Raw genomic sequence first — 115,343 nt, forward strand, 5'->3', positions numbered from 1 at the left:
ATTTCAAATATGCCAAAAGAAAAACAGTTATTAACAATGTATCATTTATTAACGATGACAACGGGAGAAGAGTGGAACGAATTTGGTGACGGTGTTAATTTCCCAAATGATTTTGTAGAGTCGAAAAACTGGATTGACTATATTCTCAATAAACCGATCAATGAACAACCAGGAACAAAAATGAATTATAATTCTGGTTCTTCTCATATATTAAGTTATATTTTGCAACTTGCGACAGGGATGACAACAGCAGCGTTTGCTGAAAAATATTTATTTGAACCGTTACACATTATGAACTATGAATGGCAACAAGATCCACAGGGCATTTTTGTTGGTGGTTTTGGTATGAAAATGAGTCCAAAAGATTTACTTAAAATCGGGCTTCTCTGTCTACAAAACGGCTACTGGAATGGACAGCAACTCGTTTCTTTAAATTGGATTGAACAATCGCAGCAAAAACGATTTACGACGTATGAACATATCGGAGCATACGGTTATCACTGGTGGGTCTTAGATAGAGAGACGTGTAACGTGCCATATCATACATATTTTGCAATGGGATATGGCGGGCAATATATTTTAAATGTACCTCAATTAGAACTTACCGCAGTCATTAGCAGTCAAATGCCTAAACGAGGATTAGTACCTCTCAAATTGTTTGTGAAATATTTACAAGAAATGCATTAAAAAGTAAAGCTACCAAACACAAACCTCGGCACTACTCAGAACTTCAGTAATAGGGTAGAGTTTTCTTTGTTTTTGTTGACTCGTCTTGAAAAAATCTTTTTCTATTGGCACAGCATGCTGTTTTTATCTAGGGGTTTCTTTGAAGGAAATGTTGATAAATTTTTCTGTTTTTGTTTCAAATTCTACATCAACAAATACTCCAAATTCTTTTCCGCTCTTGTCACGCAACCATAACTTAAATTTTTCAACTGATATATTTACTGTTTTCGGTCTTCTTCCAATATGAAGATAATCAATAATATCAGCTTGCGGATATTTTTCTTTCGTCATTTGCACCGCAAGCTTTCCCCATTTCGCATAGGGAGGCTGCGCATGAACAGAAGGAAAAGGGTTGAAAATAAACAAAACCATTGAAGCAAGGCCGATACAAATAAATAATTGAGTATATAACCGTGTCATCTTAAAGCTCCTTTATAACATTTTTTATCCCGCATGAACGTGCAGTAATACTCCCAACTCAAAGTTCAGCGAAGGCATTGTCTAGTTCTAATGGCTAGAATCTCCGGTCGTTTCGCCCCCCATCGGACGAGGCAAAAAGCGCTTTTCTGAAGAAGTTAGGTGGGAGATAAACTGCTGACATGCGCCCGATTAGTAAGGACTGGTTAAAGTTTCACTTTATAGTGTTTACACTTAGGCATATTCATATGAATGTGCCTTTTTTTGTCTTTATTACATAAAACCGCATGATTTACAAAAAATAACCTTGAATTCATCGTCATATTCAAGGAGGTTGAACTATGCAGTGTAAAGCTTTTTTCAAAGTGGCGCTTCTGCTCATTACGGTGGCAGTTACTTTGTTAGTAAGTAGTGTTCATGAGAAGGAGGTAGGGGCTTTTTCCAATCAAGTTATCCAAAAAGGCGCTTCTGGAGAAGATGTAGTCGAACTACAATCAAGACTCAAATACATTGGATTTTACAATGGGAAAGTAGATGGTGTCTTTGGATGGGGTACATATTGGGCTCTACGAAATTTTCAGCAAAAATTCGGGTTAAAGGTTGACGGACTTGCTGGTACAACTACAAAACAAAAGCTCGTAAAAGCTACCAAATATGAAAAGCAACCAAGTAACACAGCGAACAATCAAAATAATAAACCATCACAAAATAATAAACCAACACAAAATAAAGGCACAAATGTTCCGAATGGATACTCGCAAAACGACATTAAAATTTTAGCAAATGCTGTATACGGAGAATCACGCGGTGAACCTTATATCGGACAGGTTGCTGTGGCAGCTGTTATTTTAAATCGCGTTAGTAGTTCATCTTTTCCAAATACAGTCGCAGGCGTTATTTATGAGCCGCGTGCGTTTACTGCTGTTGCAGACGGCCAGATCAATTTAACACCAAATGAAACAGCAAAAAAAGCTGTACTCGACGCAATTAACGGATGGGATCCATCTGGAGAAGCACTTTATTACTTTAATCCGGATACAGCAACAAGTAAATGGATTTGGAGCCGCCCGCAAATTAAGAAAATTGGAAGACACATTTTTTGTCACTAGTTAGGAGGTGGATGAGATATGTTTAGAGGTTTATTAATTGTTTTATTAACAATCGGAGTTGTAGGCACAGGGTATTGGGGATATAAAGAGCACCAAGAAAAAAATGCGGTATTAATACACGCTGAAAATAACTACCAGCGAGCTTTCCATGATTTAGCCTATCAAGTCGATCTATTACATGACAAGATCGGAACAACATTAGCAATGAATTCACGCACATCATTATCACCGGCATTAGCCGATGTGTGGCGCATTACATCGCAAGCGCATTCTGATATTGGTCAATTACCACTTACGTTACTCCCGTTTAACAAAACAGAAGAATTTCTATCAAATATCGGAGAATTCAGTTACCGTACAGCTATACGTGATTTAGATAAAGAGCCATTGAATGATCAAGAATATAATACACTTCAGCAACTATATAGTAATGCTGCGAATATTCAAGATGAACTGCGTAAAGTACAGCATCTTGCTTTAAAAAACAATTTACGTTGGATGGATGTTGAACTAGCGCTTGCTTCTGATAAGAATCCAGCCGATAACACAATTATAGACGGATTTAAAACAGTAGAAAAAAACAGTAACTCTTATTCACAAAGTCCTTTTGGACCAACGTTTACAAGTCTGCAGACAGAAAAAAAGGGTGAAACACACATATCGGGTCCCAAAATTTCAAAAGACCAGGCAATAAATATTGCAAAATCTTTCCTTAGCTTGAAGGGAAATGAAACGATTTCTGCTGAAAAAAGCAGCAAAGGAGCAAAAGAAAAATTTTATAGCATTACAGTAAAAGATCCTAAGACAAATAGTGAAACGAACATGGACATTACTGAACAAGGTGGCTTTCCAATTTGGGTTATGAACAACCGTGAAGTAAAAGAACAAAAAATCAGTTTAAATGAAGCAGGAGAAAAGGGACTTTCCTTTTTAAAACAAAATAAATTCAAAAGCATGGAGTTATATGAAAGTTCACAATACGATTCTATTGGTGTTTTCACATTTGTAACAAATCGTGACAACGTGCGTATTTATCCAGAATCCATTCAAATGAAAATTGCGCTTGATGACGGTTCGATTGTTGGTTTCTCTGCTAGAGACTATTTAGCATCTCGTAAAGATATAAAAGTCCAAAAGCCAACATTATCGGTTTCGGATGCGCGAAAGAAAATTAATCCTAATTTGAAAGTTATGGAAGAGCGTGAAGCAATCGTTGTAAATGACTTGCATAAAGAGGTTCTATGTTATGAGTTTTTAGGTACTCTTGGGAAAGACACCTATCAAATCTTTATTAATGCCAATAGTGGTACTGAAGAAAAAGTAAAAAAATTACAAAGTGTAGAACAAATTTATGATTAACGAATAGGAGTGACACCTTTGAGGAAAACCTTATATTTTTGTATCTGTTTACTTCTATTAGCAAGTTGCAGTACAAAAAAGAATGATAACGAAGCGAATCCTAAACCAACTTCAAATACAAAACAATATACAACAAGAAACGTAACATATAAAGAAAATACGCGTAAAACAGAAGTAACAAAAGCTGATCATCTTGCAAGCATTGCCTCAAACATACCTGGTGTAAGAGATGCAACAGCTGTTGTTCTTGGTAAGTATTCCATTGTCGGTATTGATGTAGGTGCTAAGTTAGATCGTACAAGAGTAGAAACAATAAAATACTCCGTTGCTGAGAGCTTAAAACATGATCCACAAGGTTCTAATGCTGTTGTTGTGGCTGATTTAGATACGTACGAGCGTTTAAAACAAATTGGAAAACGGATTAAAGAAGGTAAAGCTGGCGAAGGAATTCTCGATGAACTTGCGGCAATCATAGGTCGTGCGATGCCACAAGTGCCAAACGATTTATTAGAAAATAAACAGACCAATCCAGTGAAAGAAAATAATCAACAATTACCAAAAGACGAACAAAATGAATTAAAACAAGAACAAGTCGACCAATCTAATCAACAGTTAAAACGATAAAATACTCCCCGTGTAATGTAGCACGGGGAGTATTTTATCGTTTCGAGATTGAAAATTTCATTTATTCTCAAAAATATTGTATGATTTTGTATGGAAGGAAACGTATGTTTTTAGAACTGGGGAGGAATAAATGTAATGAAAACGAATCAATCCATTCAACTCGTTCCATATACAGAGGAATATAAAGAAGCTTTTCAAACCTATACTTTACCAGAAGAACAAGTACAATTTACTGCTCATCCAATGGATCTTTTAGACAAAGTAAAGCAGAATCCAACCCGAAATCCTATTATTATTATAGCTGATGACAAGCCAGTAGGTATTTTTTCATTGCAATCAGGAAGTCGTGTGCAAGAATATACAACGAAAGAAAACTCTTTGTTACTCACTTCATTTTCAATCAATTACACTGAACAAGGAAACGGATATGCAAAACGAGCATTGCAACTGCTACCAAATTATGTAGATTTATACTTTCCAAACATAGAAGAAGTTGTATTGGCAGTCAACGAAAGAAATATTCCTGCGCAAAAATTATATATAACAGTTGGTTTTGAAGACAGAGGACAACGCCGAATAGGACCGATTGGACCGCAACTTGTTTTATATTTACCTTTAAAAAAATAAACATTCAAAAGTTAGCGGAGGATCTTATGCAAATCAAAATAATACTTGCTGGTTATGGCACCGTTGGAAAAGAATTTATAAAACTCATTCATGAAAAAGCATCGTTTATTCATAAAGAGTTCGGCATAGAATTACTTCTTGTTGGAATTATTGGACGTGATGTGAAGTTATATCATCCAGAGGGGCTTTGTGCCGACACTTTACTCACACAAGGAGAGGGATCAGCAGCTTTACATAGATACATCGAACAACATCCAGTTCATAACGAAAACATGCTGGGTCATGTTTTTATTGAGTCAACACCAACCAATCTTCAAAATGGGGATCCTGGAAAAGAATATATATTAGAGGCAATAAAAAAGGGAATGGATATTGTCGCGATTTCCAAAGGAGCTCTTGTTACTTCATTTAAAGAAATAGACGAAGCCGCTCGATTCGCAAATGTACGCATCCGATATAGCGGTGCAACAGCTGCTGCACTCCCTACATTAGATATCGGTCACTTCAGCCTAGCGGGATGCAAGATTGATCGCATTGAAGGCATCTTAAACGGGACGACAAATTATATTTTAACAAAAATGCATGAGGATGGCACTTCGTATGAAGAAGCTTTACAGCAAGCACAGCAAAAAGGAATTGCTGAAACAAATCCATTATTAGATGTGAGTGGAATGGATAGTGCTTGTAAATTATTGCTACTATCAAATAGTTTATTGAACACAGAATATACCCTTGAAGATATAAGGATTAAAGGAATAGACGATTTATCAAAACAAGATATACAAGAAGCAAAGCAGCAAGGAAAACAAATCAAACTACTAGCAAGAGCAAATACGGACGATAACGGTAAAGTGCGGCTTGAAGTACAACCTTATGAAGTAGAATCGAATCACTCTCTAGCTGGCGTTATAGGAACCGAAAAAGGAATTACTTTTTACACAGACACCATGGGAGCAGTTTCTACTATTGGTGGAGCTTCTAATCCAAGAGGAGCTGCCGCCGCTGCCTTAAAAGATGTGCTCAATTTATATCGAAAAGACAGAATATAACTTTACATATAATGTTGGTGCAAATCCCACTTATTTAGAAAAAGTGGGATTTGTCATTTTCTTATATAAAAGCAGTGATTTATTGTCAATTATCGTTATGTTTTTCTATTTACTTTTTATCATCAGAAGGATTAAGATATTTTTTAAGTATGTATACAAAACAGAAAAATACCATTATGCTATAGAAGTTAGAAAGCTGAAAGGGATTGAGAATTGTGAAAAAACTTGATGTACTGTTAATGGTGCTCAGCGCCCTGTTCCCAGTTACAGGTTTAATGAAACAAATGCCACTACAATTATCATTATATATAGGTGGATTATTGTTTTTAACTAGTTTTGGGAGCTATCATACAAAACGAATGCATTCAAGAATATTTAGTTGGGTAGCTTATGCATCATTTATCACGCTTTTGCTGGCAATTTGGAATCAATATATAACAGTCGATTCTTTAATTGCAAACGCAAAAATTGCTGCATGTATTGCTATCATCCCATTTTTATTCCGATTCCGTACATATGCCATTACATTAGGGCTACTCGGATTATGGGGCATGATGCTTTGGGATGTAAAACAAATTCAATCATTAGCAGTTCTTCAGCGAATGATGAACATACTCACAACAGAAAAACTGTATTTAGTCATTTTAGTGGCAGGTTTCTTACTCGGCGGATTGCTTGCAAGCGTATTGCATCGTGATAACAATAACCAAGAAAAAACAAACGCATTTAAACAAAAACAGAAGCGAATGAGACCTACATTTAAAATTCGCATTCCAAGTTTACCAAGGTTAAAATTTAAAATGCTTAAGTTCAGTAAAAAATCTTCTAAACAACGAGACACTCGCAAGTATGAACAAAATCATCAAGAAACAGCACCAACAAACCATACAACGCCAACAGAGCAACATAATGATGTTGGAACAGTGCAAGGACAGACCAGAATGGAACGAAGAAGAAATCGTTATAATGCATAGAGAATGATCTTGTACAATTTTAAAAACCCGTAATGTCTACGTATAATCGATAGAGCATTATGGGTTTTTCGTTGTAATAATATACCTATTCATTATCATAAATTTGAACAAGAAAAAATTTAAAAGCGAGTTTTTGTTTGAAAATAGCCATTGTCCAATTAAAATGAATATTTTATAGTTAAATATATAGAAAATATTAACAATAGGAGGGCGACATGCAAGAAAATTACGTACTCTCCTTTTTACAACCGCAGTATCCAAAAATTGCTGATATTGCATATAGCATAGAAAAGAGTGTCTACAATGATCCGCATGAAGCACTTGTTAAAACTCGTCTATTTGGAGAAGCTGTCGCAAAAGAGATTTGGGATAAAGAAAATTTACAAAGTGTATATGAGATAAAGCATGTAGAACGCATACATAAGCTATTTCGTGAAGGAATTATTAATGAAACATTCCTTGGTTATTTTGATTTAATCCGTACAATCGGCAATAAAGCTATTCATGATGCCCAATACGGAAGTATTGTAGATTCGATCCGAATGTATCGAATTGTTTTTAAAATTGCTGTTTGGTTTATAGAGTCGTATGGCAATGTGAACTTTCAAACTCCAAAATATCGAGATCCAGAGATGCCGCAAAAGACAGCTGAGGTTCATAACGATGAATTGACAGAACTATTAAGTAAAACAGTGGAAGAAGTGATTGAAAAATCCATTCAAACAACGATACAAGAAGTATTCGCGCATATGATGATACAACAACAGATGCTTAATGTCGATCTCAAAAAGCAAGAAGAAACAGAAGTAGTTATTTCAAATGAAAAGAAAACAGAACAAGTACTTAATACACCTTTTGATTTAATTACATATCTTCAAAAACACAATGTAGATGTAATTGACAAACGTGAATTTGGGGGAACATTGTGGGTTCTTGGCGGTTGGGAATTAAATGAACTTTTATTCCCATTAAAAGAAAAAAAAATATTCTTTCGTTACAAGGAAAAAGGAAATCGTACAACAAAAGGAAAACCGGCTTGGTTTTTATTTGGTCCATATGTAACAAATAAAAAATCAAAAACAACAAATAAGAAAAAAGAAATAATGAAGTTTGATCTTATAACATATTTAAAAAAACAAAATGTTGAAATAATAGATAAACGCAATCGCGGTGGAACATTATGGATCATTGGTGGTTGGGAGCTTAACAAAATTTTATTCCCGCTAAAAGAACATAACATTTATTTCCGCTATATGGCAAAAGGAAATCGGGCGACAAAAAATAAACCAGGTTGGTTTCTGATGGGAAAATAATGTATAGAAATGTACATCTTACTATTAAATTTACATTTCTATATTATTAATTATATACCTATTTTGTACCTTATTAAGTCACAACAAATGCCACTTAATAAGATTTTAATTTCATTGATTTCACATAGTTTTTCATAATCTAAGCTGCTTTTCTTTTTCATATAGGAAGAGGAAGACGACTAAAGTAAGACATTTGCCGATTACTGTTTAATAAAAAAACATTAATACATAAAGGGATTTTTCATATGACAGGATCTTTGCACGCTATGAGATTTTATAGCGTACGATTAGCACAGCCAAAAAAATGATATAGGATAAAAGGAGATGTATATGACAACATCTTCTTTTGTTCTTTTTTAATAAAAAGTAATATATAATTGCAACTTTCTAAACTTTTATAAAACCAAATGCGATATAATTATTAAATGCTTCGATTACCAAATATTTCTGAATTCAAAGATTGTAGAGAAATCTTCAAAAAAGAAATAAATAAATGGTAGCTTTAGATCAAACAATAGATACACACTTTGAGGAGAGTAACAATGGTATATTTTCGACAATTAGTTTATTTTGGCTATCAACAAGCTCTTTCCTGCATGTTTCCTGTCCTAATCTTTTTGACACTTGCTCTTTCGAAGGTGATTCATATTCCGGGTCTATACCGTTATGATTTCATCTTGCTTGTCTGTCTTCTTATTCAATATGGCATGTATAAAACTGGACTCGAAACAAAAGATGAGCTCAAAGTGATTACTGTTTTCCACCTAATTGGACTAGCATTAGAAATATATAAAGTGTATCAAGGTTCTTGGGCTTATCCGGAGCAGGCGTGGACAAAAGTGCTAGGCGTGCCGCTTTATAGCGGCTTCATGTATGCAAGTGTAGCAAGTTATATATGTCAGGCATGGCGCAGGTTTCATTTGCAAGTAGAAGGATGGCCAAATGCAATATGGACAATTCCACTTGGAGTGATGATTTATTTTAATTTTTTCACACATCATTTTATATATGATTTTCGCTGGGGTCTAACAATCTTATTATTTGTAGTGTTTTTTCGTACTTATGTACATTTTTCTTTGCGAGAGGTTACATACAAAATGCCGCTTGTTCTTTCATTTTTCTTAATAGGTTTTTTCATTTGGATTGCAGAGAATATTGCAACTTTCTTTGGCGCGTGGCAATATCCAAATCAACATGGAACATGGAAACTTGTTCATATTGGAAAAATTAGTTCCTGGTTTTTACTCGTTGTCATTAGCATTATGATTGTGGCACAATTAAAACAACTTAAAATAAAAAAAAGCAGTAGTTCTTCTTAATATAATTGTCTTCATCCTACAGTAAAGAGGTGAATACGTCTTGAAGAAAAGAAAAAGAATAGCCTTTTTGGTATGTATTTTAATCGTTATTTTGGCAATAGGGTTTATTGTATATAACAAAATAAGTGAAAATAATTTAGATTGTAAAGCGAGTGCTGTTCAAATCAAAGCTGTTGTGGTAAATCATACGGATCAGCCGCTAGCTGGTGTAAAAGTGTATGAAGGTTCAATTGCTAATAACGAACGCACTGTCACAAATTCACAAGGAGAATTTCAATTTTACTCCGGTGTTTGCGGTGAGATTACTATACTATTTGTTACACCTGATGGAAATACATACACAAAAAAATACGACAGGGAAGACGTACCTAAAACAATAAAGTTTGAGTAGTGAATTCAATATATCAATAAGTAAGAGATGTACTTCTGAACATCTCTTTTTTTGTTTCATTATAAAAGGTAATGTGAATTTGTAATTTTCTCAACTTACATAAAAATGAATGCGTTATAATAGTCATTAGGTGCTATAATCACCAAATATTTCTAAAGACGGAGGTTAGCGGTATGTCTTCAAATAACGAAATGAATCGTAACACATTACCTGAGATTAAATTAACTTCGGCTGCATTTAAACATGAAGCATATGACATTTACAAAGAGTTACGTGCATCTCATCCTGTTTATCAGGTATATCCTAACGCCTGGCTTATTACAAGATATGAAGATGCAGTAAGTTTATTAAAAGATACACGTTTACTGAAGGATGCTAAAAATGTATTTAGTAAAGAAGAGTTTGAGGCCTATTTTACACTAGAAAATGGAGAGTATTTGAGAAAACATATGTTGAGATCTGATCCACCTGACCATAGTCGCCTACGATCCCTTGTTCAAAAAGCGTTTACCCCGCAGATGATTTTACAGCTGAAAGATAACATTCAATCTATTGCTGATACTTTATTAGACAAAATAGAACATCAGCACACTATAAACCTCGTAAATGATTATGCTTTTCCACTTCCAATTATTGTGATTAGCGAGATGCTTGGTATCCCTCAAGAAGACCGAGATAAATTTAGAGTTTGGTCACATACGGTTATTGATTCTCCAGATACACTAGAAGCTATTCGAGAAACTGATAAAAAGTTAGGTGAATTCATTGATTATTTACGAGATTTAGTAGATAAAAAACGAGAAAATCCTTCAGACGATTTAGTGAGTGCATTAATACAAGCAGAAAGTGAAGGAACAAAATTAAGTGCCACTGAATTAAATTCAATGATTATGCTGCTTATCGTTGCTGGACACGAAACAACTGTCAATTTAATTACCAATATGACTCTAGCATTGCTTGAACATCCTGATCAATTGCTACTTCTACGGCAAAATCCAGATTTGATTGACTCAGCAATTGAGGAGTCATTACGATTTTACAGTCCAGTTGAAATAACGACTATGCGCTGGGCAGCAGAATCATTTACATTGCATGGTCAAAATATAGAGCCGAAAAATGAGGTGATTATTTCCTTAGCCTCTGCGAACCGCGATGAAAAGATATTTCCAAACGCTGATATTTTTGATATTACAAGAAAAAATAATCGTCATCTTGCTTTTGGTCATGGCAGTCATTTCTGTCTTGGTGCACCGCTTGCCCGTTTAGAGGCGAAAATTGCAATTTCTACCTTATTACATCGCATGCCAGATCTTAAATTAAAAGGAAAAAGAGAAGACTTAAAATGGAGTGGTAATTATTTAATGCGATCATTAGAAGAATTACCATTATCTTTCTAAGCGAATGGATACGAAATAGTATGACACCTCTCAATACTGTTCATACTAAACAAAAAAAGGAGGTGTCATACTATGGCTCAAGATGTTCTTTGTGAAGTGAATAATTGCCAATATTGGGGAAATGGAAATAAGTGCAATGCTGAATCTATTTATGTAGTAAGTCATACAGGGAAACAAGCATCTGATAGTAAAGAAACAGATTGCAAAACATTTATACCAGAAGTTTAAGTCTCTAAGGGTAGCCTAATGTGGTTACCCTTGTTTTATGTATATTATTGATAATAACAATCATTTTCATACTATTTTTTGCATGTAGAGAAAAGAAAAATTTTCTTTAATAAATGGTTTACTCTTGACCTGAAATGCGTTTCATACATTATAACTATGATGTTACATGTGAGAACGATATCATTTAAAACAAATATAGAAACGAAAGTAGGGAAAAGAATGAAGCTTATTGCAATTGATTTAGACGGAACCCTTCTTACATCAAAGAAAGTAATTAGTGAAGAAAATGCAGAAGCTATTAAGGAATGTCAAAAAAAAGGACATGTTGTAGCTATTTGTACAGGGCGTTCAATGATAGATGTTCATAAACTTTTACAAGAAACAAACTTACAATGTCCAATCATTGCAGAGAACGGTGCGATTTTGTATTTAGATAATGAAATGATACAACGATATCCCATTGTAAATGAACATGCAGAAGAAATCGTTGATTATTTAGAAGAAAAAAATATATCTTATCAATTGTATACAGATCAAGGTGTATATATCCCAAAATATGGAGAAGAAATCATTCAACTTGAGATGGATTTTATTATAAACTCTGATATACATGTTGATGAAAAAGAATTGAAACATATAGCAGCTTTATATTTACAGCATACTGAAACGAAAACAATCGAAAGCTGCAAACCGTTATTTTCAGAGCCAATTCATATTCATAAAATTCTCCCATTTTCATATCAAAGGGAAAAATTAAAGCTATTAAAAGAGCAATTTATAGACAACGAGGAGTTATCGATTACGGCATCTTATTGGCACAATCTTGAAATAAATCATCTGCATGCTCAGAAAGGAAATGGATTATATACACTAGCAAATCATTTAGGAATATTAAAAGAACATACTGTCGCTATTGGTGATGGCTTAAATGATATTTCCATGATGGAAAAGGCAAATATATCAATTGCAATGGGAAACGCAGTGGAAGAGATTCAAGCACTTTGTCATTACAAAACACTTTCAAATGATGATCACGGTGTCGCTCATGCACTGCGCCGCTATATTATTGGATGAACTGATTTTGTTATTTAGACCACGGTGAAAAGTGATGAAAGAGTAAAAACGTTCTTATTAATCCCATTACTTAAACTTCTAAATAGTTAAATGCGCAAAAATGCACAAATTTCGACAAAATATGTGCATTTTTGCGCGTTTTTTCTTTTTTTCCTATATTTCGTGTTGAAAAATAAATAAATTTATGAATAACTCTATTTTTCTATGTACCTTAATAAATTTAATTCGTATAATGGAAAAGTTGGGTAAATTTGAAAATTAAACACAATTGAAAAATCAATATATACATTTGAATTATTAATATAGGAGTTGGCGGATATGTATCGGCTTACAGAACTTATTGATACTAGAGAAGTACAAAAAATGGCAGAGCAATTTTATTTTTTAACACATATTTCACATCAGCTTCTTGATTCCAATCAAGAGATAGTGTTCCATTACGGCACAGAATCTAATGATACACATTTACATACAAAAATCCATGTTCCGATTATCATTCATGAACATATGATTGGTGATTTTATCGTTTTTTCTCCTCAAGATTGTATTGATTCTTGTACAATATTTTTTAAATCTCTTGCAGCGCTTATGACCAATTTAGGAATAAATAAATTGCACGAACTTCAGGAGAATCAATCGATACCTGCGGAAAATCTATATACTATTTTACAAAACATGCCCGTGATGGTCGATGCATTTACTGAAAAAGGTACTATTGCGATATGGAATCGAGAATGCGAACAAGTAACAGGGTATAGTGCAGCTGAAATTGTTAAAAATCCTCGCGCATTAGAGCTTCTTTATCCTGATGAAGCGTATCGGAATCAAATGCTTCATGAATTTTCTACACGCGGTAAAAACTTTCGTGATTGGGAAATGACGCTTACTTGTAAAAATGGTGATAAGAAAACCATTATATGGTCAAACCTATCAAAGGAATTCCCTGTTCCTGGATATAGCTATTGGGCAATTGGCGTGGATATCACCCATCGAAAAAAGATTGAAGAGGAACTCATTCAAAAATCTTCAGAGTTAGAATTAATTTTTAAAGCTCTTCCAGATTTATGCTTTTTAACTAATTTTGATGGCACAATTGTTGATTATAAGGCTGGGTGCCCAACAAAATTTTATGTGCCTATTGATGAATTTATGGGGAAAAAGTTTCAAGATGTTTTACCTTCTGATGTTGCTGATCAGTTACAAGAAGCATTTGTAAAAGTACAACAAAATAATTCCATAGAAATTGTAGACTACTCCTTACCGATGCACGATAGTATGTATTATTTTGAAGCACGATGTTTACCGCTTTTAACAGATAAAATTATGATTATTGTTCGTGATATTACCGAACGAAAGAAAACAGCTGAACTATTAAATAAATCAGACACATTAGATGCGGTCAGTCAACTTGCTGCAGGCGTTGCGCACGAAGTACGTAATCCTTTAACTGTCATTAAAGGATTTATACAATTATTACAAATTCAAATGAAAAATGACACAGATTATTTCCCATTGATGATTTCTGAAATTGAGCGTATAGAATCTATTATTCATGAGTTTTTATCGATTGCAAAACCTGAAATTACCTCTTTTGAAAACAAGAATCTTTGTTTTATATTAGAAAATGTTGTGTCGTTAATTAACACAAAAGCAATTATGACGAATATTCATATCACATTCCAAACTGATCCTGACGTCTTGTATATGGATTGTTGTGAAAAACAGTTAAAGCAAGTATTTATAAATGTTTTACAAAATTCAATTGAAGCAATGCCAAATGGTGGAGACATCATAATTTCTGCTAAAAAAACAAGCGACAATGAGGTCATGATTTGTATTTCTGATGAGGGGATTGGTATTCCAGAAGAAAGAATTATAAAACTTGGAGAACCTTTTTATAGTACGAAAGAAAAAGGGACAGGCATTGGTTTAATGATTAGCTATAAAATTATTGAACGTCATCAAGGAAGGATTCATATAACGAGTAAGGTTGGAATAGGGACTTCGGTGAAAATTTACTTACCAATTTCTCAAACTTATATAAATGCAAATTGAAAAAACACTTTTTAGGGGAGGGCGAGAGTATTAGGCCGTGTATTGAAGCGGTCAGATGCTCTTTTTTTCTTTATGTAACTGTAAAACAAAAAGAAAGATGAGTATAAGTGATGTAAATGTATACTCATAATGAAACATCCTTTCATTTTTTATCACTACCAGGTTACTCAAATATGTCCGAACCCACTTCCTTCTTAAGAAACTATTATGCATTTTCTCATCTAATTTTAATCTTCCTTTCATCGTTCTTTCCATTTTTATGGTTAAAATATAAGCGAACAATCACTTTTCATCCTTACAGAAGGAGGGAGACTAAAATGTCGAAAAGTCAATTAAATCAAATTTTTCATGTATCCATTAAAATTATAGGGGCTTGTATTATTGCATTTGGTGTTACAATGTTAGTGTTGGACTTTATGGTAGGAAATCAAATTGCATTAAAAGGGTTGAATAAAAATCTTGGATCCCTCGCAGAATACGGGGCAATTGTAGCAGGTTTCTTATGGTTATTTCGTAATATTTGGTTGTTATTATATAAAAGGAAAGTAACGGTTGCCAAATACACAAAAGAACTTTATATGTTATTAAAGCAGTATCATACGTTTATCGGGTATGCAGTTTTTACAGTCGCTGTTAGTCATGGGATATATTTTTTAATAGTAGGTAGCCGTAATAAGATTCTAATTTATAGTGGAATCTTTACTTTAATAGGACTAGTTCTTGTTACCATAGCTGGTATACTATTACACAAACTGAAGGATAAGAAAAAATATGTAACGTATCGAAAAGCTCATCAAATTGTAGCTATTATATTTGGAATTGGATTACTCGTTCACCTTGTTGTATAGGAGTGATAATATTGCATCGTATTTTAATTATTGAAGATGAAGAAAGTTTAGCGGAATTTTTAGAGTTAGAACTAAAATATGAAGGATATGCAGTAGATGTTGTGTATGATGGGAGAAAAGGATTAGAAACGGCTCTTGAGCATAATTATGACATTATTCTTCTTGATTTGATGATTCCCGGTCTTAATGGAATTGAAGTATGCCGCCGATTACGGGCAACAAAAGAAACACCTATTATTATGTTAACAGCACGTGATAGTATTATGGATCGTGTAACCGGATTAGATAGCGGTGCAGATGATTACTTACCGAAGCCATTTGCTATTGAAGAATTATTAGCAAGAATGCGTGTGATTTTGAGACGAAATCAAAAAGAAGAGCATAAAAATAAACTTCTTTTAAGATTTAATGATTTAGAACTCGATGTAGAGTCTCGAACTTTGCATAAAATAGAAGAGATAATTGAGTTAACAAATAAAGAATTTGAGTTGCTTATGATGTTTATGAAAAATATTAATCGCGTTTTGACAAGAGACATGCTCTTAGAGCAAGTCTGGGGATACAATGCAGTGGTAGAGACGAATATAGTAGATGTATATGTTCGTTATTTACGCAATAAATTGAATAGCCATGACAAAGAAAACTATATACAAACTGTCAGGGGCGTAGGATATGTGATGCGATGATGAAACAAATAAAGAATCGGATTCGAAACTTACCTATAAAATGGAAATTAACACTATGGTCCAGCACGTTATTATTTGTCTTATTCTTTTTATATAATATTTTACAATATGTTATTATTGATCACTGGACACTTGATTATGAAAAAAAACAAATTAGCAGGCAAGTAACAGAAATTGAAGCTTATTTTAAGAATGGGAATACAAGCTTTTCCGCAAATACAATTGAAAACAGTAAGGATTTTCTTGCAACTATAAATGATAAACATCAAATGATTCGAATTTTGGATGCAAACGGAAAGGCACTTGTCACTGTTTCACGTGACTTTAATCCAAAATTAGTTGTGCCAAAGTACGTCAATGAATCTGAAACTTCTATGACAAGGCATTATGAAGATAGAATATTTGTACAGCGCACGCCGATTACAACACATACATTTACGGGTACAATTGAAGTTGGACAAAACTTTGAAGCTTTTGATCATTTAATGAAGCTTATTTTTCTCATTATGATCGCTGCTGGTATCGGAGGATTGCTACTTAGCTTTTTAGGCGGTACTATTCTTGCAAAGCAACTTCTTTTAAGTGTGCAAGCTATTACAGATACGATGAACAAAATTAAGATAAATGGATTAAAAGAAAGGGTACCAATTCACGAAAACAATGATGAATTTGCCAAGCTCGGATTGCTTTTTAATGAGCTAATGGACAATTTAGAAACATCTTTTGTGCAACAAAAACAATTCGTTGAAGATGCATCCCATGAATTACGTACACCACTTACGATTATACAAGGACATCTCTCTATGTTAAATCGCTGGGGAAAAAATGACCCTGCTATCTTACAAAAATCATTAGATTCGAGTTTAAAAGAAGTAGATCGTTTAAATAATCTCGTGTCAGAATTATTAGAATTATCACGAGCAGAATCTGAACAAATGTATCCTATTGCAGCCGAACCTGTACATGTACATTCAGTAATAGAACAAGTTACGCAAAATTTCGAGTTGCTGCATGCAGACTTTCATTTTGATAGAAAATTACACGCAAATCATGCATGTGTTTCTATTCCTGCTTCTTACCTTGAACAAATTTTAGTCATTATACTGGATAATGCGATCAAATATACAAAAGAACATGAAAAATATATTTGCTTGCAAAGCGAAGTAGAAGAAGAAGAAATTAAGATTACTATTGCAGATTGCGGGGTCGGAATACCAAAGTCTGATTTGCCATATGTACTAAATCGTTTTTACCGAGTCGACAAAGCAAGAAGTCGAAAACAAGGCGGAAATGGATTAGGCCTTTCCATTGCAAAGCGCCTTGTAGAAAAATATAATGGACGTATTATGATAGATAGCAAAGAAAAAGAGGGAACGACAGTTACCTTATTATTTTATTGTCTAAAAAGCGAGAAGTAGATTACATCCTTCTCGCTTTTATTTGTGGACTTAGCATAATTATAATGAATGCAAATGAAAAATGAGAAAAAGATGAGAAAAATTTAAAGAACATTTCATATTGCTAGTGTATACTGAGCGAATCAACGAAATAGGTGATCACTAATGATTTAAAATTAGTGATTATGAACTGAATGTAAACAAGGAGAGACTTATATGAATTACACAATATTCCACTGGATTAATAATTTGGCAGGATCCTTTGCTTTGTTAGATAAGGTGATGATATTTATTACAAATAGCGCACCTTATGTTGCAATTATCTTGATGCTTTCTTTATGGTTTAGTAACGGTCAAAAAGAAACAGCTATTCGTAAGCAATATACAGTTTTGTACACAACTCTTTCTGTTTGTACAGCACTACTTTTAAATGTTTTGATTCATGCACTTTATTATCATCCACGTCCATTTGTCACATATCATGTACACAAATTAGTACCACATGCTACTGATTCTTCATTCGTAAGTGATCATGCTGTACTTGTATTTTCTATAGCATTTACAATGATTTTACGCGGAGAGGTATGGAAAAATATCGCGGTGCTTTGGGCTATACTAGTTGGTATTTCGCGTATTTATGTTGGTGTCCATTACCCAGCAGATATTATAGGTGGTGCTGTTTTATCTTTCGTAACAAGTGCTTTAGTCGTCAAATATACAAACAAAGTAGAACCTTTGATACGTCTCATGTTTCAAATTTACGCTAAAATAACAAAACGAATTCCATTGCTGTCTAAGTACAATCACATAGCTTAAATTGTCCACGGTTTATAAATACGTTTTAGATTAGAATGCAAATATTTGGTCATAATAATAATCATGTATATCAATTTAAAGGATGATATGATGATTTATATTTATACTGATTATGGCGGGACACATACAACTTCATTAGCAGCAGCATATCATTTAAAAAAACTACCAACTAATCGAAAACTTACAAAAGACGAAATATTAAACGTTGATTATTTTAATAAACTAAAAACTTCCGATATGGGAAAAATTATTTTTCATGGGCGAGACGAAAACGGAGACCTTGTTTATACAGTCGGTCATGGTGCATCTAAAGTTGTAGTTCCAGCATTAAAAAATTTAAGTATATTATTACAAGATAAATATCAAAATCACGAAAAAATTGTGTTTTCTAACACATCACCAACTGTACCAATTGCTATGACGATTGGTGGTTTATTTTCAAGAAGATTAAAAATTGATTTTATTGGTGTACCGTTGTTAGTTTTTGGTGCAAAACAAGCTTGTGATAATATAATCAGGCTCGTAGATTATACAAAACAAGCTGGAAGATTAACAAATGATGATGTTGTAGTATTAGAAAATGAAAACTTTAAATAGTTTATCAAAAAAGGATGGTTAATCATATATTAACCATCCTTTTTGTTATACGATCTCAACTTTTTTTCGAATGACAATCTTATCAATGTCATCTTCTTCATCACCAATATATAAATCACGTTCTCTCAAATACATTTCAAAATATAAATCCGCTTCAGCACGTTCATCGTAGGGCTTTATAGATAAAACAAATCCTAATTTATGTTGATCTTCTAATTCCACAGTTGAAATGTATGCTGGAATTTTATTACGTAAAAATAACTCCTTAACTGGAATAATCATGTCTTTCATTAATTTTGATAAAAGAGTCGTTTCAAATTCAAAATTAAAGCGATCAATACTTGATAAATCTGCAAAAACAACCCCAATAAAACCAGTATTAAAAATTTCTTGATAGTTTTCTTCTTCTATATTTCCGTTATAAAAATTCTTTTCAATTAAGTAATTTTTAAAATAAGCAATGCCTTCAGCTTCTTTAAAAGGTTTCGTTGAAAGAACAAATCCGATTTTCTTTTGTTTATGTAAATACGCACATGATAAGTAAGCAGTAATACTATGTTCAGCAAAAAGAGAACTTGTTGCTTGCGCGAGACCATCTAATACATGATGTGCAATGTGTAGTCGTTTACGAGAAAAGTAATATGATTTTTTTTGAAGTTCTAATGTATCGATAAACACAGAGCCAATAAAGCCTGTATTTGAAATAGTAGGAGTATGCTTTTTTCTTCCTCTGCGTTTATTTTGAGTCAATGAAATTCATCCTTCCTAGTATCTTTTCCATAGGGGAGAAGATACAAAAACGAACATTTGTTCTTATATTTATATAATACTATTTATTCGTTGAAAAGTAAATGCTTTTATCCTCAAAATAAACAAAAAGATGCCTCAAAAAGGCATCTTAATTAAGAATAGGGAAGAGCATTTCCCTTATAATATTATGTATATTTATATTAAGAAACAGATACAAATTCCTCTGCATCTTCGACATCTAAATGGCAATCCATTGTACGTACTTCTTGATCTTCATGGCTTCCAAAATAAATAGTAATTTTCATATATATCGCTCCTTTATTCTAGGAATACCTAAAATAATCGTTTATTGCTTTTTATTATATACCACTTTACATATTCCTACAATCTTATCATTATGCTTAAAAATGTTTCTTTAATATTAAGAAAATTGTTATAATAAACACATCTATATTGAAGGAGGAAATAACATGCAAAAAACACTAAAAGCATTTTCAAACGCAGGAAGAGGAGTGAATATCAACTAACGGTCATATAGCACTCCTACTTCCTAAAATCATCATAAAAAATGAATAACGGAAAGTAGGAACACAATTGAAGAAACAAACTATCGCAACGCATAACATTTCCATTTTATTTTGGGTGCAATTTTTTGGAACGATTAGTTTTTTACAGCCCGTAATGACACTGTTTTATATGGAAAGAGGCTTAACGGCAGCCAATATATTTATTGTTATGATGTGTTGGAGCGTGGCAGTACTTGTTGGGGAAATTCCAGCAGGTGTTTTTGCAGATCGATTCGGTGCAAAATTATCATTTTTGACAGGATCTATCATAAAAACGTTTAGTATCTCTATCTTGCTATTTGCAGATAACCTATGGTTATTTTGTCTATATAGTTTATTGAACGGTTTTTCGGTTACATTTTTCTCTGGTGCGGACGAAGCATTAATTTATGAGTCACTAAAAGAAAACAATGAGCAACATGTAATGGATCAAGCAATGGGAAAAATCCAATCGGCAGGCTTTATATCCATGTTATTCGCTGTAATTTTCGGTTCGTATTTCGCCAAAGATTTACGAGAGGAACAATTTACACTTTTAATTGTTCTTGGAATAGCATTTCATTTGGTAGAATTTGCATTACTACTTTTCATCAAAAGTCCAAAGAAGCTATCATCCTACCGAGAAGAATCTTTTTCACAAGTATTTGAAGGGATAAAGGTAATTCGTAAAGCACCGCAATTACTTATTATGTTTTTAAACGTCTCGCTTGTGTTCATTCCAGCAAGCGCAGTATATGACACATTTAACCAACCGTTGTTTACGAAAGCAGGCCTTCCTGTATTTGCAATTGGTATTATGTATGCTTTAGCTGCTATCCTCGGATATTTTTCCTCAATATCAATTGGATGGCTTACTTGCAGATTTTCACGTGCAATTTTAATGAATGTAACAGGTGGTTTAGCCGTTGGTGGTTTACTGTTATCAACGTTTTTCGGGGACACTTTGTGGGTTATATTAGGAGCCTTTTTTATCTTACGGTTCGTACGTGCAATTCGATATCCGATATACTCGCAGCTTAGTAATGATATTATCCCGTCGCATGTACGTGCAACAACGATTTCATTACTATCTGTTTTAGATTCAATATTAGATCTTATTATTTTCGGAACACTATCATTCGTAGCTGTTAAGTCATTACCATTTGTATTCGCTAGCTGTGCATGTATTGCATGTATTGGGGCGTTTTTACCGATTAAAAAAATTGAAGTGAGCGATACGGCGCGGCATAGAATGAACCGAAGTATAGAATAAAATAGTCCGCCAAAGTGTCTAATAAACTTTGGCGGACTTTATGTTTACACCATAAAAAATATTAGTAGACAATATAATAATTTGAAATATATGGAGGTCAATCTCATGTTACTTATAGAGAAAGCAAAACTTGATGATATACAATGGATTAATTTTCAATACGAACAGGTTGATTTTGTACCATCACATTTAGAAAATGAAGAGATTGCAATAGCATATTTTAATAGTCAAAAATCTGGTTTAGGAAGATTAGTAAAAATTGATGAAAACAACTTTGAATTGGGTGGAATATATACGTTAGAGGAATATAGAGGAAAGAATATTGCTGATAGTATCGTTGCATTTCTTATTAAAGAAGCTAGGAAATTTCAAATTCAAAATGTATATTGCATTCCATTTGAACACTTAAAACCTTTTTATAGTAAACATGGGTTTCAAGAAGTAGTAAATCTAGTTTTGGTACCTCAACCAATTATAGATAAATATAATTGGTGTTTAGAGCAATATGATACGAAAACATTGTTAATGAAATTATAAATTTGGAAACACACATAAAGTGTGTTTTTTCTTTTTTTATAGCTAGAAAAGAATGCGTGAACTTACATAATTCTAAATTAGGCATTTGAACAAGTCACAATACCTAGACTTAGGTCATACTTTGTTGGGGAGTGCAATTCGAAAGGGTCTATTGTCCATTTGTTACAAGTCGTTTTTCGGTATAACTTGCAAATTATGTTCATGGAGGTAATGAAATGAATAATTTTCAACAAGAACTTCAAACGTTAAATTTAAATGATTATAATGCTGGAAATGTTGTGTACTGGGATAGTCAAATTCCTTCTCCATACTATATCGCTGAGGACGCTACTCGTCGTTGCGGTGGTTGTGGTCGTTGTGGTGGCTTTGGACGTTGTGGTGGATTCGGTCGTTGTGGAGGATTCCGTTGCTTTGGATGCTTTGGATGCCTTGGATGCGGCGGCTGCGGAGGTTGCGGAGGTTGTGGTGGATTTGGCGGTTGTGCCGGATTCTGCTGGGATGGAATATGCGTTATTTAATTCCTATTTTTTAATTATAACTTTACTTAAAGAAAAGTGTTTCTACACGATTTTCATTGTAGAGACACTTTTTTTTAAGTATGATAAACCACTCTTCTTTTTTTCCTTTTGACATAAGAAAAAATAGGATACATAAAATTGTTATGATGACAGTTTAATGCGATAAACAGTGAAGGAGGAGTACAATGACAAAATTAAACTCTTCTACGCGTTTGAAATTGAAACGAGATACTTTCTTTCTCTCTAATCCAAAAGGAGAAGTGTACTTTAGAAATAATACAAGTTCATTCCGTATGGAAGGGAAGTCAATCAACCAATGGATTGAAAAACTGGTGCCAATGTTTAATGGTGAATATACTTTAGGGAGTTTGACAGATGGCTTACCTGATCTATACCGAGAGCGAGTATTTGAAATAGCAGAAATACTGTACCAAAATGAATTTGCAACAGACATAAGTCAAGATCATCCACACCAATTGCCAGGAAATATTCTCAAAAAGTACGCATCTCAAATTGAATTTTTAGATAACCTCGGCATTTCAGGTGCATATCGTTTCCAATCTTATCGCCAAACGAAGGTATTAGCTATCGGTTCTGGTTCTTTTTTTGTTTCCTTAGCTTCTGCGTTACTTGAATCGGGATTACCACAATTCCAGATGTTGATTACTGATTCCGTACAAACCAATAAAAGAAGATTAAAAGAATTAATAGAACATGCAAAAAAAACAGATCCCGAAGTATTGATTGAAGAAATTTTTTTACAAAAAGAAAAAAGAAATGGTTTGAAGGATGCGGTGCAGCCATTTCAAGCGATTTTGTATGTATCACAAGGAGATGACATAGAAGAATTAAAAATTCTTCATGCTATATGTAAAGAAGAAAAAAAGATTTTCATCCCTGCCATATTTCAGCAAGGAGTCGGATTAGCTGGGCCACTCGTACACCCAGAAAATGATGCTTGCTGGGAATCAGCTTGGCGACGTATACACAAAACTGCATTTTCTAAAACTTCTCAAGAACACATTTTTTCTTCTACAACGGAATCAATGTTAGCGAATGTAATTGTATTCGAACTGTTCAAAAAGGTTACAGATATAACGAAACCTGCACAAACTAATCAATTTTTTCTGTTAAATTCTGAAACGTTAGAAGGAAACTGGCATTCTTTTTTACCTCATCCGTTAGTAACCGAGCAACTGGAAATCGAATGGGTCCAGAATTTCAATACGAGAATGAAACAGAACTCAACTAAAAATGAATTGAATGAATATACTCTGAACTTGAATTATCTTGTCTCAAAAGAAGCAGGGATTTTTCATATTTGGGAAGCAGGTGACTTAAAACAGCTGCCGCTGGCTCAATGTCGAATTCAAGCAGTTGATCCGCTGTCAGAAGGTCCCGCTGAACTATTACCAGATATGATTTGTACAGGTTTAACGCATATGGAAGCAAGGTATGAAGCTGGATTATCCGGAGTTGAGACCTATATATCGCGAATAGTTAGTTCCAAGATTTCCGAACATGAGGATTTTATAGGAATTGGAGCCGGGGAAACAATTGCAGAATGTGTGTCTAGAGGATTACAAAAATGTTTAGATGAAGAATTTCGTAAGAGACAACTACAACAAAAAATTTCTGTTTCCCCGCTAAAATTAGATGTAGTAGAAGATGAACGCTGCCGCTTTTATTTACAAGCACTTACCACAATACAAGGAATACCTACAATCGCTTTAGGAGAGTCTATTTTTAATTTCCCTGTTATTTGGATTTGTACGAATAATCGCTGGTACGGAAGTGTAGGATTCAATAGAACATTAGCGTTACGCAAGGCATTACAACAGGCACTTACAGAAACGCAAAATTATAACGATTGTCTCACATCTCAAGCAATAGAGACTTCATCTGTTTTATTACAAGATAAAATACCATTACATTTCGCTATTTGTTCTTGTGAAAATATGACACAAGAACAAATATTACAGTCTGCTGAACAGACATTAAAACAAGATGGAAAACGGCTCTACGTATTTGAAGTATCGCTAGAAGCAATCTGGAAGGAGGAATTGGCAGGAATATTTGGAGTATTATTGGGAGAGGAGGAATCCCATTGAGCGCTTCCATTTTAATTATTGGAGAGGGACTATTGGCAAATCGTGCATATGAAGAGTTAGCTATCCAATATGAAGTCAATCAACAGACAGATTTTGATTTAAAAATACCAGCAACAACCGATTTAGTACTCGTGTTACATGATAATTGGAATCCTTCTTTTCATACACAGGCAGAAAGTGTACTTCAATCAACGAATATTCCTTGGCTGCGAGCTTTCGTTTCATTTGGAGAAGGAATAATTGGCCCGCTAGTTCGTCCTGGCAAGCCTGGATGTTCCCAATGCGCAGATATACGTCGTACTTTTGCAGGAAATGATTCGAAAGAAACGTGGGAAATATTGCGAATTCTAACAACAAAAAAAGAAATACCCCGAGACATATGGGCATCAAGTAATGGAGTATTACAGATGACACATCTTCTGCTAGAAGAAGTGCGGTGCATTTTACAAGATGGCCATGCACGATTAGAAGGACATATGTTGTTCGTTAATTTAGAGACACTGAAAAGCTCCTATCATTTTTTTCTACCTCATCCTTTATGTTCAAATTGTAGCCAATTGCCTATTGATTCATCACATACAGCCAAGATTTCATTACAATCAAGCCCAAAGATTAACATAAATGATTATCGTTGTCGTTCAATCTCTGAACTGAATAAAGTATTAGTCAATGATTATTTAGATTATGAGACTGGTTTTTTAAATGATAAAATGTATAACCTTACACCTCCATTTGCCGAGGTAAGTGTAAATCTTCCGCTCCTCTTTGGGAACGAAGGAACAGCTGGCCGTACCCATTCATATGCAACTAGCGAATTAACCGCTATATTAGAAGGATTAGAACGGTATTGTGGTCTAGAACCTCATGGAAAACGTACAGTCATTCAAGACACATTTCGCAATTTATCTCATCAAGCACTTCATCCTCTTCAAGTGGGTGTACATGCAAACGAACAATATATACAACCTAATTTTCCCTTTAAACCGTTTCATCCAGATCGTCCAATGAATTGGGTATGGGGTTATTCCTTCATGCAAGACCGTTCAATTTTAGTTCCAGAACTACTTGCTTATTATAGTTTAGGTGGTGCAGATGGTTTTGTTTATGAGACTTCCAATGGTTGCGCATTAGGTGGCAGCTTAGAAGAAGCAATTTTTTATGGCATTTTAGAAGTCATTGAGCGCGATTCATTTTTGTTAACTTGGTTTGCCAAGCTTCCTCTTCCACGTCTTGATCTTTCTTCTGTCAATGATCAAGAGTTGCAGTTAATGGTAGAGCGTGTGCGTGCAGTAGGGGGATATGATATACATTTGTTTAACTCAACAATGGAGCACGGCATTCCAAGCGTCTGGGCACTGGCAAAAAACAGAAAGAAGAAGGGGTTAAATATTATCTGTGCAGCTGGAGCTCATTTAGATCCGGTACGAGGGACGAAAAGTGCAATATATGAATTAGCTGGCATGATGTTAACTCTTGATAAGGAATTTGAGACGAATCGAAAGAAATATGTACAGATGTTCCATAATCCTTCCCTCGTGCGACAAATGCCTGACCATCCCATGGTATGTGGTTTGCCAGAAGCGGAAGAACGTTTTCAGTTTTTACTAGATAATAATCGTCCGTTACAAACATTTACCGAGGCATTCCAGCAGAAAATAAGACATGAGGATTTGACAGATGATTTAAAAGAAATACTACAGGTGTTGCATCAGTTAAACTTCGATGTGATTGTGGTAGATCAGACGACACCAGAAATAATGCGAAATGGATTACATTGTGTAAAAGTACTCATTCCAGGAATGTTGCCAATGACATTTGGGCATCATCTTACGCGCTTAACTGGTCTAGAGAGAGTGTTACACGTGCCAATGAAACTTGGGTATACGAAGCAATCGCTAACGTTTGAACAACTCAATCCACATCCACATCCGTTTGCGTAAGTAATGATTAGGAGGGAGAAGGATGAGTTTAGAAACATTTTTGAACAATTTACATTTTCATGTTGACAATGCAGCATCTTCGACTTGGGAGGTGGACTGGGAAGACGGGCCACTTGCATATAAACTTTATCGAGATTTACCAGGAATTCCGTTATCTTCAGAAGTTACATTAACACTTGAAAATCTCGAAGTATCAACAGAACCTAATCTTCGGGAAATCGGTCATTTTCTTTGGTACGTATTTGGGATTACTCAATTCAGTCAGTCGACCTTACCGACACAAGAAATGAATGTCATGCAGTCGTATCGGAGATTTGTTCCATCGGGCGGAGGCTTATATCCAAATGAATTGTATATATATTTAAAGATGGAAAATGTGCCTGTTGGGATTTACCACTATGATGTAGCACACCACCGTTTAGTGTTATTAAGAGAAGGGAATTTTGATTCATATATAACGCGGACACTTGGAAATAGCTGTGACACATCTGCTTGTTTCGGTGTTATGTTTGTATCGACAATGTTTTGGAAAAATTTCTTTAAATACCATAACTTTTCTTATCGTTTGCAAGGATTGGATGCAGGGGTATTAATCGGACAATTGCTGGAAGTAGCAAAACGATTTCACTATACATCAAGCGTGCATTTTCAATTTCTAGATCGGGCCATTAATCATTTACTCGGGTTATCAGAACAAGAGGAGAGTGTATATGCAATTATCCCTCTATCAGTAAATTCTGCAACCGTAAAGTGCAATCATGAAAATGATGCTACAAATAAAGAATTCTTCGCTACTCAATTATGCGAAGAATTACCAGTTATTCATCATAATCACTATGTTCGATCCCGAAAGATTGCAGAGTATCCGATGCTGATTCAAATGAATGAAGCATCTATGCTTGACTCTACAAAATCGTTTCAAAAAATCAAGAATGAAACGAATAAAATGCGTGATGGTCAAGCGTTAGTTCTTCCCCGTATAAAGCGAATGTCGTACGACTTAGCATCAGCGTGCCAAAATCGATTTTCACCGGAAATGGATTTTACTTTTAGGAAAATGAGCCAAGAACAATTAACTACATTATTGCATGAAGCAACTGTCTCTTTTATCTATCAAAACGATTTAGATACAAATCATGAAGAACTCGCATCCCGTGTTTCCTTATATGTATGTTTATTTGGCGTTGAAGGTATCCCTAACGGCGCTTATCATTATGATAGTAATGCTCATACATTACGACAAGTACATCTTGGAGATCATCGATTCATACTGCAAAGCGCGATGACATTCCACAATGTGAATCTCTTTCAAATACCACTTTGTCTACATGTAGTAGGGGATAAAAATCATTTTAAAACAGAACTTGGATATAGAGGATACAGAATTCAACAGATGGAAGCAGGCATCATTGTACAGAAGTTATTATTAGCAGCTTCTGCTATAGGACTTGGGGGGCACCCGCTTCTTGGATTCGATGTCAATTTGTGTGACGAACTTTACAGGTTGGATTCAGAAGAAAAAACGAGTCTCATCCAAATTCCAATCGGCTTTTATCGTCAACGTCCTTGGTTGAAAGGGAGTTTGCATAGTTAAATAGTTACAAATTATAACCAACCTAGTTTATTAGAAGTATCAGATAGCTTGGATTCACTTGAATTCAAGCTTTTTTGATGTAACGTGATTGAAACAGTGTTGTAGTTTTAAAAAAACTAATTTCACTTACCGTATTTTTACAATCGATAATACAAATCATTATTTCAATACTCATTGTTCAAATAGAGTAAAAAAAGATACTATGGGGCATGATTATATTTGAAAATATAAGAAGGAGATAACCGAAATGAAAAAACAACCTAATGAAAATAAAAAACAAAACATTAAAAAATTAAACACAGAAGAAAACGCTATTTATAGCGATCCAAAAGATGCGAGTAATATGCAACCAATACCACAGCCAAAAGATTATGATGAAATAGAGTATTAATATAATAGCAAAAAGGAACAGAAACAATTTTATTTCTGTTCCTTTTTTAGTTACTCAGCAACTAATGATAATGTTTTTCTCGTTTATTCCTTATTAGGAGGCGGAAAAGAAAGAAAAACTAATGAATCAATAAGTTCTACTGAAATACTGAAATCATCATGAATCGTAATTACTACACAAGCAACTAACGGTAACGTAATGATAATTACGTCACCATCAATAACAACCCCCGATGAACATGTGTCGTAGTCACTTATAGACAGCTCTATTTCTGCATCTGAAGCAATTAAAATTTCCAAACATATATTCATACATTGTTCGAATACGTAAGCGATTGTAAACCTCTCCTCTCATAATAATCCATAATTCATATGTAGATAGAAGTTTTGACTCCATATCTGAAGGTAGCTCTCATACCATACTATTTGAATGTACCTCCTCTTGATTGGACAGGTTATCTATTTATAAAAAAATAGGTATGTAAGTCAATCTAGAGAATCAGATAAAAGCGCATTTTATAGCAGCAATTATGGACGATTACAATAACGAAAGCGAAAGTTTCACTCTTGTGTATAATTCCTTTCATGAACATAAAAAGCCCGATATAACTTTAATGAAGTTACAATCGGACTTTTTATGCCAAAATTAACTTAATGTAATGGATCGTTAGCAAACGTTACTTAAACATTTCCATACCTCATCCAGCCACTTTCAGATCGCTCCGCTTTATATTTACCGTAAGACAGAAGCTTCATCGTCGAACGAATAGACGCGTGAAACACTAATCTTAACTTCCATTCTTCTTCCATATCATTTGGATAGGCTGTTGATTCGTAAACATAATAAGCTGCCATAATACAGGGAGCTACTTGTTCTGGTTCAAATTCATAAGCAATTGCATCATCTACAACGAAATCAATTAGATATCGATTTCCATCTAACATTTCTTTTTGAAGCAACTTTTTTACAGATTCCGGTACTAATTCTAATATTTTATTTTTTATGCCAGTCATTTTTTTGCTCTTTCAGCACGAAGAATTGCATCATTCGTAGGTGTATTAGGTACATAGTTCCCATGACTGTCAATGCTATGCGCCTCTTTATCATATCGTCCGTTGGCACTACGCTTCTTTATTGTGAACGGATTTTGATTGTTTCCCATATTTATCACCTCCAATGAATAGTATGTGCTAATAAGAAAGTATTTTGTTCAAAAAGAATTCTTTGCAAAAAATGGAATAGAAATAATAATTTATCCTGAATGAAATGGTTACATACGTAAAAAAATAGGTATAAACCTTAACCAAAGGAGGTTAATTTATGACGAACAGAAATGATAATCGAGAACGCAAAAACAAATATCCGAACAATTTAAAGAAAGATACTGAGTTCTCTAAAGATGTAAATATTAGAAGTGAAGTAACGAAAAAAGATTTAAATAAATAGTATTTTGATGCATTAAATATTGAAAAAGCTTGGATTCAACCAAATCCAAGCTTTTTCAAATGATAAAAACAACAAATTTCATTTACCGTATTTTGGTAATAATAATCACAACAAACCAAAAAACAAGATTCAATGAGTTGTAAGTAACCTTACGTAAACAACATATGTATGAAAAAATTATAGGATGGAACTATATTTCATAAAAGGTGTATAAATCATCTTTGAATATAAAAAAAGGGGAATTGATCATGAAACTAACGCCAGAACAGCGCATTCAATTGCATGGGTTTAATAATCTTACAAAATCATTAAGTTTTAATATGTATGATATTTGCTATACAAAAACAAGAGAAGAACGAGAAGCCTATATTGAATACATAGATGAACAATATAACGCAGACAGATTAACAAAGATTTTAAAAAATGTATCTGATATTATAGGTGCGCACGTATTAAACGTTGCTAAACAAGACTACGTCCCACAAGGAGCGAGCGTAACAATTTTAGTTTCCGAAGGACCGATTGTAGAAGTACCAACTGAATCATTTAGCGAATCACCGGGTCCTCTTCCGGGATCAGTCGTTATTCAATTAGATAAAAGCCATATAACAGTTCATACATACCCTGAATATCACCCAGATGAAGGAATCAGCACTTTTAGAGCAGATATTGATGTGTCGACATGCGGAGAAATCTCACCTCTTAAAGCGCTAAATTATTTAATTCACTCATTTGATACAGATATTATGACCATCGATTACCGAGTTCGCGGATTTACAAGAGATATAACAGGTAACAAATTATTTATTGATCACGAAATAAGCTCCATACAAAATTACATTCCAGAGAATGTAAAAAATTCGTATGACATGATTGATGTGAATGTATATCAAGAACATATTTTTCATACAAAATGCAAACTAAAAAATTTTGACTTAAATAACTATTTGTTTGGATATACACAGGAAACATTATCTGTAGATGAACAACAAGAAATTACAAAGAAATTAAAATTGGAAATGGATGAAATATTTTATGGGAAAAATATGAATCATGGCTCAATTGAAGAGGATTCAACTGAATGAAACATCTAAAATATCACTAAAAAGTAGGAAAACTTCTCCTACTTTTTTACTTTTCCGATGTGAAAATTATTCAGTTTTTATGATTAGAAATCGCAGTACTGAAGAAAGGTATTTTTCATTTTTTGTCGAATTTGAATTTTGGTATAGATTCAATACAGAAAGGAATAAAAAATGAAAAAATACGAGCAATTAATTTCATGGGTAGAAAATATTAAAGACCGAAATCATAGCTCCGCAGCAGCACTTTTTATTATGAAAAATAATCAAGTTGTATTGGAGCATTATAGCGGAACTCATTCTAATACAAAAAATAGTTCGCCTATTACAGCAACTTCACAATTTAACGTTGCTTCTGCAAGAAAAAGTTACTTAGGACTTGCGATTGCCTATGCGCTTTATGAAGGGAAAATTAAAAGTCTAGACGATCATGCTGTAAATTACTTTGAAGAGTATGACAAAACTTTACTTGCTAAAACAACAATAAGGCACTTAGTAACTCATTCGCACGGTCTCAATGTAAGTGACAGCGGGATTATGTATCGAGAATTTGAACCTGGAGAAGGGTGGGCTTACAGAGGTATTAATGTCGAAATGATGACGCAGCTCATTAATAAGCTATATAATAAAAGCTTTCCGGAATTACTGAGAGAACGAGTCTTTATACCCGCAGGCTTTACCGAAACAGCTTGGCAAATAGAGGATCATAACAATTTAGTAAAAGTAGTCATTAATCCAAATGAAGCAGCTGAAAGCAAGTTAGGTGCATCAGATGACGGGACAGAATCAAATCTTTTTGTCTCCGCCAGAGAGTTTGCCTTTTGGGGAAATCTTCACCTAAATAAAGGTAAGATGAATGGAAAACAAATTGTCCCAAAAAAAGTTATTGAAATGGCAACACAAGTTCATTCTCCTCATTTTAAAAATACAAATTTACCACAAAACGGATTATTTTGGTTTGTTCAGAATACACCAGCATTGCAAAGTGAAATAGGTGAAAGAGTTTCAAAAGGATCTTATCAAATATTAGGGATAACTGGTCCAACAATTTTAGTGATTCCTGAATATAATGTCGTTGTCGCAAAGATGTATAACAAAAGGTATAACTATGGTGGAAACGATTATCTTCAATATTTAAGAGACTTTAGCAATATAGTGGCTGATACATTTGCTCAATAACCATACTGGGTGATACGACTTGTACATAAGCATTAGAAAATGAAAAACAATAAAAAAGAAAATATATAATCAACAAAAAGACACCTCATCATAAGTGTCTTTTTATAGATTACGCAGACGATACAGCCTATATCACTTCATTATACAATTTAATAAAATGGTTTCCAAAGCGCAAAGGTTTAATTTCTGGGATATGTGTCTCTTCATACGGAACGAATAGCCTAATTTTCAAGTACATTAACGCAAAGTTTATTGCTTCAGTTGGTGTATCCTAAGCGTTTTTATATTGGGGCTTAATTGTTACAGTTTTTGGTAGAAACAGCATGATTTTTCCAGTCGTTATTGGTGATTTCTTCGGTTTAAAAAATCATAGTAAAAACTACGGTATCGTGTATCAAGGTTTTGGTTTTGGAGCACTTGCTGGTGCCTTTATCGGGGCAATTCTAGATGGATTTAGGCCAAATTTTATGGTAATCGCCGCATTATGTGTCGTGTCATTTATCATTGCTATTTTAATTAGACGGCCTAATCAGCAAAAGGAAAAATCAAAAAATTATCGTGGGGCAGCCAAAGCATGTAAGAGAATTATTTCAGGTTTAAAGAAGGAAGAAGAGAATTCTCTACTATATAGAGTCAATTCTTTTCTTTTTCATTTTTATGAGGGGCTCACAAAAGATGGAATAAACAACAATCCAGTAAAACATATAATAGTATTTCTGAAAATAAGGAAGTAAAGTTTACAATGTTTAGAAAAGCTACAGATAGATTAAAATTAATTTTGGAGATGTACTAACATGCAAATAGTTGATACAATTCTACAAAAGTATATATTGAGGATAGCCTATAAAGAGGCATATGAGGTAGTATAAAAATAAAACAGAAAAATTTTAAAAGGGGATAGAAAGTATAATGATGGATGAACAAGACTTGAAACAAGAATTACAACAAATTAAAAATAACAATTATGCTGTACCAGAAGATGTGGATGCCTATCCATATGCCCAATGGATGATGGATTATATCGGGTCAAATGATGCTGAGCTACGGGATGAATTAATTTACAGTACACTCGAACGATGGATTACAAGCGAAGTATTTAGACAAAAAGAGTTACGGGGATTACTGCTGCAGGCGCTTAGTCCTGATTATTTGTTTTATAAAATCGGTGAAAAGGGAACAGACTCTGTTTTTAAGCGTGCTTTCTCAATTTTAATTCCACCGCTTATTTTATCTGTTCATGAAAACGAACCGTTCTTATCTGAAGAACAGCTTTACAGCGTGGCAGAACAAGTTCTCGAATATGTGCATCTTGAGCAGGATGTGCGAGGATATGTAGAGGGAAAAGGCTGGGCTCATTCTACTGCACATGCCGCAGATGCCTTGAATGCTTTAGCTCGTACGATACGAAATCGCGATTTTTCGCATGCTATCCTTACTGTTGTTCGACATAAGGTTCGTCTACATGATTACGTATACATAAACTTCGAGGATGAGAGATTAGTGACGGCAGTAATGTCTATATGGAACCAAAATCTCTTAAACCAAGAAGAGTGGAACAATTGGCTTCACAGCTTTACAATAATTGAAGAAGCTCCGACTTCTCAAAATGATATTTTAGTACAAAACATTAAATCCTTCTTAAGAAGCTTGTATTTCCGAGCTTTAGAACAAGAAGGAAACTCTACGTTGACGATTGCTGCATTGGAGACTTTAAAAAAATTGCATAAGTTTTAATTTGAGGTGTAATTTTATAATTAGATTCATAATGTTATTTTTCACAAAATTAATAAACTCGAGGTAAAAGAAATGAAAAAAATTTCAGCATTCATGTGTGTTTCCCTACTCTTACTAGGAGCATGTGACAAAAAAGAAACTGCTGTACCAAACAATCAAACAGAAAAACAACACGATAAGAAACAAACAGAAAAACAACAAGAGTCTCATGCATCGAAACAAAAAGATGTGTTTGCAGCGACTCGAACAGCTTTAAAAGCAAAAACGAAAATGAATATATTCTTACCAACAGAAATCCCTCTGTCTAATGAAAAAAAGGTTTTATCTGCACATACTGAAGGGCAAGATAAAAATTACATGGTTACATTTTTTGAAAGCAACAGTCCATTACCTGTCGATTCCGCTGTACTTTCGGATTCTAAACAAGCTAAGAAAATCGCAAAACTATCTGTCAAAAAGTATGAGACAAAGGAAGAAGCTGGTAAAAGTTTATGTTCAACATTTAGATTAAATCCTGATTACGAAAAAGATATCCCGAGCAAAGATGATCCTAGTGCAACAGATTTAGGGAATGGAATTAAAGGTTTTACTGAGGGAGCAGCAGGAACAATGTATTTAAATTTTGTTAAGGATCATTGGGCAATTATTGTAAAAAGTCCATTGACAAATAAAGATGAAAATATAGCAATAGCAAAATCCATAGTGAATCAATTAGATAAAGCACCACTACCAACACCAAACTCTTACGCAGTTATAGATGTAGATAACAGACAGAAACAAAACCGTGTGTATTGGCAAAATGGAGATACTTTATATGGAATAGAAACAAGTGGCTCTATCCAAGATGCATTAACTATTGCTGCTCACTTTGAGTCTACGTCTAAGTGATTAACAAATGTATTTGCTCAATGAAGTAGATAAAAGAATCTAAAAATGTCATTGTCCTCTAATCAATTTAGTAAATATATTTCTGTGATGAAACATAACCAATTAAAAAGAAATACATATTGTTTATCAAAAGAAGAGTCTTAACAATTTAAGACTCTTTTTTTTGCATTTAGCATAGCAATATAAAACAAATAGTATTCATGGAGAAGATGAAACATCATCAAGTACATAAATACTATCTGATATATTTCGAAATAAATGAGGGTGATGAATATGCTAGAACATTTAATAACCGAAGCACGTAATAAAAAAACAATGAATTTAGACGAAATGTCAACAATTGATCTCTTAACAATCATGAATGAAGAAGATGCAAAAATTGCAAAAGCAGTGAAACAAGAACTTCCACAAATCGCCAAGGCAGTTGAAGCAATTATTGCAGCAAAAAGAAAAGGTGGCCGCTTAATTTATATCGGAGCCGGAACGAGCGGACGTATTGGTGTATTAGATGCGGTTGAATGTCCTCCAACATTCGGAACGGATCCAGAAGAGGTAATTGGATTAATCGCTGGTGGTGAAAAAGCGTTCATTAAAGCAGTAGAAGGTGCAGAAGATAGCAAAGATTTAGGTATTCAAAACTTAAAAAATATTTCCTTAACAAACAAAGATATTGTAGTAGGAATTGCAGCAAGCGGCCGTACTCCATACGTTATTGGAGGATTAGAATATGCAAATTCAATTGGTACACAAACAGTCGCAGTATGCTGTAACAAAGGTTCAGCAGTCGGAAAAATCGCATCCATTGCTATTGAAGTAGTAAATGGACCAGAAATATTAACTGGTTCCACTCGTTTAAAAGCAGGTACATCACAAAAATTAATTTGCAACATGCTTTCAACAGCTTCTATGGTAGGAATCGGGAAAGTGTATGGGAATTTAATGGTTGATGTTCAACTAACAAATGAAAAACTAATAGAGCGCGCAAAGCGTATCGTGATGGAGGCAACCTCTTGCGATTATGAAACAGCTGAAACTTACTTAGCAAAAGCAAATAATAAACCTAAAATCGCGATTGTAATGATTTTAACAGGACTTTCAAAAGAAGAAGCAATGAAGAAATTAGCAGAAACGCAAGGATTTGTTAGACAAGTCGTAAAATAACCGAAAAGAGGACGACAGATGAACAAATATCATAGCATGGCATCTCAAATTTTAGATGCGGTTGGTGGTAGTGATAATGTTTCAGCATACACAAACTGTATGACACGTCTTCGTATTACACTTGTAAATCGTAATTTAATTAATGAAGAAGTATTAAAAAAGATTGATGGGGTTCTTGGCACTGTTGATGATGAAACATATCAAATTATTCTTGGACCAGGTGTTATAACAAAAGTAGCAGAACAGTTTGGTGCTTTATTAGCAGAGAGAAAAGATGGCTCTTCAAAAATTTCTTCTGCAGATGAACTACAAGCAAAAGCTGCAGAAATCAAGGCAGAATTAAAGAAAAAGAATAATACACCTTTTAAAAATTTTTTAGGAAAAATAGGAAATATTTTCATTCCGCTTATACCAGCATTCGTTGGGGCAGGGTTAATTGCTGGTATCGCTTCAATTCTATTAAATAATATTACAGCTGGAAATTTAGATAAAGAAACTTGGGGACAATACGTAACAGTTTTAAATGTGATTAAAAACGCACTATTTAGTTACTTAATAATTTTTGTTGGCATTAATGCGGCAAAAGAATTCAATACAACACCAGCACTTGGTGGGGTAATCGGTGGTATAACCCTTTTAACTGGCATATCGTCAGAAAATCCAATTCTTAATATCTTTACTGGTCAGCCACTATCTCCAGGACAAGGTGGAGTTATTGGGGTATTAGTGGCTGTTTGGATTTTAGCATTTGTAGAAAAGCTATTACGTAAATGGATTCCCGATGCCATTGAAAGTATCGTGACGCCCACAATCGTATTATTAATAGTAGGGCTTGTAACAATTTTCTTCATCATGCCATTAGCAGGTTTCGTTTCAGATAATTTAATTGGCGCTATCAATTGGGTATTATTACGAGGTGGTGCATTTGCTGGATTTGTACTTGGCGCAACATTTTTACCACTTGTTATGTTAGGTTTACACCAAATATTAATACCAATTCATCTTGAAATGATCAATGCAACAGGTATGACACAATTACTTCCTATTCTTTCAATGGCAGGGGCTGGGCAAGTTGGAGCGGCAATCGCATTATGGATTCGCTGTCGTAGAAATAAATCTTTAACAAATGTAATCAAAGGTGCACTCCCTGTGGGAATTCTTGGCATTGGGGAACCATTAATTTACGGAGTCACATTACCATTAGGTCAGCCCTTTATCACCGCATGTATCGGCGGAGGTATTGGAGGAGCAGTCATCGGATTGCTTGGCAATGTTGGTGCAATTGCTATTGGGCCATCGGGCCTGGCATTAATCCCTTTAATTGCTGGTACAGTATGGTGGAAATACGTCATTGGATTATTTGCAGGATATATTGGTGGATTTATCGTAACCTATTTCTTTGGTGTGCCAAAGGAAGCGATGATAGAACAAAAATAATACATATTAAAAGTACGATTAATTTTTTGATCAATCATTGGGATTCTACTATCATTCACCTACAGGGGAAAACTGCCACTTATGAAATATACATGCCCTAATATGTCCTAATATCTTATAATAATAGGGAATTAATGTTAAAGGAGGGGTAACATGGTTGAGCGAATACTGAAAATAAATAATGTGGAGATTTGTGCAGAAAGTTTTGGAAATCCTAAGGACCCTGCTGTACTTTTAATTATGGGAGCTATGTCTTCATTAGATTGGTGGGATGAGGATTTCTGTCTCCGTCTCGCTGATCAAGGAAGATTTGTCATTCGATACGACCATCGTGATTTGGGACGATCGACTACTTATGAACCTGGTACTTCCAACTACACAATATTAGACATGGCTACCGATGCAGTTGGAGTCCTGGATGCTTATTCCATAAAGCGAGCTCATATTGTTGGAATGTCCTTAGGTGGTATGATTGGTCAAATTCTTGCCCTTAGGTATCCGAATCGTTTATTTACGCTTACTTTAATTGCATCAAGTGTGTTCGGGACTGAGATGGAAAAACTTCCTCCAATGGATGAGAATATCCTAAATCACCATGCAAAGAGTACATCCATAGTTTGGTCAAATCAAGAAGAAGCTGTTTCCTATATTGCGGATGGATGGAAAACTTTAGCCGGTTCCAAACCTTATGAGAGAGAAAGAATATATAAACTGGCGAAAAGGGAAGTAACTCGTGCTAAACAGCTTCCAAGCAGATTTAATCATGCCATGCTGCAAGGCGGAGATGAGTATTACGATAGGATGGGGGAAATCAGCATACCGGTACTCATTATTCATGGAACAGAAGATCCAGCTTTGTCATACGAGCATGGACTTGCTCTTGCGAAAGCAATTCCACATGCTAAATTAGTGACTCTTGAAGGATCAGGGCATGAGATTCATAGTGAAGACTGGGAACAAATAATAGAATCAATTGCAAAATTTAGTTCCCGATGAAAAGAAGTCGTTGATAATTTTAATGGTTATCAACGACTCTTGAGGAAATGCAGGCTGCCGTACAAATCATTGGCAAAAATGACATTCATGAGTTAAATTGAAGTGACATTGTTACCATCAATATATGAATATTCGTTCTGCGACATTTCCTAGAAAACAATAATGGTTTAAATAAATAAGCCGACCATCACAATATTAAGGAGGTCGGCTTTACTCGTTATCTATTTATTCCTATCAGTTTATACCATTTCTTAAAGAATACCCGGCTCAATTCCACCCATATCCAACTGTACACAAAAGAAAAAATATAAATAAATCCTATGATTTTTAATGAAATTGATGTACTGACGATTGGACCTAAAACCGGGAAACGGACAATATAGAGAAGGAAACAGATTCCACCTAGCAATAAGAAAGATGTAAAAAAGATAATGTTGATTCGTTTTTTTAAACTAAAAAGAGATGACCCAATTCCTAAACCTACTATCCCTGTTGTGAACGGAAAAACAAAAGATTCACCGGGTTGGATCAGAACCAGTAAAAGAAAGGTTAAAACATAACTTTGAATTCCAAAGGGAATTGATACAATAGTACAAATCAAAATAGGAGCAGTAGCAAAAGGACTAATGAGATATCCAATCCCCGGAAGAAGGTTTCCAGTTGACTGCAAGAGCGCTGCAAGTGCGGAAAAAATGGCAGTGAGCACGAGTTTTTTAGTATAAGAAAATGTTTTAAAATAATCGTGAAGCTTATATGACTCTTGTGACAAATCGCTAAGCCAATACATAACATTCTCCTTTTTCGTTTGTACTTAGATAACTTTCTTAATACGTCATAAAATTCCTATTTTAGAGGTTGGCTTTTTCCCTGTAGCCAGACTCCTTAAAATCCAAAAATCAACGATACATAAGGTCTTTATCCTTATTTATTCTCTATTACTTAAAAATCTTTCGCAAAATTTTAATTTTGTCCCTATACGGTGGAAATACCAACCCAAAGTCTATCCTTGAACTTTTCTTTAAAATGCTTTTACGATGTGTAAAAGTATCAAAACTATGTTTGCCATGATAGGCACCGAACCCTGCATTTCCTACTCCACCAAAAGGCAAGTGGATATTAGCCATATGTGACATTGTATCATTGACGCATCCTCCTCCAAAAGAAATTCGTCCTAATACTTGTTTTTCGGCGTTTTTATTTTCAGTAAATACATACAAAGCTAACGGTTTGGGATGGTTGTTAATCATATGAATGACCTCATCTAAATCGCTGTACTCCATAATTGGTAAAATCGGTCCAAAAATTTCTTCTTTCATAGCTGCATCATCCCACGATTTTGCTTCAAGAAGTGTTGGTTCAATATATAAATGACTTCTAGATGATTTTCCACCAAATATTATATGAATTTGGTCTTGTTCTAATATAGAAAGAAGTCTATTAAATTGTCTCTCATTGACAATTCGACCATAATCATCGCTTTTTAATACATCTGATCCATAAAAGCTGGTAATGACTTCTTTCATTTTCGAAATCAGTTTTCCCTTAACAGATTTGTGTACAATAACATAATCAGGTGCTATGCAGGATTGCCCGGCATTTATAAATTTCCCCCAAATAATACGTCTGGCTGCTATATCGAGGTTAGCTGTTTCATCGACAATAGCCGGTCCTTTTCCACCAAGCTCTAATGTTACTGGTACAAGGTTTTTCGCCGCAGCTCCCATGACAACTTTTCCAACTGGAACGCTACCAGTAAAAAAGATATGGTCAAATGGTGCATGAATCAATAAAGAAGTTGTCTCTATATCACCTTCAATTACACGAATATATTGCTTTTCAAACGTTTCACTTATTATTTTGTTCATTACAGCTGAAACATTTGGTGCATTTTCTGAAGGTTTGAGGACTACACAATTTCCTGCCGCAATTGCCCCAATAAGAGGTTCAATTAATGATTGGAATGGATAATTAAAAGGTCCAATAATCAACACTGTACCGTATGGCTCTTTTATTATGTAGCTTTTGGAAGGCGCAAAATGAATAGGTGTTTTTACTTTTTGAGGTTTCATCCACTGTTTTAGGTGTTTCATTATAAAGTTGATACTGTTATATGTGAAACCAATTTCTGCAGCATATGATTCAAACTCGCTTTTGTGTAAATCTTGATATAATGCGCTCAGCACTTGATTTTCATATTGTTTAATAGAGTTTTTTAATTTTTCTAACTGTTTAAGGCGGAATTGAAGACTTCTTGTATGATCATGATGGAAAAATTGTCTATGCTCTTGAATAAGTTGTTGCATATTATCAACCATTAGGAAATCCCTCCAATAGCAAGAAAATATTTAAATACCATGTATATCAATTGTAAAAACGATTTGATCCCAATCCATTTATTGTACGTATTGTTCAGACAAATCATTCTTTCTATTAATCTTACAGAATTGTAAGATATCTGTCATCTTTTTCAATAGCATTTAAAAATACCCAGCTTATATACTAAAGGTATACTTACTAAAAGGGGAGTGTGGGAATATGCATGAAGTGATTGAAGAAGTAATAGCTGGCCTATGTGAATTCGTAGTTGAAATTGCAGGTGAAGTCGTTACTGACATCTTTACAGATCGGAATACAGAGGAAAAAAAAGAAGAAAAGGAAATATTGTAAATTCAAATCATTCATTATATAAAAACAAATGATGTACAATGAAATTTTTAAAGATTTCTATGGACAAATCAAAATAATTCGTGCATAATTGTAAATATTAATTAACACATCGTTAATTAATAAGAGTGAGAAATACTAACCACTTAGGAGGGAGACAAATGTCAAACCAAGAAGCTCTAAAACAATATGATGTAAAAAAATATAAGACACCTGATGGCTATACATCAGATATCGCAGTATTTACTATTGTTACTGAAGAAAAAGAAGAACATAAACCTCCTGTTATGGCTCTGAAATTAATGCTGATCAAACGGTCATTAACAAATGCAGAAGGAAAACCTAATATGGAAGCAGGGAAATGGGCGTTACCTGGCGGCTTTGTACAGGATGATGAAACGGCGTTTGAAGCAGCAAAGCGAGAGCTGGAGGAAGAAACAGGTGTAGAAGGTATACATATTAAACATTATGGCGTGTATGATAAACCTGGCCGTGATCCACGAGGTTGGATTATTTCTAACGCGCATTATGCCATTGTATCAGAGTATTATTTAGAAAAACGTCAAGCTAATGATGATGCTGCAGAAGTTGCATTATTTTCAGTTGATGAAGTTCTGAAACTTGACTTAGCTTTTGATCATCATCAGATCATAAGTGACGCAATTAAATTTATTACAATTGATTTACTTCAAACAACTGTCGCAAAAAACTTTTTACCAAAAAGTTTCACATATTCTGAGTTACAAGCCGTATTATTAACAGTTACTAAGGATCCAGCAATTAAGAGTGGACAGGCATTCGCGAGAAAAATAAAAACGTTGCCGTTTATTCAAGAAATTACAGGTCAAACGACTCAACGAACATCAAAAAAGTCCGCACAATTATATCGTTTTGTAGAGATGGACATAGTACAACCAATATACACGGCTAGATATTAATTTTTTTAAAATAAATATTTAACAATTTGTTAATTGTTAAATATTATAGAAAATACAATATATGTTTACATACTGGGAGGAATTTATAATGAATTATACATATACAGATGATAGCTTAGCACTACATACTGATCTTTATCAAATAAATATGGCAGAAACGTACTGGGAAGATAATATACATAATCGTAAAGCTGTATTTGAGGTATTCTTTCGAAAACTTCCATTCGGAAATGGTTACGCTGTCTTCGCTGGTTTAGAAAGAATCATACATTACTTAAAAAGTTTCCGATTTACTGAAAATGATATTGCATATCTTCGCGATGAATTAGGATATCAAGAGGATTTTTTGAAGTTTTTAAAAGGTATAGAGTTTACCGGAACTGTCCGCTCAATGAAAGAAGGAGAATTAGTCTTTGGGAATGAACCGATACTTCGAATAGAGGCGCCTTTAGTAGAAGCTCAACTTATTGAAACAGCCATTCTAAACATTGTAAATTACCAAACATTGATTGCAACGAAAGCTTCACGCATGAAACAAGTAGTAGGAGAGCAAACTGCAATGGAATTTGGAACTCGCCGGGCTCATGAAATGGATGCCGCGATTTGGGGCACAAGAGCTGCATATATCGGTGGATTTGAAGCTACATCTAATGTACGTGCTGGAAAACTGTTTGGAATTCCCGTAGTTGGTACACATGCACATGCAATGGTTCAAGCATATCGCGATGAATATACCGCTTTTCATAAATACGCTCGTAGACATAAGGATTGCGTATTTTTAGTAGACACTTATGATACATTAAAATCAGGGGTACCGAATGCTATCAAAGTTGCCAAAGAACTTGGCGATCAAATTAACTTTAAGGGAATTCGATTAGATAGTGGAGATTTAGCTTATTTATCTAAAGAAGCGAGAAAAATGTTAGATGAAGCAGGATATACAGAAACAAAAATTATTGCATCTAATGATTTAGACGAAAAAACGATCACTCATTTAAAATCACAAGGAGCGAAAATTGATATTTGGGGCATTGGAACAAAATTAATTACAGCATTTGATTCTCCTGCACTTGGAGCCGTTTATAAACTTGTTTCCATCGAAGAAAAGAACGGTGAAATGGTGGATACAATTAAAATCAGTTCCAATTCTGAAAAAGTAACTACTCCGGGTCTTAAGAAAGTGTACCGTATCATTAATACGATAAACAAAAAATCAGAAGGAGATTACATCGCGTTAGAGACGGAAAAACCAACTGAAGAAGATCGATTAAAAATGTTTCATCCAACGCATACATTCATTAGTAAATTTATAACTAACTTCGAAGCTAAAGAGCTGCATCACGATATTTTTTCAGAAGGTAAATGTGTTTATCAATCTCCATCGCTGCAGGAAATTCAGCAATTTACAAAAGACAACTTAGATTTACTTTGGGATGAATATAAACGTGGATTAAATCCAGAAGAATATCCTATGGACCTTAGTCAAAAGTGTTGGGACAACAAAATGAAGAATATTGTGGAAGTAAAACAAAAAGTTGCGGAGATGATTAAAAATGAAAATAAATGAAATCGAATCGACGAAAAGTATGAAATATCTTCAAGAGTTGAATCCAGAAAAAGATATTAGTGAGCTGTTTAAAAAAGGGCGACGAATTGGGATATACGGTTCATCATTCGATCCAATTACAAATGTTCATTTATGGACTGCCTCAACTGTAGCACATCGTAAAAAACTAGATTATATTATCTTTTTACCTTCTACAAACATGCGCATTGATAAGAAAATACAGACGACCGGAGATCATCGCGCTAAGATGATTAGTTTAGCCATACAAGATAACCCGAAGTTCATTCTGGACACGCATGAATTAAACGTATTACCAGGCAAACATTATACATACTATACAATGAAGCATTTTAGGACTATATTTAAAGAAGCGGACTTATTCTTTATCATGGGTGCAGACCTTTTAGTAGATATCGCTGATGGAAAATGGAAAATGGATAAAGAATTGATTAGTGAAAATAATTTTATCGTTATGGCTCGCAATGGTATCGATATGCTCCAAACGATTAGTCGATCTGCTCTCCTTCGTAATTATGACGATGGTAGGTTTCAATTAATCGATAAAGGATTAGCTATGGAAATTAGCTCTACATATATACGCGAAGAATTTTCTAAAGGTGGCGAACCGCGGTACCTTCTTCCGGATAACTGCTACTATTACATTAAAGAAAAAGGTTTGTATCAATAATAGAGATTACATATCATATAAAACGCAAAAAAACTGAAAGGGAAGATTTTGAAATGACAACTTTACAACAAAAAATCATGTCAGACTTAAATGTGTCAGCAGTCATTGATCCACATCAAGAAATTCGTAAAAGAGTCGATTTTTTAAAGGATTATGCACTTAAAACAGGAGCAAAAGGATTCGTTTTAGGAATTAGCGGTGGTCAAGATTCAACATTGGCTGGAAGACTTGCTCAGCTAGCGGTAGAAGAACTGAGAACCGAAGGGCATAATGTAAAATTTGTAGCTATTCGCTTACCGTACGGTATTCAAAAAGACGAAGATGATGCACAGGCAGCATTACAATTCATTCAGGCAGACGAAGAACTTGCATTTGATATTAAAACGACAGTAGACGCTTTTGCAGAGCAATATCAAAAAGATGCAAAAGAGCAACTTACAGATTTCAATAAAGGAAATGTAAAAGCACGAGTTCGAATGATTTCACAATACGCAGTAGGTGGACAAAATGGCCTTCTTGTAATCGGTACAGACCACGCAGCAGAAGCTGTAACAGGTTTCTTCACGAAATACGGAGATGGTGGTGCTGATATTCTTCCGTTATCGGGATTAACAAAAAGACAAGGAAGAGAACTATTAAAAGCTTTAGGTGCTTCAGAAAGATTGTATTTAAAAGTTCCAACAGCAGATTTATTAGATAATAAACCACAACAAGCAGATGAAACCGAACTAGGAATTTCTTATGATGAATTAGATGATTATTTAGAAGGTAAGCAAGTATCTAAAGAAGTAGCAGAAGCAATCGAAAAGCGATATTTAGTTACTGAACATAAACGACAACTTCCTACAACTATGTTTGATGATTGGTGGAAATAATAAAATTGCAATGGCATGAAATTAACGATATAGATTAGTTCGATAACAAACCAAATAAAGAATGCACATACTAGATGTATCTATATGTGCATTCTTTTTGTTTGTACATATTCACATTATCTCCATACCCAAAATAGAAAGTATGCTATGAACAATAGTTAAAAGTAGAAAAATTCTTGAAATAAAGTAAAATAATTAAGAAAGTCCTTATAAAAATCTAAAATATACACGAGTGAATCTAAATAAGGAGCGAGTGAAGCAATGAAAGGAACTGTCGGTATCGATGTTGGAGGCACATTAACCAAAATTGCTTATTTTGATAAAGATAATGAATTACAACTTCAAAACTTTTGTTCCGATGAACTTGAAAAAGTGGGAGACTGGATTAATTCGAATGATTTAATAAATGAAATATGTATTACTGGAGGCAAAGCTGAACAACTAAAAAAGCTTATTTTAGCGAAACAGCATATAAATTATATTTTAGAGTTCGATGCTACATGTAGAGGCGTTAATTATCTACTTCATAAAAGTAATTATTCTTTTGAGAATTATGTAGTTATCAATATTGGAACAGGTACCTCCATACATATAATGAACGGAAATACATACTTTCGTATAGGAGGAACTGGAATAGGCGGTGGTACATTGAAGGGGCTATCTACACTATTAACTGGTATAGAATATTTTGATGAAATTGTAAAATATTCGCAGATGGGTTCTAGGACAAAATTAGATATAAAAGTTAGTGATATTTATACTGAAATAAAGTCTCCTATAGATGGAGATCTTACTGCCAGTAACTTTGGAAATGCCTCCATTAGTAAGGGGGATCATAATATATCAGATTTAATCGCAACTGTTCAAGGGCTTGTTGGAGAGGTTATAACAACTTTGAGTCTTCAAGTTGCAGAGGCGCAAAGCATAGATAATATTATTTATATAGGATCTACTTTATCAAATAATGAACCGTTAAAAAATATCATAAGCGGTTATACACTACAGTACAATAAAAATCCTATTTTCTTTAAAGATCCTGGATTTAGCGGTGCTATCGGTGCTTTATTAAGTGAAACTAGATCATAATTCACACCCAAAAAGCATGGCAATTTACCATGCTTTTTGAATAAATCTTTCTAGAACATGCACTGAAAAGTTCATTTTTAATTATAGGCTATCTTTTTTAGTAGATAATTCACCGCCAGATTTCCCTTTGGACTGAGAGGTATCTTTCACACGAACATAACCCGTAGTTGCGTCTTCAGTAGTAGGTCCAGCTGTATTAAATCTCTCATCTCCAGTGCGGTGAGAATCGTTCGATTGATTTTTCATGGAGCACCTCCTAGTTAGAATAAGTGTAGTATGCCCATGTTAGAGGCGTTATTATATTTAATTTTTCATTTATTTTGCCATTCTTTTATTTTATTGATTCTATGCTAAATACATAAAGAACAACAATTTTGAAATACCTCTAAACTTAATGGTAGAGCAGCGGCATGAATTTCAAAAAGAAAGCTAAGTCATAATTTAACTTGGGAAGAAATCCAAAGAAGAAATAGTTACATGAATCAATTAAAAAATATCTGTTTACTTATTTTTTCTATAATTGTATTGATATAATAAAAGAGTAGTTAAGATAAGTAGATTCAATATTTTTTACGAATCACCATCTTAATATACATAAAATTGTAAAAAAGTATATTTAGTAAGACTAAAACAAACTAAAGGGGATTTAACATTGTGTCTAAAAAGAAAAACTCAAAACTAGGTACTTTATTATGTGTAGCAGGAACAACATTAATGTTAGCTTCGCCAACAATAACTAATGCGGAAACACCGATTGTAAACGTTCAAGGTAGTCAAATTATCGGAGTAGGAACTCATGGTATTTGGTCCAGGCCTTATGGTTTGCCTGGTGCTAATTATGTTGGTTCTACAAGCCTTTATTTAGGTGAAGAAATCGATTTTGATCAAAAGATAGATTTAAACGGGGTTACTTGGTACAAAATCAGCTTAGACGGAAAGAACCTAGGTTGGGTAGACAGCAGAGCATTCAGTAAGCTATCAAACATTGAGAAAGTAAATGAAGACGTGTATATGGGGTATATGAAAGTGGACGCTCACGGTGTTTGGTCTGCACCTTATGGTATTGATGGTGCAAATTACATCGCCCCAACTGATAAGTACGCTTATAAAAACGTTAAAATAATTGAAAAAGCGGTTAATGGTAAAACAACTTGGGTTAAAATTAGCATTGACGGTCAAGTTGTAGGCTGGGTAGACAAGCAAGTAATCGACAATGGCAATGTTAAACCTGCAAACTTCAATGTAGTAATCGGAAATACGGTTGGTAATGATATTTGGTCTGCACCTTGGGGTACGAACTATGCGGAGTATGGTGGTTCTACAAACCAATACGCTTATCAAACTGTTCATGTATCAAAGACATTAAAGGTAGGTAGCACGAACTGGTACTACATCAGTAAAGACAACAAAAACATAGGTTGGGTTGATGGGGTAAAATCTCTATCTACTTTAGATCAAGTAAAAGATGAAAACTTCTATATGAGTGTCGGAACAGATAAAAGTTCTGATGGTGTTTGGTCTGCACCATACGGCGAACCAGGTGCTTACTGGATAGACTCTGCAAGTAAATATAACTTCCAACGTGTACAAGTTATCCAAAGTGGAGTGAAGAACGGTACTACATGGTATAAAATTAAGCAAGGAAACACAGTACTTGGTTGGGTAGACTCTAGAGTCAAAAGCAACATTGAAACACAAGAAGAAAACAAGACAGCTTACATTGATGTCGTTAAAAGTTCAGACGGTGTTTGGAGTCAACCTTATGGGGTACACGGTGCATATTGGATTAATTCATTAAGTAACTACTCATTTAAGGAAGCAAAAGTTGTTTCAAGCGCAGTAGTAAACGGCACAAAATGGTACGATATATTTGTTGATGGTCAACGACTTGGTTGGGTAGACTCTAAAACTCTTACTACTAACTTCTATACTCGCTATGAAGATAAAACTGTTATGCTAGGTGATGTAAACGGTAATGGTATATGGTCAGTGCCTTACGGTCTAGAAGGTGCTAGATGGGTTAATGGTGCAAATGCATATTCAAACAAACCAATCCATGTAACTCGTAGATTAGTTATGGGTAATACAACATGGTATAACTTTGAAGTAGATGGTAGAGAACAAGGTTGGGTAGACGCTAAAGCGGTATCTAATGCAACAAACATCAGAACATTGAATGAAACATACCATGTAGTAGGTCAAAGCGGTCATGGGGTATTATCTCGACCTTGGGGTATGCAAGGTGGTTCTTACATTCAACCTGCAAACAATCTATTAGGTAAAAACCTAACTATGAAGTTAACTATGGATTACAATGGCACAACTTGGTATGGTTTTGATTATAACGATCAGTTTAGCTGGATAGACTCAAAAGCAGTAGCAAGAGGTGCAGTACAACAAGATGGTTTAAGTGGTATTGTAGCTTCATCCTCAACGGCTCAACGTACAAATCAAATTGTAACTGTAGTGGCTTCGGGAACCTCTGCTAGAGTGTCTTTATTTGAGAAAGAAGACGGTTTATGGAATGAAAAGCTATCTACAAACGGTTTTGTTGGCTCTCAAGGGGTTGGACAAGCTAGTGAGTCTACAAGTAGAACTCCTAAAGGTTCTTATTCTCTAGGATTCTCATTCGGAACTTCAAACCCAGGAACTAACTTACCATTCCGTCAAATTACACCTAATTCTTATTGGATTAGTAATGTAAACGATGACCAATATAACACATGGCAAGAACGTAATAGTTCTTCTAGAAGTGATGAACACTTAATTGACTATCCTGCACAATATAAATACGGTATTGTAATCAACTATAATACAGAAAACATTCAAAAAGGTGCAGGTTCTGGTTTCTTCTTACACGTGTCTAATGGTAAACCAACAGCAGGTTGTGTAGCTATTCCAGAAAACCAAATGTACGAATTAATGAAGCGAATCAAACAGGGTGCTTGTATTATCAACGTAAATAATGAACAAGAGATTAAAAACTACTAATTAATATAAAAATTGTAAACTATGAATTTAAGCATTAAATATAAAATTGAATAAACTGAGAATAGTGGATAAGCGATCCTTATCCACTATTTAAGCATAATTAAGAAGGAGAAAAATTATTATGCCATCTTATATTCATTTTAAAGAGAAAATAACACAAACGGATTATGAAATTAAAATCATTTCATTTGGAAACAACTTTCCAAGTATTGATATATTTGAATCACAACTCCATTATCTATTTATAATGATCCGCTCAGGAATAGACATACAGGATATAAAGAAAGAACTGAATTGGACTACATAAGAGCTAGATCAACATATCAACACATTATAGAAAGAAGGGGTATTAATAAAAGAAATAAAAGTAGTTATTATCCTGCATGTATGGTTATAACAGCTTATGAAGGAAAGCAGCTATATAATCTCTGTGAACATCGGCCTTTTTCTCCTATAAAAACCTACTTAAAGTTAGACGCTAAGGTAAATAATTTAAACCCTGGTAATAAATATCGAGAAGTTCATAATAAGATAACAGACACTATGCTTTCAGCAAAGTCCGGTTTCATTACAATTAGAAATGGATTAAACATAAACGATGAAAGTTTAGTCAATGAAGGTAAAGACGCAGAAGACAAGATTGAAATAAGTTTATATAACAAGAGCACATAAAAGTATACATAAAAATGCCACAATTATAACCGCTTAAAACAAAAATAACAAAAGAGGGGGAGAATCTTTATTACTTATTTTAATTTAGTTAATTCTTTTTCTAGTTTACATAATATAAATTATAGGTAGTTATAAAAAAGAAGAGGTTTTATATCTCTTTAATTAAGTAAACTATACATTTTGAGATAAAACAGAGATTTTGAAACAATCCATAACATATATACATGCCAGTTTAAAACTTCATAAATTTAAATACACGCTAAAATTTCATATACAACAATTCATTGCATACATCCGTAGAAATTTTATTTTGAATCATTACAGTCATATTTTATATTGAATTGCATTGAAAATTTTATTTGTGAACTTTCTTTTCTTTTTATTTTATATTTATTTACATCTTATTTTCTAAATATATACAGAAACTTGTTGTATATAAAAATTTCTCATAATTAAGTCTATCCTATATTTCTTTTATTCAATTTACAATTATTAGTTAACATAATATTTTTATGAAATAAAAAATCCTCCCTTATTATTTTTGGAAGAATTTTAATACTAGTATTGACCTTGATCTTCTCCAACAAATGTGATGATTTACTTGCTAACGATTTGACTCTATATATCCCCTGTCCATAATAACGATATTTCTTTGTAAGTGTCAGATTTTAAAGTATTCAACATCAATAAGTATGTATCCTATGAAAGTTAAGAGAAGAACTATAGTAAAGAAGATTATTTTTTGCGTTTTACTCCTGTTTTTAAACCATCCCCATCTTTTGGTATCCATGTCTAACCAATAGTAATCAACCAGAAGAAATAACAAAATGACTAAGAAATAGCAAAAGATTTTCAGCATAATCACCTCCTTTATTAGCCCCATAAATGCATGGTACCTTACTATTAACTTGGTATACTTATCTTCATTTTTTGCGCTGACGGTGGACAAGTTAAATTGTACTCATGAATTTTTTTATTAATCATTTCAACTAATGCAGCTGTTTCTTCGTTTTCCGTGCATGTATGCAACTTCTCCTTTAATGTATCAATCTCTTTCGAAAGCTCAATCCATCTCGGCAATACATGATTATCTTTCAGTGTTTTATATAATTGTTTTTCTGGATTATAAGAGAGACTTTTATCCATTTGCAGTGGCTTTCCTTTACCTACTAAGTCATCGAATACGCCTTCTTTTTGCGACCGTTTAATAATCGAACTTATATGATCTTCATACGTATATGACCATACCTTTTCATCTTTTACTAGAATCTCTTGTTTCTTTAACGCTTTATCTAACTCTTTTTCTCTATCTTTCATATGTTTACTCCTCCTTTTTTATTAATTTTTAATTGTTGTAAGGATACTAATCCATCAGCAAACTGTTTGTGCCACCACAGTACATCGTGACCACCAGGGAATTCGACATAGGTACTTTGATATTCTTCTTCTTTAAGTACTTGTGATAACCTCCTGTTTGCTTCTAATAATGGTTTATTTTCTAACTGCCCGGCACACATATAAATTTGTAATGGTAACGTGCTGCTGCTTTTAAATTGATCTTCAATCCAATGGTGTGCTCCTGTGTAATTTTCTTTCTTCCAATGTACAGAGCCAGACATTGATAAAACGTTTCCGAGATGCTCTGGATATTGCAATGCTGCATAAAAAGCTGCTAAACCACCAAGACTGAATCCGCCAATTGTTGTATGATATGGATTTGTATTAACATGATATCTTTGCTGAATCCAAGGAAGTAGTTCTTTTGTTACAAACATATTCATTTCTTCAGAGAATGTGAGTTCTGTAAATCGATCTACATGATCAATGCCAATTAGAATACATGGCTGAATTGCTTTTGTATGTATAAGATGATCTAGTGTTGCCGCTGCTGATAACGACTGCAGCATAGATCTGCCATCAAACATGATAAGAAGGTCATAAGAAGATTGTTCAGGTGAGTAATGATGTGGAGTATAAATCCTAAGTTGTCGTTCATTTTTTAATATAGAACTATGAAACTGGTGCGTTTCCACTTTTCCTTTTGGAATATGAGTTTGTTGCTTTGTTTTATCAATTTGCGACGATAGGCCTAGCTCTAACACAGAAATTGGTCCTGCTTCATGCTTAAACATCTTAGAATTCAATGGATCTCGCTTATAATTTCCACTTCGTTTTATCCAATCTTGTTCAAAATGATCATTAATTGAAAAGTAATACGTTGAAGCAAACTTTTCATTTGTTCGAAACGTTTTAAACCATATGTTTGTATGTAAGAACTTATCCATTTCATTCGCTGCTATTTCCCAACCAGGAAAACTTCCAAATATATATGCATTTTCGGTCAGTTCATCACCTAACCAAATATATGTAACAAGATCATACTCATCATCAATTGGACAAGTCTCTACAATAGGTAGTTCTTGTTTTTTAATGCTCTCTAAAAACGATGTAAGAGCAGGGTGGTTCCCTTCATTTAATTGCTTTGCCAACTCATCCATAATCGGACTCATTAGTTTCTTCATTCTTTACCTCCCTTTCCTCGGTCTTGCTCAATACTTATTTCAGTAATAGAATGATTGTTTCCTTGTTATTTACTATGGATATAGTGTCTATTTTGTGAACAAAATTTATATTTAGGACGATATAAAATAAAGTATTTAAAAAGGTATTTTCCTGTCTAGAAAACACCTTTTTAACATACCACTAGTTATCGGTAGTTCTTCTCGAACTTATTTTATTTTTTCAAATACATGAAAGTAATGCTCATAGTGGTTCTTTTCATCTTTAATCCCTTTTTCGACTGATAATTGTTTCCACGAGGAAAAATCAATCGTTGGGAAGAAACGATCTCCTTCAAAAGGAGCGTGAATCTTAGTTATGTATAACTTTTGAGTGTAGGGAAGAAATTTTCGATAGATTTCTTCTCCCCCAAGAATAAATACTTTTTCGCCTTCACATTTAGAAAGAGCGTCTTCAATCGAATAAGCGATATGACAGCCTTCAGCCTTATAGTCTTTATTTGTTGTTAGGACGATGTTTTTACGTCCATTTAAAGGTTTTCCTATTGATTCATAGTTCTTTCTTCCGAGAATGATAGAATGCCCCATAGTAATTCTTCTCAAATATGCCCAATCATTCGGGAGTCTCCAAGGAAGATCGTTGTCTTTGCCAATTACATTATTTTCTCCGACAGCAACCATTGCGGATATTATCATGTTTTCATCTCCATTACGCCATCTTATCAAAAGTTAAAGTGTACTAACCCAACATGTTTCAATATCATGTTCTTGAATTTTTTTCATTAGTATTTGTATAGCACTACCTGGCATCACCTTATGACTTTTTAAATTTTCTTCAGTAGGTACAATCCAATAAAAATCCAGATGAGATTCTCTAGACTTTGGAGATGTTTCCACTTTTAATTGATCGCTATTCACTTTGAAGACATGGTTAATTTCATAGTGCAATGTATCTCCGTCCCTCCACTGATTTTCAATTACACCGAGAAACTTTTCAATTGAGCAAGCTGCACCTAGTTCTTCTTCCCATTCTCGTCTAAGTGCATTTTCGACTGATTCACCTAATGCAATATGTCCTCCTGGCAAAAAACAATGATGCCCTTTATAATGCGCTACCAAAAGCTGTCCATCTTTTATAAGTATTCCCCTTACAATGTGGTGGAATTGACTTCTCATATTCTTGTCCTCCTTATTTACTAATCAGATATTAAATTCTAATATGAGAAGTGAAATTCCTTTTCTGGATGAATATAGTGCTCAGAGATAATAAAATTGTTTCTTTTTTGAAAGCGAATATGTACACATAGCCTCTTTTTTAAATTGTTTAGTTTAGCCAGTATAGAGGTAGCGTTAGGAAAATGCGGATTTACAACGTTAAGCAATAGATACTACCATCTATTTGACATAAGACCCACGCTAAGCTATTTTTTAGCGGTTAAAAACCCTGATTTTTCTACAGTAAGCAGAAGAAACAGGGTTATATATTTCCTTCCTCTTGTTTTTGGATATTGCTTTTTTAAAATAATGAAATGTTTTTCTAGCGCTCGTTAGTTTAACAAGAAGGGAGAAATATCAAACTTAAATATTAATTGAAACTCTCGGTACACAGTATTTATATGATAGGATTATAGTCACCATCGAATTGAAATTCGTATTCATTGTCGATTCGAATATAGCCTAGAATGTTGCGTTCCCTACACCTACAAAAAACGCTTGAATAGTTCTCATTATCTTTGTTCCCTTCTGCGACAAGAATTTCTTGGTTTTCGCAGTCAAGGACAATTCCAATATGGTCGTGAGAATTATTTGATAAAAGTTTTTCATAAATAACTATATCGCCGCGTTGTGGTCTAAAGTTCTGGTCATCATAATAAAAAAATCCAGTTTCGGGTAGTTGAGCCCACTCAAATATAGCACCTACACCAGCTAGTCGATGATTACCGTTTGGATAACGTATCGGCAGCAAGATTCCTGCCTGCATACAGCAATGGTATACGAATGCTGCACACCAATTCCCTTGGAGTACTTTATATATATGGGGATCAGGCCAATAATGGCAAATTTCCGTATACAGTTTATCTTCTGGAATTCCAATAATGTTTTGACTTGCTAGTTTTTCTGAAATATCGGCCAACAAGCTTCGTTTATCTTTTTCGTTTTTTGTAATCTTTTCATGATGATTGGTTAGAACTACTTCTTCAAATTGGTCTTTTGGAATGGATAATTCGCCAAATACATTATGAAATCTTTGAACATCAATATGGGATACGGTGTGATCCAAGTTCTGAAAGAAACTATTAAGCATAATAGCATCTTTGATTAATTCATCGTATGGACCGTGGACTTTCCCACGCTGATTCTGGTAGAATATTGCCCGAAGAATGATAAGCTGTTCATCCTTAGAAAAAATATTTAAATCTCTTATGATAGGTCTAATGGTTTCAGCACTATTAATACCAGGAAAATAAATAATACCAGTTTTATAGAAATAATAGTTGTGAAGCAAACCTGTGATAGCCGCAATTTCTGTCTCTAATCCTCTCTTCATTGCAAGCATCGAAGCGAAAGATGATACTCCATTAAGTTGAGCATAAGCTTCTTGTCTGTTAACTAAGCTGTCCAAATCAAATATTTCATTAACAAGTACACGAATACTTTCAAGCCTGTTTCTTGAACTATTCACAGATTATCTCACTTCCTATCCCACTTTATTTTCTTGACTAAACTTGAGCTTTGGTTTAGATACAATTTTTTACAATCTCACATTAATTTTAGCATCCCATCCATTTTTGTTTTGCCTAATAGGGATCACTATATCATTCTAGGAAAATTATACGCTCATGCCATCTTTTTAAAAGGACTTTATTATTTTTTTAAACACATTTATTTTGTTTTGTAAAAATACGGTAAATGAAATTTGAGTGGGCAATATTGTGCAATTGACTCATCCATATCTTACTTTAACCATTCTTTCAACTGCTCAAATTGATTCTTCGCATCGTTATAGCCAAGTTCATATAAATGAACCAATCTTTCTTGATTACGTTCCAATCCACTTACAGGTAATTGAACACTTGGTTGAATGACATAGAAATTCTCTTTTTGTTCTTCTGAATAGAGATGCGATATAGTATTGTTATATATTTCAGAATGCTGAGTAAGACGATCTGCCACATTTGGATAATGTCGATATAACCATTTTGCAATGAAAGCAACCTTATTAGGCTCTTTTTTATATCCCGCTGGCTTTGTCATAATGACAACATTTTTTTGATATCCATCGGCCTGTGCTTTCTGAATCGGAATTGGAGCAGTTATTCCTCCATCAAGTAGCCTTTTATCATCATATTCCACTACTGGTGCAATAAATGGTACAGAGCTTGATGCACGGATAATTTTTAAAATATTATCTCCATGTTTATGCTTATTGTAATATATAGCTTCACCTGTTTCACAATCCGTTGTACCAATAACAAACTGTTCTGCTCCCTCTTGGAATGTTTGAAAGTCAAATGGTACAAGTTTATTCGGCACCTCATCAAATAGAAAATCCATGCCAAACAATTCACGTTTTCGTAAAAAATTTCGAAATGAAATGTAACGCGGATCACTTACAAGTTCTGTATTTACTTTCTTATTTCGTCCTTTTTGACGAGACAAATACGTAGCAGCCATACAAGCTCCTGCTGAAACACCTATTACATATGGAAAATACAAATTTTGTTCCATAAAAAATTCTAATACACCTGCTGTATATAGCCCCTTCATTCCTCCGCCTTCTAAAACTAATCCAATATTATTCATCAATTGTCCCTCTATCATAAGTTCATTTTGTATAAAAAAATTCTTACACAAATATATTAGCACAAGATATTATGATTAAGTATTAAATTATTTCATTGCAATTACAATATAATTCTTATCCCTAAAAGTAAGAATCTTCTTTTCGTTACATGTTACAATAAAGGAGGTTTATTCTATACATAAAGGAGGTATTCATAATGGGTTTATTTAGTGGTTTTTTAGGAAATGCATCTGATGCAGATATAAGTGGGGTAGAACGTGATTTACAAGCAATTATGCTCGATGATGAACAAGTAGAACACGCTTATAAGTTAATTCGCGATTTAATCGTATTTACAAATCGTCGTATGATTTTAGTGGATAAGCAAGGTTTGACTGGTAAAAAGACGGAATTTCATTCTATTCCATATAAAAGTATTACACAATTTAGCATCGAAACAGCTGGACATTTTGACTTAGATGCTGAATTAAAAATTTGGATATCAAGTATGCATGCTCCGATTACAAAAGAATTTAGAAAAGATGATAGTATTTATAGCATTCAAAAGGCGCTCGTAGCATATACAACAAAGTAACAATTGTGTATTTTTATACAAAACAAAAAGTATTAACCCGTTATTTTTGGAACAACATACAATATATTTGTTTAAAAATACAAAAACAGACTTTTCTATGATAGTCTGTTTTTGTATTTCATCATCTTAATCTATCCCTTCACTACTTACTTCGCCTAAACTTCAATGATTATAGGAAGAATCATTGGTTTTCTTTTTGTCTGTTCGTATAAAAATTGCCCAAGTGTTTCTCTTATATGCTTTTTTAAAACATTCCAATTGTTAACGTCCTTCTTTTGTAAATTGTGAATGGTTGTTGTAACTAATTGATTAATTTTCTTCATGAAGTCTTCCGAATCACGCACATATACAAATCCACGCGAAATGATATCTGGACCAGAAATCATTTTCCCTTCTTGTTTACTAAGAGTGATGACTATAACAAGCATACCATCCTCAGCAAGCTGTTTGCGGTCACGTAAAATAATATTTCCGACATCTCCAATACCTAATCCATCTACATATACATTTCCTGCAGGTATTCGTCTTGTTTGATAAGCCACTTGATTTCTTATATCAACAACGTCCCCATTATTAGCAACAAAAATATTATCTTTCTTCACACCAACTGATTCTGCTAAAAGGCGATGATGATGTAACATTCTAAATTCTCCATGAATCGGAATGAAATATTTTGGCTTCATTAAAGTAAGCATTAACTTTAGTTCTTCTTGATAAGCATGTCCAGAAACGTGCATCCCTGTTGAACTCCCTGATCCATAAATCACATTAGCCCCTAATAAAAATAAGTTGTCTACAATTCGTGAAACATTTCGTTCATTCCCTGGTATAGGGGTAGCAGCAATAATAACAGTATCTTCAGGAAGGATATCTACCTGTCTATAGCTTCCACTAGCCAAACGAGCTAAAGCAGCCATCGGCTCACCTTGGCTACCTGTACAAAGAATCGCTACCTTTTCTGGCTCCATTTGATTGATTTCATGTGCTTCAATCAGCATTCCCTCTGGAATATTCAAATATCCCTTCTCTAATGCAACTGTTACGACGTTTATCATACTCCTTCCGAGTAAAGCGAGTTTTCGATTTGTTTTAATAGCAGCATCCACCACTTGCTGTACGCGATTCACATTAGAAGCAAAGGTAGAAAGTATAACTTTTCTATGAGCTTTGAAAAATGCTTCTTCAATATGTTCACCTACCAATCGTTCTGATGGCGTAAATCCAGAGCGTTCTGCATTTGTGCTTTCAGAGAGTAAAGCTAAAACACCGCCTTCTCCAATTTTAGCCATTTTATGAATATCAGGATATTGATTGTTGATAGGAGTCAAATCAAATTTGAAGTCCCCCGTATGCACTACTGTACCTTCAGGCGTATGAAAAGCAATGCCAAGACAATCGGGAATGCTGTGATTCGTTTTGAAAAAAGTAAGACTTATTTGCCCAAGTTCAATTAACGATTCAGAATCAATCACAAATAAATCTGTTACATTTTGCAGCCTATGTTCTTTTAATTTAACTTCAATCAAGCCTAGAGTTAAACGCGTTGCATAAATTGGCACATTCAATTGTTTTAAAAGATATGGAATACCACCAATATGATCTTCGTGTCCATGGGTTACGACTAATGCTCGGACTTTATCTTTATTTTCTTGCAAGTATGTAATATCAGGGATAATTAAATCAATTCCTAATAAGCTTTCATCAGGGAACTTGGAGCCACAATCAATTATGACGATATCATCTGCGTATTGTATGACATACATATTTTTTCCTATTTCATTTACACCACCTAAAGCAAAAATAGATAGTGTATTTTTCGCCATTTCCAAAATCAAAACCCTCCTTCTACACGTTATAAAAAAATACGGATTTTCTTCTTATGATTAACCTATCTAAGTAAATGTTATTCTAATTTACAGTAAAACATTTACTTTTCTTTTAGGAATTAATCAGATGGTTGTTTGAACAAGCTTACATAATGAGTCTTTATTTCAATTGCAATTTGCATACAGATTTAATAATAAGTAAATAATTTTAATTAAATCGAATACTTCATTTTTGCGGCATATGGGTAGATTTTTAAAGACTAGAAGCTAATACCATATACATTTGATTAAGGAGTGAGTAATTATAAATATAGATAGAAAAGACAAATGGAGTTTATGGGCACTTTCATCTGTACCATTAGTTATGACGCTCGGAAACTCCATGTTGATTCCAGTCCTTCCGTTAATCGAAAAAAAATTGAATATTACTGACTTACAAGTTTCTCTTATTATTACAATTTATTCAATCGTCGCTATTTTATTGATTCCTGTAGCTGGATATTTATCAGATAAATGGGGAAGAAAAAAAGTAATCATTCCTAGCCTATTCATAGCAGCTATTGGGGGAGCAGTTACTGGTTGGGTATCATGGAAACTAGACAATCCTTATACGTGGATTTTAATCGGAAGAATCATTCAAGGAATTGGATCGGCCGGTGCGATGCCTGTAATTATCCCTTGTGTAGGTGATATGTTTCAAGATGAAGAGCAAGTCAGTTCTGGTCTAGGACTCGTAGAAACATCTAATACATTAGGAAAAGTTTTAAGCCCGATTTTAGGTTCTTTATTAGCTTCAATTGTCTGGTTTTTGCCTTTTTGGTTTATCCCTATTTTGTGCATAGTTTCAATTGTTTTAATTATATTTCTTGTTAAACCACCAAAACACACTAAGGAAGCACCTTCGTTAAAAGTCTTCCTGCAAAATGTAAAAAACATCTTAGTGGAAAAAGGGCGTTGGCTTCTTCCTATTTTCTTGCTAGGTGGAATCATTATGTTTATTTTATTCGGTATTCTTTTTTATTTGTCCTCAATTTTAGAAAAACGATATCACTTAGAAGGTGTTTGGAAAGGCCTTGTACTAGCAATCCCTTTAGCTTCTCTCTCCCTTACTTCTTATATAACTGGAAAGAAGATTGGAGATAAAAAGGGAGTTATGAAATGGTGTATATGTATTGGGTTTCTCTTATTAGGAATAACGTTAACGATTCCGATATTCTTTAAAAATATTTATATTATTATCATTAGTCTTGTGATAAGTGGAATTGGAATCGGAGTGGCTCTTCCAAGCTTAGATGCTTTAGTAACGGAAGGTGTACAAAAAGAACAAAGGGGATCTATCACATCTCTTTATAGCTCTATGCGTTTTGTAGGTGTAGCAGCTGGTCCGCCTTTATTTGCTTTGTTAATGAAGGGACCGGATAATTATATCTTTTATCTTTCTATTTCTCTTGCTCTCTTAGGAGCTATATTGGCTCTTAAATTTATTAAACCGGAACATAATTAAATCAGCAAGGTTCCGCTATGAAACGGAACCTTGCTGATTAATACCCACTTTATTCATAAAATTCTTTTAAGCAGACCAATGTGCCGGACGAGAAAGTGAATGAGGTAATTTTGTACGAGTATCGCCCTTCGCCGAGTTCACTTGCACTTGAGTAAGAAAGATACTATTTGTGAGATTTGCTCCACTAAGATCAGCATCTCGTAAATCTGCACCGATTAAATCAGCATCGCGCAAATCAGCATCGCGAAGGTTAGCTGCGATTAAGTATGCTCCTCTTAAATTAGCCCCTTTAAGATCCGCGCTTTTAAGATTTGCCCCCATCAGATTAGCACTTCGATGGTTGATTCTCTTTCTTTTTTTGCTCCCCTTGCTTTGACGACTTGATTCTATCCACACAAGTTCACTTGTCTTTAAAAGTAAATCATTTACATTTGCTCGGTGTGATGGAACGTCTAGTTCTAAAAGTAAATCAGGACTAAGTTGCGAAAGTCGTTCCATTTCTTCAAGTGCACGTCTCAGTTCACTGCGAATCGGATGAGTCGCTTTCAACGTCAAGGCTTCCGTCAAATACGAGAGCATCTCATGAAGTTGCTGCATAATAGGGAACACATCAAACATTTTCTTAGCTGTTTCTGGTTTTTTTTTCCAACCAATACCCCCAAAAGTCACTTGCGAAACCTTTTGGCCTGCACCAAAGCATTCAAAAACAGTACACCCCTTAAACCCTTGCTGTCTAAGATTTTTATGAATACTGCACCGAAAATCTGATTGGAGATTTTTGCATGGTGTTCCACCGTCTTTATTAATTGCAAAATCTGCAGAAGCTGCAAAAGGCAGTGCAACACAACATAAGCCGAAGCATTTCTCGCAATCAGCGCGTAGACTATTAAAACTAGTATCAAATTTTACATTAAGATCATTTTGTTGTTCAAACAATTCGTGCATCTCCCTTGTTTCTATGTTCCTTACATGAATGAATATATAATCTCTAAAACTATTACCATCCTAATCGATTGCAAAGAGAAGTAATGTGTGCTGTATGATGACGACCGTGCCATGCATACAGTCCAATTGTTATACCTAGTTTATTAGCCCCTGTTTCCGGATGGTGAAATGTCTTTTCAAAATCAGTAGTTTTCATTGATTTCAGCAAAGTAACCCATCTCTTATGTAATGATTCTAAAAGCGCTAAAGATACTTCTATAGGAAGTTCGGAATCAGGTAGATCTGCCCATTTCCCTTCCATATATGGTTTAATCGTTGGATTATTTTCTGTCAGCGCTAATTTAAAACGAATATAGCTATTCATATGACTATCTGCAATATGATGAACAACTTGGCGTACTGTCCATCCACCAGGACGATACGGTGTATCAAGCTGCGTTGCATCTAAGTCTTTTATCGCTTGTGTTAACTCAGTAGGAAGGTTTTCAATTTGCTGTATCCAATTTTCAATTGTTCCTTGTGTTAACGTTTCTTGATAAGTGAAATGACCGATTGGAAAACGTAAGTCCATAATTGTATTGCTCTCCTTTTTTGTTTTAATTAGTTTGTTTCCAAACATAATAGATAAAATCAGTATGATGTGCGTTTTCATCAATTGAAATACGTGAAAAATCGCTCTTCTCTAATACTTTTTGAGAAGCGATATTATCAGTTGTTGTTTTCGCATGAATTTCTGTAACGTGATAATTTGCAGCTTCATCTACAAGGAGTGTTACACCTTTAGTGGCAACACCTCTTCCGGCATATTTTTCTCCTATTCTATATCCAAGATACCCCAATTCTTTCTTTTTCTCAATGTCTACTAAATTAATTCGTCCAACAATTGTTCCCACATGATTTCTTATGAGATGAAAATATGAAATGCCTTCAAATTGCTCTTGTAATAATTCATAAAATATCTTTTGAAATGTTTCAAATGTATAGTAATCCTCACTGCGACTGGGCACCGTCTTTTCGAAGAAAGTCCTATTACTACATTCAAAAGCAAACAGTTCCTCTGCATCCTGTTCTTTTAACTTTTCTATATAAAGTTCCATCCGCTAATCATTCCTTTTCGAAATCTATCAACTATATACAATTTGCTATTTTGTCATGAAATCCTGCTGGGGAAAGACTATTTTCTTCGGCTCGTAAATACAGCAAACAATACTTTTGGATGAAACAGGTGTAAGGGGCCACGTATGAGATTCATAACTCGAACTAAACGAATATAAACTTCTGAATTGCTTGCGGAAAGTTGATATATTTTTTTCGTATACCACTGTTGAAAAGGCTGCATAAAAGGTTTACTTCCTTTAATCTTTGGATGACGAAATGATTCCGTAGTAGTCATATCCCATGGCGTTGCAATAACCTTGGCTATTCGCTTATAAAATTTTCTAGTAAATCCTTTTTCTAGCGTACTTCCGTGCTGCAGGCATCGCTGTAATTCTTCTGCTTCCATTGCCGCGACTGAAATTCCTTGTCCAAACACAGGGTCAAAACGGCAATGAGCATCCCCAATGACTAAGAAACCTTTAGGAATATTTCTCGCTAAGTCAAAACGTCGCCGCACTTGGCAAGGAATCTTATGTATTTTTATATCTGTAATCGATTCTGCTTGCGTAAGAAAGCCAAGTACATCTGGAATAGGTAATTTATGTGCAAAGATAAGAAATTCTTTATCAGTTTGTGGTGCAGGCTCATTGGCGTAACCACTAAGCGTAACTAAATAGCGATTATCTTCAATGATTTGAATAAATGCACCATAAGGGTTTTCTGGAAAACTAGGGGAAACAAGTAAATTACACCAGTCCGGACGTTCTTTCTGTTTTAAACAAACTAATTTCGTTGCATAAAATAACTGGATCCATACTTTTTCTTCTTTTACTTCGATACCATGTGTCTCTAGCCAATCTATACTTTTAGAACCAAATCCGCTTGCATCAACGACTATATTTGCATGAAGTTCCTCTTCTTTTCCTGTTTTCAAACATTGTGTTTTTACTCCGACAATTCCGTTCTGCTGCTGATCTATTAGCAACTGCTTCACCTTTGTTTCATATTTCGTTTTAACATTAGAGACTTGGTTAATCCTTCTTTGTAAATGCCACTCGAGCATCGGCCGACTCTGTTGGACCATCTTTATTTCTCCAACGAAAGGTTGCTTCCATAAACCGAAATGATGCCACTTTAAATCCCTTGTAAAGTTATTTACAATACCTCCATCTTCTATTAATTGCTCCATAATGCCAGGAAATAATTTCTCAATTGCTTCTTCTCCACCTTTTAATAAAACATGAGGATGATAACTTTGTGGAACTCTCTTTCTAGGAGTCTTTTCTGTCCATTCTTCTCCCATTTCTAAAATGATTACTTGTTGAAAAGAATGTGATAAAGCTTTTGCAGCAAGTTTTCCAGCAACACTTCCTCCAATTACAATCGCAATCTCCAATACATTACCTCCTAAATGTTATTCACGTAAAAACCTCTTGAACAATACAATTTATGACAAACTAAAAAATCCTGTATCATAACTTTAGTACAAGATTTTGATTTTCAGCGATGATTTCATTCATTTTTATCCTTCATAACAAGGACAGCATGCGTAAATAATCCACAAGCAATCCCGACAAAAATCCCAATGTTAGGCTTTTCTAATAAAGCTCCTCCAGCTAGCCCCAACATAAAAAATCCTCCATAAAATAATCCTACTGCTTGCTCATATTTTTTCATGATCTTCCTCCCTTAAAATACACCAGTAAATTGTAAGGTAAGAATTAAAATGCCAAGGGCCCATACATAATACGCAAACATTTTGAGAGAATGATGTTTTAAATATTGAATCATCCAGGATACTGCAATATATCCAAAGAACGCTGCAGATAGCGTACCGATGATAAGTGCCGTATTAGAGATTGGTTCTGCTTTCCCTTGAAAAACATCAAGTGACTGTAAAATAATCGCTCCAATAATTGCAGGTGTCGATAATAAAAATGAGAAATAAGCGGCTGTTTCCCGGTCTAACTTTCTCCATAAAGCAGCAACAATCGTCATCCCCGACCTTGAAATTGCCGGAAAAATCGCAACCGCTTGAAATGAACCGATAATAAATGCGTCTTTATATGTAATATCGTTCATCTTCTTCTGTCCGCTTTTTTGTTTCTCAGCCATATATAAAAATAAACCTGTCACTAAAAATTCCCATCCAACTGTAATACCCGTTTTTGAAATTTCTTCAAAGAAATCTTTAAACAATAAACCAATTACCACTGCAGGAATTGTTCCGATAATTAATAAATACGTTAACTTTGAGAATGGATTTTTGATTAAATACAGAAATTCTTTTTTATAGTAAATAAAAACTGCTATTAACGTCCCTATATGAAGCATCGTATCTAAAAAAAGACCTGCCTCATCTAAACCAAAAAGATGTCTTCCTAAATACAAATGACCAGTACTGCTAATTGGCAAAAATTCCGTTAATCCTTGAATAATTCCTAAAATAAAGGCTTCTAACCAATTCATGATTGTCTCCTTTCAAGTTTGCTTGTACCAGTATATGTTTGTGTTTTTTTAGTTATGTGAAGTTATTCATTTTTAATAGATTCTCATATTGAATGACAATAAGGTAATAATAATTGACACTAGAGAACCCTTAAAGCTAATATAATACATACACAAGAATGTATGTTCGTCAAAATTTATAAAAGGAGTGATTAGGAAATGGAAAATTCAAATCAAAAAATTACTACGTTTTTAATGTTTCCAGGAACAGCTGAGGAAGCAATGAATCATTACACTTCTATATTTGATCAATCAGAAATCATCAGTATTTCTCGTTACGGAGCGAACGAAGCTGGCAAGGAAGGAACTGTGTTACATGCTATGTTTTCATTAAAAGGACAAGTATTTATGTGTATTGATAATAGTAATAAAGATGTACATAAATTTACCCCCGCTATGTCATTGTTTGTCTCATGTGATACGGAAGAAGAAATTGATCGAGTATTTAATAAGTTATCTCAAGACGGCGCTGTTTTAATGCCACTCACTAATTCTCCATGGAGTGCAAAATTTGCTTGGGTTCAAGATAAATATGGCGTTTCTTGGCAGCTAAATCTTGCGAATAATTAACTTTGCAAATAGGGGTAGTACTAGTGAAGCTGTCACCACCCGTAATAAGGAAATGTCAAAATTATTTCCAACATACATACCCCCGTCCTATTTTGGGTGGGGGTAAAATAAAGTAGTTAAATTTTTTAAGGATGCCCTAGCGATATAGTCATTTTAATATTTTAATTTTCTTCAATAATAGCGCCCGTTAACAGAATAACAAAAGTGCTTAATATGTAAAATAACTTAATAATCTATCAAAAGAATTGATCTCGGCATATGGTTTTATTTCGGTATCATTCTTGATCATATAAGGATTGAACCATATGCCCTTTATATTTGCATTTTGACAACCACCGATATCCTTTTCTATGTCATCTCCAACGAATAATGCTGCTTCCGGTTGCACATTAAGCTTATTTAATGCTAATTCAAATATACGTTTGTCAGGTTTACTAAATCCCGCTTCTTCAGAAATAGTTATTATATCAAAACAACTATTATATAAAGTTCTCTTATATATACAGCGAAAATATATTGATAAAGATAATCTGCGTAACGCTATTGTTGAGATTGTAAATGCTTTTATACGAAATAAAATGACCTCAGCATTATGCCGAGGTCATTTTATTTATAAATTTTTTATTTAAAAAACACTTTATCTACATTATATTTCGCTTGAAGTTCATTAATAATATATGTTTCGTAAATTTCACGTTCCATCGGATCTTCTACGATACATGCATCAATTCGATATACTTCATCTCTGTATGCTTTTACTGGTGAAACATTATCTTCAAAATGTTTTTTAATTCTTTGACGTAATTTACGTGCCTTTCCAACAAACAGAAGATCATCATTTATATCATAAAACATAAAAATGCCGCCTTTATCTCTTGGAATCTGATGGAAATCAATAAATCCATTAATTGGAGTAATTCTCGGTTCATCACCTTTAATTACTTGTTTACGTTGTGTAATCGTAACGTCTGATGTTGGTATCTCAATTTTAATCACTATATGTCACGTCCTTTTTTGTTATAAAGGAAAATAGTATCACAATTATGTAAAAAAAACCATTATAAATTTTGTCTTGGACTAATTAAATAATACAAATAGGCGCTTTCGCGAAATAAAGAAAGCGTCATTTTTATGTAAGAAACATAACACGCCCAAAATAATAAAATTGTACATTTTCACCTGAAGATGCACTTACCTAAATTCTTTTCCCACCTAAAATTGATGTTCTACATCTTCGCATTTTTGAGGAAGGAGTCTTCTGTCGGAAAATGATAAAAAGACCGCCTTATAACGATCTAATTTTAGTATCTCTTAAAAACATCAAGTTAATTTTGAGGGACAGATTTACTGCCCCATATTGTTTACTTATTTTGATTTTTTTTGAGCTCTTAATGCTATTTTTTCAAGTCCATTTTCTCTTGCGAATTCTACATCTGCTTTTTGTAGAGCATTTTTATTATTCTTAAATTGATTATTCTTATTTTTAATCATTATTTCACCACCCTTGTACCCTTGTAGTTTGATTTAATTATTCTTTCAAGGATGCCAATTATAATAAATACGCTATATAAAGATCGCGGAGTAACATTTCTATATTATCGGCACCCACGATTTTAGTTTGCTTTCTTTTTTATAGGCTATGCGATTTGATTTTCTTTTTTAACTAAACTCATCCATTCGCTCAATAAGAAATTGAATACAAAGCGACTAAGAGATTTAGTTACCAGTTCTATTTATAACAACTTCAGTAAATACTTTTAAGTTATATACAAAAACCATGCTTTGATATCGTATAAAGCATGATTTTTATTTAAACGAATATAAAACTGCTAAGTTGATTTTTCTAGCTCATCTATTTATTGAATTCATTAACTGGAAGGAGTATTCATATTTATGAGTCTTATTTAGGTTATACCATGAATGTAATGTATCTGGTGCAGATACATCTAATTTCCTCAGTACTTCTATCGCAAATTCCAGAGGAGCTACTCCTGATACAGTAACCAAATTCTTACCAGATGCCGCAGGTCCCATCTCATAAAATAAAAGGGGCTTTGCATCTGTCCTTCTACTTCTTATCCCCGAATCTGCCCATTCCCACGAATTACATATTTTGTGGAAGTCAATGCAGATAGTCCCATCGGTCCCCGCGCGTGCAGCTTTTGCGTGCTGATGCCGATTTCTGCACCAAATCCAAATTCAAAGCCGTCAGTAAAACGAGTCGAAGCATTATGATAGAGCGCCGCGGCATCGACGGATATGAAAAACTTACTGACGTTTTCCTCGTTCTCTGTTATGATCGCTTCGGAATGCATGGAGCCATACGCATTGATGTGGCGAATTGCTTCTTCAACAGAGGGAACGATTCTGACTGCCAGCGTAAGAGACAAAAACTCTGTTTCCCAGTCTTCTTCTGAAGCGGGTACAAGAGAAGAATCAATTGCCAATGCTTTCTTATCTCCGCGCAGCTCCACCCCTCTTTCCTTCAAGAAAGAAAACAGCTCGGTACCGAATCGCTGCGCCCAATTCTCATGAAGTATAATTGTTTCGATAGCATTGCATACAGACGGACGCTGTGTTTTGGCATTTACGATAATATCGAATGCCATCTGTTTATCCGCTGTTTCATCAATGAAAATGTGACAATTTCCTGCACCTGTTTCCAACACAGGAACAGACGCTTCTCTCACTACAGTATCTATCAACTGCTTGCCACCTCTTGGAATAAGAACATCCAAGTACTCGTTCAATGTAAACAACTGCTTTGCGCTGTCTCGTGAAGTATCTTCAATAAGCTGTACGCTTTCTGGAGGCAAGCTCGTTTGTTTGAGCGCTCGATGAATGACAGCGACGATGGCTTTGTTGGAATAAGCGGCGGAAGAACTACCACGCAAGATCACTGCGTTACCTGTTTTCAAGCAAATTGTGGCTGCATCCACCGTCACGTTCGGCCGCGCCTCATAAATCATTCCGACAACACCAAGCGGCACGCGCATCTCCCGAATAGACAATCCATTCGGCCGTTCCCATGTAGCTACACATTCTCCAACAGGATCGTGCAAATCAATCAGCTGCCGAATACCCTCTGTCATATCAATGATGCGCTGTTCATTCAGCATAAGGCGGTCGAGGAGAGAGGCAGACATTCCTTTCGCTTTACCTTGTTCGATATCCCGTTTATTCTCCTCCAAAATATAGGATGTCTCTACTATCAATTGCTCAGCAACAGCCGCCAGTGCCTTATTTTTCTCATTAGTTGATTTGGCCACAAGCTCTCCCGCAACCTTTTTCGCTTTTTGTCCCTTTGCCAACACTTCATTCATTTTCGTTTCCTCCTTTTAAAAATTAAAAAGTATAAAATTTGAGACGTGGCCAACTAGGCACTACCATCCAGGGATCTCCTGCATAGATACTAGTTGAATTAATCTGACGCTTAGAGCGAGAAAAGACAAGCAGCGTCTTCTAAGACGGAGGAGCCTGTGTTCATTTCTCTATTTTTAAAATGAAACCCAATTATCCCTATGAATGACCTCATAGCTATGCCTTTCACCTCGTGCTTGAATGTCGTGGCTCTGCATACCTTTTAGCTCTCGCAATTCCTCTGCACTATATCTGCACTGTCCTTTCCCTATCACGCGGCCTTGCTGCGTGATAACCTCCACGACTTCGCCGGCTTGAAAGATCCCAAACACATCGGTAACACCGGCAGGCAGAAGACTTTTTCCGCGCTGAATGATGGCAGCGGATGCTCCGGCATCCACTTCGATTTGTCCGCCGACAAGGGAATGTAGCGCGATCCATTGCTTGTTCATCTTGATCACTTTTTGAGGCGCATTGCCGATATACGTTCCATCACCTTTACCCTTCAAAACATCTAAAAACTTCTCCTGTCCACGTCCTGTTCCGATGAATACACTCACACCGAGAGATAGTGCCATCTTCGCCGCATCGATTTTCGATTTCATGCCGCCGGTACCAAGTTTCGAGCCAGCATCTCCAGCAAGAGAGGTAATTTCTTCCGTAATGGCAGGGAGAAAATAATACTTTTTCGCGTCCGGATTTTTCTGGGGATTCCGGTCATACAAACCGTTCACATCCGTAAAAATCATGAGCATATCCGCCGAGACAAGCCCGCTTACTAAAGCTGACAGCATGTCATTATCACCAAACGTCAGCTCCTCCAAAGAAATAGAATCATTTTCATTGATTATAGGAAGAGCAGAGCGGTTTAGTAACTCCGATAAAGTGGCGTAGGCATTACTGTATTGTTCTTTTCTGGAAAAGTCGCTTCTTGTCAGCAAAAGCTGCGCGGTAACAATCCCATATTTGCGGAATTCCTCCGTATACGCCTGCATCAACAAACTTTGTCCGACAGCGGCGGCGGCCTGCTTCCCTTTAATTGTCACGGGACGGCCGGGATACCCGAGAGCGGAAAAGCCTGCGGCGACGGCCCCAGATGTAATCAGCACGATTTCATGTCCTTCCTGCCTCAGCCTTGCCAAGGCGGCAACATGATCTGAAAGCTGTTCGCCAGAGATGCCTCCATGATTTGCTGCCAAGGAACTGCTTCCAATTTTTACGACAATTCGTTGTTTTTTCATTTTTGTACTCCCTAGTCTAAAGTAAAAGTTTTTTGTAAATTGTACTGCTTCTTTTTCGAATGAGAACAAACTATTCTTCTACCATGTGCAATTTGCAGCAAAGAACCCCTCACCAATGATGCCTATCTCGCAATAAAGAGCCAAATAAAAAAGACCGCTCCGTCCTTAATAAAAAGGACGAAACGATCTTTGTTCCGCGGTACCACCTTCATTGATATAAATCTATATCCGCTTGTCGCCTGTAACGCAGGCATACGCCTAAACTTTCGTTTAAGACTCAGGGATAGGTTCGATAATTTCTATACGAGGAATCTTTCAGCCTGCGGATTCCACTCTCTTGCGCAAGAAGACATATGTACTAGTTCCCTTCAACGATGTTCACTTTAATTTTTATATAGTATGCGCTATAATGCATTTTTATGTCAAGAGATATTTTAGAAAATAAGGAAGGTGCCAAGTTTAATTCCTGTTAATAAGTGATTTCTATATATTTTTTGTATTGCAAAAAGTTATATACTCTCTTAAAATGTTTTTTTATACGAATCTTGGTATAGTTTATTTCTTCTGTACGAGATATCATTGTTTTTTTAGTATAATAATACCGAACAAATAAAATTTATAATAAAAGGAGCAAGAACGAGTTATTATGAACAAACAAATAGGATTCATCGGATGCGGAAACATGGGTATCGCTATGATAGGTGGAATGATTAACAAAAATATAGTTTCTTCGGATAACATAATTTGTTCAGATATAAGTGCCATTCATTTGAAAAATGCTAGTGAAAAATATGACATAACTACAACTACTGACAACAATGAAGTAGCTAACAATGCTGATATTTTAATTTTATCAATTAAACCAGACCTATACTCATCAGTAATTAACCAAATAAAAGAGCAGATAAAAAACGATGTAATAGTCGTAACTATTGCTGCTGGAAAAAGTATTAAGAGTACTGAGAATACTTTCGGCAGAAAGTTAAAAGTAGTTAGAGCAATGCCTAATACACCTGCTCTTGTTGGAGAAGGAATGTCTGCGTTATGTGCGAATGAAATGGTTACAGAAAAAGATCTAGAAGACATACTAAATATATTTAGTAGTTTTGGCCAAACAGAGATCGTAAATGAAAAATTAATGGATGTTGTAACATCTGTAAGTGGTTCTTCTCCAGCATATGTATATATGTTTATAGAAGCCATGGCAGACGCTGCTGTACTAGATGGTATGCCAAGGGCTCAAGCATATAAATTCGCAGCTCAAGCTGTATTAGGTTCTGCAAAAATGGTACTTGAAACAGGAATACATCCAGGCACACTTAAAGATATGGTTTGTTCTCCAGGTGGAACGACAATAGAAGCTGTAGCAACATTAGAGGAAAAAGGTTTAAGAACAGCTATCATTTCAGCTATGAAACGTTGCACTCAAAAATCTGTTGAAATGTCCAGTTTAACTAATAAATAAGAAACTATGTTTAGGGGTATCGTAACATGGCCATCAAGCTAAGTAATCCTTTTCTCTTTACAACAAAAAAGAATCTTAATTCTTATAAATAGTTGTTTTATGAATTATTTTTTTTAGGCTGATAGGCATGTAGTGATACCCCTATATGTAATACATACTATGTATCTAACTCTTTAGTTGTTCAATTGCTCCCGCTATATCATAATAACTAAGATCCAGTTCTGTCGGTTTTCCAAGGGCCAGTTTCGCAAGTTCAGAACCTAGAAAAGGTCCTGCCGTTAATCCAGAAGCACCAAGCCCATTGGCAACAAGTATGCCATCAAAATTAGGTAAAGCGCCAATTACCGGTAGGAATCCTGGTGTAAATGGCCTATATCCAACTCTCGTTTCCATCATCGTGCTACTTGATAAACCTGGAGCGACTGATAGTGCTTTATCAAATACTTCATGTAATCCACCAGCAGTTACTCTGTAATCAAATCCAGTGTCATTTTCATGCGTTGCGCCTATTACTACACGGCCAGCTTCAAAAGCAAGAATATATTGATCATTTGGCGGCATAACAACTGGCCAATTGTCTGTATCCACGTCTGATACTTGAAGATGAACAATTTGCGCTTTTTGGAATGTAACTAAGAAATTAACGCCAAGCGGTTGCAATAACTCATTTGCCCAAGCACCAGCAGTTACAATCACTTGATCAGCTGTTAAAGTTTCACCCTCAACTTCAATACCGATAACTCGATTGTTCTCATGTACTAATGATGCATTTCCTTTCATATATACTGTACCATGTTTTTTTGCTGCATTTACAAGAGCTTGACGAAGTGCTCTACCGTTTACACGAGCAGCACCGCTAATATGCACAGCACTATACTCTTCTGATAGTGGTGGAAATAGCTTTTTCGTTTCATCTGATGACAAACGTGTAATTTCACCAATTTCTGGAGCATCCTCTCGTCGTTTATACGCTCGCTCCTCCATCTGATCTAATTTTTTCTCTTCTGTATGAAGACTAATAGCTCCTACACGTTTATAACCAATATCTTTTTCATCATCCGCTTCTAATTGTTCAATTAAGGAAGCATAGTAACGAGCCCCACCTTTCGCCATTTGATACCAAGCTTTGTTACGGCGCTGTGATAACCAAGGACAGACAATTCCTGCTGCTGCATCTGTCGCCTGCCCTAAATCTTGACGATCAACCAATGTAACCCGAGCTCCTGTTTTTGCAAGATGATAGGCAGTAGACGCTCCAAGAATCCCAGCTCCAACTACAATATACGTTTTCATTTCTAACACCTTTTCCTTTTTATATCTTTATTTTAGAAATTTAATCTATAAATAAGCAAACATTACCTTTAAGGTGAATTTCTTTATTCAGTATACTTGAAGGGGAGTTTTTTTCAACTATAACGACGATTTTTATTACGCAATAAATCGTCATTATAATAAATCAAATACTTATATTTTCTGAAGTTAGTTCAAATTTCAATTTATTGGCTGAACGCATATTAAATAGCAAGAATAACATTCCTCCTGCAACAGGCATGACATAAGAAGGAAGGATATTTAATAGAGCTCCTGATGAAATCATCGCTATAGGAAGCATGATTTTCGCGATACTAATGCCAATGCTTAGTACTCTACCTCTATATTCATCTGGAATCTCTTTTTGCATAAAATAAGCGAGAGGGATATCAATTAGCGCTATGAACAACCCAAACAAGAACAAGACGACAATGAAATAACAGGTATAAACGATGGAGTTCAGTTGTAAGCTTTTCAGCATAACTGGAACTCCTAATAGACTCATACAAATCGCTAAAGCAAAACTTACATATTTTAAAAGAATGGAATAGGAAATTCTTTCTGTGATTTTCTTTACCAATAAAGCTCCTAAAATCATCCCCATCGGAAAGGCCCCTTGGATCATGCCAAACTCTTTTGACCCTAGCTTTAGAACTGTATTGATCATATACGGTAATGGAACAGTCACTGCAAAGCCAAGAAAGAAATTAATTAATATTAAAATCGTAAACATGCTCTTAATACTTTTTCTTTCGAATAAAAAGTTAAATCCGTCCTTTATATCACTTATTAAATGAATTTTCACACCTGAATGATCTTCGTTTGTTTGGAAATTGAAAAGTTTAAAATGAATAAACATCATTGATAAACCAGAAAGGATAAAAGAAATTCCATTCAAAATAATAAAAGTTCTGATATCAAAAATTACAAAAATAATCCCTCCTAACATGGGACCCATAATCAAAGAGACTGAGTCAATTATTTTACTAATAGAATTAATATTCATCAACATTTTTTCAGATACAATGTTTGGCTTAGCTGCTTCTAAACCTATTCCAAAGAAAGTAGTAAACACCGTCAAAAGAAAGGTAGTAGCGTAAATGATGAGTAAATTCAATTCATATTTCATACATAATATATAAACAGAAACTAGCAGGATTCCGCTAAGAAAATCCATAAAAATAACTAACGTCTTTTTATTCACCTTATCCGCAATCACCCCAGCAAATGGGTTGATAATAATCATCGGAATAGTGCCTAATACGAGGGTAACGGCAAAGCTTAACGCCGAGCCCGTCAGTTTTAAAACGTATAACCCTAACGCAAAATTATAAATAGCTGTACCAAATATTGAGACAGTCTTTCCTGTAGAATAGAGAAATAAGTTTTTCATTTCTTTTTTGTTCTTTTCGTTACTTACACTCATTTGTAGTGCTTTCATTAATCCTCCACCTCACTTAACTTTTTATACAATAAGGTTAAGCTGCCGGGTGAACCCAATATCAATAGGTGTAATCCATAAAATTTTAAGGGGAAATGAAAAAAAGATAGGGTTAACCCTATCTTTTGCCAAAAAATGAATATGAATAAATTTCTTCACCTTGCACAAAGAAATTTTCGTACTTCCCACCTCGATCAACATATTCAGAAGTCCTTTCCTCTATAGGAATATACTTTAAATTGTTGATGTTTTCCTGAATTTTTCTAGCTATAAAGTTGTCTCTGAATTTAGCTTCAATTTTGCTTTTGGTGCTAAAATTTTTAAAAGCAATAAATGTTCCCAATAAGTAACAATTAGGTTTGAAAAGGTGAACTACTTCACGAAGCAAAAACTTTTCATGTTCAAAGCTATAATTACTAGTACCCGAATGATCAATCACGATATCGACGGAGTGATCTTGTATTGGTATATCTAAAAAATCAGCACAAATAAAGAGGATGTTTCTTCTAAAACCAGTTCTCTCTAATACACTTTTTAAAAATCGGTGCCGCTCTAAGTTGCGATCCGCGGCAATATATAAGCAATTTTCCGGTAATTCCTGATAAATATTTCGCAGAAAAAAACCGAATCCTGATCCTAACTCAAGTAATACTTTATCGCTCAAATCTAATTGAACGAGTTTTCTCTTTGACCATTCTCCACTTTTATGAATACTTTCTAAATAAGCTGGATCAGTTGCATGAATATATTCAAGAACATATTCTTCATGATAAGGACCCGAAGCCGATTGAAATGAATTACCAACTTTTAAAATACCTGATTCAACTAGATATTCTTCACCGCAATTGCAAATTAACTTCCCATCCAAAATCTGATTTCTATGAATGATCCCATCTTGAAGAATAAGTTTCCCACTACATTTTAAACATTTCAACATATCGAGTACTTTAAAATCAATTCCCATTATCGAACTCGAGCCTTCAGGTTTTGCTGATAGCTTATCTAATTTCGTCTTTAGCTTGTCCTTTATTTCTACTAAATGATTTATTTCCTGCTCAACATGCTCATATTTATCCATAAATAAAGATTGATAGTACGTATCATGTTCATAATCTGTAAATTTACCAAAATTTTTATAAAGAAACAATTGTTTAATCTCGTTTAAACTAAATCCCATCCCTTTAAATTCTAAAATAATCTCTAAAACGTTTTGACAGCGCTCATCAAAAAAATAATGACCTCCCTTCTTTTCAGGCACAATCAATCCTAAGTCCATATAATGCCTAATTGTATCGATACTTAATTTATTGACTTCTCCAAATTTACCAATCTTCACTATATCACTACCCGTACATATTTTTTATTCATCAATTCTGCTTTTCTTACATCAAAAACAACTATACTTTTTCTATAAAACTAGGGGGTTTCCGAAATCTTGTTGCTTGCTCAAAAGCATAACCAATCTTAATTAAAGTCCCTTCAGTAAATGCCGTTCCAGCAAAAGTAATGCCAAATGGACGACCGTTTTCCATATATCCTGCTGGTAAAGCAATTGATGGATAACCTGCTTTTGCAGAAAGAGTAGACCCTACATAAGCCGGGAATAAAATGGCATCTAGGTTACATGTTTGAAGTGCAAAATCTATTCCTTCATTCTGTGAATAATAAAGATCTTCTAATTTCGCCATTATGTATTCTGAATTACTTAATGTATTTGGTAGAGATCTTCTATATTCAAGCATGTTTTGTCCATACTTTAATGCCTTATCCCCCAGTTTATTATTAAATTCTATTAATTCGTGATCACTATGAACGGGAGCGTATGACGGTAATTGATACAGATAATTACCTAAACTATGTTTTATTTCATACGTTGGCACTTCATAACCCCATTTTCTATGAAAAGAAGGGATTTCAATATTCTCTATTACTTCTGCTCCCTCTTCTTTCAGAATGTGAATCACTTGAGAGAATAAATGTTCATCGAACTCACCTGGTAGAAAATTTTCTTCAGAAACTCGCTGAAACACACCAATGCGAGCTCCCTTTAATCCACTCTTATCTAAATATTCTGTATAATCTTGTGCAGCATCTACTTCACAACGATAAGTTGCTGGGTCTAGTTCATCTTTGCCGCTCAATACACTTAATAAAAGAGCAGCATCTTCTACAGTTCGAGCAATGGCCCCTGCAGTATCTTGTGAATACGTAAACGGCATGATACCCGATCTACTAATCAGTCCAACAGTCGGTTTAATACCAACTACAGAGTTTTGTATTGCTGGACTTAAAATAGAGGCATCTGTTTCTGTACCAACTGATAATACCGTAAAGTTTGCAGCAACTGCCGCAGCGGAACCAGAACTGGATCCACCTACAAAAAATTCTCCAGGACTATAAGGATTAAGAGTTTGGCCTCCTCTTGCACTATATCCAGCCCACATTTTTAGCGACATACCATTTGCTAATTCTGTCATATTCGTTTTTCCTAAAATAATAGCTCCTGCGTCTCGAAGCTTTTTAACTAGAAACGCATCTTTTTGACTCACATGATTTTCTAAAGCAAGCATACCAGCGCTTGTATGCATTTTATCTCCTGTTTCTATATTATCTTTCAATAAAACTGGAACCCCATGAAGAGGTCCTCGTTTTCCTTTTTTCTTTCGCTCATAATCCAATGATTCAGCAAGAAAAATCGCATCTGGATTTATTTCAAGTATAGTGTTTATATTAGGACTGGCTTTATCATACTTTGCGATTCGATACAAATAATACATAACAAGGTCTTTTGATGTTAACTTACCAGCTTCCATCGCTTCTTGAATCTTTTCAATCGTTAACTCTTCCCCATCTATATTCGGTAACTGAAATTCCATAAAGTGAACCCCTTTTTAAGAAAATTATAACAATTCACCTCACCTATAATCTAGTAAAAATCCTTTGTATGTATCTTTTTATCCTTCCCTCTGTACAAATATTTGTTTTATAGTTATATTATGGTTATTGAGTTGTTACGAAAACATAAACATCGCTCTATTTTATATCCGTAAACTGTTTGAAAATCCATTTGTCATAATGAATTTTATTCGGAAGGAGGTTTGCAGTTTATACGTGAGGATATAAAAACTAGTTTTACTTTACATAATTAGTAAACATATAGGAGGCGACATGATGTTTCGTACAATTTCAAACTTTATGAGAGTAGCTGAGATCAGAAGCAAAATTCTTTTTACTTTAGCGATGTTAATCGTTTTTCGGATTGGCACATTCATTCCAGTTCCTCATACTAATGCTGAGGTTTTAAAAATACAAGATCAAACAAATATTTTAGGAATGCTTAATGTATTTGGCGGAGGTGCCTTAAAAAACTTTTCCATTTTTGCAGTAGGCATCACACCGTATATTACAGCTTCCATCATCGTTCAGTTATTACAGATGGATGTCGTTCCTAAATTTGCAGAGTGGGCAAAACAAGGTGAAATGGGTCGCAAAAAATCAGCTCAATTTACCCGCTACTTTACAATTGTTCTTGCATTCGTTCAGTCGATAGGAATGTCTATCGGCTTTAACAATATGGCTGGTGGACAATTAATAACGGATCCAGGCCTAAAAACCTACTTATTAATTGCTACCGTATTAACTGCTGGTACTGCGTTTTTAATGTGGTTAGGTGAACAAATTACCGCAAATGGAGTAGGCAACGGAATTTCAATTATTATTTTTGCAGGTCTTGTGGCAGGAATTCCGAGTATTATGAATCAAATATACTTACAACAAATTCATAATGCTGGAGATCAACTCTTTATGCATATTATAAAAATTGTATTAATTATTTTAGTCGTTTTAGCTATTATCGTTGGTGTCATTTATATTCAACAAGCAAATCGAAAAATTCCTATACAATATGCAAAAGCTTCTAATGGGAACAATCCGTATCAAGGAGCAAAAAATACACATTTACCTCTTAAGGTAAATAGCGCAGGGGTTATTCCTGTTATCTTTGCTTCCGCATTTTTAATGACGCCGCGAACAATTGTGCAGTTATTTCCAAGTTCCGCAGTGTCCAAATGGATCAATACAAATCTTGATTTTACACATCCAATTGGAATGTGTTTATATGTTGGACTCATTATTGCATTTACATACTTCTATGCCTTCGTTCAAGTAAACCCTGAACAAATGGCCGAAAACTTGAAGAAGCAAAACGGGTATGTTCCAGGCATTCGACCAGGGATTATGACAGAGAAATACGTTACAAAAATCTTATATCGCTTAACTTTTGTTGGAGCAATTTTTCTAGGATTAATCTCTATTTTACCAATTATATTCACAAAAATTTCTGATTTACCAGCTTCCGCTCAAATTGGCGGGACGAGCTTACTCATTATTGTCGGTGTTGCTCTAGAAACGATGAAAACGTTAGAAAGCCAGCTTGTAAAACGTCACTATAAAGGATTTATTAAGAAAGTGAATTAACATTTTATTTTATACAAACCCCTCTTATATATCGATGTTTTTACGATAAATAAGAGGGGTTTCTTTTGTAATAACTCTTGTGTTGTTTCAAATATTTCTATATCTAAAAAAGTTTTTAATGGCATCAAGACGTATTTTATGATTACAATCTTCACAGCAAATTACCTCATATGAAAGTATTCTTATCCCTCCACATGATTCAACACTCTTGCAAATTGTGCCGAAAACTTACTAGAAATCCCGTCTTTCATACCGAAACACAGAATATTTTCATTCAATCGAAAAATCCTTTCATCATAGCCAGCTGCAAATACATGTTTTTAGTTTTATTTTAGATTTAATACAAAATTTTTCTTTTCTAATTGAATAGTAACGGAACAGGGTAAGCAAAAGGAATAATTATAGAAGGTAAATTTCTAACTATATAATTAAGTTATTTAACTACATTATAGTCTACAAATTGAATAACTTAATGTAAATATATGAACTGGGGAGGATTCATGTATTCTATTTTTAAAGATACTGTTGTTGATATGACATGGTTAGAAATTGAAGAGGCATTACAAAAAGGTGCCGTGGTGCTATCACCAACTGGTGTGATTGAACAACAAGGGCCCCACTTACCTACGGGGGTAGATATTTACGAGAGCCATTATATTTGTCGTTATATAAAGGAAAGATTAGAAAAAGAGAACATTCCAGCTATAATAGCACCTCCTTATTATTTTGGTGTAAATCATATTACGGGCGCATTTCCCGGTTCTTTTACATCAAGAAAGGAAACCGTACATGCAGTCTTATTCGATATGTGGGAATCCCTATTCAGATGGGGAGCAAAGCATATATTTGTCATTGATATACACGGAGATCAACAGCATGGTGATGCGCTGATAGGAGCAATTAGAAAGACAAGGCAAACACTAAATATTGATGTTCGTTCGGTTATTGCTAATTTGTTAGCAGATCAGTTTGGGATCACGAAAGACCAAGAAGAATTTTTGATTTTTGATATTGATTTTTCCTTTGGTTCATTTGAGCCTCCTCCTCGCTATCCAGATTTTCATGCAGGGACGCAGGGAACCGCACGATTTCTAAAATATTTTCCCGATTTGGTAAGGAAAGAAAAAATCAAGGAACTAGCACCTAGGCTATTAAGCAAGGAAGATCTGGAAGAGTGGCAAAAAGGAGGCGAAAGAACTAAATCGATTGCCCCAAAAGGATATGTTGGAAATCCTCAAGGTTATACTCCCTTCTTATCAGAGGATAAGTTAGATTTTATAAGCGGCTTTATTGAGTTTGCATCAAGGGAGATAATTCGATTTTACACAATCCTGAAAATACCGATATATGCATAACACTTTCTGATGATGACAAAAGTGTAGTAATCCATATTATGGACAATGGCGTTGGCATGTCCTCTCATATGCTAGAAAATCTTTTTCAACAATATTACCGTGGAACAACGACTGATGCTTCCTCTGAAGGTACTGGACTTGGAATGGCAATTGTCTATAAACTTGTACTTGCTCATAATGGGACAATCTCTGTCGAGAGCGAACTTTCAGAAGGTACATCATTCAATATTGTATTACCAAAAAAAGGATGTCCATGAGACAACATGTCTTAAGACGTCCTTATCTGTACTATAGACTTTTTCGTAGTTCGTTTATTATTTCAATTGGCTTATCATCTTTTATATAGATACGAGGTATCCTTCTGCTTAACATACAAGTAACCTCATAGTTAATCGTACCTAATGTATCTGCAATCTCATCTACATAAAGCGATTCCTTTCCTTGACTTCCATAAAAAACCACTTCATCACCAACATGTACAGGCATTGCCTTTGTAACATCCAGCATTAATTGATCCATACAAACACGACCAAGAACAGGCACACGAATTCCATTAATCAATGCATATCCTTTATTTGATAATTGACGATTGTAACCATCCGCATATCCAATTGGTACAGTCACAATCCATTCCTCACCCGTTGTTACGTACGTATTCCCATAACTTACACCACGATTTTTTTTCGCTTGCTTAATATGAGCTACTTTCGACTTTAATGATAATGCAGGTTTTAAAGACACGGCTGTATAATCTACCTCTTTTGAAGGATACATACCATAAATCCCAATTCCAACACGAACCATATTTTGAAACGTATTACCAAGCTCCATTGATCCGGCACTGTTTGAACTGTGAATATAAGGAAGATGAATTCCTAGCTCTTTCGCTATATTTACAGCTTTCTCAAATAAACCCGTTTGCATATTTGTATATGTTTTATCGGCTTCATCAGCTGTAGAGTAATGTGTAAACATACCTTCTACTTCTATATATTTCATGTTTTTTAGTTCTTCTAAAAACGGCAAGACTTCCTCTTCTTGTAGACCAATACGGCTCATTCCTGTATCGATTTTCACTTGAATACGTGCGCTCTTTTCAAGCTGATTGGCAATTTCATTGATACCCTTTAAATCCTCTATTCTATATACCGTTATCATGATATTATGCTCAACAGCATCTTTAACAGCATCAACTGATGTATAGCCTAAAACTAAAATTGGTACAGTCACTCCTGCCTCGCGCAGTTCAATTCCTTCATCTACAAATGCAACAGCAAGTTGATGAATTCCTGCTTCAATTGCTGCTTTTGCCACTTGAACTGCTCCATGGCCATACCCATTCGCTTTGACAGCTGCCATCATTGTAATATTTTCATCGTTCACACGCTTTTTAAATTCTCTCACATTATGTTTTACAGCATCTAAATTCACTTCAACAATCGTATCTCTTCCATATCTCGAACTCATCGGTCTAAACTCCTAACTCAATAGTTGCTTTCCATTCTATTTCTAATTTAAAAACCTTCGTTTCTTCTAGTCTGTAAAGAGACTTCAATAATCATATCCAATAGCTTGCTATAAGAGATTCCCACGGCATGAGCGCTTTTGGGTAGTAAGCTATTTTTTGTCATCCCTGGCAGTGTATTCACTTCCATGACATATGGGATTCCATCTTTTATAATCATATCAACTCTAGCATACACACTGCATTTTAATGATTTATAACATGCCATCGCAGCCTCAGCGACACGCTTTTGAGTTGTGACCGGAAGTTCTACAATCTCTTCAACCGTAGCCGCATCATCGTACTTCGCATGATAGTCAAAGAACTCAGCTACATGTTGAATCGAAATAATCGGTAAAAGTTTTCCATCCAAAATGGAACAGGTAATTTCTTCACCCTTTATATATTTTTCAATTACAATTTCAGAATCCCATTTTAATACATCCACAAGCATAGATAATAAAGTATCCTTATCGTATACGATTTTTACTCCTACACTAGAACCACCTGAATTTGGTTTTACAACTAACGGATATCCCATTTTATCTATTTCATCAAATTGAAGCTCTTCCATATTTGAAATATGAATCCAATCCGGTGTTTGAATGCCCTCATAACGAATAATTTTTTTCGACATATTTTTATCCATACAAATACTGCTTGATAACATGTCACTTCCTGTATATGGAACGCCGAGGGTTTCAAGAGTACCTTGAATCGTGCCATCCTCCCCGTATTTTCCATGTAGTGCTAACAGGGCAATATCAAGATCTCCTAGCTTTTCAACAAGCTCTTTTTTATCATTAAGTTTAATAGGAACGACTTCGTACTTACTCTTATCCAAATGTATAACCATTTCTTTCCCTGTCATAATGGAGACTTCTTTTTCGGAGGAAACTCCTCCCATAATAACGCCAACTCTCATTTTTCCAACTCCCAATTTTCATTTTTTAAGGTATCACCAATTGTCCTAATTCCATGGACAATATCCGCTTCTTTTAACCGGGAAAATCCCAATCGAAATGTATTACTTCCCCCTCCATCTGTGTAAAAAACATCCCCTGGAGAAAAAACAACTCCCTTTTGATAGCATTTTTTCAAAAGCATACGTGAATCCATTCTTTTTTCTAATTCTATAAAAAGATGTAGTCCACCATCTCCAGTCATTCTTTTAAAAGGAATATATTGATTGCAAGCATGAACGGCTAACTCATATTTTTTCTTATAAACTGCCTTAGCTTTTTTTAAATATTTTTCAAAATAACCATCATGCAAATATTGATAAAGCACCGCCTGATCCATTGTAGACGTATGAATCGTCCGTGCCCTTTTCACACTTTCCAAACAGTGGATTAATTCCTTATCTGCTAAAATCCATCCAACACGTAACCCTGGAAAAAGAATTTTTGAAAAGCTACTGATATAGATAACATTGTTGCCAGGACCGGCGAAAGTCATTAACGGAGCTAAATGGGAACCTGAATAGCGTAATTCCTCATTAAATCCATCCTCTACGATAGGAATTTGGTGTTTTGAAAAAAGTTTCATAATTTCAGTCCTTTTTTCCGAGGATGTGACTATCCCGGTTGGATTATGATAAGACGGAATTAGATATGCAAAATCAAAATCCATTTCGGATAATTTTTTCTCAACTTGATCAATATCAATGCCATCATCTTTCATTTCTATCCCGTGTATATCAAATCCATGTAATCGAAAAAGTTTTAGTGCAGCATGATGAGTAGGATTTTCACAAATAATACGTCCAGATTTTTTAGCTAAAGAAGACAATAAAATATCCAAACCCTCGGTGAAGCCATTCGTGATAAGAATATCTTTATTGGAAATGTCTACTCCTTTCATTTCCATGTAGTGAAGAAGATAATCAATTAGAGGTTTATAACCTTTGGCATATCCGTAGTTCAAAACAATATCACCTTCAATGGACATTCGAGTCAGAAAAGCTCTCTTAAAATTTTCAACATCAAAAAGCTTTTCATCTGGAGCAATGCTATTGAAGGAAATCATGCCTTTTTCCCAACGAACACCGTGCTTCATTAAATCTAATTCATCAGCTAGCGAGGTAACTTCATTGACCTTTTCTTTCCAGTTTAGTTCGATGGATGGCGCTTTTGATGTTTCAATCTCACCTACAAAATTTCCTTTTCCCTTTATTGCATAAATTAGACCTTCTTGCTCCAAATCCGCGTAAGCAGTGAGAACAGTATTTCTGCTGACCGATAATAATTTACTAAGTTCTCGAGTAGATGGAAGTTTCTGGTTCTCCAGCAAGTGTCCTTTCATAATCATTTTTTTTAAATAATCCTTTAATTGAACATAAACAGGACGATTATCCACTATCTTAAAATCATTAAACACTTCCTTGCCCCCTTGTTATCATTTTTGCATAACAATATCTATATCAAAAGGTCCACAACATATGTATTTTCTTTAACTAGTGGTATGGTGGTTTTAAAACCATTCATACCACTTTAATATGAAGAATGGTGCAGATTAAAATTCACTTTAGCTTCTTAACCAATAATAATTTAGACATTTTAATTATCGACCTTCTTTATAAATGATACATTAGTAGATGTTTCGTAATCTCCAAGTAGATCTTTGGTATGTTAGAAAATCTTTTTCCACAATATTACCGTGGAAAAACAGCTGATCCTCCTCTTAAGGTACTGGACTTAGAATAGCAATTGTTTATAAACTTGTACATGCTCATAATGGTACAATCTCTGTCTAGAGGAATCTTCAAACAGGACATCATTCAATATTGTATTACCGAAAAAAGACGTCCATAAGACAATAAGTCTTAAGACGTCCTTTCATTTTTCTTATTCTTTAGAAATATACTGACGCAGAACCTTTTCTAACACTTCACGAGTAACAGGCTGTGCTTGAGCATTTAATTGATATCCGATACGACCGTTTGGCTCTGCAGTTGCTTGCTGTAATGTTTGAATGTCATGAATTCCCTGTCCTCTTAAATGCATAAATAATTGCTGCTCTGTCATTTTGGCACGCTTTAAGTTATCCTTTAAAATTTGTCCATCTCTAATAATAACGATCGTGTTACCATCTAGAAATCGTTCTACCTTTCGTGATTTCAATTCTAGATAATGAATGATAAGTAGCACGGCAGAAAATATACAGGCAACTAATATAGTTGGTCCTAACTTCTTACTTAATACAGGCTCTACAATTATGCGTCCAATAGATACAACGACAATAATTTCAGCTCTTGTCATCTGACTAAGAGACTTACTTCCAGCAAATTTTAAAACGATAATACCTGTACTGATTAGAATGATACTTTCAAAAGCAATGTTCATCTATATTCCAATCCTTTTACAACAATCTATACATAGTATTACCTTTTTCAAATTATTCTTAACCTTAATTTACTTCATATAGAAAAGAGTATGTTCCAAACATACTCTTAAACAGTTCAAAAAATTCTCTTATTTATTCCGTTTATCTATGTTTTTGGGTTACATGTCAAAGCTAAATTACCATTTTGCAACCCTATGAATATTAAAAGACGATTTTGTAACTACATCATTATATTTTTTTATAAAGTATGTTTTACATGTTCTTCAAAATATTTTCCCCAATCAGGCTGTCTTCCATCTATATCTTTAAATTTATATTCTCTTGCTAACTCCCACGAACTAAGTGCTTTTCCTGTCTTCTTATGAACATTAGGATCACTCGCTAAAGCAGCAATTGCTCTTCCGATAAAAAATGGTGTTTCTGATGCGATAAAGTGCGGATCTTTTTTTGCACCTTCTTGCCAATTTTCTTCTGTCACACCAAATATATCTAACATAGCTTCAGAACGTAAAAATCCTGGACTGACTGCAACAGATGTGATGTTGTAGGGAGCTAAGTCTCTTGCCATTGCCTGAGCTAAATGAATTGTGGAAATTTTAGCAAGGCTATAAAACATATTTCCTCGATATTCGTAATCAACACCATCTGTAATTTCAATAACGAGCCCATTCTTATTTTTTACCATAAGCGGAACACCATAATGACTTGTTATGATATGAGAATGTACAGCGGTTGTTTGCATTTGAATCCCATTATCTAAATTATGTTCCCAAAATGGTACATTCCACTCTGTTAATGGATCGCCTCCCCATACATCATTTACTAAAATATCTAACTGTCCATTCTGCTCTTTTTCAATTTTTACAAATAAAGCTGCTACATCTTCTTTCACAGTATGATCAACGCGAACCGCAATTCCTTTTCCGCCTAGTTTCGTTACAAGTTCAGCCGTTTCTTCGATAGTCTCCGTTCTTCCCATTGATGATAAGTTTCCTTTTGTACTTCTTCCTGTTACATAAACAGTTGCACCCGCTTCACCGAGCATCATCGCAATGCCCCTTCCAGCACCACGTGTTCCACCTGCTACTACTGCTACTTTCCCTTGTAATGATTTCATGTATTTCTCCTTAACATGTTATTTGATTACACTTTATTTCAAAAATGATTCTCTTTCCTTTTCATTCTGCCAACTAAATTCAATATAAACTACTTTATTTTCAATATTCTTCTCTGAAAATAATATATTCTTAATTATACACGCGGGAACATGGTAATATTTTTATAAAAATAAAACATTCCTCAATTCTGATAGGAAAACATCTCACACAATTAAGAAGGTAATGTAATGAAATGGAAAGTAAGGCGAGACCGAGGATATTGGTATAAGATGATTGGAATCCTCCTTTTATCTAATACACTCCTCTCACTTCCACTTTGGTTAGATGAAACATTGAATTCTGTAGATTGCCTCATTATTCCAAGTATCATTTTTATATTTGATTTATTTATGTTATGGATTATATTTGTGATTCGCTATGAATTGCGAGAAAAGAGTTTATATGCAAGATGCGGTCCTTTTTGGTGCAGTGTTCCCTATGAAAATATTACTGGAGTTCACCCAACTGATGATATGCTTATCGGCTTTCGCCTAGCAGCTGCATTTCACGGTGTTGAAATTCACTATCCAAATACTTTGCTTGGCAGTGTTAAATTGTCACCAGAAAACGAGGAATTGTTCATACAAACTTTATTTACTAGGTTTCCACATTTACAAAATAGTGAAGCGAAACAGCACTAATTCAATACGTATTTACTCTTATGACGCAGAAGGATACATATCTGTATGGGAGATCCTTTTTCATTTCTTTCTTGACTTACCATACAATTCATGACTATAATTACTCATGTTAATTTCATAGCATTCGGATGAACCATACAGGAGAAGATCTTATGATCTACCGATGGGGCAAAAAGCTGGTCGGACAGCTTTGAAACTCTCAGGTCTTGTATTCAAGTAGAACTGTATGGGGACGAATCTCTGGAGAGACTCCCTCCTGTTGCAAGCAACATGGAGGAAACAGAGCACCGAAGGAGCAAATCCGCTATTTCAGCGGATAATCTCTCAGGTAAAAGGACAGAGACAAGCGACAGAAAATACCGATTCCCGAATCGGTTTATTTTTCTATTCCTTGTATCTCCAGAGACCATTTCGTTTACATGAAATGGTTTTTTATTTTTTCTAAAGGAGAGTAAAGATGGAAACAGTAAATCAAGTATTAGAAGTAATCAATCATTATGTATGGGGGCTACCGACACTGTTACTACTTGTTGGGACAGGAATACTCCTTACAGTACGTCTACGAGGCCTACAATTTATCAAACTATTATATGCGCATAAGCTAGCATTCGGAAAATCAGAGGATAACTCATCTAAAGGAGATATTAGCCATTTCCAAGCGTTAATGACCGCCATGTCTGCTACTATCGGGATGGGGAATATAGCTGGTGTTGCTACCGCAGTGTCTATCGGGGGACCTGGTGCAGTATTTTGGATGTGGATTACAGCCTTGTTTGGAATGGCAACAAAATATTCAGAAGCGATTCTTGCAGTTAAATATCGCATGCATGGTGCTAACGGAGAATACTCTGGAGGCCCGATGTATTATTTAGAACATGGGTTAGGAAAGAAATGGCTCGCTATATTATTTGCTATTTTCGGAATAACAGCTTCATTTGGAATTGGAAATATGGTGCAGTCTAATTCAGTTGCTGAGGCGATGAAAATTAATTTTTCCGTATCCCCGGTCATATCAGGAATCGGAATGGCTCTTTTTATCGCAATTGTTATTTTAGGCGGTGTTAAAAAAATAGGAAAAGTGACCGGTTTTTTTGTTCCAATTAAAGCTTTCTTTTATATCATTGCTGGACTTATTATTATTTTTTATCATATAGGTCAAATTCCAGAAGCTTTTCAGCTTATTTTCTCAGGAGCTTTTCATGGCACTGCAGCTGCTGGAGGCTTTGCCGGAGCAACTGTTGCTTCAGCTATTCAAATCGGGATGGCCCGAGGTGTGTTCGCAAACGAGGCTGGACTTGGAAGTGCACCGATTGCTGCCGCCGCTGCAAAGACTGACTCCCCCGCTAAACAAGCACTCGTATCTATGACAGGTACATTTCTTGATACATTCGTCGTATGTACAATCACTGGTTTAGTACTGATCACAACAGGCGCTTGGAATTCTGGTAAAACAGGCGTTGAAGCAACGACCTTTGCATTTCAAACTGTATTTGGAAGTGCGGGAAGTATGATACTTGGCATTGCGATTATTTTATTTGCCTATTCGACCATGTTAGGCTGGTCATATTACGGAGAGAAATGCGTTGAATATTTATTTGGCCCTAATGCGGTTCGTTACTACCGTCTTATTTTTATCAGTATAATCATATTTGGAGCAAACTTAAAACTAGGACTAGTTTGGACATTTTCTGATATTGCAAATGGGCTAATGGCAATTCCGAATTTAATCGGTCTAATCGGATTAAGCGGGATTGTTGTTACAGAAACACAACGGTTTTTGCAGGAAGAAAAATCAAACATTTCTAACAATCAGATTGCAAGTTAATTTAACTTTTTCTTGTGAATCCCCCTCCTTATCCACCTTTGAACTGTACTCTATAAAATGGACAGTTTAATAAAAGACCATAAAAAGTCAAGCACTTAGAAGATGTTTTCGATACGCTATCGGAAACATCTTTTTTAGTGTCCATGATTCGGGGTACAGTTCAATCTGTATAATATACAACTTTTTCAGTCCGTATTTTTGTCTTTTAGAAGGATCACTAGCTTGCTAAACAAAGTGTTTTCTTATAACAGTTAAATCATGTTAAAATCAAGAAACGAAAAATAGTATTAATTAAATTTAAAATTATTTAAGGAGCCACCAATGAATAATAAAAACTTTAAATTAAGTATTTTGGATGAAAATGATATTGAAGGACTAATATCTTTATCAGAACTCGTTGGATGGGATTATGATAGAAATGAAATTAGAACAGTTATGTCTTCTGGCAAAATTTTAGGACATAAAAACGAGATGGGTCAAATTGTATCAAGTGCAGCAATAATTGCTTATGATACCAATTTAGCATCAATAGGAATGGTAATTGTAAACCCTAAATATAGAGGACAAGGTCTTGGAAAAAAAGCTACTAAAGAGTGTATTAATCTTGCAGCAGAAAAGACATCTATAATGCTAATTGCTACAACCGAAGGGAAGCCTTTGTACAAAAAAATGGGTTTTCATGAAGTCGGTTATGTACATAAATTCATCTGTAATAACTATACAGCATCAGATGAATACTTTTCTACTAGATTAAAAGCAGAGGAATTAAGGGAGAATGATTTAAATACAGTTATTGAATTAGATAAAAATGCTTTTGGTGATTCAAGGAGAGAATTCCTTGTAAATAGAATTAGACAGTCACATCAATCTCTTGTCTTAAAAGATGAATTTGGAAGTATCTTAGGCATTCACAGGGTTCATCGTTATTCAATTTGGACATATACCGACATTAATCGGAACAGCAATATTGCTATGGTTTGCTAGTTATTGTTTATATCTCACCGTACATTCGTTCTCAAATGAAGAGCGAATTGAAAAAAACAAATCCAAGTGGGGACACACCAAAGAGGGCTGGATACTTCTATGGAAGAATAAAATGTTACGGATGGTGACATTAATGGATATGATTGAAGGGATTGCAGGTAGCATTTGGGTTGGAGCGATTACACTAGTTTATGTTAAAGAAGCTTTACATCAAAGTGTACAATGGTGGGGTTATATTAACTCAAGTTATTATATTGGTACGATACTAGGCGGAATATTTACCTTATGGCTAGCTAAAAAGATACAAAAACATCTTATTTTAAGTATGGCTATTGGTTCGGCTCTTTTCAGTATCCTTACCCTTCTTTATGGATTAAGCAGCATCCCAATCTTATCCCTAATTCTTTGCTTAGGTATGGGGCCAGCATACCAACTAAGAGATGTCGCTCAACAAACAGCTCTCCAAACAAATGTGGATAGCGCTCTCCTTCCTAAAGTTTATGCATCAAGAAGTATAATCTTGTCCACCATCACGAGTTTTTCCATTTCTCTAGTAGGATTAATTGCGGATGTTATTGGTATTAGGTGGGTGTATATATTGGGAGCTTCTTTAATTGCGTTCTCAGCGATGTTATCCTTTACAATCATTAAAATTCAAAAGAGACAAGAGGAACCAACTACTAATATTCCAATATAAAAGGAGCTACAAAAATTTCATCACCCCATTCTCTTATTAAATTAGTTTTATTTCCTTCATATTTTAAGAATCGACATTTTAGTTTAACAAGTCATATGAAAAATCGATTTCTTAACGTATAGGGAATCGACTTTTTTTGGTTATACATCCCTTAGTGTGCAAAATTCAGAATTATCTTAACTTCGATGTGAGAATTATTGAAATTTCAATGGTTCCCACATCAGTTACATGTATTCAATGTAACTATTGATTTTAATAAAGTATAATTGCCCAAATGTAAATCTAATGCCCAACCTCCAGCAATACATCACCCAATTGGAATTTCAGAAAACGATTCATATATTCTCGAAACAGTTACTGGCATCCAATTATCTATACCGGTTCTCAAATTAATCATTCCTCCTTATTTTTGCTAAAGTTAATAGGGATATATTCTAATAAACTTCCATAATAACGAAAAATAGCACAGTTTTGATCCTCAAAATTTATCCTAGCCCACTCCACGTAATTTCAATAATTCATCCTTCAGCGGTACCCCTTATATAATGTGCAAAATTAACTAAGATACGTATAAAATATACTGACTGTTTATAAAAAAAGTTCGACCAAATGGGATTCTTCAATTATAATCATGATACGATTTTTATAAAAAAATTTGTAATTGATATTATATCATTTCTCCATTACCTTTAATTTCATTTCTACCTTAAGAAACATAATCATTATTAATAGTAGCATAAGAGCTATAAGTGCAATTATTGTATGTGGGTACCTGAATGTTAGGCTAATTATACTTCCTATAAAAATCATCAAAAAACCGTGTTGTCTCATAATTTCAGCACTATATTTATTACCCGCATTCCATAACTCAATATTCTTTATAGATCGACGCGTTCGATAGCCAAATGCTGCATTAATATCTGTAGGCGGATATTTTTTTAATAGCAGTGCCGATAAGATGAATATGATGCCAATCAAAAAACTAATTCCTATATTTACAAACATATATAACATTTAAATCCCCCTTTATTTATTTTTTCAAAATTAATTATTACCTTTACAAACCGTATTGTACCATATTATTACAACTAACCTTTATTTTGTTAATTAATGCGAATATATAGTGGAACCACTATTTGGCATTATTTATGGAAATCCACAATAATCAAATAAGCCAGAGGTGTGGTATTCTCGAGTTTTCCTAAATAAAGATACTAGAAGAAATAAGTGACAGCAACATTAATTTTAGGTATAGTTATAAAATATAATCTGAATATTTATAAAATTACAACTAGGATTTCCTTTGGAAATATAGAAATTATATGTATATCATTTTGTTTCTTACCTTTAAACTTTTGCAATATATGATTAAAGCTTCTCAGCTAAAATATCGCATTTAATTTTCACCTATTTATATCTACTTTGATTTTTCAACATCTAAGTTGCTGTTATATAAAACAAATAGTGACATGCTACTTGTTTGTTCACTTTATTTTAACATTACCTGTGGTAGAAAAGGTCCCTGACCGCTCTAAAGCGCGACCAGTCGCTCTCCTTCTCCCCTAAAAAAGGAAATTTTATGTCAGCTTTCCAATTTGTATTTATATATAATACAAATGCTTATTACCTCTTAGGTTACTATTCTACTGGAATAAACCGAAGAAAAATCATTTCTTTAACTGAAATTCTATTTCACAGTAAATGAACTAGAAAACGATTATAAAATTAGGGGGATTACGATGACACAGCTTGATACACTACATCCAATTGTAGAAAAGATCATTAACAATATTGAAAAATTGATGGTAGGAAAACGAAAAGAAACGATCTTAACTTTGACAGCTCTCTTAGCTGAAGGGCATGTTTTATTAGAAGATGTTCCGGGTGTCGGAAAAACAATGTTAGTCCGTACTCTTTCAAAATCAATTGATGCTAATTACAAAAGAATCCAATTCACACCTGATTTACTGCCGTCAGATGTAACGGGTGTTTCTATTTATAATCCAAAAGAATTGCAATTTGAGTTCAAACCTGGACCAATTATGGGGAATTTTGTGCTTGCTGATGAAATAAATCGTACATCACCGAAGACACAATCTGCCTTACTTGAAAGTATGGAGGAAGGTAGTATCACAGTAGATGGCATTACAAGACCGTTACCAAAACCGTTCTTTGTAATGGCTACGCAAAATCCGGTCGAATACGAAGGAACATATCCATTGCCGGAGGCTCAGCTCGATCGTTTCTTGTTGAAGCTAAAAATGGGCTATCCGACACCAGAAGAAGAATTTGAAATTTTAAACCGTATGGAAAAAACAAATCCGCTTTCCTATTTACAAGCTATTACTACAATAGAAGAATTACTTTATTTACAACAATGCGTACGGGAAGTAAGCATTGACAAATCAATTAAGCATTACATTGTAAAACTTGTTAATCAGACTCGTTCTTATAGTTCTATACAACTTGGTGCAAGTCCACGTGGCTCAATAGCTTTAATGAAAGCTTCACAGGCCTATGCATTCATCCATGGCAGAAATTATGTTATTCCAGACGATGTGAAATTTTTAGCTCCTTACGTTTTAGCGCACAGGCTTATTTTAAAAATGGAAGCGAAATTTGAAGGTATAACGGGAGAAAAAATTATTGCCAAAATCGTTGCACGAACCACCGTGCCGACGCAAAGGACGATGAACTTTTGATGAAACGAGTACTAGGAACAGTTTATCATGTTGCAAAGTTATTACTAATTCCTTTATGCCTTGTTTTAACATTTGTGTATGCTATGCTGCAGGGAGGATTTGTAAGCTGGTTTTTGTTTTATAGTACAATTCCTTTCTGGCTTTATTCATTATTACTACCCTTCTTTGCATTACGGGACGTTGAAGTAAGTCGAATAACAAATCAAAAAGAATACATGGCCGGAGAAGTATTTATAAGCACTATTACAATAAAAAGAAAACTCCCTTTTCCTATCCTTTATTTAGTTGTAGAAGATGAACTACCACCGCATTTTACAAGTTGTACACAAACAAAGGCAAATAAAACAATTCTCTTTCCTGGATTAAAGCGCACTTTTTCGTTTCAATATGCCATTGACACAATTCCTAGAGGAGAGCACACTTTTTCGAGCGTACGAATAAAAACAGGCGATCTATTTGGTATTACTGAAAAAGAAACAACTTTTTCAGTTTCTGATACGTTTTTAGTCTATCCTCGATATGTAGATATAAAGTATCGACAACTAGAAAACCATTTCGAACAAGGAGCACTTTCAGCAAATATTTATTTAGCAAAGGACTCTACTGTATCTGTCGGTGTCAGAGACTATATACCTGGTGATCGATTTTCTTGGATTGATTGGAAAACAACTGCACGAACAAATAATATTATGACAAAAGAGTTTGAAGAGCAGCGCAGCAATAATGTCATGATATTTATGGACAGAACCCCATCTCCTTTATTCGAATTGGTCGTTTCGTTTACCGCTTCGGTTGTGAAGGCTGTCCTAAAACAAAATTCACCAGCCTCATTTGTGTCTGTCGGCAAAGAGCGAACGATTTTCCCTTTAGATAACGGAGATATTCAATTGCAACAAATCTTTTTTCATTTAGCGAAAGTACAAGCAGACAGCATATTCCCGTTCTCTCAATGTGTAGAAATGGAATTAAGAAAAATGTATCAGCCAATCACAATTTTTCTTGTAACAAGCGATCTTTCTCCCGATATTCAAAAAGCGGCGGATTGTGCAGCAACAAAAAATAGAAAATTAATGGTGTTTGTCGTGAAAGAAAAAGCAAACCAACTCTCACATCGAGAACTACGTATATTAGAAACTCTACAAAAACGAAAAATAATTGTAAAAGTAGTTTATGAAAACCAATATACGAACGCGTTTTTTGAGGTGAACAAATGACAACATTACAAGCAAAAAATCAACGGAACATGAGTAGACTCTTTATACATATATACGGATTTCTTCTTTTACTAGAGTGGGTAAGACCGCTTATAGGTATTACAAATGTAGGTAGATTAGATATTTTTGTAATATTTATAGGAATTTGCTTCACTCTCTCTTTTTTTCAAATAAAATGGAAGATTCCATTGAAGATTGTAACAATCTTCATCATCATTAATTCTCTATATTATAAAAAAGCTTTTTTAAATCCATCTTGGCTGACAGAATTCTTTACCGATATTTCTCAAAACACATCCTTGTTTGTTCAAGGTAATTTAATGGATATTTCTCCAGTTTTTCCGACATTGTTATTTTTTCTATCATTTTGGTTTTTATCGTCACTCATCTCTTATTGGATGATTCATAAAAAACGTGGCCTGTTATTTCTATTTGTGACTATCATTTATATCTCGACTTTTCATAACTTACATTTATACAACTCAAATTATGCGGTTATTCGTACAGTTGTCATCGGCTTTTTTATGCTGAGCCTTTTGCAAATTGAACGGATAAAGACAAATGAACAATTACAACATTACAATAGACATCTCACAAAATTACTTAGACCTCTTACGATGTTAATTGTATTATCAACAACTGTTGCATACTTTGCTCCAAAATTTGGTCCTCAATGGACCAATCCGTTGAATTTTTTGAAATTTAACACATCTGAAGGTAGTAAAAAACAAGAAATTTCTAAAATCGGATACGGATTAGATGACTCACAATTAGGTGGGCCATTTCAGCCAGATAATACAGTTGTTTTTACAGCGCAAACGCAAAGCAAACAATACTGGAGAGTGGAGACAAAAGATTTTTATACAGGAAAAGGCTGGGAAGTTTCGGAAAATCCCAAAAAGCTGTCTTTTCAAAAGAAGAACGACGTCGTGAAATGGTATGAACAAAATACAAAAACAGAAGTATCTACAGCATCAATTACAATACAAAAAAGTTACCCTCATATAATTTATCCAGCAGGGTTACTATCAGTTGAGGCTGCTACTGATGTATCATACAGAATTGACTCATTGTCAGAAAAAATTTATACGTTTAACGGAGACTCTCCTACTGCTATAAATTCGTATAAAGTAACTTATGAAACTCCGCAGTTTTCTATAGAAGATTTGAAAGCTGTAAAACCGCATGAGGGTAATGAAACAAGTTCTTACTTCCTAACAAAGTACACACAACTTCCCGAATCATTACCACAGCGAGTAAAGGACTTGGCTGTCAACCTTACCAATGATAAAGATAATCGATATGATAAAGTATTAGCTATCGAAAATTATTTCACAAACAATTTATTTGTATACGAAACAATGAATGTCACAGTGCCTGCTAAAGGTCAAGATTATGTAGATCAATTCCTTTTCGATACAAAAAGTGGCTACTGTAATAATTTTTCGACGTCTATGATTGTATTACTTCGTGCCGCCTCGATTCCCGCTCGTTGGGTAAAAGGTTATACAGAAGGAACTCTTGACAATACATCTACCGACTTAGAAGGTGATAACGTTTATTTAATTGCAAACAATAATGCACACTCTTGGGTCGAAGTATACTTTCCGGGATACGGATGGATTCCGTTCGAACCAACAAAAGGATTTACTAATCCCTATAATTTTATTAATAATACTCCTGTATCTACTTCGCAAAATAGCGAAGAAACTAATTCTAACAACGGACAAATACAACAGCGGAACAATGAGGCAAAGTTGAAAGGTTTAATGGAAGATACAGAAGTAAACTCTATTAAAAAGATAACAGATTCTAAAAAAGGTTTTTCTTGGTGGTACTTTATCCTCTCTACTATTCTAATAAGTATCACAGGGTACATTCTCTTTACTACTAGAATGAAATGGATAACATTTTTTATAACTCATTTCTATAAATACAGAAAAAATGATACCGTATATCCAAAAGCCTACAATGCACTTTTAAAACAATTTGCAAGAATCGGTATTCCCCGTAATGAAAGTCAAACATTACGAGAGTACGCACTCCGTATCGATATGCTTTATAATTCAACTGATATGCAACAACTAACTCTTAGTTATGAAAAGGCCATGTATCAAAAAGAACATGCCACAGCCGAGTGGGAAAAATCTGTACACTTATGGGAAGTACTTATGAAAAAAGCAGTCTCTCAGCCGAAATCAACTGACTTCGATGTAGTGATTTAACTTTGATAAAGTGAGTTGAAAGAAAATGCCTTAAAGACTATGATCTACTTTGTTCTTTGAGGCATTCTTTTTAAATAAATATAGAGGAGAGATAGCTAACTTCTAATCCCTCCGCCAACCTATTCATATCTTCTACATTCACTTTAGATTTAGTAAGCAGCTCTCCATTCACCATCCCTTCAAGGCGCTCCACTAAAATATATCGATCCCAATACATGAAATGAGAGATAATTGCAGCCGTTGACCATTTCCCCTCACAAATAGGACTAAAAAATAACTTTTCATTTACTGTCTCTAAAGAAATAAGAAAAGGGATTAACTGATTTAGTTCTCCAATAATACAATGAGTTGACTTTTTCATAATCTCTTCTCCTTTGTCTTAAACGTGTATAACCTCGTTCTAATTTTAGGACGAGGTTATACACGTTTGACTTTACCATATTTTAAAAAATAGCAATAACGCGCTTTTCAAGTTAAGTGAATAATTAAAGATTTACCGATAATTGTCATGGATTGGTTGGAACAAATCTTCTTTGCTAGTTCGAACAACAGAAAAATTGTCAACATTGTAATGACCATGAAGTATTTCATTATGATGACTGATAATCTTCTCAGCAGGTAGAATGGAAGAATCCGTCGTCGAATGACCATCCCCTACTAAAGTAACATCAAAATGATTCACCGTTGCAGTTCTAACCGCTGTGTCAATACAGTGTTCTGTTTTACATCCCATCATAACAAGATGTTCGATTTCGTTTCCCTTTAAAAAATCCATTAATGGTGTTCCATAAAACGCATTTGTAGCTGCTTTATCAAATATTTTTGCGGAAGTTGGCACATTTATTTTCGTGTGTATTTGAAACCCGGGACCTTTCCCTTCAGTAACATCCTTATCCCTTATAAAGATGATTAAAGCGTGTGATTCTAATGCCTTATTAATAACTAAATTAATGTTATCTAATAAGGCTTCTTTATTAAACACACTTTTCGTTTCATTATTACCATCAACTAATTCTTGTTGAACATCAATGATTAGCAAAGCTTGGTTCAATAGAAAAACCCCTATTCATTATAATTTTTTACACCTGTTCTCCAAACCTATCTTCATTATAAGATTCATAATATCGCCCCCCTCTATCTTTTAACTTATTTCGTGATAGAACTATACAATCCTCTTTTTCAACCTAGCATCATTTAAAAACTATTTTCCTTTTGTTATTCAATTATACGGTCCTTTAATCAAATAATTAATTTTTCCTGAAGATAAACCAAGGCTAAGAAAAAAGTCAATTGAACAAATTGACTTTTTTCCCGACTATGTATTAGAGCAACTGATTCCTTCAAGTTACATTGAACAAGCAACATCTGTCCAAAAAGACCAACGATTTTAATCCTTATTTTGCTACGGCAGACCATCATCAAGGATACGGCTATCAAATCTAGATGAACTCTTACTCTAATTCATATCGTATGGATGGTTTATATGGTCAATATGTTGTAATGCTGCCACATAAAAATGCAGTTATAACATATATTTCAAATGAACCACAAAATATGACAGGTGTTCTTGAACTTACATGGGAGACATTAATCGATAAACTATAATCTTATCGAGGATTATGTGTTGTTATGTTAATACGCATTCTTCTTATTATATGTAACAAAGATATTAGCTTGTTCAACTAAACAAGCTAATAGAAACATATTGTTATGCCATTAAAGGGTGCGATTGTTAAGCAAGAAGTAAAAGGGCGATACATATTATACATGAATAATATGTATCGCCCTTTATTTTTAATGAGTTTCTAGAATTTAGGTCTTGATAAAATTACCTAATTTAGGTTTCTTTTTATCTTACACCGTAAAGTGAATGTTATAATAAACGACCTAAATTAATATAATATTTAAGAATTTCGTGTATTAATTAGAGTACTATGAAGAGAGGATAGTTCGTTTAATATAGAAACGAGTATCCTCTCTTTTTATACATATTAAAAATATAAACAGGTTGTTTGAATGTTTAAACTATACAAGCAGACCAAGAAAAATCTAAATATTTCTTTTTGTGGTAATATAAGGATTGAAAACAACTTATTTTAAGTCTAAAGGAGACGTTTAAATGACAACAATAAGGATTGAGAGAGCATCTATTATAGACGCTGAAACATTAACAGAAATTTCGAAAAGAACCTTTGGTGAAGAAGCAAAAAAATGGCTCCCAGACCAAGAAAGTATAATTGACTATAACATTCAGCCACCAGGTTATGCTTCAATTGAAATGACCAAGTATATGATTAATGAATTAAATTTCTTCAAAATTTTTTACAACGAAACGATGGTGGGGGGAATTATTGTCACGATTTCAGGTCACTCTTTTGGGAGGATAGACCGTATTTTTGTAGACCCTAACTATCAAGGGAAAGGCATAGGATCAAAAGTCATAACTTTGATAGAAAAAGAGTTTTTAAATGTGCGAGCTTGGGATCTTGAAACATCTAGTAAACAGATCAACAACCACTTCTTTTATGAAAAGATGGGATATGAAGCAATCTTTAAAACAGAAGATGAATATTGTTACATAAAGAGAATAGAAACTTCATCAGGAATAGTAAACTTAGTTGAAAATGAGGATATTTCAGATACCCAATATGAAAACTGTAATATGGCTAAGACAGAGTGTTATCAAGTAACTCTAAAAGGCAGTTCGTTTAGCAACAGTAATATGATGAGCAGCCATATTAACAACTGTAATCTTAGTCATTCAAAGTTTCACAATATAAATTTAAAAAACACATTGTTTGCCGATTTGAATTTTTCTAATAGCGAAATGGCTTTAGTGACGTTAGATGGGGTTCGTTTCGTTGATACAAATCTTGAAGATCAGGACAATCCAATCACGTTTAATAGATGCAATCTCAAAGGAAGTAAAATCACTCATAGTAATCTTAGGAACGTAGAAATACAGCAAAGTGATATTACAGGTATGAAGATAAACAATATCCCAGTTGCAGATCTTCTTGAGTTGTATTATCAAGTAAATAAAAAGTAATCAATGTACGCATAAAAAACACTAGCCTTTATTTAATGAACGTTTGTTTTTAATAGTAATTTCTAAAGGAGCTTATCTATTTATCTTGTCTAGGAAGTGAGCTCCTTTATTTTCTAATTGCTTATTATAAACAGTGATCATAAACCTCCCTTTGATTTATATAAGTTTTATTTCATCGATAATCTTATATATTCCCTCTTCAATCCTTTCTATTTTTACATTCGATACATTCAGCTTCAATATTTTTTCTTTTGGAAACAAAGATAAATAATTTTTTTCAATCGAATCTACTATTACTTTAGTTTGTAGTAACTTTCGAATAAGCGATCGAACGATAATCTTCTTATTTAAAATGATGTGTGTATGTACACACGGCAAATTTGCATCATGATATCGAAATAACTGATTGTTTATGCTACTCCATTCTTTCAAAGAATCAGCTAACTTCTTGGATCTTTCATAATAGGAAGCACGAATTTTTTGTTTATGCCGATCAAACATCCCGCTCTTTATGTAAACCTCTAGCGCTGCTTGTGAAATCATCGAGCTATCGATATCTTGTAATTTTTTATATGTTAAGAAACTTTCAGTTAAACAATTAGGTATAACGGCAACACCAACACGGAGTCCAGGAAAAATAATTTTAGAGTAACTTTTCAAATAAATAACATGAGAGCAATCATCATAACTATACATCGGATCTGCTTTAGTATCTCTTTCTAAATCCGCTAAATAATCATCTTCCACAATGAACACATCATACTTTTTCGCTAAGCGGACAATAGCTTCTTTTTCTTTCTTAGAATACGATGTTCCTAATGGATTATGAAATCTCGGCATTGTATAAAAGAATTTAATGTCTTCTGTTCGAAAAATACGTTCTAATTTATTTAAGTCAATCCCTTCAGCTGTTCGTTCTATGCCAATCACCGGAATGCAGTGCGTTTCTAAATATTCGATATATAAATGATAACTTGGTTGTTCAATTAAAATTGTTTTCTTGTTATTTGGAAATGGAATAGAAGTTAACAAAGATAATGCTTGCTGTACACCTGATGTAATAAAGATATTTTCTTCATTTGTAAATACTTGATAGTTTGTTAGTTGTCTTTGAACAACTCGAATTAACGAAGGTAAGCCTTTCGGAGTTCCATATATAAATAAATCATTTTTGTATGTATCAATTGCTTTATTTATGCAATGCTGAAAATCCAAATATGGAAAAACATCTGGATCAGGCGCAGATGTTGCAAAGTCTATGACACTACTATGTCTAACATGATTTTCATTTGTTTTTTTCACAACATAGTATCCGCTCTTCAAAACGGAGTATATCAAATGTCTTTTTTCTAGCTCTTGAAGCGCACGAATTATGGTACTTTTCGTGCATTGAAAACGGATACTTAATGATCGAATAGAAGGTAATTTATCTCCTTCTTTCAATTCACCAGTTTGAATTAACTTTTCTAAATCATTAAAAACAATTAAATATTTATACACGTTTACACCTCCTTCTTTATATTTTTGTACCGGTACAGATCATATTTATTTGTATTGTAGCACCCACAAGAAAGTATTACCATTTACATATACTGGCCAGTAAGAAAATTGATGATACGAGGTGTTATTATGACACAAACAAAAAAAGCTTACGCCGCAGCAATTCTTTATACATCTATAATTGGTTTTTCATTTATGTTTGTAAAACTGACCCTTACAATCACAGGGCCGCTGGATACATTGGCTCATCGATTTACTGTTTCTTTTCTAACCGCATCCCTTCCAGTCATATTCGGTTTGATCAAATTAAATATTACGTTTAAAAATATGCTTTCTATTTTACCTGTAGCCATTCTATATCCAGCATTATTCTTTACTTTTCAAGCATTTGGATTAGTGTATACATCTTCATCTGAAGCAGGAATTATTCAAGCTACCATTCCAATTTTCACAATGGTATGCGCTTCTTACTTTTTAAAAGAACGAACAACAATTTGGCAAAAAATTTCGCTTCTTTTATCCGTATCTGGGGTCATTTTCATTTTCACTATGAAAGGATTAGGCTCCCATACTACTAGTTTTACCGGCGTTATACTGATTCTCTTATCAGCATTATCATCAGCTGGCTATAACGTACTAGCACGAAAGATGACAAAACAATTTCGATTAATTGATGTAACGTATATGATGACTGTAATTGGATTTGTTTGCTTTAATACATTATCTATCGGAAACCATATTGCAGCTGGAACTATACATTTATATTTTCAGCCCTTTACAAGCCCTTTATTTCTAATTTCCATCTTATATTTAGGAATCCTTTCATCACTGTTAACAGCATTCCTATCAAATTACGCTTTATCCATTGTAGAAGCATCGAAAATGAGTGTATTTAGCAATGTGTCTACTTTAATTACAATGTTCGCTGGTGTTATCTTCTTACAAGAAGAGCTCGCGTATTACCATATTATTGGGGCAATCATAATTATACTCGGCGTATTAGGTACAAACTTTTTAGATGAAAAATTTATTTCAGCGAAGAAGAAAAACGTTAGTGCGTAGAAAAAAAGCCTGTTTTGATCTAATCAAAACAGGCTTTCAACGATATTAGATACTCTATTCATTATTTTATAACTGCTCTTGTGCCTCTAATCTAAGCATCGCTCCAAAATATTGCGAAGCAGTCGTAAAAGCAATAAATGCACAAAGTTCACTTATTTCTTCTTCACTAAAACATTCCCTCAAAATATCAAAAATTGCATTTGATATATCTCCTTTTTGCTTTAAAAATACTTCCGCAAATCCTACAGCAATCGAAATTTTTCCATTAAACTTTTCAAGCTCAGGTTTTCCCTTTGCTTTACAATATTCACAACCATTACTTTGTGCTAACGTTCTCCTTACTTGTTCTTTTAATTCAGCAGAGAGTAATCCATCTTTTTCTAGTACATCTCCTAAGCGAGACCACCCTTTCATCACTTCTATGTTATGTCCTAAAAGTCTTTGAAATGGTGATTCTCCGAAATTAGATTCTATAATTCTTGCCATTTAAAGCACCTCCTTGTTATATTAATAATAAAAAATAAACCCATTTAATCCCATTAAAATAATAACGAATTGAAGAAAAATATTTAAAATAATTAACAAAAGAAAGAGGTTTTCTTTAAATAATGAAAATAGATAATATTGATAAAAAAATAATAGATGAATTACATAAAAATAGTCGGTTATCAATGAGTGAAATTGGCAGAAGAGTTAATTTATCTTCACCTTCCGTAACAGAACGTGTAAGACAAATGGAATCGTTTGGAATCATAAAAAGATATACTTTAGAAGTTGCTTATGAGAAATTAGGTTTACCGATCCAATGTATCATAGAAGCAACAGTTAAGAACGGAGACTATAAATCGTTTAAAAATTATATAGAGAACCTTCCAAACGTAGAGTTTTGTTATCGTATAGCAGGAAATGCTTGTTATATGCTAAAAATGCAGTTTGAAGATTTCGCTAAAGCAGAGAAATTCATTGAAGATGTAAATCCATTTGCACATACTGTTACACATTTTATTTTTTCACCGGTTCAAACAAATTTACGAATTAATACGGACTAAACACCCGCCTAAAAATCACTAAAGTTTAATAAATTATCCTAAATCTTTAGTGAAAGAATTTGAAAAAGATTTAGTTAATCTGATTAGGATTAGCGGACCTTCATCACATTAGAGTAAGAAATCAGTTTTCGAAGATATTCGCAGGAGGATTTATTATGAAAAAGAAAATTACTTATAGTGTAATTGTTTTAGTAACTTTATCAGTAGGAACGTACATCACTCTAACATATAATAGTAAAAAAATAGAAGAAAAAGTTCAGGAAAAACCGAAAGTTCAAACCATTCAAAAACAACAAAAAGATAGTTATGTAGTTAGCAATGATGATTTATCTAAAGCAGCTCAGTCTATTGGAGAAATTAAAAACGAGCAAACTATAAATGACATGATGATAAACATGTCTTTTCAAAAACTCACATTCAATGGGAATAATCTTCATGTCCGTGGTACCCGTGATGTAGGTCGAGTTCAAATGACCAAAGAAAACATTCACTACTTAAAAAACAACTTAAATGTTATCAATAATGATGAAAGGCCAAAATATGAATCTATTCTGAACAAATGGTACAACGGAAATTTCGAATCTGCAGTTGAAGACTATCGAGAAATTCTTTATTTACGTTTTGGAAAAAAGCAAAATGTGGAGGGATCTAAACTAGCTAAAAAAACTGATAGCGATGAAAAAGAATATATTCTCCATTTCTTTGGTCAAGAAGGATTAGCTATTCATAATAAAGAGTGGAAACAGGGCGAGTTGTAGAAATAAAGCTAAATTTCACTCCATTAGGAAGTACAATGTTTTTACTCTACAATACGATATTTCCACTGTAAAAAAATTAAAACACTTCAATTTAATATCGAATTGAAGTGAACATAATGCAAAGTCTTAAATCTTTAAATTGGATATCACTATCTTTTTACCATTGTTTATTTATAATGCTGCCGTATTAGTTTCAATGATTGTTATATAAAATGAGTTTGGTTAGGTGCGTTTACTTATTTAGAAATATAAAGTACAAGATGAAATAAAAAAGTAGCTGATAAGCTACTTTAGTCGTTTAAGTATTCATTCTACATTTCTTCATGTATTGATATCGATACAGTATATATTCGCAAAATTCAACTTTTGATTTACTATTCTTTGCTACACACTAATGTCTCATAATCAAATATTCTTAAGACTTAGAGCAGATATTTTATCTACATTGTCTTCATTTATTTCGTTACAATATCAAAGACCCGTCTATTTCTTCAGCTGTGCGAACACAATACAATAAAAACATTCCGTATGAGATGATTAATGTTAACCAGATCATGTGCTCACTCCTTATCTTTTACTAATTTTTAATTGATTCCTATATTGTTAGTTTAATTCTTTTATTTTAATGTAGAAATTCATTTTCCTTACATCTGTCTTACATTATTGTAAGTTATCTACCTCAATTGTTCATTTTAATAAAACCCACATTTATTGTGTAAATTCTACACAACAAAAAAAGCACCTATTATCATAGGTACTTCAGATTTATACATATTCCTACTAGGATGAAATGAAAAAAGAATATGTACAAAGCGTATTCCTTGTTTACTTCTTTATAGAAATATTTATATTACTGGTGTGCATGTTAAATGAATAGGCAACTGTAACAGTAAACATAATTCTATCCTATTTTTTATGGTTTTAGAATAAAGTTTGATTAAGAATAGATTGCTAAATCCTATTCAGACGTAAATAAGGATCCTCCATTTGAAAGTAAGGATAAACAATCTCAATAAAAACAAATAATTTTAAAATAGCTTTAAATAAATGAAACCCTATTTGTTTGAAACGCTCCCAAATATTGATTTAAACAATAAAGAGGAAATTGATAAAGTCTTACCGTGGTCAATGGATTTATCATCTAGTTGCAAAGTACCGAAAAAAAGTGAAGAAAACAAAAAGTAACTCTAAAATCAACCTTTGTTGTATATTTTGGAGTTACTTGACGTTTACCAATCAAATCTTTTCAACACTATATATATTTTTTATAGGTTATTTTTTACCTTGTTCACCACTTGCTATTAACGTACTTCCTGAAAATGTCTCTTTCTGTATGAAAACTTTATTAATTAACTCTTTCTCTTCCTCTTGTGACATTACCCCCTTACCTTCACCAAGGTTCCCGCTTTGTAATTTCCAAATTGTATTATGATCGGCATTAACCTTCTCGTATTTTCCTTGTTTCCACCTTTCTAAAATATCTATATATGCATCTTTACGATCCATATCACCGCTCTTAATAACCCCTAATAAACTTTCAATTCGTTCTTGCGTTATAAAAATATAACCCCACTTTTGATCCGCTTTTACTTTTTGATGTGCCATTTCGTGTAATGCAATTTGTACTTTTTCATCAGTCCACTTAAAACCTTTATTAAAATCACTATTTGGTAACGAGTAATTACTATTATCTAACAGCTTTGCGTTTTCTGCTTTTACTTTGCTATCAGCTAACACTTCCACTGCTGGAGCCACTGTTGGTGTTTTTTTAGTAGTTGGTTTACTTTGATTGAGGTAATATAAGATTCCATAAGTAAGTGCTACACCGATTACTACCATCCCAGCAATGATTCCTATTATTTTTAATAGCGTTTTCATTGTCCGTTTTTCCTCCCCAGCATTCCATTACTTATTTTCTTCCTATCTATTTCGTTATTCACAAAAATTATCCATCTGTTCTCTCCCCCAAAAATACTATTTTATTAAAATCTTTAATAGGTTTCCTTTTATTGTATTTCTTTTCAGTTTAATATTGCAAGATTATTCTGTGAAATAACCATAACTTTATACATTGGAAGTTTTCTTCATCATTTATAACTATGTGTACCCCGTATCTTTTAAAGTATTTTAGATTGAGGTCTTGCTAAAATCAAAAAGTCGCATTTTTTTACAAACATCATAACTTTATATCAAAAACACATTCACATGTATATATCACCAACAAGACTTAACTACAAAAGCAGAACAGAAAAATAGCCAGTCTTCACCACTTTAAAGCGAGAAACCGGCTTTATTTTATAACTTGTAATCATTTTTATTCTCTTTCTACTTGATTTATATACCTTATCTAAAAACTTCTAAATTCTCACAAAGAAAATCATCCAACGTACGCGGTTCTCTACCAAGCAACTGCTTCACGGTGCCCATAGGTCTTTCTGGCAACATCACAGACATGGTTTGAATTTCTAAAACATGATCTGCAAGCCAATGAGGCATATGTTCATGCTCGATTAGATTACGTCGTAATACTTGAGGGTTCATGTTGATATAGTTAATTGACCTACCTAGAAGAATGGAAAGTTTACTCGCAATCTGCGGATAGCTGAATACCGCAGCGCCAGTAAGAGTATATATTTTCCCAGCCACTCTACTGTTAGTCAAAACTTCCACAGCAACATCTGCAATATCTCGGCAATCAATGAAGTTACATGCAGTATCACCCATAGAACCACAGAAAACGTCTTGAGTTTTTATCGCAGGTGCAAACCTTAGAATATTTTGCATAAACGCATATGGACGTAGCACAGTATGAGTGATGTTAGATTCAGCTAAAGTCTTCTCGATTTCATGATGCCAACTTGCTACAGCTACTGGCGACTTTGGATTAAAAGCTGGACTAGATACTTTTACGATGTGCTCAATTCCGACTTCCGCAGCAATGCGAATAATCGTAGTCTCCAGCTCAACTTGTCTTGGACTGTTAGACATCGCAAGGAAAAGCTGACTTGCTCCTGTAAACGCACAGCGCAATGATTCAGGTTCAGCTGCATCAGCAGACTTGATTTCAACCAGTGATTGATCTAAATCACCAATTTTTATACGTAATTTCTCGGGATCTCTACTTATCGCTCGAACAGGAATACCAAGGTTAACTAAACTTTTCAAAAGCGCACTGCCAATCGTACCTGTTGCCCCAATCATAACAATCATTTTCTATCTTCTCCTTTGAATGAAATAATGTTTTTGAAGTTCATTCGCCAACGCGATATTATTATTGAACTCGCGATTATTGTAGATAGCGGAAAATCAATCCATACCCGATTTAACCAGACAAAGTGGTTGATCGGCCACAACACTTCCATTAAAAAAGTAGTCATCCATGCAGTAAAAATGCCAAACGTAGCCCCAATCAATGTGAAAACTACCATCACAACTAAGTAATTTACACTGATAAGCCATTGATTATGAATCCCTTGTCTCTCTAGCCAAAGACCAAGTATCAAAGCAACAATGGCTGATGTTCCTCCAATTGTTGTCAGTGCACCAATTTGAAGGTCCTTGCTACCAGTAATCACTCCTCCAATGCCTGCCATCATGGCAGGAGCTACATAAGCCATCAATACTTCACGCCATAATACAAAAGTTTTTGTCTTGGAGTTTAAATCTGTAATAACATATACCCCTTTCGCTTTATCGGGATACTTTATCGTTTTCATGTATTCACCTCCTTTCTATTTTGAAATCTTTTAATATAATTAGTCACCTAACTATATAAGTGTGAAAATAGGCTAGCTTTACTAGCCCTTCCGAACTGTTCATTCTTTATTCATTTAGATCTTCCGTAAGTGCTGATATACCTTTTGTCACTCGACCAAGCAATTCAAGAAATACACTACGTTCCTCGATACTAAGTAGCCTAACCATACATTCTAGCCTTGCGAAGTGCTCTGGAGCCATTTCACTAAGCTTCTTTGCACCTTGCTCTGTTAAAATGACCGATTTTTGACGCCCATCTTTTGAACTAGGTCGACGGGATACAAGACCATCTCGTTCAAGAGTATCAATTAAACCTGTCACAGTAGCACGTGTGACACCTAAATGCTCTGCCAATTGCGAAGGTAATGCTTCTCCTTCGTTATCTTCAAGATCTGCCAATAAACGATAGCGCCCTGTTGATAAACCAAATCTTGAAAAATGAATCTCCGTGGCGTGTCCAAGCTTAGCCCCCGCCGCCATTAGCCTAGTCGCAACGAGAACAGCTTGTGCATCAACGTCTAAATTGTAGCGATCAATTTGACGCTTAGATTGTATAAGTGAAGGAACAACCTCATTGTAATTTGTTACTTTAATATTGGCACTAGCAGTTGAAACTATATAAGCATCTTCCGTTTTTTTAGGGTCTTTCCTATTGCTCATGTATGTACCTTCTTTCTTCTTTTCAATTATTCAACAATTACAATTTACATAATTAGGAGACTAACTATATGACGATATAAATAAGCTAGCTTTACTAGCCTATTTATATCGTCATATTTATAGTATGGCGCCTAATTACTTTTTTTGTCAATTTATTTTTGATTTTTAAGCAGTAAAATTGTTTATTAAAAATTTATTAATTAGCTGATTTCGTTAAACTATTTAAAATGAAAATTTTTCTATAATTATTTTTCTTCTACTCTATCTAGCCATTCATTTATTAACGAATTAAATAAAACATCCTGCTCAATCTGCAAGTTATGTCCCGCTTTATCTAAAACCGCAAAAGTAGCTCGTGGAAATTTATCAAGCATATCCCAAGCATCTTTATAGCCTGTTACTGAATCCTGTTTCCCTAATACAAAGAGGCTTGGTTTTTCATACAGCGATAACTGACTATCCACATCAAATGAAAAAGCATATTGCTTCATTATTTTTGTTAAAAACGCCTCATCCGCTAATTTAATACCTGATATGATTTCTTCAAGATAACGTTGCCAATTATATTCATTAAGCACTACAAATTTCGAACTGAAACTCTCACATTCTTCATTACTTAACTGAGATAAAAACTTTTCATCTCGGTAAATAACCGTATGCGGAGGAAGCTGTCTCTTGCTTATATCCGGAATAATCAAAGGACAAATAAATGCTGCGCCATCTATTTTTTCTTTTCTTTTGGATATAACTCCTCTAGTTATGTATCCGCCATATGATTCACCTACAATTAAAAAAGATTCATATGGAATAATTGTATCTATAAATTTTAAAACAAGATCTAACATTCCATCAGAGTTTTGAATAGATTCATGTCCCTTCGTTTTCCCCATACCTGGCAAATCGATATAAATCCGTTTCCAACCTTCTCTTTGTATAAAAACAGGCTCCATACATCCCGACATCAATCTATGATCAGGAGAAAAACCATGAAGCATAATAATTGGTTTACCAGAACCATAAATTTCATAATGAACTTTAACATCCCCTATTAAGCATTCCATTATATCCACTCCGAATTTTCAGTATTTTCACTACTATAATAAAGGAAAAGTTCTATCTTTCCAAACAATTTATCTTATGTTTCTTATTGTTAAGTAAAGATCATTTTTATTTCTTTACATCCCGCACACAGTTGACATAATATAATTATATACATCTTGTTAACTACGTGCTTGCAAGAAGGTTTCTAAAAGCTGTTTTATTTCTGCTATATAACATCATTAGTTTTCGCACGATATACATGATCATAATTTTCAAACCGTCTAGCGAAAAGTGAATAAAAATATAGAATTCGATTGTTTTTATTCATCCCAATGTCTATATTTATTTATCTCACTCTTTTTTCTAAATGCATCTTCTAAGTCAATATCGAGTTTGTTAGCAAGATCAAAAAGATTCCATATCACATCATAAATTTCAAAACCTAACTGTTCCTTTAGTTTATTAATATCATCTGAATCATGTTTTGAAGAGATTTTTAAGACTTCTTGAACAACCTCTCCTATTTCTGTAACCAAAAATAATGCTCTTTCTTCAATCGTTGCGTTCTCAAAACCTTTATTTTTACTAAACTCTCTAACTTCTCCTTGTAATGTAGATATTTTCATTTTGCCAACCTCCCATCTGGAAACTCAGTAGAAATAAGTTTCTTTAATTCGCCATTATCACTATACTTACGCCCTAAAACATTAAATAGTATTAGTGAATGGGCCAAAATAATAAAATATTTTTTGTAAATTATAATCTCAACACCTTATTACTCTTCCTCAAATAACTCAAGTTCCCTCTCCACAAACTCCATCAACTCTTCAATTGTTTGCATCGTAAAGTCAAAACGAATACCTGCTGCTTCATACACTTCTTTTACTGATTTTGTACTTCCTAAAGATAGCGCCTCTTTATAATTGATTAAAGTTTGTTTTGGATTTTCTTTAAATTGCTTATACATCTGCAGAGCACCTATTTGTGCAATTGCGTACTCAATGTAGTAGAATGGCACCTCGAAAATATGTAAAATAGACAACCACTTTGTCTCTAACCAATTTTCATAGCCTTCCCAATTCACAAAGTTAGAGTCATATGTTCTTGTTAGTTCTTTAAATTTCTCTTTTCTTTCGGCATGTGTATGGTTTGGATTTTCGTACATCCAATGCTGGAATTGATCGACCACAGTAATTATAGGTAAGTATTGTACCATCAATCGAAGTTGCTCACGCTTTGCTGTATTGAAATCTTCTTGATTTGGATAAAATGTATTCCAATACTCCATCGTTAGGAGTTCCATTGTTGTGCTCGCCAGTTCTGCTGTTTCCATAGGAACATTTCGATATGGCCCTAGTTCAATGTCTTTCATAAGTTCATTATGAATACAATGCCCCATTTCATGTAACAGTACCACGACATCATCTTGTGTATTACAACAATTCATGAATATAAACGATTGTTTAGAAGCAGGTAAAGATTCACAAAAACCTCCTGGTGCTTTTCCTTTACGACTATCTAAATCTAAGAGATTCTTTTCTTTCATCTCATGTAGTAATGCAGAAAAACGAGAATCAACATTTTCTAAAATATGAAAACATCCTTTTACTAATTCGTCTACATTTTGTACTGGTTGTAAAGGCTTCTCGTTTTTTGGAACTGCTCTAATGTCCCAAGGTCTAAAAGTATGTAATCCTAAAGTTTTTTGCTGTTTTTCTTGAAGTTTCTTCTGTAACGGAACAACATATTGACGCATTGCTTCTGCTAACTCAAGACATTCGGTTGCTGTATAATCAAATCGTTCATATTTTTTAAACATATAGTCGCGGTAATTTTGCAAACCAACATTTTGAGCTTTTTGATGCCGCAACGCAATTAACTTATCCATAATAATTTGAAGGTCCTCTTCAACTGATAACATACTTTCTTGAATAAGAGTCATTGCATTTTTTCTAACCGTACGTTCAGGATTTTGAAGATACACCTGCATGTCGCTTAACGACTTTTCTTTACCTTTCCACATTACCGTTAAGTTACCTGTAATCTCGAAATACTTCGTTACTAACTCATCTTCTTTAATTTCTAAATCTATATTTTCTTCATTGAACAATTCAATGGCATTTTCTACTTTTTTATCCAATAAACCAAAATATTTAGGATCTAGCTGTAAACGAAATGGAGATTTATAGTATTTTCTGTCTAGTAAGCTTTTGTAGTGTTTCACTAATGGGTGCACATGCTTTTGATCAAAATCGAAAGCTTCTTTCGCTTGCTTGTCATCAGTGCTACACTGAAATTGAATATAATGTTGTTTGAGCTGTTCTTCTACTTCATCTAAAAATTGCGACTGTCGCTTCAACGACTCTTCAAGTTCCTCGCTAGATTGAATCTCTGTTTGTAATAAATCTTCAAATTGTTTGTGTAGCGTTTGTAAATCTCCGATAACGAAATATTCAGTATTATCCATACGTAAGATACCCCCTTCATACGATATTCTTCGCAACAAGTTTTAAATGCTCAGCAGGAATAATTTGTTTCACTGCTTCCTGCAAATCCTCTGCCAATACTTCTTCAATATGCTCCAAAGCAACTTCTAATATGCTGCACTCCATTGTTTCTACATTAAGCAGTGAATAATGCTCATTTTTCTTAATTACCAAATATCTATGATCTTCTGTTACTAATAAAGCTCCTAGTTGAATTCCTAATACTCTATCATCTTCAAATTTCATATATATTCCTCCTATCTAAATAAATTTTACAATAAAAGGATATAAGAAGATACAAAATTATACAGATCGTATTAAATCGCGATGAAAGGGCATTTTCTTAAGTATAAAGGACTAGAAATTTGCTTAATAAGAAAATCAGCAATATCTCCATTATAAATTTTCAAACCAGGGATATCTCTTAAACTCACTTTTATGCTACCAGTGGCTACCCCCTCCATTACAAATGGTAAACGAATAAATGTCCAATTGAGATTACTTTTCAACAGCAGATTTAACTCTTCATACTTGTCTTTCATCATATTTGGAAAAAGAATTCGAAACATCCTTGCTCCCATTTTATTAAGGAAGCTTTTATGATCTCCTTATACATCGAACGATCCACCCGAAACCACTATATATCTTAAAGACACCTCAATCTCCCTTTGAATAAAAATGATTTGCTGTATATAAAGAAAAGAGACATACATTTGTATCTCTCTTTTCTTTCCACATTTTTCATTATACCAATTTGGCACTGTATCTTATTCAAATTTCTTACATACTTCTTTAGTAAATCATTGCTTTTTTTATATTTTTTACGAATTATCACTGACATCTCAAGTAGTATTTCCTAATTAAGATATTAATTCTTCTCCAATAATTTTTACTTCTGTTTCTAATTCTACGTTAAATTTAGATTTTACCGTTTCCTGCACATATCTGATAAGTTTTACATAATCACTCGCTGTACCTTCACCTACATTCACCATAAATCCTGCATGCTTAGTAGATACTTGGACACCACCTATTTGTTTACCTTGTAACCCACTATCTTGAATTAACTTACCAGCAAACATACCTGGAGGACGTTTAAAAACACTTCCACAAGATGGATATTCTAATGGTTGTTTTGATTCACGTAAAAATGTCAATTCATCCATTTGTTCTTTAATTTTATTGTAATCTCCTTCTTGTAAAGCAAATGTCGCTTCTAACACAAGGTATCCTTCTCTAGAAATGGAACTGTTTCTGTATTCTAATTCTAAATCATCTTTATTTAAATTAAGAATTTCGCCGTCTCTAGTTAGAACTAACACACTTTCAATAACATGTGATATTTCGCCACCATATGCTCCTGCATTCATGTATACTGCTCCGCCAACTGTTCCTGGAATGCCACAAGCAAATTCTAATCCGGTTAGATGATTTTCAAGTACAAATTTAGAAGTATCAATAATAGTTGCTCCGCTTTGAACAATGACCTTATTATCTTTTAATGAAATATCTGTTAACTTGGTTAAATTCAGAACAATTCCTCTAATACCGCCATCTTTAATAATTAAGTTTGAACCATTACCTAAAATAGTAAACTCAATATTATTTTGATTTGCATATTTTATTACATCTTGTACCTCTTGATACGTAGTAGGTAAAATAAAATAGTCCGCATTTCCACCTGTTTTAGTGAAAGTGTATTTTTTTAACGGTTCGTCTTTTTTAACTTTAGTATTATCTAATATATTTAATAAATCGTTGTATACTTTATCCATTTCCATAACCTCTTTACCTAGAATCTGTCTTATCCATTATAATGCATTTCATTTCAAAAAGACTAATGTATTATTTTTGAAAAGATTCAAACAATATTTCGTGGTTAGGAAAGGCCTTACTATTTTGTGTAAATAACCACTTTTGCTTATTCTTTAATAAGATACTTTTTGTAACTATAGTTTTAGAATAAAGTTTGAATAATAATTCCTCAGTTTGGGTTGTATTTGTTTTCAAATTCCGTTTTTGCAGTTTTAGTATATTTGTTAACAAACTCTGTTTTTGCTTCCGTATATCCATCTCTGTCATGTTCATATTTATCTATTAAGCTCATTTTCAAGTTACCATATTCTTTTGCAACATCTTTATGTAATTGTAAAAAATCTCTAAAATACAATTCATTCCAATTGCCTATATACCGAACATGAATATGAAATACTTTTTCAGCAAATCCACTTTCTGTATAACCTTTCATAAACATTAAATGAGGTGCTGGCTTTTGTGATTGCTTTTCGATGATATATCCGTTTTTCTCTAACACATTAACTAAAAATTTCAAATCGCAGTCTTCTGTTATTTCAAGCAATATATCTATCGTTGGCTTTGCTAATAATCCAATAACAGAGGTACTTCCAATGTGATTTATTCGTTCAATAAATTGTTTACCAATTATATTGCTAAATAATTTTTCTTCTTGTAAATACCAATCTTTCCATATTGGATTATGCTCTTTCAAAATAATCGGAAACAGTTCCCACAATTCCTCTAGTGACATTTCTGATAAGCTCCTACCCACTATACAATCCTCCATTTTACTTAGTAATCCGTTTTATAAAATTTTATTTCAGAGTTGCATTCATACTCTAAAATATTAATGCAACATCTCCATTTCTTAATCCTAAATCTTTTCCATCTTTGTAACCTGTATCTTCGCAGGGTAAGATTCGAGTATTTCACTATACTCTATTCTAACTTTGTCACCTGTTTGTAATTGCTTTACTATACTTGAATTATTAATGTGTAAAACAGCGTCAGCGGGAATTTTTCTTTTTAATCTTTCTTCTAAGTTTTTTCTGTCATAATCATCTTTTAAATGCTTCTCTTCAATGAAAAACACAGCATCTCCCTTAAGCAAAATATAGCCATCTATCCAATTAGAAGCCGCATTATTATCTGTTTTCTTTGTAGATATTTTTAATTCATTACTTGTATCTGTTTTCCACATTAAAACCACTATGAAGATCAGTACAAAAAATATAATCATACCAACTGTTTGCATACTTTTTTTCATTTGCATCTCTATCACCTAACATACCTTTTCTAAAACATTCATTACTAAATAGTAAAAAACCATAAATGAGATTCCTACACTCTAATTTCTTTTAGACTATGTTAATTAGTAGCGTTGGTTTAGCACCGACATTTAAACCTCTCATTTGTACAACAAGAACGGCGAGATATTAGGTATTTGACCTATATTGACGAGGGGAAATTGGAGCCACAGTCTATATTTATCTAAATCTTCACATATTAATTAGATGGTAGTAAATTCTCGAACAGTTGTTATAAAAGATTCCTTCTCTTCAACAAAAGGAAAATGATTACTATTCTTAAAAATTTCTAATTTAGAATCTGAAATTAATGTATGCATTTCTTTTGAGTACAAAACAGGACATTGTACATCATATTGACCACAAAGAATAAGAGTAGGAAAATTAATATGTTTTAATTTCTCTCGAACATCATAAGTTTTAATGTCTTTGTTATAAGCTCTCATTCTTTTTCTAATAATTTTACTAAAGGATAGTTCACTAAAATATTCATTATACTTTTCTGGTTCATAGAGAG

112 protein-coding genes, 4 pseudogenes, 1 riboswitch and 1 other annotated feature (2 of these 118 only partly in view) are annotated in these 115,343 nt (G+C 34.0%); of the genes and pseudogenes, 62 read left to right on the forward strand and 54 right to left on the reverse strand.

What is annotated here, in order from left to right; genetic code table 11:
• Nucleotides 1-687 carry the 3' portion of a serine hydrolase domain-containing protein gene (locus AB1280_RS06245; protein WP_429755242.1) on the forward strand. It extends 237 nt beyond the left edge of the window, so the window shows 687 of its 924 coding nt (coding positions 238-924); the start codon falls outside the window, past its left edge; its stop codon occupies nt 685-687.
• A gap of 123 nt (nt 688-810) precedes the next feature.
• Here AB1280_RS06245 and AB1280_RS06250 read toward each other — a convergent pair.
• A pseudogene (locus tag AB1280_RS06250) lies at nt 811-1,065 on the reverse strand (DUF3889 domain-containing protein); the annotation flags it as partial.
• A gap of 419 nt (nt 1,066-1,484) precedes the next feature.
• Between AB1280_RS06250 and sleB the strand changes: the two are divergent.
• The 18 genes from sleB (at nt 1,485) to AB1280_RS06340 (ending at nt 19,006) form a co-directional block, all read left to right on the forward strand.
• Nucleotides 1,485-2,252 carry a spore cortex-lytic enzyme gene (gene sleB, locus AB1280_RS06255; RefSeq protein WP_429755243.1) on the forward strand — a complete coding sequence of 256 codons (768 nt, stop codon included), beginning with the start codon at nt 1,485-1,487 and terminating at the stop codon, nt 2,250-2,252.
• Nucleotides 2,253-2,270: 18 nt separating this feature from the next.
• A complete protein-coding gene (gene ypeB, locus AB1280_RS06260; protein ID WP_429755244.1) occupies nt 2,271-3,611 on the forward strand; it encodes a germination protein YpeB in 1,341 nt (446 codons plus the stop codon).
• An 18-nt stretch (nt 3,612-3,629) separates the two neighbouring features.
• The gene (locus AB1280_RS06265; RefSeq protein ID WP_272187764.1) at nt 3,630-4,235 is read left to right on the forward strand and encodes a YhcN/YlaJ family sporulation lipoprotein; all 606 of its coding nucleotides are present in this window, start codon (nt 3,630-3,632) and stop codon (nt 4,233-4,235) included.
• Between the two features lie 135 nt (nt 4,236-4,370).
• Nucleotides 4,371-4,862: a GNAT family N-acetyltransferase gene (locus AB1280_RS06270; protein WP_272187765.1), complete on the forward strand. Its 492-nt coding sequence runs from the start codon at nt 4,371-4,373 to the stop codon at nt 4,860-4,862.
• Between the two features lie 26 nt (nt 4,863-4,888).
• Nucleotides 4,889-5,911, forward strand: coding sequence for a homoserine dehydrogenase (locus tag AB1280_RS06275; RefSeq protein WP_429755245.1), 1,023 nt, complete (start codon nt 4,889-4,891; stop codon nt 5,909-5,911).
• A 215-nt stretch (nt 5,912-6,126) separates the two neighbouring features.
• Nucleotides 6,127-6,885 (forward strand): DUF3959 family protein, encoded by a 759-nt coding sequence (locus AB1280_RS06280; RefSeq protein ID WP_429755246.1) that lies wholly within the window; start codon nt 6,127-6,129, stop codon nt 6,883-6,885.
• A gap of 215 nt (nt 6,886-7,100) precedes the next feature.
• Nucleotides 7,101-8,198, forward strand: a complete 1,098-nt coding sequence (locus tag AB1280_RS06285) for a hypothetical protein (RefSeq protein WP_429755247.1) — start codon at nt 7,101-7,103, stop codon at nt 8,196-8,198.
• Nucleotides 8,199-8,740: 542 nt separating this feature from the next.
• Complete coding sequence (locus AB1280_RS06290; protein ID WP_272187769.1) at nt 8,741-9,517, forward strand: DUF817 domain-containing protein; 777 nt, start codon at nt 8,741-8,743, stop codon at nt 9,515-9,517.
• 40 nt (nt 9,518-9,557) lie between these two features.
• Entirely contained in the window at nt 9,558-9,908 is a 351-nt protein-coding gene (locus tag AB1280_RS06295; protein WP_272187770.1) for a hypothetical protein, read from the forward strand.
• Nucleotides 9,909-10,081: 173 nt separating this feature from the next.
• On the forward strand, nt 10,082-11,305 hold the full coding sequence (locus tag AB1280_RS06300; protein WP_272187771.1) for a cytochrome P450 family protein: 1,224 nt from the start codon (nt 10,082-10,084) through the stop codon (nt 11,303-11,305).
• A gap of 72 nt (nt 11,306-11,377) precedes the next feature.
• Nucleotides 11,378-11,533 (forward strand): DUF1540 domain-containing protein, encoded by a 156-nt coding sequence (locus AB1280_RS06305; RefSeq protein WP_081904805.1) that lies wholly within the window; start codon nt 11,378-11,380, stop codon nt 11,531-11,533.
• Nucleotides 11,534-11,752: 219 nt separating this feature from the next.
• Entirely contained in the window at nt 11,753-12,607 is an 855-nt protein-coding gene (locus AB1280_RS06310; protein ID WP_272187933.1) for a Cof-type HAD-IIB family hydrolase, read from the forward strand.
• A gap of 318 nt (nt 12,608-12,925) precedes the next feature.
• On the forward strand, nt 12,926-14,662 hold the full coding sequence (locus AB1280_RS06315) for a PAS domain-containing sensor histidine kinase (RefSeq protein ID WP_429755248.1): 1,737 nt from the start codon (nt 12,926-12,928) through the stop codon (nt 14,660-14,662).
• Nucleotides 14,663-14,979: 317 nt separating this feature from the next.
• On the forward strand, nt 14,980-15,510 hold the full coding sequence (locus AB1280_RS06320; protein WP_429755249.1) for a hypothetical protein: 531 nt from the start codon (nt 14,980-14,982) through the stop codon (nt 15,508-15,510).
• Between the two features lie 11 nt (nt 15,511-15,521).
• Nucleotides 15,522-16,196: a response regulator transcription factor gene (locus AB1280_RS06325; protein WP_272187774.1), complete on the forward strand. Its 675-nt coding sequence runs from the start codon at nt 15,522-15,524 to the stop codon at nt 16,194-16,196.
• Nucleotides 16,193-17,614 (forward strand): HAMP domain-containing sensor histidine kinase, encoded by a 1,422-nt coding sequence (locus tag AB1280_RS06330; RefSeq protein WP_429755250.1) that lies wholly within the window; start codon nt 16,193-16,195, stop codon nt 17,612-17,614. The genes AB1280_RS06325 and AB1280_RS06330 overlap by 4 nt, the downstream gene beginning before the upstream one ends.
• Nucleotides 17,615-17,809: 195 nt before the next feature.
• On the forward strand, nt 17,810-18,409 hold the full coding sequence (locus AB1280_RS06335) for an undecaprenyl-diphosphatase (RefSeq protein WP_429755251.1): 600 nt from the start codon (nt 17,810-17,812) through the stop codon (nt 18,407-18,409).
• 90 nt (nt 18,410-18,499) lie between these two features.
• Nucleotides 18,500-19,006, forward strand: coding sequence for a DUF3189 family protein (locus AB1280_RS06340; protein WP_429757291.1), 507 nt, complete (start codon nt 18,500-18,502; stop codon nt 19,004-19,006).
• Nucleotides 19,007-19,051: 45 nt separating this feature from the next.
• On the opposite strand, the gene AB1280_RS06345 is transcribed toward AB1280_RS06340, so the two are convergent.
• On the reverse strand, nt 19,052-19,756 hold the full coding sequence (locus AB1280_RS06345) for a hypothetical protein (protein WP_429755252.1): 705 nt from the start codon (nt 19,754-19,756) through the stop codon (nt 19,052-19,054).
• A gap of 594 nt (nt 19,757-20,350) precedes the next feature.
• On the opposite strand from AB1280_RS06345, the gene AB1280_RS06350 reads away from it, so the two are divergent.
• From AB1280_RS06350 to AB1280_RS06380, 7 genes are all read left to right on the forward strand, one after another.
• Nucleotides 20,351-21,574: an MFS transporter gene (locus AB1280_RS06350; protein WP_429755253.1), complete on the forward strand. Its 1,224-nt coding sequence runs from the start codon at nt 20,351-20,353 to the stop codon at nt 21,572-21,574.
• Nucleotides 21,575-21,679: 105 nt separating this feature from the next.
• Nucleotides 21,680-22,111, forward strand: a complete 432-nt coding sequence (locus AB1280_RS06355; RefSeq protein WP_429755254.1) for a GNAT family N-acetyltransferase — start codon at nt 21,680-21,682, stop codon at nt 22,109-22,111.
• A 215-nt stretch (nt 22,112-22,326) separates the two neighbouring features.
• Nucleotides 22,327-22,629 carry a heterocycloanthracin/sonorensin family bacteriocin gene (locus tag AB1280_RS06360; protein ID WP_429755255.1) on the forward strand — a complete coding sequence of 101 codons (303 nt, stop codon included), beginning with the start codon at nt 22,327-22,329 and terminating at the stop codon, nt 22,627-22,629.
• A 185-nt stretch (nt 22,630-22,814) separates the two neighbouring features.
• Nucleotides 22,815-24,740, forward strand: a complete 1,926-nt coding sequence (locus AB1280_RS06365; RefSeq protein ID WP_429755256.1) for a putative thiazole-containing bacteriocin maturation protein — start codon at nt 22,815-22,817, stop codon at nt 24,738-24,740.
• Nucleotides 24,737-26,680: a TOMM precursor leader peptide-binding protein gene (locus tag AB1280_RS06370; protein WP_429755257.1), complete on the forward strand. Its 1,944-nt coding sequence runs from the start codon at nt 24,737-24,739 to the stop codon at nt 26,678-26,680. The genes AB1280_RS06365 and AB1280_RS06370 overlap by 4 nt, the downstream gene beginning before the upstream one ends.
• A gap of 22 nt (nt 26,681-26,702) precedes the next feature.
• The gene (locus tag AB1280_RS06375; protein ID WP_272187783.1) at nt 26,703-28,274 is read left to right on the forward strand and encodes a SagB family peptide dehydrogenase; all 1,572 of its coding nucleotides are present in this window, start codon (nt 26,703-26,705) and stop codon (nt 28,272-28,274) included.
• A 247-nt stretch (nt 28,275-28,521) separates the two neighbouring features.
• Nucleotides 28,522-28,665, forward strand: a complete 144-nt coding sequence (locus AB1280_RS06380) for a hypothetical protein (RefSeq protein ID WP_272187784.1) — start codon at nt 28,522-28,524, stop codon at nt 28,663-28,665.
• An 83-nt stretch (nt 28,666-28,748) separates the two neighbouring features.
• On the opposite strand, the gene AB1280_RS06385 is transcribed toward AB1280_RS06380, so the two are convergent.
• From AB1280_RS06385 to AB1280_RS06395, 3 genes are all read right to left on the reverse strand, one after another.
• Nucleotides 28,749-28,976, reverse strand: coding sequence for a hypothetical protein (locus tag AB1280_RS06385; RefSeq protein ID WP_429755258.1), 228 nt, complete (start codon nt 28,974-28,976; stop codon nt 28,749-28,751).
• A 369-nt stretch (nt 28,977-29,345) separates the two neighbouring features.
• Nucleotides 29,346-29,669 (reverse strand): hypothetical protein, encoded by a 324-nt coding sequence (locus AB1280_RS06390; RefSeq protein WP_429757292.1) that lies wholly within the window; start codon nt 29,667-29,669, stop codon nt 29,346-29,348.
• Nucleotides 29,670-29,674: 5 nt separating this feature from the next.
• Nucleotides 29,675-29,827, reverse strand: a complete 153-nt coding sequence (locus AB1280_RS06395) for a hypothetical protein (RefSeq protein ID WP_272187786.1) — start codon at nt 29,825-29,827, stop codon at nt 29,675-29,677.
• 158 nt (nt 29,828-29,985) lie between these two features.
• On the opposite strand from AB1280_RS06395, the gene AB1280_RS06400 reads away from it, so the two are divergent.
• The 9 genes and pseudogenes from AB1280_RS06400 to AB1280_RS06440 all read left to right on the forward strand — a co-directional run bounded on the left by AB1280_RS06400 (nt 29,986) and on the right by AB1280_RS06440 (nt 38,588).
• Nucleotides 29,986-30,111 (forward strand): hypothetical protein, encoded by a 126-nt coding sequence (locus tag AB1280_RS06400; RefSeq protein ID WP_272187787.1) that lies wholly within the window; start codon nt 29,986-29,988, stop codon nt 30,109-30,111.
• Between the two features lie 248 nt (nt 30,112-30,359).
• The gene (speD, locus tag AB1280_RS06405) at nt 30,360-31,196 is read left to right on the forward strand and encodes an adenosylmethionine decarboxylase (RefSeq protein WP_429755259.1); all 837 of its coding nucleotides are present in this window, start codon (nt 30,360-30,362) and stop codon (nt 31,194-31,196) included.
• Nucleotides 31,197-31,367: 171 nt separating this feature from the next.
• Nucleotides 31,368-32,372 carry a serine hydrolase domain-containing protein gene (locus tag AB1280_RS06410; RefSeq protein ID WP_429755260.1) on the forward strand — a complete coding sequence of 335 codons (1,005 nt, stop codon included), beginning with the start codon at nt 31,368-31,370 and terminating at the stop codon, nt 32,370-32,372.
• Between the two features lie 104 nt (nt 32,373-32,476).
• Nucleotides 32,477-33,106, forward strand: a pseudogene (locus AB1280_RS06415) (MFS transporter); the annotation flags it as partial.
• Between the two features lie 175 nt (nt 33,107-33,281).
• Nucleotides 33,282-34,106 (forward strand): DUF2785 domain-containing protein, encoded by an 825-nt coding sequence (locus AB1280_RS06420; protein ID WP_429755261.1) that lies wholly within the window; start codon nt 33,282-33,284, stop codon nt 34,104-34,106.
• A 72-nt stretch (nt 34,107-34,178) separates the two neighbouring features.
• Nucleotides 34,179-34,994: a hypothetical protein gene (locus AB1280_RS06425; protein WP_429755262.1), complete on the forward strand. Its 816-nt coding sequence runs from the start codon at nt 34,179-34,181 to the stop codon at nt 34,992-34,994.
• A gap of 273 nt (nt 34,995-35,267) precedes the next feature.
• Complete coding sequence (gene murQ / locus AB1280_RS06430; protein ID WP_272187793.1) at nt 35,268-36,155, forward strand: N-acetylmuramic acid 6-phosphate etherase; 888 nt, start codon at nt 35,268-35,270, stop codon at nt 36,153-36,155.
• An 18-nt stretch (nt 36,156-36,173) separates the two neighbouring features.
• Nucleotides 36,174-37,592, forward strand: a complete 1,419-nt coding sequence (locus AB1280_RS06435) for a PTS transporter subunit EIIC (protein WP_429755263.1) — start codon at nt 36,174-36,176, stop codon at nt 37,590-37,592.
• Nucleotides 37,593-37,745: 153 nt separating this feature from the next.
• The gene (locus AB1280_RS06440) at nt 37,746-38,588 is read left to right on the forward strand and encodes an alpha/beta fold hydrolase (RefSeq protein ID WP_429755264.1); all 843 of its coding nucleotides are present in this window, start codon (nt 37,746-37,748) and stop codon (nt 38,586-38,588) included.
• 217 nt (nt 38,589-38,805) lie between these two features.
• On the opposite strand, the gene AB1280_RS06445 is transcribed toward AB1280_RS06440, so the two are convergent.
• Nucleotides 38,806-39,375: a hypothetical protein gene (locus tag AB1280_RS06445; RefSeq protein ID WP_429755265.1), complete on the reverse strand. Its 570-nt coding sequence runs from the start codon at nt 39,373-39,375 to the stop codon at nt 38,806-38,808.
• Nucleotides 39,376-39,523: 148 nt separating this feature from the next.
• Nucleotides 39,524-40,903 carry an aldehyde dehydrogenase gene (locus AB1280_RS06450; RefSeq protein WP_429755266.1) on the reverse strand — a complete coding sequence of 460 codons (1,380 nt, stop codon included), beginning with the start codon at nt 40,901-40,903 and terminating at the stop codon, nt 39,524-39,526.
• A 220-nt stretch (nt 40,904-41,123) separates the two neighbouring features.
• Between AB1280_RS06450 and AB1280_RS06455 the strand changes: the two genes are divergently transcribed.
• From AB1280_RS06455 to coaW, 6 genes are all read left to right on the forward strand, one after another.
• Nucleotides 41,124-41,255: a hypothetical protein gene (locus AB1280_RS06455; protein ID WP_429755267.1), complete on the forward strand. Its 132-nt coding sequence runs from the start codon at nt 41,124-41,126 to the stop codon at nt 41,253-41,255.
• Between the two features lie 158 nt (nt 41,256-41,413).
• On the forward strand, nt 41,414-42,190 hold the full coding sequence (locus tag AB1280_RS06460; RefSeq protein WP_429755268.1) for an NUDIX domain-containing protein: 777 nt from the start codon (nt 41,414-41,416) through the stop codon (nt 42,188-42,190).
• 88 nt (nt 42,191-42,278) lie between these two features.
• Nucleotides 42,279-43,757 carry a nicotinate phosphoribosyltransferase gene (locus AB1280_RS06465; protein ID WP_429755269.1) on the forward strand — a complete coding sequence of 493 codons (1,479 nt, stop codon included), beginning with the start codon at nt 42,279-42,281 and terminating at the stop codon, nt 43,755-43,757.
• Entirely contained in the window at nt 43,744-44,445 is a 702-nt protein-coding gene (gene nadD / locus AB1280_RS06470; protein WP_429755270.1) for a nicotinate (nicotinamide) nucleotide adenylyltransferase, read from the forward strand. The genes AB1280_RS06465 and nadD overlap by 14 nt, the downstream gene beginning before the upstream one ends.
• Before the next feature lie 53 nt (nt 44,446-44,498).
• The gene (gene nadE, locus AB1280_RS06475; protein ID WP_429755271.1) at nt 44,499-45,320 is read left to right on the forward strand and encodes an ammonia-dependent NAD(+) synthetase; all 822 of its coding nucleotides are present in this window, start codon (nt 44,499-44,501) and stop codon (nt 45,318-45,320) included.
• Between the two features lie 261 nt (nt 45,321-45,581).
• On the forward strand, nt 45,582-46,406 hold the full coding sequence (gene coaW, locus AB1280_RS06480) for a type II pantothenate kinase (protein WP_429755272.1): 825 nt from the start codon (nt 45,582-45,584) through the stop codon (nt 46,404-46,406).
• A gap of 81 nt (nt 46,407-46,487) precedes the next feature.
• Here the strand turns inward: coaW and AB1280_RS06485 are convergent, their stop codons facing one another.
• Nucleotides 46,488-46,652 carry a hypothetical protein gene (locus tag AB1280_RS06485; protein WP_272187804.1) on the reverse strand — a complete coding sequence of 55 codons (165 nt, stop codon included), beginning with the start codon at nt 46,650-46,652 and terminating at the stop codon, nt 46,488-46,490.
• 408 nt (nt 46,653-47,060) lie between these two features.
• Here AB1280_RS06485 and AB1280_RS06490 point away from each other — a divergent pair, with 408 nt between their 5' ends.
• The 3 genes from AB1280_RS06490 (at nt 47,061) to AB1280_RS06500 (ending at nt 50,069) form a co-directional block, all read left to right on the forward strand.
• A complete protein-coding gene (locus tag AB1280_RS06490) occupies nt 47,061-49,397 on the forward strand; it encodes a GW domain-containing glycosaminoglycan-binding protein (protein WP_429755273.1) in 2,337 nt (778 codons plus the stop codon).
• Between the two features lie 121 nt (nt 49,398-49,518).
• The gene (locus AB1280_RS06495) at nt 49,519-49,704 is read left to right on the forward strand and encodes a hypothetical protein (protein WP_429755274.1); all 186 of its coding nucleotides are present in this window, start codon (nt 49,519-49,521) and stop codon (nt 49,702-49,704) included.
• Complete coding sequence (locus AB1280_RS06500) at nt 49,692-50,069, forward strand: hypothetical protein (RefSeq protein WP_429755275.1); 378 nt, start codon at nt 49,692-49,694, stop codon at nt 50,067-50,069. Before AB1280_RS06495 ends, AB1280_RS06500 begins: the two co-directional genes overlap by 13 nt.
• Nucleotides 50,070-50,972: 903 nt before the next feature.
• Here the strand turns inward: AB1280_RS06500 and AB1280_RS06505 are convergent.
• From AB1280_RS06505 to AB1280_RS06530, 6 genes are all read right to left on the reverse strand, one after another.
• A complete protein-coding gene (locus AB1280_RS06505) occupies nt 50,973-51,386 on the reverse strand; it encodes a DUF1992 domain-containing protein (RefSeq protein ID WP_429755276.1) in 414 nt (137 codons plus the stop codon).
• Nucleotides 51,383-52,591, reverse strand: a complete 1,209-nt coding sequence (locus AB1280_RS06510; protein WP_429755277.1) for an alpha/beta hydrolase — start codon at nt 52,589-52,591, stop codon at nt 51,383-51,385. The genes AB1280_RS06505 and AB1280_RS06510 overlap by 4 nt, the downstream gene beginning before the upstream one ends.
• 207 nt (nt 52,592-52,798) lie before the next feature.
• Complete coding sequence (locus AB1280_RS06515) at nt 52,799-53,284, reverse strand: dihydrofolate reductase (RefSeq protein WP_429755278.1); 486 nt, start codon at nt 53,282-53,284, stop codon at nt 52,799-52,801.
• Between the two features lie 33 nt (nt 53,285-53,317).
• Nucleotides 53,318-53,764 carry an NUDIX domain-containing protein gene (locus tag AB1280_RS06520; RefSeq protein ID WP_429755279.1) on the reverse strand — a complete coding sequence of 149 codons (447 nt, stop codon included), beginning with the start codon at nt 53,762-53,764 and terminating at the stop codon, nt 53,318-53,320.
• A gap of 436 nt (nt 53,765-54,200) precedes the next feature.
• Nucleotides 54,201-55,271: a CHAP domain-containing protein gene (locus AB1280_RS06525; protein ID WP_429755280.1), complete on the reverse strand. Its 1,071-nt coding sequence runs from the start codon at nt 55,269-55,271 to the stop codon at nt 54,201-54,203.
• Nucleotides 55,272-55,543: 272 nt separating this feature from the next.
• Nucleotides 55,544-56,392: a patatin-like phospholipase family protein gene (locus AB1280_RS06530; protein ID WP_429755281.1), complete on the reverse strand. Its 849-nt coding sequence runs from the start codon at nt 56,390-56,392 to the stop codon at nt 55,544-55,546.
• A 197-nt stretch (nt 56,393-56,589) separates the two neighbouring features.
• On the opposite strand from AB1280_RS06530, the gene AB1280_RS06535 reads away from it, so the two are divergent.
• Nucleotides 56,590-56,967: a PH domain-containing protein gene (locus AB1280_RS06535; protein ID WP_429755282.1), complete on the forward strand. Its 378-nt coding sequence runs from the start codon at nt 56,590-56,592 to the stop codon at nt 56,965-56,967.
• Nucleotides 56,968-57,122: 155 nt separating this feature from the next.
• On the opposite strand, the gene AB1280_RS06540 is transcribed toward AB1280_RS06535, so the two are convergent.
• Nucleotides 57,123-58,790, reverse strand: coding sequence for a ribonuclease J (locus AB1280_RS06540; protein ID WP_429757293.1), 1,668 nt, complete (start codon nt 58,788-58,790; stop codon nt 57,123-57,125).
• Nucleotides 58,791-59,103: 313 nt separating this feature from the next.
• Here AB1280_RS06540 and AB1280_RS06545 point away from each other — a divergent pair, with 313 nt between their 5' ends.
• On the forward strand, nt 59,104-60,297 hold the full coding sequence (locus AB1280_RS06545; RefSeq protein WP_429757294.1) for an MFS transporter: 1,194 nt from the start codon (nt 59,104-59,106) through the stop codon (nt 60,295-60,297).
• 66 nt (nt 60,298-60,363) lie between these two features.
• Here the strand turns inward: AB1280_RS06545 and AB1280_RS06550 are convergent, their stop codons facing one another.
• From AB1280_RS06550 to AB1280_RS06575, 6 genes are all read right to left on the reverse strand, one after another.
• On the reverse strand, nt 60,364-61,233 hold the full coding sequence (locus AB1280_RS06550) for a pentapeptide repeat-containing protein (protein WP_429755283.1): 870 nt from the start codon (nt 61,231-61,233) through the stop codon (nt 60,364-60,366).
• A gap of 61 nt (nt 61,234-61,294) precedes the next feature.
• Nucleotides 61,295-61,816, reverse strand: a complete 522-nt coding sequence (locus AB1280_RS06555) for a YfiT family bacillithiol transferase (RefSeq protein WP_429757295.1) — start codon at nt 61,814-61,816, stop codon at nt 61,295-61,297.
• Between the two features lie 22 nt (nt 61,817-61,838).
• A complete protein-coding gene (locus AB1280_RS06560) occupies nt 61,839-62,339 on the reverse strand; it encodes a GNAT family N-acetyltransferase (RefSeq protein ID WP_429755284.1) in 501 nt (166 codons plus the stop codon).
• A 77-nt stretch (nt 62,340-62,416) separates the two neighbouring features.
• Nucleotides 62,417-63,736 carry an NAD(P)/FAD-dependent oxidoreductase gene (locus AB1280_RS06565; RefSeq protein WP_429755285.1) on the reverse strand — a complete coding sequence of 440 codons (1,320 nt, stop codon included), beginning with the start codon at nt 63,734-63,736 and terminating at the stop codon, nt 62,417-62,419.
• 116 nt (nt 63,737-63,852) lie between these two features.
• A complete protein-coding gene (locus AB1280_RS06570; RefSeq protein ID WP_170857705.1) occupies nt 63,853-64,017 on the reverse strand; it encodes a hypothetical protein in 165 nt (54 codons plus the stop codon).
• Between the two features lie 12 nt (nt 64,018-64,029).
• Nucleotides 64,030-64,809, reverse strand: a complete 780-nt coding sequence (locus AB1280_RS06575) for an undecaprenyl-diphosphate phosphatase (RefSeq protein WP_429755286.1) — start codon at nt 64,807-64,809, stop codon at nt 64,030-64,032.
• A 198-nt stretch (nt 64,810-65,007) separates the two neighbouring features.
• Between AB1280_RS06575 and AB1280_RS06580 the strand changes: the two genes are divergently transcribed.
• Nucleotides 65,008-65,418: a VOC family protein gene (locus tag AB1280_RS06580; protein ID WP_429755287.1), complete on the forward strand. Its 411-nt coding sequence runs from the start codon at nt 65,008-65,010 to the stop codon at nt 65,416-65,418.
• 208 nt (nt 65,419-65,626) lie between these two features.
• Here AB1280_RS06580 and AB1280_RS06585 read toward each other — a convergent pair.
• From AB1280_RS06585 to proB, 6 genes and pseudogenes are all read right to left on the reverse strand, one after another.
• A pseudogene (locus AB1280_RS06585) lies at nt 65,627-65,908 on the reverse strand (HAD family hydrolase); the annotation flags it as partial.
• Nucleotides 65,909-66,039: 131 nt separating this feature from the next.
• A complete protein-coding gene (locus AB1280_RS06590) occupies nt 66,040-66,414 on the reverse strand; it encodes a nucleotide excision repair endonuclease (RefSeq protein ID WP_272187826.1) in 375 nt (124 codons plus the stop codon).
• 369 nt (nt 66,415-66,783) lie between these two features.
• Nucleotides 66,784-66,909, reverse strand: coding sequence for a hypothetical protein (locus AB1280_RS06595; protein ID WP_429755288.1), 126 nt, complete (start codon nt 66,907-66,909; stop codon nt 66,784-66,786).
• Between the two features lie 357 nt (nt 66,910-67,266).
• Nucleotides 67,267-67,461: pseudogene (locus AB1280_RS06600) on the reverse strand (glutamine amidotransferase); the annotation flags it as partial.
• A 32-nt stretch (nt 67,462-67,493) separates the two neighbouring features.
• The gene (locus tag AB1280_RS06605; RefSeq protein WP_429755289.1) at nt 67,494-68,741 is read right to left on the reverse strand and encodes a glutamate-5-semialdehyde dehydrogenase; all 1,248 of its coding nucleotides are present in this window, start codon (nt 68,739-68,741) and stop codon (nt 67,494-67,496) included.
• Nucleotides 68,742-68,915: 174 nt separating this feature from the next.
• Nucleotides 68,916-70,019 (reverse strand): glutamate 5-kinase, encoded by a 1,104-nt coding sequence (proB, locus tag AB1280_RS06610; RefSeq protein ID WP_272187829.1) that lies wholly within the window; start codon nt 70,017-70,019, stop codon nt 68,916-68,918.
• A 170-nt stretch (nt 70,020-70,189) separates the two neighbouring features.
• Nucleotides 70,190-70,400, reverse strand: a binding site (T-box leader).
• Between the two features lie 265 nt (nt 70,401-70,665).
• Between proB and proC the strand changes: the two genes are divergently transcribed.
• Complete coding sequence (gene proC, locus AB1280_RS06615; protein ID WP_429755290.1) at nt 70,666-71,484, forward strand: pyrroline-5-carboxylate reductase; 819 nt, start codon at nt 70,666-70,668, stop codon at nt 71,482-71,484.
• Nucleotides 71,485-71,649: 165 nt separating this feature from the next.
• On the opposite strand, the gene AB1280_RS06620 is transcribed toward proC, so the two are convergent.
• The 4 genes from AB1280_RS06620 to AB1280_RS06635 form a co-directional block, all read right to left on the reverse strand.
• Complete coding sequence (locus AB1280_RS06620) at nt 71,650-72,777, reverse strand: NAD(P)/FAD-dependent oxidoreductase (RefSeq protein WP_429755291.1); 1,128 nt, start codon at nt 72,775-72,777, stop codon at nt 71,650-71,652.
• A 163-nt stretch (nt 72,778-72,940) separates the two neighbouring features.
• Entirely contained in the window at nt 72,941-74,236 is a 1,296-nt protein-coding gene (locus AB1280_RS06625) for an MFS transporter (RefSeq protein ID WP_429755292.1), read from the reverse strand.
• A 118-nt stretch (nt 74,237-74,354) separates the two neighbouring features.
• Nucleotides 74,355-75,572, reverse strand: coding sequence for a MerR family transcriptional regulator (locus AB1280_RS06630; RefSeq protein ID WP_429755293.1), 1,218 nt, complete (start codon nt 75,570-75,572; stop codon nt 74,355-74,357).
• A gap of 61 nt (nt 75,573-75,633) precedes the next feature.
• Nucleotides 75,634-77,112, reverse strand: coding sequence for an amidase family protein (locus tag AB1280_RS06635; RefSeq protein ID WP_429755294.1), 1,479 nt, complete (start codon nt 77,110-77,112; stop codon nt 75,634-75,636).
• Between the two features lie 295 nt (nt 77,113-77,407).
• Here AB1280_RS06635 and secY point away from each other — a divergent pair, with 295 nt between their 5' ends.
• From secY to AB1280_RS06650, 3 genes are all read left to right on the forward strand, one after another.
• Nucleotides 77,408-78,712, forward strand: a complete 1,305-nt coding sequence (secY, locus tag AB1280_RS06640; RefSeq protein WP_429755295.1) for a preprotein translocase subunit SecY — start codon at nt 77,408-77,410, stop codon at nt 78,710-78,712.
• A gap of 500 nt (nt 78,713-79,212) precedes the next feature.
• Complete coding sequence (locus AB1280_RS06645; protein WP_429755296.1) at nt 79,213-80,067, forward strand: creatininase family protein; 855 nt, start codon at nt 79,213-79,215, stop codon at nt 80,065-80,067.
• Nucleotides 80,064-80,324: a sensor histidine kinase gene (locus AB1280_RS06650; RefSeq protein WP_429757296.1), complete on the forward strand. Its 261-nt coding sequence runs from the start codon at nt 80,064-80,066 to the stop codon at nt 80,322-80,324. The genes AB1280_RS06645 and AB1280_RS06650 overlap by 4 nt, the downstream gene beginning before the upstream one ends.
• A 31-nt stretch (nt 80,325-80,355) precedes the next feature.
• Here AB1280_RS06650 and alr read toward each other — a convergent pair whose 3' ends face one another.
• The 5 genes from alr to AB1280_RS06675 form a co-directional block, all read right to left on the reverse strand.
• Nucleotides 80,356-81,534, reverse strand: coding sequence for an alanine racemase (gene alr / locus AB1280_RS06655; protein ID WP_429755297.1), 1,179 nt, complete (start codon nt 81,532-81,534; stop codon nt 80,356-80,358).
• A gap of 47 nt (nt 81,535-81,581) precedes the next feature.
• Nucleotides 81,582-82,496, reverse strand: a complete 915-nt coding sequence (locus tag AB1280_RS06660; protein WP_429755299.1) for a D-alanine--D-alanine ligase — start codon at nt 82,494-82,496, stop codon at nt 81,582-81,584.
• Nucleotides 82,493-83,950 carry a PLP-dependent aminotransferase family protein gene (locus AB1280_RS06665; protein WP_429755300.1) on the reverse strand — a complete coding sequence of 486 codons (1,458 nt, stop codon included), beginning with the start codon at nt 83,948-83,950 and terminating at the stop codon, nt 82,493-82,495. Before AB1280_RS06665 ends, AB1280_RS06660 begins: the two co-directional genes overlap by 4 nt.
• A 467-nt stretch (nt 83,951-84,417) precedes the next feature.
• A complete protein-coding gene (locus AB1280_RS06670; RefSeq protein ID WP_429755301.1) occupies nt 84,418-84,915 on the reverse strand; it encodes a DUF421 domain-containing protein in 498 nt (165 codons plus the stop codon).
• A gap of 239 nt (nt 84,916-85,154) precedes the next feature.
• Entirely contained in the window at nt 85,155-86,033 is an 879-nt protein-coding gene (locus AB1280_RS06675; RefSeq protein WP_429755302.1) for an SDR family oxidoreductase, read from the reverse strand.
• Nucleotides 86,034-86,261: 228 nt separating this feature from the next.
• Here AB1280_RS06675 and AB1280_RS06680 point away from each other — a divergent pair, with 228 nt between their 5' ends.
• From AB1280_RS06680 to AB1280_RS06695, 4 genes are all read left to right on the forward strand, one after another.
• Nucleotides 86,262-86,714, forward strand: a complete 453-nt coding sequence (locus AB1280_RS06680; protein ID WP_429755303.1) for a PH domain-containing protein — start codon at nt 86,262-86,264, stop codon at nt 86,712-86,714.
• A 230-nt stretch (nt 86,715-86,944) separates the two neighbouring features.
• Nucleotides 86,945-87,064: riboswitch (glycine riboswitch) on the forward strand.
• A gap of 107 nt (nt 87,065-87,171) precedes the next feature.
• Nucleotides 87,172-88,539, forward strand: coding sequence for an alanine/glycine:cation symporter family protein (locus AB1280_RS06685; RefSeq protein ID WP_429755304.1), 1,368 nt, complete (start codon nt 87,172-87,174; stop codon nt 88,537-88,539).
• Nucleotides 88,540-88,860: 321 nt separating this feature from the next.
• A complete protein-coding gene (locus tag AB1280_RS06690; protein ID WP_429755305.1) occupies nt 88,861-89,523 on the forward strand; it encodes a GNAT family N-acetyltransferase in 663 nt (220 codons plus the stop codon).
• A gap of 112 nt (nt 89,524-89,635) precedes the next feature.
• Nucleotides 89,636-90,220, forward strand: coding sequence for an MFS transporter (locus AB1280_RS06695; protein ID WP_429755306.1), 585 nt, complete (start codon nt 89,636-89,638; stop codon nt 90,218-90,220).
• Between the two features lie 672 nt (nt 90,221-90,892).
• Here AB1280_RS06695 and AB1280_RS06700 read toward each other — a convergent pair.
• Nucleotides 90,893-91,234, reverse strand: coding sequence for an SdpI family protein (locus AB1280_RS06700; protein ID WP_429755307.1), 342 nt, complete (start codon nt 91,232-91,234; stop codon nt 90,893-90,895).
• A gap of 725 nt (nt 91,235-91,959) precedes the next feature.
• On the opposite strand from AB1280_RS06700, the gene AB1280_RS06705 reads away from it, so the two are divergent.
• The 3 genes from AB1280_RS06705 to AB1280_RS06715 are packed head-to-tail and all read left to right on the forward strand — an operon-like array spanning nt 91,960 to nt 96,361.
• Nucleotides 91,960-92,922: an AAA family ATPase gene (locus AB1280_RS06705; RefSeq protein WP_429755308.1), complete on the forward strand. Its 963-nt coding sequence runs from the start codon at nt 91,960-91,962 to the stop codon at nt 92,920-92,922.
• A complete protein-coding gene (locus AB1280_RS06710; protein ID WP_429757297.1) occupies nt 92,922-94,136 on the forward strand; it encodes a DUF58 domain-containing protein in 1,215 nt (404 codons plus the stop codon). Before AB1280_RS06705 ends, AB1280_RS06710 begins: the two co-directional genes overlap by 1 nt.
• Nucleotides 94,133-96,361, forward strand: a complete 2,229-nt coding sequence (locus tag AB1280_RS06715) for a transglutaminase TgpA family protein (RefSeq protein WP_429755310.1) — start codon at nt 94,133-94,135, stop codon at nt 96,359-96,361. Before AB1280_RS06710 ends, AB1280_RS06715 begins: the two co-directional genes overlap by 4 nt.
• 70 nt (nt 96,362-96,431) lie before the next feature.
• Here AB1280_RS06715 and AB1280_RS06720 read toward each other — a convergent pair whose 3' ends face one another.
• Nucleotides 96,432-96,722 (reverse strand): hypothetical protein, encoded by a 291-nt coding sequence (locus AB1280_RS06720; RefSeq protein ID WP_429755311.1) that lies wholly within the window; start codon nt 96,720-96,722, stop codon nt 96,432-96,434.
• 132 nt (nt 96,723-96,854) lie between these two features.
• The gene (locus AB1280_RS06725; protein ID WP_272187856.1) at nt 96,855-97,412 is read right to left on the reverse strand and encodes an isochorismatase family protein; all 558 of its coding nucleotides are present in this window, start codon (nt 97,410-97,412) and stop codon (nt 96,855-96,857) included.
• A gap of 1,068 nt (nt 97,413-98,480) precedes the next feature.
• On the opposite strand from AB1280_RS06725, the gene AB1280_RS06730 reads away from it, so the two are divergent.
• Nucleotides 98,481-99,410 (forward strand): GNAT family N-acetyltransferase, encoded by a 930-nt coding sequence (locus AB1280_RS06730; protein WP_429755312.1) that lies wholly within the window; start codon nt 98,481-98,483, stop codon nt 99,408-99,410.
• A gap of 156 nt (nt 99,411-99,566) precedes the next feature.
• Here AB1280_RS06730 and AB1280_RS06735 read toward each other — a convergent pair whose 3' ends face one another.
• Entirely contained in the window at nt 99,567-100,910 is a 1,344-nt protein-coding gene (locus tag AB1280_RS06735) for a PLP-dependent aminotransferase family protein (protein ID WP_429755313.1), read from the reverse strand.
• 129 nt (nt 100,911-101,039) lie between these two features.
• On the opposite strand from AB1280_RS06735, the gene AB1280_RS06740 reads away from it, so the two are divergent.
• Nucleotides 101,040-101,972 (forward strand): DMT family transporter, encoded by a 933-nt coding sequence (locus AB1280_RS06740; RefSeq protein ID WP_429755314.1) that lies wholly within the window; start codon nt 101,040-101,042, stop codon nt 101,970-101,972.
• Nucleotides 101,973-102,038: 66 nt separating this feature from the next.
• On the opposite strand, the gene AB1280_RS06745 is transcribed toward AB1280_RS06740, so the two are convergent.
• A complete protein-coding gene (locus AB1280_RS06745) occupies nt 102,039-102,458 on the reverse strand; it encodes a carboxymuconolactone decarboxylase family protein (RefSeq protein ID WP_429755315.1) in 420 nt (139 codons plus the stop codon).
• 122 nt (nt 102,459-102,580) lie between these two features.
• Here AB1280_RS06745 and AB1280_RS06750 point away from each other — a divergent pair, with 122 nt between their 5' ends.
• Both AB1280_RS06750 and AB1280_RS06755 read left to right on the forward strand, forming a co-directional pair.
• Nucleotides 102,581-103,021, forward strand: coding sequence for an Lrp/AsnC family transcriptional regulator (locus AB1280_RS06750; protein ID WP_272187862.1), 441 nt, complete (start codon nt 102,581-102,583; stop codon nt 103,019-103,021).
• Nucleotides 103,022-103,176: 155 nt separating this feature from the next.
• Nucleotides 103,177-103,779 (forward strand): DUF6241 domain-containing protein, encoded by a 603-nt coding sequence (locus AB1280_RS06755; RefSeq protein ID WP_429755316.1) that lies wholly within the window; start codon nt 103,177-103,179, stop codon nt 103,777-103,779.
• A gap of 1,272 nt (nt 103,780-105,051) precedes the next feature.
• On the opposite strand, the gene AB1280_RS06760 is transcribed toward AB1280_RS06755, so the two are convergent.
• The 13 genes from AB1280_RS06760 to AB1280_RS06820 form a co-directional block, all read right to left on the reverse strand.
• The gene (locus AB1280_RS06760) at nt 105,052-105,657 is read right to left on the reverse strand and encodes a PRK06770 family protein (protein ID WP_429755317.1); all 606 of its coding nucleotides are present in this window, start codon (nt 105,655-105,657) and stop codon (nt 105,052-105,054) included.
• Between the two features lie 465 nt (nt 105,658-106,122).
• Nucleotides 106,123-106,989 carry an NmrA family NAD(P)-binding protein gene (locus AB1280_RS06765; RefSeq protein WP_429755318.1) on the reverse strand — a complete coding sequence of 289 codons (867 nt, stop codon included), beginning with the start codon at nt 106,987-106,989 and terminating at the stop codon, nt 106,123-106,125.
• Nucleotides 106,986-107,495 (reverse strand): hypothetical protein, encoded by a 510-nt coding sequence (locus tag AB1280_RS06770; RefSeq protein ID WP_429755319.1) that lies wholly within the window; start codon nt 107,493-107,495, stop codon nt 106,986-106,988. Before AB1280_RS06770 ends, AB1280_RS06765 begins: the two co-directional genes overlap by 4 nt.
• Before the next feature lie 106 nt (nt 107,496-107,601).
• Nucleotides 107,602-108,195 carry a MarR family winged helix-turn-helix transcriptional regulator gene (locus AB1280_RS06775; RefSeq protein WP_429755320.1) on the reverse strand — a complete coding sequence of 198 codons (594 nt, stop codon included), beginning with the start codon at nt 108,193-108,195 and terminating at the stop codon, nt 107,602-107,604.
• Between the two features lie 245 nt (nt 108,196-108,440).
• On the reverse strand, nt 108,441-109,259 hold the full coding sequence (locus tag AB1280_RS06780) for an alpha/beta fold hydrolase (RefSeq protein ID WP_429757298.1): 819 nt from the start codon (nt 109,257-109,259) through the stop codon (nt 108,441-108,443).
• Nucleotides 109,260-109,556: 297 nt separating this feature from the next.
• On the reverse strand, nt 109,557-109,862 hold the full coding sequence (locus tag AB1280_RS06785) for a MazG nucleotide pyrophosphohydrolase domain-containing protein (protein ID WP_429755321.1): 306 nt from the start codon (nt 109,860-109,862) through the stop codon (nt 109,557-109,559).
• 149 nt (nt 109,863-110,011) lie between these two features.
• Entirely contained in the window at nt 110,012-111,703 is a 1,692-nt protein-coding gene (locus AB1280_RS06790; protein WP_429755322.1) for a M3 family oligoendopeptidase, read from the reverse strand.
• 16 nt (nt 111,704-111,719) lie between these two features.
• The gene (locus AB1280_RS06795) at nt 111,720-111,968 is read right to left on the reverse strand and encodes a hypothetical protein (protein WP_429755323.1); all 249 of its coding nucleotides are present in this window, start codon (nt 111,966-111,968) and stop codon (nt 111,720-111,722) included.
• Between the two features lie 71 nt (nt 111,969-112,039).
• The gene (locus AB1280_RS06800) at nt 112,040-112,291 is read right to left on the reverse strand and encodes an NAD(P)H-binding protein (RefSeq protein WP_429755324.1); all 252 of its coding nucleotides are present in this window, start codon (nt 112,289-112,291) and stop codon (nt 112,040-112,042) included.
• A 291-nt stretch (nt 112,292-112,582) separates the two neighbouring features.
• A complete protein-coding gene (murB, locus tag AB1280_RS06805; RefSeq protein ID WP_272187873.1) occupies nt 112,583-113,503 on the reverse strand; it encodes a UDP-N-acetylmuramate dehydrogenase in 921 nt (306 codons plus the stop codon).
• Nucleotides 113,504-113,706: 203 nt separating this feature from the next.
• Nucleotides 113,707-114,291, reverse strand: coding sequence for a GrpB family protein (locus AB1280_RS06810; RefSeq protein WP_272187874.1), 585 nt, complete (start codon nt 114,289-114,291; stop codon nt 113,707-113,709).
• Between the two features lie 102 nt (nt 114,292-114,393).
• Nucleotides 114,394-114,792: a DUF3221 domain-containing protein gene (locus AB1280_RS06815; protein ID WP_429755325.1), complete on the reverse strand. Its 399-nt coding sequence runs from the start codon at nt 114,790-114,792 to the stop codon at nt 114,394-114,396.
• Between the two features lie 237 nt (nt 114,793-115,029).
• A protein-coding gene (locus tag AB1280_RS06820) for an alpha/beta fold hydrolase (RefSeq protein WP_429755326.1) crosses the window boundary here: on the reverse strand, nt 115,030-115,343 show its 3' end. Its footprint extends 532 nt past the window's final position; 314 of the gene's 846 nt are visible here — the last part of the coding sequence; the start codon falls outside the window, past its right edge; the stop codon is at nt 115,030-115,032.

The organism is Bacillus sp. S10(2024), assembly GCF_050473865.1.
In the GTDB taxonomy this organism is placed as follows: Bacteria; Bacillota; Bacilli; order Bacillales; family Bacillaceae_G; genus Bacillus_A.

Coding starts and splice junctions, on each gene's coding strand:
- sleB (WP_429755243.1), top strand. CDS start 1,485: ATGCAGTGTAAAGCTTTTTTCAAAGTGGCGCTTCTGCTCATTACGGTG.
- ypeB (WP_429755244.1), top strand. CDS start 2,271: ATGTTTAGAGGTTTATTAATTGTTTTATTAACAATCGGAGTTGTAGGC.
- AB1280_RS06270 (WP_272187765.1), top strand. CDS start 4,371: ATGAAAACGAATCAATCCATTCAACTCGTTCCATATACAGAGGAATAT.
- AB1280_RS06275 (WP_429755245.1), top strand. CDS start 4,889: ATGCAAATCAAAATAATACTTGCTGGTTATGGCACCGTTGGAAAAGAA.
- AB1280_RS06285 (WP_429755247.1), top strand. CDS start 7,101: ATGCAAGAAAATTACGTACTCTCCTTTTTACAACCGCAGTATCCAAAA.
- AB1280_RS06290 (WP_272187769.1), top strand. CDS start 8,741: ATGGTATATTTTCGACAATTAGTTTATTTTGGCTATCAACAAGCTCTT.
- AB1280_RS06300 (WP_272187771.1), top strand. CDS start 10,082: ATGTCTTCAAATAACGAAATGAATCGTAACACATTACCTGAGATTAAA.
- AB1280_RS06305 (WP_081904805.1), top strand. CDS start 11,378: ATGGCTCAAGATGTTCTTTGTGAAGTGAATAATTGCCAATATTGGGGA.
- AB1280_RS06310 (WP_272187933.1), top strand. CDS start 11,753: ATGAAGCTTATTGCAATTGATTTAGACGGAACCCTTCTTACATCAAAG.
- AB1280_RS06315 (WP_429755248.1), top strand. CDS start 12,926: ATGTATCGGCTTACAGAACTTATTGATACTAGAGAAGTACAAAAAATG.
- AB1280_RS06320 (WP_429755249.1), top strand. CDS start 14,980: ATGTCGAAAAGTCAATTAAATCAAATTTTTCATGTATCCATTAAAATT.
- AB1280_RS06330 (WP_429755250.1), top strand. CDS start 16,193: ATGATGAAACAAATAAAGAATCGGATTCGAAACTTACCTATAAAATGG.
- AB1280_RS06335 (WP_429755251.1), top strand. CDS start 17,810: ATGAATTACACAATATTCCACTGGATTAATAATTTGGCAGGATCCTTT.
- AB1280_RS06340 (WP_429757291.1), top strand. CDS start 18,500: ATGATTTATATTTATACTGATTATGGCGGGACACATACAACTTCATTA.
- AB1280_RS06355 (WP_429755254.1), top strand. CDS start 21,680: ATGTTACTTATAGAGAAAGCAAAACTTGATGATATACAATGGATTAAT.
- AB1280_RS06360 (WP_429755255.1), top strand. CDS start 22,327: ATGAATAATTTTCAACAAGAACTTCAAACGTTAAATTTAAATGATTAT.
- AB1280_RS06365 (WP_429755256.1), top strand. CDS start 22,815: ATGACAAAATTAAACTCTTCTACGCGTTTGAAATTGAAACGAGATACT.
- AB1280_RS06375 (WP_272187783.1), top strand. CDS start 26,703: ATGAGTTTAGAAACATTTTTGAACAATTTACATTTTCATGTTGACAAT.
- AB1280_RS06380 (WP_272187784.1), top strand. CDS start 28,522: ATGAAAAAACAACCTAATGAAAATAAAAAACAAAACATTAAAAAATTA.
- AB1280_RS06385 (WP_429755258.1), bottom strand. CDS start 28,976: ATGAATATATGTTTGGAAATTTTAATTGCTTCAGATGCAGAAATAGAG.
- AB1280_RS06395 (WP_272187786.1), bottom strand. CDS start 29,827: ATGGGAAACAATCAAAATCCGTTCACAATAAAGAAGCGTAGTGCCAAC.
- AB1280_RS06400 (WP_272187787.1), top strand. CDS start 29,986: ATGACGAACAGAAATGATAATCGAGAACGCAAAAACAAATATCCGAAC.
- speD (WP_429755259.1), top strand. CDS start 30,360: ATGAAACTAACGCCAGAACAGCGCATTCAATTGCATGGGTTTAATAAT.
- AB1280_RS06410 (WP_429755260.1), top strand. CDS start 31,368: ATGAAAAAATACGAGCAATTAATTTCATGGGTAGAAAATATTAAAGAC.
- AB1280_RS06420 (WP_429755261.1), top strand. CDS start 33,282: ATGATGGATGAACAAGACTTGAAACAAGAATTACAACAAATTAAAAAT.
- AB1280_RS06425 (WP_429755262.1), top strand. CDS start 34,179: ATGAAAAAAATTTCAGCATTCATGTGTGTTTCCCTACTCTTACTAGGA.
- murQ (WP_272187793.1), top strand. CDS start 35,268: ATGCTAGAACATTTAATAACCGAAGCACGTAATAAAAAAACAATGAAT.
- AB1280_RS06435 (WP_429755263.1), top strand. CDS start 36,174: ATGAACAAATATCATAGCATGGCATCTCAAATTTTAGATGCGGTTGGT.
- AB1280_RS06440 (WP_429755264.1), top strand. CDS start 37,746: ATGGTTGAGCGAATACTGAAAATAAATAATGTGGAGATTTGTGCAGAA.
- AB1280_RS06445 (WP_429755265.1), bottom strand. CDS start 39,375: ATGTATTGGCTTAGCGATTTGTCACAAGAGTCATATAAGCTTCACGAT.
- AB1280_RS06450 (WP_429755266.1), bottom strand. CDS start 40,903: ATGGTTGATAATATGCAACAACTTATTCAAGAGCATAGACAATTTTTC.
- AB1280_RS06455 (WP_429755267.1), top strand. CDS start 41,124: ATGCATGAAGTGATTGAAGAAGTAATAGCTGGCCTATGTGAATTCGTA.
- AB1280_RS06460 (WP_429755268.1), top strand. CDS start 41,414: ATGTCAAACCAAGAAGCTCTAAAACAATATGATGTAAAAAAATATAAG.
- AB1280_RS06465 (WP_429755269.1), top strand. CDS start 42,279: ATGAATTATACATATACAGATGATAGCTTAGCACTACATACTGATCTT.
- nadD (WP_429755270.1), top strand. CDS start 43,744: ATGAAAATAAATGAAATCGAATCGACGAAAAGTATGAAATATCTTCAA.
- nadE (WP_429755271.1), top strand. CDS start 44,499: ATGACAACTTTACAACAAAAAATCATGTCAGACTTAAATGTGTCAGCA.
- coaW (WP_429755272.1), top strand. CDS start 45,582: ATGAAAGGAACTGTCGGTATCGATGTTGGAGGCACATTAACCAAAATT.
- AB1280_RS06485 (WP_272187804.1), bottom strand. CDS start 46,652: ATGAAAAATCAATCGAACGATTCTCACCGCACTGGAGATGAGAGATTT.
- AB1280_RS06495 (WP_429755274.1), top strand. CDS start 49,519: ATGCCATCTTATATTCATTTTAAAGAGAAAATAACACAAACGGATTAT.
- AB1280_RS06505 (WP_429755276.1), bottom strand. CDS start 51,386: ATGAAAGATAGAGAAAAAGAGTTAGATAAAGCGTTAAAGAAACAAGAG.
- AB1280_RS06510 (WP_429755277.1), bottom strand. CDS start 52,591: ATGAAGAAACTAATGAGTCCGATTATGGATGAGTTGGCAAAGCAATTA.
- AB1280_RS06515 (WP_429755278.1), bottom strand. CDS start 53,284: ATGATAATATCCGCAATGGTTGCTGTCGGAGAAAATAATGTAATTGGC.
- AB1280_RS06520 (WP_429755279.1), bottom strand. CDS start 53,764: ATGAGAAGTCAATTCCACCACATTGTAAGGGGAATACTTATAAAAGAT.
- AB1280_RS06530 (WP_429755281.1), bottom strand. CDS start 56,392: ATGAATAATATTGGATTAGTTTTAGAAGGCGGAGGAATGAAGGGGCTA.
- AB1280_RS06535 (WP_429755282.1), top strand. CDS start 56,590: ATGGGTTTATTTAGTGGTTTTTTAGGAAATGCATCTGATGCAGATATA.
- AB1280_RS06540 (WP_429757293.1), bottom strand. CDS start 58,790: ATGGCGAAAAATACACTATCTATTTTTGCTTTAGGTGGTGTAAATGAA.
- AB1280_RS06560 (WP_429755284.1), bottom strand. CDS start 62,339: ATGGAACTTTATATAGAAAAGTTAAAAGAACAGGATGCAGAGGAACTG.
- AB1280_RS06570 (WP_170857705.1), bottom strand. CDS start 64,017: ATGAAAAAATATGAGCAAGCAGTAGGATTATTTTATGGAGGATTTTTT.
- AB1280_RS06575 (WP_429755286.1), bottom strand. CDS start 64,809: ATGAATTGGTTAGAAGCCTTTATTTTAGGAATTATTCAAGGATTAACG.
- AB1280_RS06580 (WP_429755287.1), top strand. CDS start 65,008: ATGGAAAATTCAAATCAAAAAATTACTACGTTTTTAATGTTTCCAGGA.
- AB1280_RS06595 (WP_429755288.1), bottom strand. CDS start 66,909: ATGATTAAAAATAAGAATAATCAATTTAAGAATAATAAAAATGCTCTA.
- AB1280_RS06605 (WP_429755289.1), bottom strand. CDS start 68,741: ATGAATGAAGTGTTGGCAAAGGGACAAAAAGCGAAAAAGGTTGCGGGA.
- proB (WP_272187829.1), bottom strand. CDS start 70,019: ATGAAAAAACAACGAATTGTCGTAAAAATTGGAAGCAGTTCCTTGGCA.
- proC (WP_429755290.1), top strand. CDS start 70,666: ATGAACAAACAAATAGGATTCATCGGATGCGGAAACATGGGTATCGCT.
- AB1280_RS06620 (WP_429755291.1), bottom strand. CDS start 72,777: ATGAAAACGTATATTGTAGTTGGAGCTGGGATTCTTGGAGCGTCTACT.
- AB1280_RS06625 (WP_429755292.1), bottom strand. CDS start 74,236: ATGAAAGCACTACAAATGAGTGTAAGTAACGAAAAGAACAAAAAAGAA.
- AB1280_RS06635 (WP_429755294.1), bottom strand. CDS start 77,112: ATGGAATTTCAGTTACCGAATATAGATGGGGAAGAGTTAACGATTGAA.
- secY (WP_429755295.1), top strand. CDS start 77,408: ATGTTTCGTACAATTTCAAACTTTATGAGAGTAGCTGAGATCAGAAGC.
- AB1280_RS06645 (WP_429755296.1), top strand. CDS start 79,213: ATGTATTCTATTTTTAAAGATACTGTTGTTGATATGACATGGTTAGAA.
- alr (WP_429755297.1), bottom strand. CDS start 81,534: ATGAGTTCGAGATATGGAAGAGATACGATTGTTGAAGTGAATTTAGAT.
- AB1280_RS06660 (WP_429755299.1), bottom strand. CDS start 82,496: ATGAGAGTTGGCGTTATTATGGGAGGAGTTTCCTCCGAAAAAGAAGTC.
- AB1280_RS06670 (WP_429755301.1), bottom strand. CDS start 84,915: ATGAACATTGCTTTTGAAAGTATCATTCTAATCAGTACAGGTATTATC.
- AB1280_RS06675 (WP_429755302.1), bottom strand. CDS start 86,033: ATGAAATCATTACAAGGGAAAGTAGCAGTAGTAGCAGGTGGAACACGT.
- AB1280_RS06680 (WP_429755303.1), top strand. CDS start 86,262: ATGAAATGGAAAGTAAGGCGAGACCGAGGATATTGGTATAAGATGATT.
- AB1280_RS06685 (WP_429755304.1), top strand. CDS start 87,172: ATGGAAACAGTAAATCAAGTATTAGAAGTAATCAATCATTATGTATGG.
- AB1280_RS06690 (WP_429755305.1), top strand. CDS start 88,861: ATGAATAATAAAAACTTTAAATTAAGTATTTTGGATGAAAATGATATT.
- AB1280_RS06695 (WP_429755306.1), top strand. CDS start 89,636: ATGTTACGGATGGTGACATTAATGGATATGATTGAAGGGATTGCAGGT.
- AB1280_RS06700 (WP_429755307.1), bottom strand. CDS start 91,234: ATGTTATATATGTTTGTAAATATAGGAATTAGTTTTTTGATTGGCATC.
- AB1280_RS06705 (WP_429755308.1), top strand. CDS start 91,960: ATGACACAGCTTGATACACTACATCCAATTGTAGAAAAGATCATTAAC.
- AB1280_RS06710 (WP_429757297.1), top strand. CDS start 92,922: ATGAAACGAGTACTAGGAACAGTTTATCATGTTGCAAAGTTATTACTA.
- AB1280_RS06715 (WP_429755310.1), top strand. CDS start 94,133: ATGACAACATTACAAGCAAAAAATCAACGGAACATGAGTAGACTCTTT.
- AB1280_RS06720 (WP_429755311.1), bottom strand. CDS start 96,722: ATGAAAAAGTCAACTCATTGTATTATTGGAGAACTAAATCAGTTAATC.
- AB1280_RS06730 (WP_429755312.1), top strand. CDS start 98,481: ATGACAACAATAAGGATTGAGAGAGCATCTATTATAGACGCTGAAACA.
- AB1280_RS06740 (WP_429755314.1), top strand. CDS start 101,040: ATGACACAAACAAAAAAAGCTTACGCCGCAGCAATTCTTTATACATCT.
- AB1280_RS06745 (WP_429755315.1), bottom strand. CDS start 102,458: ATGGCAAGAATTATAGAATCTAATTTCGGAGAATCACCATTTCAAAGA.
- AB1280_RS06750 (WP_272187862.1), top strand. CDS start 102,581: ATGAAAATAGATAATATTGATAAAAAAATAATAGATGAATTACATAAA.
- AB1280_RS06755 (WP_429755316.1), top strand. CDS start 103,177: ATGAAAAAGAAAATTACTTATAGTGTAATTGTTTTAGTAACTTTATCA.
- AB1280_RS06760 (WP_429755317.1), bottom strand. CDS start 105,657: ATGAAAACGCTATTAAAAATAATAGGAATCATTGCTGGGATGGTAGTA.
- AB1280_RS06765 (WP_429755318.1), bottom strand. CDS start 106,989: ATGATTGTTATGATTGGGGCAACAGGTACGATTGGCAGTGCGCTTTTG.
- AB1280_RS06770 (WP_429755319.1), bottom strand. CDS start 107,495: ATGAAAACGATAAAGTATCCCGATAAAGCGAAAGGGGTATATGTTATT.
- AB1280_RS06775 (WP_429755320.1), bottom strand. CDS start 108,195: ATGAGCAATAGGAAAGACCCTAAAAAAACGGAAGATGCTTATATAGTT.
- AB1280_RS06785 (WP_429755321.1), bottom strand. CDS start 109,862: ATGAAAATATCTACATTACAAGGAGAAGTTAGAGAGTTTAGTAAAAAT.
- AB1280_RS06790 (WP_429755322.1), bottom strand. CDS start 111,703: ATGGATAATACTGAATATTTCGTTATCGGAGATTTACAAACGCTACAC.
- AB1280_RS06795 (WP_429755323.1), bottom strand. CDS start 111,968: ATGAAATTTGAAGATGATAGAGTATTAGGAATTCAACTAGGAGCTTTA.
- AB1280_RS06800 (WP_429755324.1), bottom strand. CDS start 112,291: ATGTTTCGAATTCTTTTTCCAAATATGATGAAAGACAAGTATGAAGAG.
- murB (WP_272187873.1), bottom strand. CDS start 113,503: ATGGAAATGGATAAAGTATACAACGATTTATTAAATATATTAGATAAT.
- AB1280_RS06815 (WP_429755325.1), bottom strand. CDS start 114,792: ATGCAAATGAAAAAAAGTATGCAAACAGTTGGTATGATTATATTTTTT.